The organism is Streptomyces coacervatus (assembly GCF_029223485.1).
In the GTDB taxonomy this organism is placed as follows: Bacteria; Actinomycetota; Actinomycetes; order Streptomycetales; family Streptomycetaceae; genus Streptomyces; species Streptomyces coacervatus.
Window position 1 is genome coordinate 1 of the sequence record NZ_JARHTP010000025.1, and the last position, 111,957, is coordinate 111,957.

Here is a 111,957-nt window from a genome sequence, read left to right on the forward strand (position 1 = left end):
GCGTGCGCCCGCCTTGAGGGCGGGCGTGGGTCGCCGCGCCGCCGCCACGGCTTGGGGAGCGGTGTCCGTGCCCGGGGGGATGGGCATGGACACCGGGGTCTGTGCAGGTCCGGGCTCCGCGCGCGCCCGGCCGGCCGCCCGCCGCCCGGCATCGGGCAGCGGCCTGAGCCCCGGCGCGACGGGCACGACGGGGCGCAGCAGCGCCGCCTCGTCGCGGACCGGCGCCGACGGACGCGCAAGCGGGTCGACCGGCTCCCGCTCGGTGCGGACGACGGTCCGCTCCCGTTCCGTGTGCGTACGCGTCGCAGCGGCCGACGGACGGGGCGCATCCGGCGGCGCGGCAGCAGCCGACGTGATCGCGGGCCACAGCAGCGCGTCCTCCTCCGGTGCCGGTGCGGCAGCCCGAACCGCCTCGACCCGCTCGAACGGGCCGGGCAGCCGGGGCCGTACCCGCACCGCGGCCGGTCGCGGGCCCGTGTGCCGCGCGATCAGCCGATCGAAGAAGTCGGGGGAGTCCGGCGCGCCCTGGGTGTCAGACATCCGCACACAGCTCCAGGTAGTAGCGGCGCCGCGTCGGGCTGAGCGCCAGGATCTCCGGCTCGCTCCAGCCGTAGGCGGTGGCGAGCAGATGGACGTCCAGGAGCACGTCCCGTGCCCAGGCGTCCAGTTCGGTCCACAGGTAGGAGGCGATGTCGAGCTCGGCGCGGGTGGCCTCGCCGCACTCGGGGCAGGCGACGCCGATCACCAGGTCGGCGCCCGGGTCGGCCGCCTCGACGGCTTCGGCGATCCGGCGCTGCACCGGCACGGGCAACTCCCCCGCCGCCGCGGCCGTCCCGTTGTGCACCGCCGAGACCAGGCACCGGGCGAGCAGCGCCGCACGCGGGTCGGCCGCCCGGGCCGCGGCCTGCAGGTCGGCGACCCCGGGCAGCCTGAACTCGACGTCCCAGCCGTCCAGTTGCACCCGTACGACCGACTCGCCCGAAGCCGGGGCAGAGGCCGAGGAGCGCCCGCCGAGCGAACCCGCGAGCTGCCCCGCGTCCAGGTCGAACTCCATGTCCGTCCCGCACGCGGCGCACTCCAGCCGCACCTGCATCCGCTCGCCGAACAGCGCCCGGCGCAGCGCGAACAGGTCCGCCTCGCGCTCGCCCACCGGAAGCTGCGGCAGCCTCCCGGTGTCGACGTCGGGCCGAGCCGTGCGGTGCAGCAGCAGCGCCCGTCCGACCGGTGCCTCGCCGAGCCCGGTCTCCCAGGCGGCCAGCAGTTCGGCCGCCCCGGTGATCGCCATGTCCCTCCCCGTTTCGCTCAACTACCCCCGGATCAGGCCGGGTTGAGGAACGAAGGCTCCTCCGGCTCGGGCACCTCGTAGTCCCGCTCCCAGCCCTCGCACTCCAGCTTCAGCGACTGGATGGCCACCGCGTTGGCGTTGGCGTCCAGCTCGCCGAGGACCTGGTACTCGCTGGGCCAGGTCCGGTAGAGCTTGTGCGAGACGGCGACCTGACCGGCCTCGTTGAGGACCTGGATGACGATGTCCTTGCGGAAGTCCGCAAGGGACACCTCCGACCCCAGCCCCGCGCCGACCTGCCAGACCTTGTTGGCCCAGCGGTCGAACTCGGGGTCGTGGGTGACGCCGCGTTCGAGGGTGATGCCGTCGAACTCGGAGCGGCCCGGCGACTTGCGCGGGGAGGAGGGGTCGCCGCCGTTGCGGTGCTTGACGACCTCCGTGGTCCGCTTCAGCGGACTGATCTTGCTGATGCCGGCGACCGTCCGACCGTCCCACAGGACAAGGAACTTGAAGTTCTTGTAGGGGTCGAAGCGATGCGCGTTGACCGTGAACTCAGCCATCGTTTTCCTTCAGCTCTCCGAGATTGACGGGCCGCTAGAGAGCGAACTGCCCGGACGTCTGCTGGATCTTGACGACCACGAACTCGGCCGGCCGCACCGGCGCGATCCCGACCAGCACGTTGACGACACCGTTCGCGATGTCCTCGTCCGTCGTGGTCTCGCTGTCGCACTTGACGAAGTACGCCTCGCGCGGGGTGCTGCCCTTGAAGGCGCCCTGGCGGAAGAGCGTGTGCAGGTACGAGGACGCGGACAGCCGGATCTGCTGCCACAGGCTCTCGTCGTTGGGCTCGAACACGACCCACTGCAGGCCGCGTTGGAGGCTCTCCTCCACATACAGCGCGAGCCGTCGCACGGGCACGTACTTCCATGCGCTGTCGAGGGCGTCGGAGCCCTCCAGCGTGCGCGCGCCCCACACCAGCGGGCCGGTGACCGGGAAGGTGCGCAGGCAGTTGACGCCGAGCGGGTTGAGCAGCCCGGTCTCACGGTCCGTCAGCTCGACGGTCAGCGAGTGCACTCCGATGAGCTGCGCCTCCGTGCCGGCCGGTGCCTTCCAGACGCCGCGCTCGGAGTCGGTGCGCGCGATGACGCCCGCGACCGCGCCGGACGGCGGGAAGGCGCGCAGCCGCCCGGTGAGCGGGTCGGTGAGCTGGATGTGCGGGAAGTACAAGCCGGCGTGATTGCCGCGCACGGGGTCGAAGGCCGACAGGCCCGCCCGCGCCGAGTCCACGCTCACCCAGGTGCTGGGCGCGTCGACCAGCAGGAAGATCCGCCGCTCCTCGCACAGCCGCTGAGCTGCGGATACGACGGTGAGGGCGTCGTCGATCTTCTCGTACGAGGCCAGCTCGGGCAGCGACAGCAGATTGACGTCGGCCACTCCGCGCAGCGCCTGGATGCCGGTCTTGTCGGCCTCGGAACCGATGAGGTCGCGCGGGCCGGGGGCCGCGCCGTCCTCGCCGCCCTCCAGCGGAAACACCGGCGGGTTGACCGAGGCCTCCAGGCCCAGGTCGTTGGCGCACTCGCCGAGGAAACGGACGACGTCCTCGGGGTCGGTGGAGCCCGCGACCACCTGGATACGGCGACCGAACGCGGTGACCTCCACGCCCGCGAAGGCGTGCTTGCCGGGCGCGTCGGGCAGCGCCCGCAGCTTGCGCTCCAGGAGCAGCGCCAACTCGGCGACGGAGCACGGGGCTTCGCCGTCGCAGTCGGGGTCGTAGAGCTTGAACTCGCGCTCCACGTCACCGATCTTCACTGTCAGGTCGACGGCCAGGTCCGGCAGTTCGTGCCCGAACGGCTTGGAGACGGTCCCGGACGGGTCCGGGCGGCCCTCGCCGACGGCCTCGACGCGGATCAGCCGCGACCCGGCGTTGACCACCGTGGGTGCATAGGTCCCGCTGCCGGCGTCCATGGACAGGCCGGTGAAGCTCTCGCGGGCGTCGCCCTTGGCGTCGTAGACCCGCAGGTTGAAGGTGGCTTCGCAGTCCGGGGTGTCGTAGTCGACGGCGACGCGCAGGCCGTTGCCCCAGACGCCGGGTTCCTTGGCGTGGACCTCAAGAGCAGGACCGGCGCTGTGGCCCTCGGTGGACTCCAGGACGACGCAGGCGGCCTTGCCGCTGCCCGCCTTGGCGACCCGGACGATCACGGCGACGGAGCCGCCGTTGCCGAAGAACTGGTGGACGGCGTAGGCGAGCGGGCTCTGCGCGCTCAGCCCGCCGAAGCGCCGCTCGAAGTCGGCGAATCCGGTGACGCGCACCGGCTCGTTCAGCGGGCCGCGCCGGGTGTGCCCCACGAATGCGGTCACCGAAGTGGTCACGGCGGAGATGGTGCGAGTGCTGCTGGGAAGCTCTTCGACGTAGACGCCCGGATACGTCGGCCTGGCGGCCGCGGCATTCGTCGGCATTCCCCCTCCTATCCCTTCTCAGGCACCGGTGAAAGGCACCAAGAGGCGGCAGAGGGGAGAGGTTTGGGCACGGCGGCGCGCGGCAGTCCCCCGACGCGCCCTGGTCGCGCCGGTCCGCACACCCCGTATCAGCTTCCCCCGTCAGTGCCCCGGACGGACGGCCGCCCGGGTCAAGCACGCACGCTTGTGACTCCTGATGCTCAAGTGCTGTGCCCACCATGGTGAGTTGGCGGTTGAGTCAACAAGGCGTGTTCACGCCAGTCCGAAAGGAGGTTCGATGAAGGTAGGCGTGCACGACCCACACCGAATGTGCGCGTGTCGGAACAGGCGCTTCACAGATTTCACACAGGCCTTGGTGCAGCAGAATGGAGCCCATGTCCCGACGTACCTCGCAATCCCGGCGGCAGCACGGCTCCGCCCCAGTTCACAACCCCTCCTGCCCTTGCGGTCTTGCGGAGACGTACGAAAAGTGCTGTGGCCGATTCCACCGGGGTGAGGCCGCCGCGCCGACCGCCGAGACACTGATGCGTTCGCGCTACAGCGCCTTCGTGAAGCTCAACGAGCAGTACCTGCTGCGCACTTGGCACCCGCGCACCCGCCCGGCGACACTCGACCTGGACCCCGGCATGCACTGGAGCGGCCTGGAGATCCTCGACACCACCGACGGCTCGGCCTTCCACAGCACGGGCACGGTGACCTTCCGCGCCTCGTACAAGGGCGGTTCACTGCTGGAGCGCAGCCGGTTCGAGCGGGTCGAGGGAGCCTGGGTGTACGTCGACGGGGAGTTCCCCGAGGGATAAGGGCTACTACGGCGCCAGGATGTCCAGTTCCTGAAGCGCACCCACCGTGATCTCCCGGGTCAGCTTCTCCGCGCGAGCCGCGTCGCCCTCACGGACCGCCTCGGCGACCTGGACGTGCAGGGTGACGGCGGCCGGGTCGGGGTCCTCGAACATGACCTCGTGGTGGGTGCGGCCCGCGAGGACCTCGGCGACGACATCTCCGAGCCGGGCGAACATCTCGTTGCCGGACGCGACGAGGATCACCCGGTGGAAGGCCATGTCATGGACGAGGTACTCCTCCAGCTTGTGGCCGCGGGAGTTGGCGACCATACCGATCGCGGACTCGGTGAGTTCGGCGCACTGCTCGGCGGTCGCGTGTCGGGCGGCGAGGCCCGCGGCGACCGGCTCGACGGCAGACCGCAGGACGGTCAGCGAGCGCAGCTGGTGGGGGCGGTCGGCGCCGGCCAGCCGCCAGCGGATGACCTGCGGGTCGTAGACGTTCCACTCGGCCTTCGGGCGTACGGTGACGCCCACCCGCCGGCGCGACTCGACCAGGTGCATGGATTCGAGCACGCGGACCGCCTCGCGCATCACCGAGCGTGACACGTCGAAGCGCTGGGCGAGCTCGTCGGTGCGCAGCACACTGCCCGGCGGGTAGTCGCCCGCGGTGATCGCGGGGCCGAGGGAGTCCAGTACATGGCCGTGCAGCCCCCGGCCCGGAGTGGTCATGCACTCAGCGTACGGGGCAGGTCACACGAACAAAAAGTCAGACTTATTCGTCACGGCCTCTTGAATTCGTCGTACCTAATCGGTTTCAGTGTCGTCGACGCCGGTTGGCGTCCAGATGTCGAAGAAGACAGTGAGAGCACCATGCAGCAGCTGCGCACCCCCCATGTCGTCGTGGTCATGGGCGTGGCGGGCACCGGCAAGACCACCATCGGTCCCCTGCTCGCGGCCCGGCTCGGCGTTCCGTATGCCGAGGGCGACGACTTCCACCCGCAGGCCAACATCGACAAGATGTCGGCCGGCGTCCCGCTCGACGACGCGGACCGGTGGCCGTGGCTCGACGCCATCGGCGCCTGGGCGCACGGGCGGGCCGGGCTCGGCGGGGTGGTCAGCAGCTCGGCGCTGAAGCGGTCGTACCGCGACCGGCTCAGGGCCGCCGCCCCCGGTGTCGTCTTCGTGCACCTCACGGGCGACCGTGCCCTCATCGAGGACCGGATGTCGCACCGGCAGGGCCACTTCATGCCCACGGCGCTGCTCGACTCCCAGTTCGCCACGCTCCAGCCGCTCCAGCCGGACGAGGCGGGCGTGGCGGTGGATGTCACCGGAAGCCCCGAGGAGATCACCGCCCGGGCCGTACAGGCACTGGACGCCCTGTCCCGCCCGGCCAAGTAGCACGCACCCCCCGCACCCCTCCCCCATCCCCGTACCTGCAAGGGAACCCCCGTGACCAGACTCAGCGTCGAGATGCTGGCAGCGGACACGGTCGCGCCGATCACCTCGGCCGGCCACGCTCAGCTGGGCCTCGCCGTACTGGCGGGCATCGCCGTCATCGTCCTGCTCATCACCCAGTTCAAACTGCACGCCTTCCTGTCGCTGACCATCGGCTCGCTGGCGCTGGGCGCGATCGCCGGGGCACCGCTCGACAAGGTGATCGCCAGCTTCACCGGCGGGCTCGGCACCACGGTCGCCGGCGTGGGCGTGCTGATCGCCCTCGGCGCGATCCTCGGCAAGATGCTCGCCGACTCCGGCGGGGCCGACCAGATCGTCGACACGATCCTCGCGAAGGCGGGAGGCCGGGCGATGCCGTGGGCGATGGTGCTGATCGCCTCGGTGATCGGTCTGCCGCTGTTCTTCGAGGTCGGCGTCGTGCTGCTGATCCCGGTTGTGCTGATGGTCGCCAAGCGCGGCAACTACTCCCTGATGCGCATCGGCATCCCGGCCCTCGCGGGCCTCTCCGTGATGCACGGCCTGGTCCCGCCGCACCCCGGTCCGCTGGTCGCGATCGACGCGGTCAAGGCCAATCTCGGCGTCACGCTCGCGCTCGGCGTCCTCATAGCCATCCCGACGGTGATCATCGCCGGACCGCTGTTCTCGAAGGTCGCCGCCCGCTGGGTGGACGTCCAGGCTCCCGACCGGATGCTTCCGCAGCGAGCCTCGGAGGAACTGGAGCAGCGCCCCGGCTTCGGCGCCACCCTCGCCACCATCCTCCTCCCGGTCGTCCTGATGCTCTCCAAGGCCCTGGTCGACATCGTCATCGACGACCCGACGAACCTCACCCAGCGCGTCTTCGACGTCATCGGCTCCCCGCTGATCGCCCTGCTCTCCGCCGTGCTGCTCGGCATCTTCACACTGCTCAGGCCCGCCGGCTTCGGCAAGGAGCGGCTGACTCCGCTCGTCGAGAAGGGTCTCGCGCCCATCGCCGGCATCCTGCTGATCGTCGGCGCGGGCGGTGGCTTCAAGCAGACGCTGATCGACACCGGAGTGGGTCAGATGATCCTGGACATCTCCAAGGACTGGTCGATCCCCGCCCTGCTGCTGGCCTGGCTGATCGCGGTGGGCATCCGCCTGGCAACCGGTTCGGCGACGGTGGCGACGGTCTCGGCCGCCGGCCTGGTCGCCCCGCTCGCGGCCGACATGTCGACTACGCACACCGCGCTACTGGTCCTCGCCATCGGCGCCGGCTCGCTCTTCTTCAGCCATGTCAACGACGCCGGGTTCTGGCTGGTCAAGGAGTACTTCGGCCTGAACGTCGGCCAGACGATCAAGACCTGGTCCGTCATGGAGACGATCATCTCGGTGGTCGCGGGCGGTCTGGTCCTCCTTCTCTCACTGGTCATCTAGGGGTACGGGAATGAGTCACCCTCTCTTCGACATCAGCGGCCGTACGGCCCTGGTCACCGGCTCCAGCCGCGGCATCGGCCTCGCCCTGGCCCGCGGCCTCGCGGAGGCCGGCTGCACGGTGGTCCTCAACGGCCGGGACGCCGACCGCCTCACCAAGGCGGCGGCCGAACTGCCCGGCGACGTCCACACGGCCGTGTTCGACGTCACTGATGGTTCATCGGTAAAGGCGGGCATAGCGGATGTCGAGAAGCGGGTCGGCCCGCTCGACATTCTGGTCAACAACGCGGGCATGCAACTGCGCGCCCCGCTCCTGGAGTTCACGGACGGCGACTGGCACCGCATCCTGAACACCAACCTCACCAGCGCGTTCCTGGTCGGCCGGGAGGCGGCTCGCCGGATGACGGAACGCGGCCACGGCAAGATCGTGAACATCTGCTCGCTGCAGAGCGAGGTGGTCCGTCCGGGCATCGCGCCCTACGCGGCCACCAAGGGCGCCCTGAAGATGCTCACCAAGGGCATGTGCGCCGACTGGGGCCCGTACGGCGTGCAGGTCAACGGCCTGGGCCCCGGCTACATCGAGACGGAACTGACCAGGCCCCTCGTCGAGGACGAGGAGTTCAGCGCCTGGGTGCGCCGCCGCACCCCGGCCGGCCGCTGGGGGCGTACCGAGGACCTGGTGGGCGGGGTGCTGTTCCTCGCCTCGCCCGCCGCGGACTTCGTGAGCGGGCAGGTGCTGTATGTCGACGGCGGAATGACGAGCGTGCTGTGAAAGGGGCTGCCATGGTGCTGGGCTGTGTGATCCACGGTCAGGACGATCTGCGGGTCGACGAGCTGCCGGTCCCGGAGCCGGGACCCGGCGAGGCTCTGATCGCCGTACGCTACGGCGGCGTCTGCGGCTCCGACCTGCACTACTGGCGGCACGGCGGCGTCGGCGACTTCCGTCTGAAGGAGCCGATGCTGCTGGGGCACGAGGTGGTCGGGACCGTCGTCTCGTACGGCTCCCCGGACGCCTCGGGTCCCGCCGTCGGTACGGCCGTTGCCGTGCACCCCGCGACACCCTGCGGCGTCTGCCCCGAGTGCGCGGACGGGCGGCGGAACGTCTGCCGGGACACCCGCTACCTCGGCAGTGCGGCGCGCTTCCCGCACGTCCAGGGCGGGTTCGCGGCCCAAGTCGTCGTACCGGCCCAGCAGTTGAGGCCGCTTCCGGAGGGACTGGAGCTGCGCCGGGCGGCCCTCGCCGAGCCGCTGTCCGTCGCCCTGCACGCGGTGCGGCGGGCCGGGGACGTACGCGGCAGGCACGTCCTGGTCACCGGCGCCGGTCCCATCGGCTGTCTCGTGGTCGCGGCGGCGAAGGCGGCGGGCGCCGCACGGGTGACGGTCACCGACCTCCTCCCGGCGGCCCTGGAGTACGCGCGTCTCGCGGGCGCCGACACCCTCGTCCGCGCCGACGATCCGGCCGACACCGGATGGCCGTCCGAGGTGGACGTGGCCGTCGAGGCGTCCGGGGTGGCCGCGGGGCTCGACACCTGTCTGCGGCTGGTGCGGCGCGGCGGGGTCGTCGTCCAGCTCGGGATGCTGCCGCCCGGGCCGAGCCCGTTCGCCGGGAACCTCGTGGTGAGCCGGGAGATCGAACTGCGGGGAGCGTTCCGCTTCGACACGGAGTTCGACGAGGCGCTGTCGCTGCTGGCCGCGGAGCCGGCGTTCGACGGGCTGGTCAGTGCGGTGGTTCCGGTCCGGGGGGCCGAGTCTGCCTTTGCTTTGGCTGCGGACCGGGGGCGTTCTTGCAAGGTGTTGCTGGACTTCGGTGGATAAGGCCGTAGCCAACCCGCGGGTTAGTGGGGGCTGGTCGCGCAGTTCCCCGCGCCCCTATCGGGGCGCGGTACTGCTCGGTCATGATGGGGAGACCCTTGGACACGGCCTCCAGGGGGCGCTGGGGGTCGGGGGGGCGTCATGGCGGTTTCCCTCGGGATGCGTGTCTCGGGGCTGCTCGTGGTCGGAGCGGTGGCGGTGGCCTTCACGGCCTTCGGTGGTGACGGGAGTGGTACGCAGGGCAGAGGGGGCGGGGAGGGCACGATCGTGACGGCGGGACCGTCGGACAGCCCCGGTGCCCATGCGTCACCAGCCTCCCCCACTCCCCGCACATCACCCGCCGGGGCGGCGCGCGGCACGGTCGGCCCGAGCAGTCCGCGCCACAGCCGCAGCACCGCCGCGCCATCGCCGAGCACCTCGTCTGCCCCTTCCCCCGGCAACAGGCCCCTCCTGAGCCCCAGTTGGCTCCCGCCTGGCCCCGTCTCGCCCAACGCCGACGCCGTACCCGACCCGTCGAGCGTCTACGACAAGCTCCGCGACCCCGCCCAGTGCCAGGCCGCCCTCAAGGTGATCCCGCCGGTCTCCGGGGACCCGGAGTGGCGCCTGCTGCGCGCGCTGGCCGGTGCCTGTCTTGCCGTGCAGGGCCGGGGCGGAAATTGGGGCACAGCGGCCCGGGAGTACAGCGCGCTCGCGGGCAAGGCCGACACCTGCAAGGGCCGTGCCGCCTACGCCGTACTCGGCGGGCTGCTGGACTACCACCGGCAACACCCGGGCGCCACCGTGCAGTTGAAGGCCGCCTCGGGTGGCACGCCCGCCTGCGCCTATCGAATCGCCGGGGTGGACAGGAGTGAGGCCCAGCCGGGCGACACGGTCGGGATCGAGCTGCGCGGCACCTACTTCGACCACGCCGAACTGCTGCGGTTCGGCAGCGTGTTCATCGGCGGGCGGCAGACCGCAGGGCCGCCCGTGCTGCGGTCGCAGACGGGCGACAGGCTGGTGCTGTCCGTCGTGGTGCCGCCTCTGGACGGGCTCAGCGATGTGCTGTGCGGTGCAACAGCGCCCCAAAGGGGCGCGGGGAACTGCGCGACCAGCCACAACGAACCAGCAGCCGACCCACGACCAATCACCGCACCACGGACGGACCGCACCGTCGACGTCGTCGTCCGCTATGGGAACACCGAGGCGCGCCTCAAAAACGCCTTCACGGTCACGGTGCCCACCGCAGTCCCCTCGCCGGAGGCACCGTCAGGGACGCCACAAGGGATGCTCCCGCTCGGCCCACTCACGGCTCACCTTCCCGGTCCGTAGTCCGCTGCGCGCCTCCGGATCCCCGATCGCCATGCCGATGTGCCCGGCGAGGACGATGCCGATGGTGAGGGCCAGCCAGTCGTGGACGAAGGTCGCGCTGGTGCGCCACATCAGCGGGGTGAGGTGGGTGAACCACATGATCAGGCCCGTGCCGAGCATCACCCATGTCGCCCCGGCGATCCAGGCGGCGTAGATCTTCTGCCCTGCGTTGAACTTGGCCGCCGGGCGCGCCGACCGCCGCTTGTCCCGGACCAGGGCCCCGCGCAGCCAGACCCTGTCGTGCGGGCCGAAGCGGTTCAGGTGCCCCAGGTCGGCGCGGAAGCGGCGGGAGACCAGGCCCACCAGGACGGGCACGGGCAGGGCGAGCCCCGCGCACTCGTGGACGCGGACCACCAGCTCGCGGCGGCCGACGAGTTCGGCGAACTGCGGGATGTAGAGGAAGGCGGCCGTCACCACGCACACACCCATCAGCGCGGCCGTCGTCCGGTGCACCCACTTCTGCACGAGGCCGAACCGGCGGACCTCGGTGGCCGGCGGCGTGTGCGCCTCAGCTCGTAGGCTCATCGTCCCGCCCGTTCGAATGGCCGACCCAGGCGTCGACGTCGTAGCCCCGGTCCTCCCAGTAGCCCGGCCTCACGTCCTCGGTGACGGTGATGCCGGACAGCCACTTGGCCGACTTGTAGAAGTACATGGGCGCCACATAGAGGCGGACCGGGCCGCCGTGGTCGTGGCCGATGTTCTTGTCCTGCATGCGCAGCGCGACCAGGATGTCGGAGCGGCGGGCCTGGTCGAGGGTGAGGCTCTCGGTGTACGTGCCGTCGAAGCAGGTGAAGCGGACCGCCCCGGCAGTGGAGCGCACTCCCGCGGCGTCCAGCAGCCGGGACAGCCGCACCCCCTCGAAGGGCGTGCCCGGGACCCGCCAGCCGGTCACGCACTGGACGTCCTTGACCAGCCGGGTCTGCGGCATGGCGCGCAGGTCGTCGAGGGTGTAGGTCTTCGGGCGGTCGACGAGGCCGTCGACCGTGAGGCGGTAGTTCGTGGCGTTCCTGTGCGGCACGGAGGAGGCCACCGAGTAGTAGCGGAAGCCGCCGCCGTTGGGGAGCAGGCCGGTCAGGCCGGTGGGGTCCTTGCCTGCCGCCGCGCCGAGGAAGCCCTCCATGGCGCGCTGCAGGGTGGGCGCGGTGACCACGCCCAGGGCGCCCAGGCCGATGGTGCCGAGCAGGACTCGGCGCCCGACCGGAGTACCGCGTGCCTCGGGCGTCGGGCGGCCCGGCTCCTCGGGTTGTTCGGAGTTCACGTACCCATTCGAACACCCGGATGCCCGGCGGGACCAGGAATCGCGGGTGCTCGTCAGAGTTCCGTAATCACTTCTTACGGCGTTCTCAGAAACCCTCGGCAATCCGTCGGTCCTACGACGCCTCCTGCGCCGCCTTGTCCAGTTGGAACGCCTCGTTGCCGAGCCCGATGCGGGCGTGCGCCTCGGGCGAGCGAGAGCGCAGCAACAGGCCCTGGACCAGGCCGACGGCCAGGGCGAGGCCGATGATGGCGGGCAGCGCCCAGCTGAGGGCCGAGTCCGGGCCGGCGCCGACGAGGACGTCGAAGTCCTTGACGGTGTAGCCGGCGATCACGAGCAGGGCGACGGCGGCGAGTGCGGAGGTGACCAGCCGCCAGGCCTGGGCGCCCGCCGCCCCGCGCCGCGCGAAGAAGACGATCACCGACACGGAGGCGGCCGCCATCAGCAGGATCACACCGAGGGCGCCGATGTTGCCGAGCCAGGTGAACAGGTGCAGGACGGGCTCGGTCGGGTCGCCGGCCGGCTTGTCGTCGGCGACCGCGAAGGCGATCACGACAAGCGCGGAGACGGCGCTCTGCAGCAGCGAGCCGGTGCCGGGCGCGCCGCTCGCACCGGTCGTACGGCCGAAGGTGCGCGGCAGCAGTCCCTCGCGGCCCATGGCGAAGGCGTACCGGGCGACGACGTTGTGGAAGCTGAGCAGGGCCGCGAACATGCCGGTCACGAACAGGACGTGCAGGACGTCCGTGAAGGTGGAGCCGAGCCGGGACTCGGTGAGGGAGAACAGCAGCCCGGCGCTCTGCTTCTGCGCGGCGCCGACGATCGCGGAGGGGCCGGTGGCGACGGTGTACGCCCAGGAGCTGATCGCGAAGAAGACGGTGACGAATCCCACCGCGAGCAGCATCACGCGCGGGACGAGGACATGCGGGCGACTGGTCTCCTCCGCATACACAGGCGCCTGCTCGAAGCCGGTGAAGGCCGCGATGCAGAAGCACAGGGCGGTACCGACGCCGGCCCCGGTGAGGGTGTCCGGGTTGAAGGCGTGCAGCGACAGGCCCTGCTTGGCCGGGTCGGCGATCGAGGCGATGTCGAAGACGACGACGAGGATCACCTCGACGACCAGCAGGACGCCGAGCACGCGCGCGTTGACGTCGATCTTCAGCCAGCCCAGCAGTCCGACGACCGCCACGGCCGCCAGCGCCGGTATCCACCAGGCGACGTCCAGGTCGGCGTAGGTGGCGAACAGCCCGGAGACCTCGAAGCCGAAGATGCCGTAGATGCCGACCTGGAGCGCGCTGTAGGCGACGAGGGCGACCAGGGCGGCGCTCGCTCCGGCGGTGCCGCCGAGTCCGCGGGAGATGTACGCGTAGAAGGCGCCCGCGTTGTGGACGTGCCGGCTCATCTCGGCATAGCCGACGCTGAACAGGACCAGCACCACGCCGAGGGCGACGAAGAGCAGCGGCTGCCCGACGATGCCCATCACCGCGAATGTGGTGGGCATGACACCCGCGACCACCATGAGCGGGGCGGTCGCGGCGAGCACGGAGAGCAGCAGGCCCCCCGCGCCCAGGCGGTCGGCGCGCAGGGCGCGTTCCTGCCCCAGATAAGTACTGATGCTGCCCGTGGTCATCGAGGGACCGTCCTTCTGTCGGGGTCGGGAGTGTGTGTCATGCCCTGCCGAGCACGGTGGCGCGCGCGGCACGGAAGGCAGGGTGCGGATCGCGGTCCGGGTACGACCAGGGGGCGGGGGTGGCGTGTTCGCCGATGCGGTGGAACAGGGCTGCGGCCTCGGCGCCCCGGCCCTCGCAGACCTTGGCGTGGGCGAGGAAGTTGAGGTCGACCAGACGGCGCGGGTGGCCCTCGTGCTCCCATTCCAGCCACCAGTCGAAGGCGGCCTTCAGCACCTGCCGGGCCCGGCGTCCGCTCCAGTGGCCGGAGGCGGCCGGGTCCCCGGGCTCGTGCCCGGCGGCGGCCAGCACGCGGTAGCGCTCGGCGTGGGCGACGACCGGCAGGATGGCGAGGGGGGAGTCGGCGGGGGCGTGCAGGGCGGAGCGGTTGGCGAAGTCGTAGACCTCGTGCAGCGGGTCGGGGCCGCTGCCGGCGTGCCGCTCGGCGAGGCGGGCGACCATCAGGTGGTGGGCGTGGTGGTGGTCGGCGTACCGGTCGCGGACCTCGGCGAAGAGCCCTTCGACGGCCCCCTCCGGGCCCGGGTCGCGCTCCAGCATGAGCAGGCCGAGCCACGGGGTGGGGTCGGCGGGTACGAGGGCGGCGGCGTCCCGGCAGGCCTCGCGGGCCCGGTCCGGTTTCTCCTTGCCCCGTAACGCGCGCTGGACCAGCGCGAGCGCAAGCAGCACGGCGGCGTCGGCGGAATCGGGCTCGGCGAGCAGCCAGTCGCGGGCCCAGGCAGCGCTGTACGGCTCCAGCGCGAGCACGGTGACCCGATGCCCGCGGCGGTCCCAGTCGTCCCCCGTCTGCACGAGCAAGGACCGCGCGGCCTGCCACCGCCCCTGTGTCAACGCGGCCCGGGCGCCGACGAGTTCGGCATCGTCCAGGGCCGCGTCAAGGGCCTGGGCCGCGCGTTTACGACGCGGGGCGAGGGGTGGCGGGGGTGGGGACACCGCGGGAACTTCCTCACGCGACGCGGCCAGGGCCTGTCCGGCGGATCACACCGGCGTCGTCTGGTTTCGGTTTGCCGTCAACTGATCACGCACAGCAAACCCCCAGCCAACACTTTGCGTCAAGGGAGGGGCAGGCGTTACTCGCGTCAACTTCCGTTACTGGAGAGGCACTTGTGATCCGACCGCCGCCCGCGCTGCCGGCCGCCGCCGGCGGCATGTCACAAACCATCGCTCGCTCTGTGGCGTACGCCATGGCACTCCCCGCCCCACCCACGCACCATGACAGGGCGACCGGCTCACCGCCCCTGATCGTCCGGGCAACGTGACCGAGTCGACTGCCCGGATCCGGGCACTCCCAGGGGCAAGCCGGGCCCTGGGACGCTACAGTCACCCACTACGCACCCCGTGGCCCGGCCTATCTGACTCGAGGTACGCAGCGTGTCCGTTCTGGTTCTGATTCTCGCCGTGAGCGCTGCCTGCTGCCTGGGCTTCGGATTCGTGCTCCAGCAGAACGCGGCCCAGCGGGCACCCCTCAGCGACTTCCTCTCGCCGCGTCTGCTGTTCGACCTGATGCAGGTGCCGCGCTGGCTGGGCGGCATCGCGCTGATGGTGGCCGGGATGGTCCTCGGCGCGATCGCCCTGAGCCAGGGCGAGATCTCCCTGGTCGAACCCCTCCTCGCCACCAACCTCCTGTTCGCCCTCGCGCTCTCCCGCAGGCAGACCAGACAGCCGCTGGGCCGCCAGGGCTGGACGGGACTCGCCCTGCTCGCGGGCGGTGTCACGGCCTTCATCGTCGCGGGCGAGCCGCGCGGCGGCACCGCGGTCACCGACCCCTTCCGCCACTGGCTGATCATCGGCGCCATGCTCGGCCTCGCCCTGCTCCTGACGACCTACGCCAAGCGCTCCCGCCTCAGCTCCGGCCCGGTCCTCCTCGCCCTCGCCGCGGGTCTCCTCTACGGCGTCCAGGACGCGCTGACCCGGGTCAGCGGCCAGCGCTTCTCCGAGGGCGGCCTCACCGAGCTGGTGACGGGCTGGCAGCCGTACGGCGTGCTGGCGCTCGGCGTCACGGGCCTGGTCCTGGTCCAGAGCGCCTTCGAGACGGCACCCCTGCGCATGTCACTGCCCGCCCTCACTGCGGCCCAGCCGCTCGCCGGCATCCTGTGCGGAGTGGGTTTCCTGGGCGACCGTCTGCGCACCGACACGGGGGCGCTCGCCTGGGAGGCGTCCGGCCTGGCGGCGATCGTCGTCGGCATCGTCCTGCTCGGTCTGCACCCCTGCATGCCGAGCGGCACGGTCAAGCCGCAGCGGGTACGGGACCTGCAGCGCCACTGACGCCGTCCTGCTTGGATGGCGGCATGACGACGCCCGCAGACGAAATCCTCGACATCGTCGACGAGAACGACCAGGTCATCGGCCAGTCCCCGCGCGGCAGGGCGTACGCCGAGGGCCTGCGCCACCGCTGCGTCTTCATCCAGGCCCGGGACGCCGCCGGCCGCCTCTTCGTCCACCGCCGCACCCCGACCAAGCTGGTCTTCCCCTCCCTCCACGACATGTGGGTCGGCGGAGTGGTCGGCACGGGCGAGTCCTACGACGACGCGGCGCTGCGCGAGGCCGAGGAGGAACTCGGCGTGTCCGGTCTCCCGGCCCCGCGGTTCCTCTTCAAGTTCCTGTACGACGACGGCACCGGCCAGACCTGGTGGTCGGCGGTGTACGAGGTCCGCTGCGACCTGCCGGTCAGCCCCCAGGTCGAGGAGGTGGCCTGGCACGACTTCCTGCCGGAGGCGGAGGTGGAACGGCGGCTGGCGGAGTGGGAGTGGGTGCCGGACGGGCTGGCGGCGTATGAGCGCTGGAAGGCTTACCGAGGTATTTCAGCCCGTCCGGCGTTTGAGGACGAGGCCCCTCAAGGGCCGAAGCGGGGGTCTGGGGGCGGCAGCCCCCAGGCTGGGTAAAGTCGACACTGTGATCGAATTCGCGCGAAACGTCCGGCTCTGGTTCGACCCCGAGCAAGTCCGGCAGGACGGCCGCACGCCGGACTACCGCTTCTCGCTGGCGAACGAACGCACCTTCCTGGCCTGGCTGCGCACCGCGCTCGCGCTGATCGGCGGCGGCTTCGCGGTGGACCAGTTCCTGCCGGACCTGCGCTGGGCCTGGCGGGTGGGGCTCGCCCTCGCGCTGCTCGGGGCGGGCGTGCTGTGCTCCCTGCGCGCGGTCAACCACTGGATGCGCTGCGAACGCGCCATGCGCCGCGGCGAGGATCTGCCGGTCTCGCGGTTCCCCGCGGTGCTGAGCATCGTCGTCGCGGTCGTGGCCGTGGCGATGGTCGTCGTCGTGCTCGTCGGGTGGGAGGGGTGAACGCCGTGGCAGGCCAGGAGCGCGACCCGGGGCTGCAGCCGGAGCGGACCCGGCTCGCCTGGCGGCGTACGACGCTGGCGAGCACCGTCGTCGCCGTCCTCGCGGCGAAGACGGCGCTGCACGGCAGTGTCTCCGCGATCGGGATCATCGCCTGCGCCCTGTGCTGCGCCCTCTGGCTGGGCTTCCTCTTCGTCGCCCACCGCCGCATAAGCACCCTGGCGTCGTCCGACAGCCCTCTGGCGCTGGCCCCCCGGCATGCCACGGCGGCGATCCTGTGCGCGGTGGCCATGGCGGTGTGCGGAGCGGCACTGGTGTTCTGACCGGCAGACTCAGCAGACTCAGCGACCGGAGGCTAACCGGCCGGCTCGACCTCCCACTCCACCGTCACCACGATCTTCCCCCGCGTCCGCCCCTCCTGGTTGAGCCGATGCGCGTCCGCCGCGCGCTCGAGCGGGAACGTCTGCGACAGATGCACCGACACGACCCCTTCCTCCGCCAGCTCGGTCAGCCGCAGCAGGTCCTCGGCGTCCGGGCGCACCCAGTAGTAGCGGCCGCCGTAGCCGACGACGTCTCCGTCGGCGATCGACGCCAGGCGCCCCTCCGGGGCCAGCAGGTCGGCCGAGATCTTCAGGGCCTCGCCGCCGACGGTGTCGAACACGGCGTCCACGCCCTCGGGAGCCAGCCCGCGCACCCGCTCGGCCAGCCCGTCGCCGTACTCCACGGGCTCGCAGCCCAGCCCGCGCACGAAGTCGTGGTTACCCTCGCTCGCCGTGCCGATCACCCGCGCACCGAAATGCCGGGCGAGCTGCACGGCGACAGAGCCGACGCCACCCGCCGCCGCGTGCACCAGGACGGTCTCGCCGCGCTTGACCTGGAGCGCCTTGACGAGCACCTGGTAGGCGGTGAGCCCCACCAGGGGCAGCCCGGCCGCCTCCTCGAAGGAGAGGTTGCGCGGCTTGCGGGCGAGGGTGCGTACGGGGGCGGCGACGTACTCGGCGAAGGTGCCGCGGGAGAGGAAGTCCTCGCGCACATACCCGATGACCTCGTCCCCGGCGGTGAACTCCGTGACGGACACGCCCGGTTGCACCACGACGCCGGAGACGTCCCAGCCGGGCACCACCGGGAAGACGGCGTCGAGAATTCCGTCGAGGTGGCCCTCGCGGCACTTCCAGTCGACGGGATTGACGGCGGCCGCGCGGACCTTGACGAGTACCGCGTCGGGGCCGACCTTCGGGTCGGGCAGCTCGCCGTACTCGAGCACCTCGGGTCCGCCGTACCGTGCGTAGCTGATGCCTTTCATGGGTTCGACCCTCCGGCGTACCTGCACGCCACGCAAGCCGAATAGCCCGATATGCACCCTTCGCGTGGCACCCTGTCCGACGTCATCACCCGCAATTCCCGAAGGTGAGCCCCATGACCACCCTTCACCTGGAACACACCTCCCACGCCCACACCCACGGCCCCGACTGCGGACACATGCAGGTGCAGCACGGGGATCATGTCGACTACGCACACGACGGACATCTGCACCGCGAGCACGGCGGCCACTGGGACGAGTGCGAGCCGGACGGGCATGCGCCCCACCAGGGCCACGACCACCGGCACGGCGAGGGCTGCGGACACGAGAGCGTCCTGCACGGCGACCACGTCGACTACCTGCACGACGGCCATCGACACGCCCCGCACGACGGCCACTGGGACGACCACTGACCCGGCGCCGGCACCAGGCCCGACACCGAGGTCGCGTCGGCCGAAAAGCACAGCCCGACAGCTCCCTGCCGCACCCGGCGGGGAGCTGTCGGCCTATCGTGGCTCCGATCACGTTCACCCCACCCACTGGACGACATACCGACCAGTCGGCATGATGGGACGAGTCCCGTTCACGCGCGCGTAAGGAGCACCGATGAGCCCCGACCACCCGCCAGGCCTCGATCTCGACCGGCTGCGCGGCCTGCTCGACCAGGAGCGGCCCGGCCTGGTGCACGGCCCCCTGACCGGACGGCTGATCGAGGGCGGACGGTCGAACCTCACGTACGCGATCTCGGACGGCACCTCGAAGTGGGTCGTACGCCGGCCCCCGCTCGGCCATGTCCTGGCCACCGCGCACGACATGAAGCGCGAGCACCGGGTGATCAGCGCCCTGTACCCGACGAACGTCCCGGTGCCGCGCCCGGTGCTGCTCTGCGAGGACGAGCAGGTGCTCGGGTCGCCGTTCTACGTCATGGAGTTCGTGGAGGGCACGCCGTACCGCACGGCGGACCAGCTCGCCCCGCTCGGCCCGGAGCGCACCCGGGACGCAGTGCTGGCCCTGGTGGACACGCTGGTCGAGCTGCACGCGGTGGATCCTGCGTCGGTGGGCCTCGCGGACTTCGGCCGCCCCGAGGGCTTCCTGGACCGCCAACTGCGCCGCTGGGGCAAGCAGTTGGACGCCTCCCGCAACCGCGAGCTGGCCGGCATCGACGAGCTGCACGCGACGCTCGGCCGTCACCTCCCCCAGTCGCCCGCGCCCGCCGTGGTGCACGGCGACTACCGCCTGGACAACGTCCTGATCGGTGAGGACGACAGGATCAAGGCGATCCTCGACTGGGAGATGTCGACCCTCGGCGACCCGCTCACCGATCTCGGCCTGCTGGTGATGTACAGCCTGCCGCTGGGCATGGCGGACTCCCCGGTCTCCACGACCGCCGAGGCCCCCGGCCACCCCTCCCCCGCCGAGCTGATCGAGCGGTACGCCGCCCGCTCGGGGCGCGATGTCTCGTCCGTCTCCTGGTACACGGCGTTCGCCTGGTTCAAGCTCGCCGTGATCCTGGAGGGCATCCACTACCGCTACACGCTGGGCCAGACGGTCGGCCGCGGCTTCGACCGCATCGGCGACCTGGTGCCCGTCTTCATCGAGCACGGCCTGACCACTCTTCAGGAAGGCTGACAGACCATGGACTTCGCGTTCGACGCGCGCACCGAGGAACTGCGCGCCAAGCTGCTCGCCTTCATGGACGAGTACGTCTACCCGGCCGAGGCGGTGGCGGAGGAGCAGCGGGCCGCGCTGGCCTCTCCCTGGGACACCCCGGCCGTCGTGGAGGAGCTGAAGGCTGAGGCGCGCAGGCAGGGCCTGTGGAACCTCTTCCTCCCGGACGCCGAGCACGGCGCGGGACTGACCAACCTCCAGTACGCGCCGCTGGCCGAAATCACCGGCCGCAGCCCGCAGTTGGCGCCGACGGCGACGAACTGCGCGGCGCCGGACACCGGCAACATGGAGGTGCTCGCGCAGTTCGGCGACGAGCAGCAGAAGAAGCAATGGCTGGAGCCGCTGCTCGCGGGTGAGATCCGCTCGGCGTTCGCGATGACCGAGCCGGAGGTGGCCTCCTCCGACGCCACCAACATCACCACGCACATCGAGCGGGATGGCGACGAGTACGTCATCACCGGCCGCAAGTGGTACATCTCCGGGGCGATGAACCCGGACTGCAAGATCTTCATCGTGATGGGCAAGACGGACCCGGACGGAGCGGACATCCGCCGCCAGCAGTCCATGGTCCTGGTTCCCCGCGACACCCCGGGCGTCACGGTCAAGCGCGCCATGCAGGTCTTCGGCTACGAGGACCACTACCACGGCGGCCACGCCGAGGTGATCTTCGACCACGCGCGCGTGCCGGTGACGAATCTGATCGGCGAGGAGGGCGGCGGCTTCGCCATCGCCCAGGCCCGTCTGGGCCCCGGCCGTATCCACCACTGCATGCGGCTGATCGGCATGGCGGAGCGGGCGATCGAGCTGATGTGCCGCCGGGCCGTGTCCCGTCAGGCCTTCGGCAAGGCGCTGGCCCAGCAGGGCGTGGTGCACAACTGGATCGCCGACGCGCGCGTGACCGTCGAGCAGCTGCGCCTGCTGGTGCTGAAGACGGCCTGGCTGATGGACACGGTCGGCAACAAGGGCGCCCACGCGGAGATCCAGGCCATCAAGATCGCCACGCCCCGCGCGGTCGTCGACATCATCGACCGGGCGATCCAGCTGCACGGCGCGGGCGGTGTGAGCCAGGACTTCCCGCTGGCCGAGCTGTACGCCGGGGCCCGGACCCTGATGATCGCGGACGGCCCCGACGAGGTGCACCAGCGGTCGCTGGCGCGACGGGAGCTGAAGAAGTACCTCTAAGGCATGCGGTAAGGGGCGGTCGCCAATGGCGACCGCCCCTTGCCCATGTTCGTGCCGTTACGGCCGCAGCGCCCGCAACAGCAGGTCGGCCAGATGGTCGGCGACCTCCTGGGGACTCATCGGCCCGTCCGGCCGGTACCAGGTCGACAGGTGATGGACCGACCCGAAGTGGTAGTCCACCACCAGGTCGGCCGGGGTCGCCTTGGAGAACACCCCCGCCTCCTGCCCCTCCTCCACCAGCGCACGGAAGCGCTCGTGGTAGCGCCGGCGCTCGGCACGCACCTGCTTGTTCTTCTCCGGGCTCAGATGGTGCATCGAGCGGAAGAAGATCATCGCGTCGTCGAGGTTCTCGATCGTCGTGACGACGACATCGGCCGCCGCACCCCTGAGGCGCTTCTCGATCGGCTCGTCCGCGTCCGCGAACGCGTCCAGGCGCTCCTGCTGGAGGCGCAGCACCCGCGAGTACACCTCGTGCAGGAGGTCGTCCTTGGAGCCGAAGTAGTGGTACAGCGCCCCCTTGGTGACGCCGGCCGCCTCGACGATCTCCTGCACGGAGGTGCGGTCGTAGCCCTGCTCGGCGAAGAGCCGGGTGGCGGCGGCCAGCAGCCGCTGCGGGACGGGAGTACCGTCACCGTCCGTCGTCCTGGGCACTGTGCCGCCACCTGCCTTCCGGGCTCTCTGCATGCTTCTGTTCGCTGTTCGTTGCTGTTCGTTGCTATTCGCTGTCCTGCGGCCGGGAACGAAGCTCCCGACGGAGGATCTTCCCACTCGCCGTCTTCGGCAAGTCGGGCAGGATCTCCACCTGCCGCGGGTACTTGTAGGCGGCCAGTCTCTCCTTGCAGTACATCGCGAGTTCACCCGGGTCCATGTCGGCGCCCGGACGGAGGCTGATGTACGCCTTGACGGTCTCCCCGCGATACCCGTCGGGCACCCCGACGACGGCCGCCTCGCGGACCGCGGGATGCGTGTACAGGACGTCCTCGACCTCGCGCGGCCACACCTTGAAGCCGGACGCGTTGATCATGTCCTTCTTGCGGTCGACGACGTAGAGCCAGCCCTGCTCGTCCATGAACCCGATGTCGCCGGTGCGCAACTCGCCGTCCGGGAAGGTCTCCGCGGTCGCGTCCGGGCGCCGCCAGTAGCCGGGCACGACCTGCGGCCCGCGGACGACGATCTCGCCCTGCTCGCCGAAGGGCACCTCGGCACCCTGGTCGTCGACGATGCGGACGATCGCGTCCCGGACCGGCAGCCCGACGGCCAGCGTCCCGGAGGCCGGGTCCACGGGTGCTTCGAGGTTGGGGGGCACGGAGGCGCAGGGCGCGCTGCACTCGGTCAGGCCGTAGCCGTTGCGGATGTACGGCCCGAAGTCGGCCCGGAACTTCTCCACCAGTGCGGGCGGCAGCGGCGCCCCGCCGGAGTAGATCATCTCGAACGAGGAGAAGTGCTCGCGGGTGACGGCCGGATGCGCGGCCAGCGCCATGAAGGCGGTCGAGGGGCCGACGGTGTAGTGCGGCTGGTGCTCGGCGAACGCGTCGAGGACGACACCCGCCTCGAAGCGGTAGGCGAGGACGAGCGTGCCCCCGTCGTTCAGACACCCGACGAGCTGGCACACCATGCCGGTGATGTGGAACAGCGGCGCCATGGCGAAGTAGACGGGCGCCTCGGGCAGTGCGAGTCCGACGCGCTGCTGCTCGGCGTTGTGCATGATGTTGCCGTGCGTGTTGGTGGCGCCCTTGGGGGTGCCGCTGGTGCCCGAGGTGTAGCTGATCAGCGCGATGTCGGACGGGGTGAGCTCCCGCTCCTCCGGGGCCTTGTAGCCGGCCCGGGCCACGGTCGCCAGATCGGCGGCGTCCGCGGCCTGCGGCAGCCGCTCGAAGCTCAGCACACGCGCGTCCCCACGCGTTTGGAAGTCCAACTCGCACCCGGTGAGCACGATCCGCACGGGCGATTCGGCGGCCGTCTCCCGCAGATACGACTCCCAGGCCCGGTCGGAGCAGATCAGCGCCGCCACCTCACCGTCCCGCAGGACGTGACCGACCTCCCCCGACTTGTACATGGGGTTGACCGGCACGACGGTCGCGCCCGCCTTCCACGCACCCAGCAGGGCGAGCACGAAGAGCGGCGAGTTCTGCAGCAGGATCGCCACGCGGTCCCCGCGCTCCAGGCCGCGCCCCGCGAGGTGCCCGGCGACGGAGTCGCTGAGCTCGTCCAGCTCGCGATAGGTGATCCGCCCGTCGAAGTAGGCGAGGGCCGTGCGGTCCGGGCTGTCGGCCACCACCGCGCGCAGGGCGTGCACCAGGGAGTCGGCGGGTTCGATCGGACCGAGCCGGGCCTCGTCGAGCAGGGCCAGCCAGGGCTGGGCGGCGTAGCGGGAGTCGGTCACCGGGTCTCCTCCCACTTCTGCTGGAGGCGGTTCATGTTCGCCAGCCAGTGGTCGGGGTCAGTGGCCCGGAGCTGGTAGTACTTGGCGGCCTCGGGGTGCGGAAGGATCAGGAAGCGGTCCTCCTCGATCCCCTTGAACAGGGCGTCCGCGACATCAGAAGGTTCGATCGCGGTCGGCCGCAGCACGAGGTCACCGGCGCTGCCGCTGGCGGTCAGCATGTCGGTACGAACACCCTGCGGACAGATGGCATGCACCTTGAGCCCACGGTGGCGATAGGTCAACGACAGCCACTCGGCGAAGGCGTACGCACCATGCTTGGTCACGCTGTACGAGGGCGCCCCGATCATGGTCAGCAGCCCGGCGGCGGAAACGGTCGACACGAAGCGCCCACTCCCCCGCTCCAACCACTCAGGCAGCAGCTCATGGGCGGCACGGACATGGGCCATCAGGTTGACATCCCAGGAGACGGCCCAGGACTTCTCGTCGAGCGGCCGCCCCGGACCCGCGTCCTCGAAGGCGACACCCGCGTTGGCGCAGTACACGTCGATGGTCCCGCCGAGCGCGTCCCGGGCGTCGGCGACGATCGCGGAAGCATCCCCGGGAACCGCGATCCCCCCGATCTCCTCGGCCACAGCCTCGGCCCGCCCCGCATCGAGATCATTCACAACGACCCGGGCCCCCTCGGCGGCAAACCGCCGCGCAAGAGCGGCCCCGATCCCACCCCCGGCCCCCGTGACGACGACACCAGCTTCTTGAACGGCTCCCACCATCGGTCTCCTTCGACTGCGGCTCCGGCTGTCACGCCAGACTAACCGGTCGGTATGTAACAGCAAAGGGGTGCCGGCAGTGCCCGTGAGGGGCGCGGGGAACTGCGCGAGCAACCACAGACAACGGAAAGCTTCCACACACCCTGCGGGAGCAATACCGTGCACCCCATGCGCCTATCCAGACGAGCCCTGCTCGCAGCGACAACGGCAGCAACATCCTTCTCCGCGGCACCGCCGGCCACCGCAGCCGCCCCAGGAAAAAACCTCCGCACCGGCTTCGACCGCCTCTCCGCCGAAGGCTACGCACTCCTCGACGGCCAACGAGTCGGAATCGTCACCAACCCCACCGGCGTGACCCGAGACGTCCACCACATCGTCGACGTCATGCACGCGGACACCCGCGTCAACCTGGTGGCCGTCTTCGGCCCGGAACACGGCTTCCGCGGCACCGCCCAGGCAGGCGGCTCCGAGGGCCGCTACGACGACCCGGCCACCGGCCTCCCCGTCTACGACACGTACCTCAAGAGCGGCCGGCCCCTCGCCGACATCTTCACCACATCGGGCGTCGACACCGTCGTCTTCGACATCCAGGACGTCGGCGCCCGCTTCTACACGTACATCTGGACGCTCTACGACTGCATGGAGGCAGCCCAGCTGGCCGGCAGACGCTTCGTCGTCCTCGACCGCCCGAACCCGGTCACCGGACGGTCCGCCCAAGGCCCGGTCCTGCACAAGGAGTTCGCGACCTTCGTCGGCCGGCAGCCGATCTCCCAGGCACATGGCATGACGGTCACCGAGCTGGCGCGGCTGTACAACGGCGAGTTCCTGACCACACCGGTACCGCTCGAAACCGTCCTGATGACGGGCTGGAAACGCTCGGAGTTCTACGACGCCCACGGACTCCCCTGGGTGCCGCCGAGCCCGAACATGCCGACGCCCGACACCGCGCTCGTGTATTCGGGGACGTGCATGTTCGAGGGCACCAACCTGTCGGAGGGCCGCGGCACCACCCGCCCCTTCGAGCTGCTCGGGGCGGACGGCATCGACGGGAGGTGGGCCGGTGCGGCGAACGAACTCGGCCTGCCCGGTGTCCACTTCAGGGAGGCGTACTTCGCACCGACCTTCTCCAAGTTCCAGGGGAAGACCATCGGCGGCGTGCAGATCCATGTGCACGACCGGGCCGCGTACGACCCCGTGCGTACCGGGATCGCCCTGCTGGTGACCGCCAAGAAGGTGTGGAGCGGCTTCAGTTGGCGGCCGGACAACTGGATCGACAGGCTCACGGGCTCCACGCGCGTGCGTACGGCGATCGATGCGGGCGCGGGTACCGACGAGGTGGTGGCGGGCTGGCAGGAGGAGTTGGCCGCATTCCGGCGGATTCGAAAGGAATACCTCCTCTACAAGTGAGTCGGGACGTATGGCCATCCTCGGCCGGTAGCAGGACGATGCGCCCACATCGCACTGCTACGGGGGACGAGGGGGCCTGTCATGGCGCAACCGGCAACGAGTGTGACGCCTTACTGGGAGCTGACGTTCGACGCGGACGGGGACGTCGACGGGCCGGAGCGGGACCGGCTGCTCGCCGAGATCACGCAACGCGGCGTCCATGACCTGATCGTCTTCGCGCACGGCTGGAACAACGACCGCTCGGGCGCGACCGCCCTCTACCGGCGGTTCTTCGCGCCGATCCCGGAGCTCGCGGCCAAGGCGAAGATCGGGTACGTGGGCGTGATCTGGCCGTCGATGCGGTTCTCCGACGAGCCGATCCCCGACTTCCCGAAGTCCGCGGTGGCCATGGACGCGGAGGCGGCCCCGGCGCCCGCACTCGACAAGGACACCCGGCACGCACTGCTGGAGACGTTCCCCGGGCGGGCCACCGTGATCGACCAGATCGCACGGATGCTGGACCAGCGGCCCGAGAACGAACTGGACGAGTTCGGGCGACTGGTCCGGCTGCTGGTGGAACTCGTACCGGGCGGTCCGCAGCCGCTGTTCGCGGCGGACACCCTCGCGGAGGGTGTCCCGCAGAGCGAGCCGGTGCTGTTCACCGGGGACACGGCGGCGCTCTGCGACGAGTTCGCGCAGGCGCTGGCGGCCGTCGGGTCCGGTGGCGACACGGAGGGCTTCTCGTTGCCGAACCCCTGGGACGGGGCGAAGGAGTTGCTGCGGCAGGCCACGTACTACGCGATGAAGCGGCGCGCGGGCACCGTCGGCGAGCGCGGGCTCGGCCGGGTGGTCGGGCAGCTCGCCGCCTCCGCTCCGGCCGTGCGCGTGCACCTCGTCGGGCACAGCTTCGGCGGCCGGCTGGTGTCGTTCGCGCTGCGCGGCCTGCCCGAGGGCGTGCACACGGTGAAGTCGGTGACGCTGCTCCAAGGGGCCTTCTCGCACTACGCGTTCGCGGCCCGGCTGCCGTACGACGCGCATGCGGGGGGCGTGCTGCAGGGCCAGCAGAACCGTGTCGACGGCCCTCTGGTGTGCTGCTACTCCCACTTCGACGCGGCGCTCGGCACGATCTACCCGCTGGCCTCGCGCATGGCGGACGATGCGCAGGGTGTCGTCGAAGGCGTCGAGGGCTTCGACATCGGGGGGATGCTGGGCACCAAGTGGGGCGCGATGGGGCACGACGGCGTACAGGCGGTGCCCGGCACGCGCGCGTACAAGCTGGCGGACGCACTCAGCAGCACCCTGCCCACCTCGGGTTGCGTCAACATCGACGCCGCGGCCGTGGTCAGGAGCGGCGGGCCGCCCGCCGGTGCACACAGCGACATCGTGCACCGGGAGCTGGCCCAGGTGGTGCTGGCGGCGGGCCGCATCCGCTGACCCGCCGCCAGTGCCGTGTCACATCTCACCGATGCGAGGTGTACTCCACCACCTGCTGGAAGGTGGGCCGGTTCTGCCAGCTGATGTTGTAGTGCTTGATGCCGCCCAGGGTGCGCTGGACGATCGAGTCGGCGCACCACTGGTCGCCCGCCGAGCACAGGCTGTCGCCCGGGTAGACGGTGGACGCGGACGTACCGGCCGCCGTCTTCAGGGTGCTGATCAGGATGTCCCGGCAGGAGCTGAGGACACCGCCGCCGCAGTACTTCTCGGCCAGCGGGCCCTTGACCGTCTCACCGAGCACCGCCCTGATGTCCTTGTCGACGTAGCTCCACCAGCCGTACTGGAAGGAGCTTCCCGCATGCGAGCCGGTGGGCCCGTGCGCGGCCGACGGGGACTCGTCGACGGGCAGGTTGTTGCCGAAGGCGGTGTACAGGTCGCTGCCGAGGCCCGGTTGGAACTCGGCCTTCACCAGCAGCGGCCACCACGCGTCGAGGATGCGGATCGCGTCGGCGTTGGCGTAGGTCTTCGAACCGGCCGAGGTCTCCGTGCGCTTGGCGCCCGCCGTCACCCACGCCTGCAGCTTGCTCACGGCGTCCGCGGCCGTCGAGTCGGTCACCGTACTGCTGTTGATGACCTTGAGCAGCTTGGGCAGTACGTCCTCGGCGCGCAGGTCGGCCAGTGCCGCGTCCGCCATGGCCTGCACCAGCTTCGTACGGGTCACCCCGCCCGCCGCGACCAGCTTCTTGACCCGGTCCTCCAGCAGGTTGCCGCGGTGCACGGACCCGTCGCCCCAGGGCGCGGTCGAGTAGTCGAGGGCCTGTTTGTTGTTCCAGGAGATGTAGTAGTCCTGGTCGATGGAGTTCGGGTGGGCCGAAGCGGCCGTGTAGTCGGCGGTGTTGGTGGACGGGTCCCAGTTCTTCCACTCGTACGCGGCCTGCGCCCAGACCGGGAACTCGGCGTCGACGCCGCTCGCCCGCACCGGGTTGTTGCCGCTGTTGTAGTAGGCGGTGTGCTGGGAGTCGGCGTAGAACCAGTTGAAGGTGTAGTTGATGTGCTGCGCCGCGCTCTGGAAGTCCGCCGGGCCCTTGACGTAGTCGGGGTCGTTCAGCATCTGGAAGCCGATGATCGAATCGGCCTCGTGCATGTAGGAGGAGCGCAGGGTGGTGTAGGCGACCTTCTTGCCGCCGACGGTCGCGCGGTACTCCACCGGCCCGTACTTGGTCTTCCAGACCCTCATCGTGTACGACCCGGCCGCCGTGCCGTCGGCCGTGGTCGGCTTCCAGGAGTTGGTCTGCTCGACCTTGTCCATGGCCGTGCAGGTGCCGTGGTACAGGTAGTGGTAGTCGTCCGTGCACAGCTCGACGGCGTAGGTGTCGATGATGTCCTGGCCGGAGGTCGTCGCGGACCACGAGTAGTCCTGGCCGCGGCCGAGTTCGACGTACATGCTCAGGCCCGCGAAGGAGGCGCCGCGGGCGCTGATGCCCGGGCCCTGGATCTCCTGGAGCATGAGCAGCTGGGGTGCGAAGTAGCCGGTCTGCGGGCCGAAGACGGCGATCGGGTGGCCGCTGGCGGTGTACTTGCCGCTCACCACCAGGGCGTTGGACATACCGCGCCGGGCAGAGCTGAGGGCGGTCGTGGTCGCCGTGGCGGAGGCGGCCTGGGCGCTCTGGGAGGCCCCGGTGCCCGTGGCGTCGTAGACCAGCGGCTCCGTGGTCACCGAGCCGGCGTCGGGCAGGGCCTCGCCCTGCGGGCTGTCCGGCTTGGAGGCGTACGGGAAGCTCTCGCCGTTGTGGACGGTGAGGACGGCCTCGGCGTCGTTGCGCTCGCGGAAGGACTCCCAGACCTTGGTGCCCTCCGCCACGCCGTACTTGGACTGGGCGGCGATCAGTGAGATCGCGTTGCTGACCTCGCCGCCACCGCCGGCGCCGAACAGGGAGCCGATGACGGAGCCGAGCGCGACCAGGTCGGTGATCTTGAAGTGGTCGATGGTGCCGGCGTTGGTGACGGAGTCCTTGTGTCCGGTGAGGACGTACTCACCGGGGAAGTAGCGGCCGCTGTCGGAGGCGTCGATGTAGGAGTTGATGCCGGCGAGATAGGCGTTGGCGTCGGCGAGGGCCTGCTGGCCGCGGGCGCCGTTGTTGGCGACGGCGTTGTCGATCTGGGCCTGCAGATCGGCCTCGGAGTAGGGCGCGTTGCGGTAGAACTCCTGCTCCAGGCCCTGGTTGGAGGCGGCGCCGCCCGCGAAGGTGGTCAGCTGGCCGCGGCCCACATGCCGGAAGACGTCCATGAGCCACAGCCGGTCCTCAGCCGCGGCATACCCGGCCCCGAACTCGGTGCCGTATCTGGTGGTACCGGTGATGTGCGGAACGCCCGCCTTCTTGTCGCGGACGATCGTCACATCGGTACGGCCCGCCGGCTTCTCCGTGGAGGCGACTTGATCGGAAGAGACCCCGAACGAAGCGTCGTTGAAGAACGTATTGATCGTCGAGTCGGTCAGCGAGGAGGCGCCCTTGGCCAGGTTGGCGTAGAGGCCGAGCTGGTCCTCCGCATGGTCGGGCTGGGTACCGAAGGCCTGGTTGAGGAGGATCTGCGCGAGGGTCGCGTTGCCGTTCTCGCCCGGCGGCAGGATGTCGGAACACTGGCCGCCGCAGTAGTCGTTCGAGGCCGTGGCGGCGGCTGCCGTCGCCTGGCCAAGAGGGGACAAAAGGCCGGCAATCAGGACGCATATGGATGCGCTCTTCAGGAACCCGGCGAGCCCGCCGGGAGTTCTCAGTCTGTCTGGGGCGCTACGAGAGGTACGCCAGGGCATGGCAGCTCCTACCGACGGGGGTGAGCCGGGACGTTACCGCCGGTATCCCCGGGAGTGAAGATGAACATGCGTCAAGTTTTGGAGTACGTACGGCGGGCTTATGGAGGTCATCGGAAATCGGATGGAGCCGAATCGCTTGTCGATACGTCTATTCGGCGACGTCCGTACGACGACGCCGAAGTGACCGAAGTACAGGTGCAGGTGTGACGGAGGTGCAGGGCGATGGCCGGTTTCCGGAGTCTGGCGAGACAGGTCCGCGATCCGCGGTGCGATCTGGCACTGCGGCGCTACTCGCTGCGCAAGTGCCTTGAGAGGTTTGCTCCTTACGGGCACAGGGCGACCTGGGACCATTTGTGCTCCCGGGCAGGGTTCGGTCCCGAGGACCGCTCCCCCGACCCGGTGCGGCTCGTGGCCGCACTGGAGGAATTGGAAGAGGCGCGTTCGGTCTGGCTGGCCTACGAGGTCGGGTTCGCCGAGCGGCGCAAGAAGGAGAAGCACGACGGGCTGCGCCGTCCGGGAAGTGTGGACGACTGGCACCGACTGACCTGGGGCGGTTTCGGTGTCGCCTGGTGCGACGACCCGCGGGTACACCCCCGTGAGCCCCTGGCCGAGGTACTGCGCCGGCTGATCTCCGGCCTGGAGCGCAAGCCGGGCTCCGGTTGCCCGGTGTGCGGCGCAGCGCGCCTGATCTGGAAGTACGACCTGGACCACGAACCCTCTGCGGGTCCGGTCTGCACTCACTGCGGAATTCTCGTGCCACGGCCCGTTCTCAACCCCGAGGCCCTGGCGGACGCAAGGCGCGGAAGGCTGCTGGTGTCGGCCTAGCACGGCGGGGGTGCGCCGGGGATGCCGCACCCCCTTTGTTTCCCCGGTCATCCGGTTTCCCCGTCATCGGGCACCATCGAGGCATGGTGCAGGTGTGTCTCAACGGGCCCCGCGGGTCCACCGACGGTGCGATGGTGCCGCTGACTCCGCAGGAGATGGCCGAGTCCGCGGCGCAGGCCGTCGCGTCCGGAGCCACGGACATCCACATCCACCCCAAGACGCCGTGCGGTCATGACTCACTCTCGCCCCGGGTGCTCGCGCCGACGCTGGAGGCGATACGGGCTCGGGTGCGGGTGCCGGTCGGTGTGACCACGGGTGCCTGGGCCGAGCCGGATCCGGCGGCCCGGCTCGCCCGGGTGCGGAGCTGGAGCGTGCTGCCCGACCACGCCTCGGTCAACTGGCACGAGGAGGGCGCGGAGGAGATCGCAGCAGCGCTGCTCGACCTCGGTGTCGGGGTTGAGGCCGGCATCTGGTCCGGGACGGACGCCGCTGCCCGGTTCGCTCACTCACCGCTCGGGCCCCGGGTGCTGCGGGTCCTCGCCGAGGTGACGGACACCTCGGCGGACACGGCGGAGGCGACCGCTCGTGCGCTGCTGGCCGACCTGGGCCCCGCGCACGGTCGCCCGGTGCTGCTGCACGGGGAGGACGGCGGCGCGTGGCCCGTGCTGCGGCTGGCAGGGCGGCTGGGGCTCGCCGCCCGGATCGGGCTGGAGGACACGCTGCTCCTGCCGGACGGCGAACGGGCCTCGTCCAACGCTCAGTTGGTCGCCGAGGCACTGTCCCAGTACGGGTGCGCCCAGCGCTCGTCGTAGGGCAGGGCGAGGAGTTCGGCGCGGATCGCCAGGTCGGGCTCGCCCTGGGCCCGGAGGCGGGCGGCGCCGGGGCCGGCCAGCCAGGTGCGCAGGTCCGCGAGACCGGAGTCCACGCTGTCGTCGTACCACCAGGAGAACGGGGAGTAGTCGGACAGCAGGTCGTAGAGCCAGTTGTCGGTGCACTGGGCGAGGTGCGCGTCGGCGACCGGGCTGCGGCCCCAACCGGCCAGGAACGGGGTCACGGTTCCGGCGATCGTGGCGCAGGTGTCGAAGATGTCGTCGATGCCGTAGGGCGGCTCGGGCCTGGTGAGGGCGTCCTGCCACCAGGCGTGCAGGAACGCCTCGATCGCGGCGGCCTGCTCGGCGGGCCAGGAGCGCCAGTCCACCCGGGTCAGCCCGTGGCATCCGTAACCGATCGAACCCAGGGAGCCGTCGGTCATCGCCCGTGCGGCCTGCGGCAGCAGGCGCCGCATCGCGGCTGCGTGGTCGTCGAAGTGGTCGGGCACCTCGAAGAGGTAGTAGCGCACCACGTCCACGGGTATCTGCACGTACGGCGTGCGCAGATACGCGGTCTCCTCGGGCGCGTGGCAGTGGCCGCAGCCGGTCTCGTGCGGGCTGGCGAAGCCGTTGAAGATCGTGTCGATGTCCGCGAGGGCGGCGTCAAGTGCGGTTGAGGACATGGGAGTCGGCAATCCCGTCAGGACTCCGTGCGCGGCCTCTCGGCCCGCCGAAGATCGCGACGTTACCAGCCGCTAATCCGCTCGCTCCACCCCTTTCCCGTCCGGACAGTTGGGAGGCGATGAAACCGAACTGAGCGACCCCAGGAACCGAGGAGTCCCCATGTCGACGCTCCGCGTCACCGCCGAAGTGCTGACCGTCCACGAGCATCCGAACGCCGATGCACTCGAACTGGCCCAGGTGGGTCTGTACCGGGCCGTCGTCGCCAAGGGCGCGTACCGCACCGGCGACGCCGCCGTGTACATCCCCGAGCAGTCCGTGCTGCCGGCCGGGCTGATCGAGGAGCTGGGGCTGACCGGGCGGCTGGCGGGGAGCAGCTCGGACCGGGTGAAGGCGGTGCGGCTGCGCGGTGAGCTGTCGCAGGGCATCGTGTGCCGGCCGAAGGCGCTGGCGGACGTCGATCTGGCGCGGGCCGCACTGGACGGGACGGACTTCGCGGAGCCGCTCGGCATCACCAAGTGGGTGCCGCCGATCCCGCCCACGATGGACGGCGACGTCGAGTCCGCGCCCGATCTGCTGCCCTGGGTCGACATCGAGAACATCCAGCGGTTTCCGGACATCTTCGCACCGGGCGAGGCTGTGGTCCTGACCGAGAAGCTGCACGGCTCGGCCTGTCTGCTGACGTATGTCGCGGACGAGGGTCGGGTGTACGTCTCCTCCAAGGGGTTCGGCGCCAAGTCCCTTGCCCTGAAGGAGGATCCGCGCAATCTGTACTGGCGGGCGGTGCACGGACACGGCGTCGCCTCGGCCGCGACCCGGCTCGCCGAGCGGCTGGGGGCGCGGCGGGTCGGGATCTTCGGTGAGGTGTACGGGGCGGGGGTCCAGGACCTGACGTACGGCGCGGACGGGCGCCGCGAGACTCTGGGGTACGCCGTGTTCGACCTGTCAGCGGAGATCGACGGTGTGGTGCGGTGGCTGGATGCGGGGGAACTGCTGGGTGGGGAGCTGCCGTTGGTGCCGCGGCTGTATGTCGGGGCGTACGACATCGGGCGGGTGCTGGAGGTTGCGAGTGGGCCGGAGACCGTGTCGGGGCGGGGGCTGCATCTGCGGGAGGGGGTGGTGATCCGGCCTGCGGTCGAGCGGTACAGCTCGGTGACCGGGGGGCGGGCCATCGCCAAGGCGGTGAGTGGGGCGTATCTGATGCGGAAAGGTGGGACGGAGTACGAGTGAGCGTGGGTTGACCTGTGACCCGGTGCTGGTGCGGGCGAGGGGGTGTCGCTTGCCCGCGCTTGCGGGTGCCGCTTTCTTTGGGTCGGGAGCCGCCCCAGCGGCACGACTGCCCGCAGCTAGGGAGGCATGGCCGCCGCAGGCTACGCGGGTCTCGCTGCCCGCAGGGCTACGCGTGCTTCCGCCGTCCCTCCACCATCAGCCGTGAACCGGTGCGGCGTTCGCCGAACACGTCGTCCGGGTTGGACAGGACGCAGCCGTCGAGGGAGAGGCAGCCGCAGCCGATGCAGTCCGTGAGGTGGTCGCGGAGGCGGTTGAGCTGGCTGATGCGTTCGTCGAGTTCGGAACGCCAGGCCTCGGAGAGGCGGGCCCAGTCCTCCCGGGTGGGGGTGCGTTCCTCGGGGAGTTCGGCGAGGGCCTCGCGGATGGTGGCCAGGGGGATGCCGACGCGCTGTGCGGCGCGGACGAAGGCGACCCGGCGCAGCGCGTCACGGTGGTAGCGGCGTTGGTTGCCCGTGGTCCGTCGGCTGCTGATCAGACCCTTGGACTCGTAGAAGTGGAGGGCGGAGACGGCGGCGCCGCTGCGTGCGGCGAGCTGGCCGACCGTGAGCTCGTGGATCTTCTCTGGAATCTGGGGCACCCCTCGAACCCTACCCATGCCTCCGTTGACACGGGCCCCGAGGCCGACCATGCTAAGCAGTCGCTTAGAGTTTGGGACGAGGAGGCGGGACATGGCAGAGCCGAGGGTCTTCACGGGCGCCGACGAGCTGAAGGCGGCCGTGGGCGAGCAGCTCGGGTACACCGACTGGCTGGAGGTCGACCAGAAGCGGATCGATCTCTTCGCCGATGCCACCGGTGATCATCAGTGGATCCACGTCGATCCGGAGAAGGCCGCCGCCGGGCCGTTCGGGACCACCATCGCGCACGGGTATCTGACCCTGTCGCTGCTGCCGCTGTTCGGGCCGCAGCTGATCAAGGTCGAGGGTGTGAAGATGGGCGTCAACTACGGCACCAACAAGGTGCGTTTCCCCTCGCCGGTGCCGGTCGGCTCGCGGCTGCGGGCCACCGCGGCGATCACCGGGGTCGACGACGTGGCGGGCGGCGTCCAGGTGACCGTCGCCTTCAGCGTCGGGCGCGAGGGCGGCGACAAGCCGGTGTGTGTCGCCGAGTCGGTGTCGCGCTACTACCTCTGATACCTCTGAGCGGTCATTTGGCCGCTCCCACCATCCGCAGCACGAGGTCGGCGTCGAGCGCGCCGACCTCGTCCGGCGTCCAGGGCCCGTCGACGTTGAACCAGCGGGCGACGTCGATGCAGAGCGACATGACGGCGAGGGTCGTGCCCTTCACGTCCAGCACGTCGAACTCGCCGGCCGCCACACCGTCCTCGATGATCCCCCGCACCTCGGCGTCGCACTGCCGGCGCAGCGCGAGGATCTCCTCACGGGCGTCCGGACCGAGCGAGTCCAGCTCGTACTGCACGACCCGGGCGGTGGTCCGTCCGCCCGCGTGCCAGCGGACGAAGGAACTCACCGCGTCGGCGAGCCGCTCGGCCGCGGTGCCTTCGCGCCGGGCCGCCGTCTGCAGGATCTCCAGCGCCTTCTCGTGACCGATCCGGCTGATCCGGTGGAGCAGCTCTTCCTTGGTTTTGTAGTGGATGTAGAGCGCGGCGGGGCTCATGCCGGCGCGACCCGCGATGTCACGGGTCGTCGTGGCGTGGTACCCGCGCTCGGCGAAGGCCTCCACCGCGGCGATCAGCAACCGCCGGGCCGCGTCGGGCGTGACCTCGCCCCACGCCGACGTCTCGCCGTCGGCCGTCTCCTCCGCGGTACTCATCGCTCGCTCGCCCCTCTCTCCGACAGAACCCCCACCATACAGCCGAAGCTGAGCGAGCGCTTAGAGTGCCCGCTGAGCGCTTTCGGAGCCGGTCAGAGCTTCTCGAAGGGGTCGTGCTCGGCCAGCAGCTTCTCCAGCCGGGCCTGGTCGACGCGGCTGACGATCTGCCCGGCCTCCTGCCGGTCCCGGATCACCTTGGCCAGCGTGAAGGCGGAGGTGACCAGGTACAGCACGGCGATGGCGAGGAAGCCGCGCACCCAGGCGTTGGCGTCCAGCCGGAAGATCCCGACGGCCGTGGCGATCATGGCGAGGGAGAAGGAAGCGACGGCCTGGCCGTAGAAGGCGGCCGTGCTCTGCTGCTTGACCGGTGTGTCACTCATGCGATCAAGAGTCGCCGGACGTGGCCCGCGCCACATCCGCCGAGATACTCAGCTCAGGTACTCAGAACGCCGAAACCCCCGTCAGCGCACGCCCGATGAGAAGTTTCTGGATCTGGCTGGTGCCCTCGTAGAGGGTCATCACACGGGCGTCGCGCAGCAGCTTGCCCGCCGGGTACTCGTCGATGTAGCCGTAGCCGCCGAAGACCTGGAGGGCGTTGTTGGCGGCACGGACGGCTGCCTCCGAGGCGAAGAGCTTGGCCTTGGAGGACTCGACGGCGAAGGGCTGCCCGCGGTCGATCAGGTCGGCGACCCGCCAGGTGAGGAGCCGCGCCGCGTCCACGTCGACGGCGATGTCACTGATCAGCTCCTGTACGAGCTGGTGCTGTGCGATGGACTTGCCGAACTGCTCGCGCTCGCCCGCGTACTTCACCGCCGCGTCCAGCGCGGCCTGGGCTATGCCCACACAGCCCGCCGCGACCGACATCCGCCCCTTGGCCAGGGCCGACATGGCGACGGAGAAGCCCTTGCCCTCCTCGCCCAGCATCGCGGAGGCAGGGACTCGTACGTCCTCAAGGGCCAGCTCGGCCGTCGCCTGGCCGCGCAGGCCGAGCTTGCCGTGGATGGTGCGGCGGGTCAGACCGGGGGTGTCGGTCGGGACCAGGAAGGCGGAGACGCCCTTGTGGCCGGGGGCGTCGGTGGAGCGGGCGAACAGCAGCACCACATCGGCCCAAGTGCCGTTCGTGATGAACATCTTGGTGCCGTTGATGACGTAGTCGTCGCCGTCGCGCACCGCGCGCGTGGAGAGGTTGCCGGCGTCGGAGCCGGTGCCCGGCTCGGTGAGGCCGAAGCAGCCGACGTACTCGCCGGAGGTGAGCCCGGGCAGCCACTGCCGCTTCTGGTCCTCGCTCCCCCAGGCGGCGATCGTCTTGGCGACCAGCCCGAGCGACACGGACACGATGCCGCGCACGGAGGAGTCACCGCGCCCGAGCTCCTCCGTGACCAGGCAGTACGCGAGGTGGTCGCCGCCCGAGCCGCCGTACTCCTCGTCGACGGTCAGACCGAGGAAGCCGACCTCGCCGAGCTTCTTCACAATGGACCGGTCGACTTCCTCCGCCCGGTCCCAGGCGATCACGTTCGGGGCGATCTCGCGGTCCACGAAGTCCTTGGCGAGCCGCCGGACGGCTTGCTGCTCGTCGCTGAGCTCCAGATTCATGACCGGCCACCCCACTTGAGATCCCGCACAATCCTACACATTTAAATTAGCACTGCTAGTTTCAGTCGCGCAGCCCTACTATGTGCGCCATGGCCCGACCGCGCAAGCCCCTGCTCAGCACCGACCGCATCGTCGAGACGGCACGCGCGCTGGTGGACGCGGAGGGCCTCGCGGCCGTCTCCACGCGTCGGCTCGCCGCGGAGCTGGGGGTGAGCGGGCCCTCGCTCTACAACCACTTCCGCACCAAGGACGAGATCCTGGAGGCGGTCGCCGACTCGGTGAGCGCACAGGTCGACCTGTCGATGTTCGAGGACGGCCGGGAGTGGCGGACCGCGCTGCACGACTGGGCCGTCTCCTACCGGGCCGCGCTGCGCGACCACCCCAACATCGTCCCGGTACTCGCCCAGGGACCCGGCCGCCGTCCCGCCGGACTGCGCCTCGCGGACGCCGTCTACGGCGCGATGGTCCAGGCGGGCTGGCCGCCGGCGCAGGCCACCTCCATCGGTGCGCTGATGCGGTACTTCATCATGGGCTCCGCGCTCGGCTCCTTCGCCGGGGGTTTCGTGGACGACGAGAGCGCGTACGACCCCGCCGACTATCCGCATCTCGGCCAGGCGCACCTGCTCGCCGAGCAGCAGGAGAAGATCGACGAGCGGGCCTTCGAGACGGGCCTCACGGCGCTGCTCGACGGGCTGGTGCAGCAGTACGAGCAGGTGAAGCGGGCCGTTTAGCGACAGTTCGGCGGGCGCCGAAGTGTCCGTGTCCCATGCTGGGGTGCATGACCACCAGGGAACCCCAGGCGCCGCAGCTGGCCCGGCTGGCCGGACTGTTCGCCGACGAGACACGGGCCGCGTGTCTGCTGGCGCTGCTCGACGGGCGTGCATGGACCGCGAGTGAGCTGGCGCGGCATGCGGGGGTCGCGGCATCGACGCTGAGCGAACATCTGGGCAAGCTCGTCGCGGGCGGATTGCTGGCCGAGGAACGGCAGGGCCGGCATCGGTACGTACGTCTCGCCGATGCGCGGGTTGCGCAGCTGGTGGAGGATCTGGCCGCGCAGGTGGGGCCGGGGGATGCCGTACGGCCGCGGGGGCTTCGGGAGTCGAGTGCCGGGGCGGCGATGGCGCGGGGGCGTACGTGTTACGACCATCTGGCGGGGCGGCTGGGGATTGCGGTGACGGATGGGATGACGGCCCACGGGCTGCTGATCCAGGACACCGGCTTCGCGCTCACGGACGCGGGGGTGACGTGGTTCGATTCCGTCGGGATCGCTCTCGACCGCAAGGGGCGGCGTCCGCTGGCGCGGGCGTGCCTGGACTGGACCGAACGCCGACCGCATCTCGCGGGTGTCGCGGGCGCCGCCCTGTGCCGACATGCACTGGAGTCCGGGTGGTGCGTGCGGATCGGCTCCGAACGCGCGGTGAGGGTGACGCCGACAGGTGAGCAAGCACTGGCCGCGCTCTTGGGAATCGAGACAACGGCGTTGCACTGAGCGCCCCCAAAGGGGCGCGGGGAACTGCGCGACAAGCCACAACGCACCCGCAGCTACACGCCGTCCGAAATCCGCGAGCTCTCAACCCCTACCTCTACCTAGCCTCTGGAGCATGATGAACTTCCGTCGCACCGACCTGCTCGCCCCCGCGGCCGCCGCAGTCACTGTTGTGTTGTGGGCCTCCGCCTTCGTTTCCATCCGTAGTGCTGGGGGCGCGTACTCGCCGGGAGCGCTGGCGCTCGGGCGGTTGTCGGCCGGGGCCCTGGCTCTGGGAGTTATCTGTCTGGTTCGGCGGGAAGGGTTGCCGCCGCGGGCCGCCTGGCGGGGGATCGCGATATCCGGGGTGCTCTGGTTCGGGTTCTACATGGTCGTCCTGAACTGGGGCGAGCAGCAGGTGGACGCCGGTACGGCCGCGCTGGTGGTGAACATCGGGCCCATCCTGATCGCTCTGCTCGGTGCGCGGCTGCTCGGGGATCCGATGCCGCCGCGGCTGCTGGCAGGGATGGCGGTGTCGTTCGCGGGGGCCGTGGCAGTGGGCCTGTCGATGTCGGGCGGGGGCGGCTCCTCCGTACTCGGCGTGGTGTTGTGTCTGCTTGCGGCGGTCGGTTATGCGGGCGGGGTCGTCGCGCAGAAGCCCGCTCTGGCGAAGGCCAGTGCGTTGCAGGTGACGACGTTCGGGTGTCTTGTCGGGGCGGTGGGGTGTCTGCCGTTCGCCGGGCAGTTGGTGAGCGAGGCGGCCGACGCGCCGGTGTCGGCGACGCTCAACATGGTTTATCTGGGCGTGTTTCCGACCGCTCTCGCCTTTACGACCTGGGCGTACGCCCTGGCCCGTACGACCGCCAGCCGCATGGGCGCGACGACCTACGCGGTGCCCGCGCTGGTCGTGCTGATGTCGTGGCTGGCGCTCGGTGAGGTGCCCGGGCTGCTCACGCTGGGCGGCGGTGTGCTGTGCCTGGCGGGTGTGGCGGTTTCGCGGTCCCGGCCCCGGAAGACGGCAGCCGTGCGGAGCGCTGCCGCGGTGGCTACGGATGTGCACGATGGCTGTACGGAGCATCTGGGGGCTCCGCCCCCAGACCCCCGATCGGCCTGAACGGCCTCGTCCTCAAACGCCGGACAGGCTGAAAGACCTCGCCCCCGGACGGGCTGGAGATCCACGACCCCGGACGGGCTAGAAGACCACAAGTGCCCGTCCGCCCCTGCCCACCAGCATGTTCTCGAACGCCGCCGGGATCCCCTCCAGGCCGATCCGCTCCGTCACCAGTGCGCCCAGGTCCAGGCGGCCCGCTCGTACGTGCTCGGCCAGTACGGGGAGGTCCTTCGCCGGGTCCGAGTTGCCGTACACGCACCCCGCCAGGGTCCTGCCCCAGTGGAAGATCTCCAGGGCGTTGAAGGTGACCTGCTGGTCCTTGCCGCCGATGCCGACCACCGTCGTGCGGCCGCCGCGGCGGGTGGAGTCCCAGGCCGTGCGGATCGTCGAGGCGCGGCCCACGCATTCGATCGCCACGTCGACGCCTTGTTTGTCCGTCAGTCCGCGGATCTCCCGGGCCGTCGTCTCGGAGGCGAGGACGTAGTCCGTGGCGCCCGCGGTGCGCGCCAACTCCTCCTTCTCCGGGGAGACATCAACCGCGACGATGCGTGCGGCGCCCGCGATGCGTGCCGCCTGGAGCGCCGCCAGGCCCACTCCCCCGACGCCGTACACCGCCACCGTCTCGCCGGGCCGGACCTGCGCCGAGTGGTGGACGGCGCCGTAGCCGGTGAGGACGGCGCAGCCCAGGAGGGCCGCGTCCGTGAGGGGGATGCCCTCGGGCAGGGGCAGGACGCAGGCCGCCGAGACGACCGTCTCCTCGGCGAACGCGGCGACATTGAGGCCGGGGTGGAGGTCGGAGCCGTCGGAGGAACGGTGGGCATAGACGTCCGCGGCACCGTTCAGGGCGTTGGCGCACAGCCACACCTCGCCGAGTGTGCAGGCGTGGCAACTGCCGCAGGACGGGGCCCAGTTGAGGACGACCTCGGCGCCGGGCGAGACATGGGTGACGCCCTCGCCGACGGCGACGACCGTGCCGGCACCCTCGTGGCCGAGGACGGCGGGGACCGGCACCCGCATGGTGCCGTTGGACAGCGACAGGTCGGAGTGGCACACCCCGGCGGCGGCGAGACGGACCCGGACCTGGCCGGGGCCGGGGTCCGGGAGGTCGATGCCGGTGATCTCCAGCGGGGCGCCCACGGCGGGAAGAACTGCTGCGCGAACCATGGATACGCTCCTCAGAACTGCAGGGACTTGGTCTGGAGGTACTCGGACAGGCCGTGTGTGCCGAGTTCCCGGCCGACGCCGGACTGCTTGTAACCGCCGAAGGGGGCAAGGGGGTTGAAGCGGCCGCCGTTGATGTCGACCTGGCCGGTCTCCATGCGACGGGCGAAGGCCACCGCCTCGGTCTCGTCACCCGCCCACACGGCGCCCGCGAGGCCGTAGAGCGTGCCGTTGGCGATGCGCAGGGCGTCCTCCTCGTCCTCGTAGCGGAGGATGGACAGGACCGGGCCGAAGATCTCCTCCTGGGCGATCGTCATCTCGGGGGTGACGTCGGCGAAGACCGTCGGTGAGATGAAGTAGCCCTGTTCGCGCGGGGATTCGGTGCCGCCGGCGACCAGCCGCGCGCCCTCGGCCACGCCCTTGTCGATGTAACTCAGCACCCTGGCCCGCTGCTTGGCGTTCACGACCGGGCCGATGCGGTCGCCGTACTTGGCGGCGGCGGTGGCGGCCAGCGCGACCGCCTCCTCGTACCGGTCCCGGTGTACGAGCATGCGCGTCCAGGCGCTGCACGTCTGGCCGGAGTTGGACATGACGTTGGCGACGCCGACATTGACCGCCTTGGCGAGGTCGGCGCTCGGGAGGATGACGTTGGCGGACTTGCCGCCCAGCTCCAGGGCGACCTTCTTGATCGCGGCGCCCGCCGTCGCGCCGATCTGCCGGCCGACGGCCGTGGAGCCGGTGAAGGAGACCAGGTCGACGCCCGGGTGCTCGGCGAGTGCCTGGCCCGCGACCGGGCCGAGTCCGGTGACCAGGTTGAAGACGCCTGCGGGGAGTCCCGCCTCGTGGACCGCCTCGGCGAACAGCTGGGCGGTGAGCGGGGTGTCCTCGGCGGGCTTCAGGACCATCGTGCAGCCCGCCGCGAGCGCCGGGGCGACCTTGGCGACGATCTGGTGCAGGGGGTAGTTCCAGGGCGTGATCGCGCCGACCACGCCGACCGGCTCCAGGAGGACGGTCGAGTTGCCGGCCTTCTCCTCGAAGGCGTACGTCGCCGCCATCTCGGCGTACGAGCCCGCGACCGCGATCGGCACGGCGGCATGGACGTTCTGCGAGAACTGCAGGGGCGAGCCGAGCTCTGCGGTGACCGTCTCGGCGACCTCGTCCTTGCGCGCCACGAGGACGTCCCTCAGCGCGGCAAGCCGTGCGGCCCGCTCGGCGGGCGGGGTCGCGGCCCAGGCCGGGAAGGCGGCACGGGCGGCCCGTACGGCCGCATCGACGTCCTCCGCCACCCCCGCGGGAACCCGGCCGATCACCTGCTCGTCAACGGGGTTCACAACCTCGATCACGTCCTGACCTGCAGCGGGCCGCCAGGCGCCGTCGATGTACAGGCCGTCGTGTGCCTTCATGGTGCTCCTCCGGGGGCGGGGTGCGTCGTCCGCATCAAAACCTACCGACAGGCACACAAACTAGCGACGTTAGTTTTTAGCCGCCAGATCATCCACCGCCCTAAAAGGGGCGCGGGGGACTGCGCGACCAGCCACAACGCACCCGCAGACGCCCGACAACCCACTACTCGTCCAGATCCGGCAACCGCGCCGGAGCCGGACAAATCCGCTCACCATGCTGGTCGAAGACAAACAGATGCGCGATGTCGACAAGCAGCGGCACCTGCATCCCGTGACGCAGCTCGATGTCGGGCGTGGTCCGCACCACCAGATCGCCCGGGAGGCGGGCCTCGGTGGACACCGGTTCGGCGGGGCGGGCGTCCGCCGGGTCGTCCAGGACCACCACCGGCCCGGCCCGGAGGGCTCCCGCACGGTCCCTGAGGCGCTCCAGGACCGTCGGGCCGCCCTCCCGGCGGCGGCGCCGGGAGGGCCGGACGGCGGGGCGCGGGGCTTCCAGGTCCGGTACGACGGCGGGCTGGGACCCGGTGTTGAAGTGGACGAGGACCTCATGGCCCTGGAACTCCACGTGCTCCACCAGGCCGGTGATCGGCATCTCGCTGGGGCGGGCGGAGGAGTGCTTGGCGATCCGTACGGCCTCCGAGCGCAGCCCGACGATCACCTCCCGGCCCTGCTGCACCCGCAGCAACTGGTGGTCCAGGGAAAGAGGTTCGGGCAGCCGCAGGTACTGCTTGCCGAGGCTGATGGTCATCGCGCCGTCGAGCGGAGCGCGGACCAGGCCGCGGAGCAGGTTGATGCGCGGGGTGCCGATGAAGGCGGCGACGAAGACATTGCGGGGCAGGGCGTACACCATGCGCGGCACGTCCAGCTGCTGGAGCACGCCGCCGCGCAGCACGGCGACCCGGTCACCGAGCGACATGGCCTCGGCCTGGTCGTGGGTGACGTAGACCGTGGTGACGCCCAACTCCCGGGTGAGCTTGGATATTTCGGCCCGCAGATGGTTGCGGAGCTTGGCGTCGAGGTTGGACAGCGGCTCGTCCATCAGGAAGACGGAGGGATGGCGGGCGATGGCGCGGCCCATGGCGACGCGCTGGCGTTCGCCGCCGGAGAGCTGGCTGGGGAAGCGGTCGAGGAGGTCCTCGATGCCGAGCATGCGGGCGGTGGCGTCCACGCGCGGGCGCGGGTCCTCGCCGGGGTTCTCGACGCGCAGCGGGAAGCCGATGTTGCCGCGGCTCGTCATGTTCGGGTAGAGGGCGAAGTTCTGGAACACCATCGCCATGTTCCGGTCGGACGGGAGCAGGTCGTTGGAGTGCTCGCCGTCGAGCAGCAGTCTGCCCTCGGTGATCTCCTCCAGGCCGGCGATCATTCTGAGCACGGTGGACTTGCCGCAGCCGGACGGCCCGAGCAGCACGAGGAATTCGCCGGGGCGGATGTCCAGCGACAGCCGGTCCACCACGCGAACGCCTCGCGTATAGGTCTTGCTCACGTCGTGCAGAGAGATGGCGCGTGTCATGGCACTGCCCCCGGGGGCGTACTGAGCGAGTCCTGCTGCTCCGCGGTCGAACGGCCCGTACGGGTCGCACGGGCTGTGAGTCACGGAAGTTAACGGACCGTACGCGGCCTGGGGAAGACATACGACGGAATCGGGACCTTCGTTCTGCCCAGCGAGAAAGCGGACGCAGCGATTCAGCGGGTCGCCGTCAGATGGGCGAACACGACGACGTTGCTGCTGTAGCCGGTCCTGCGGGTGAACAGGCCGCCGCAGGTGAGCACCCGCAACTCGGGGCGTGAGCTCGGGCCGTACACCTCCTTGTCGGGGAAGCGGTCCTTGTCGAAGATCCGTACGCGGTCCACGGTGTAGACGGCGGTGCGGCCGTCGGCGCGTCCGGCCTCGATGCGGCCGCCCGGGCGCACCTGCGCGAGGGCGGCGAAGACCGCGGCGCCGGTCCTGGTGTCACGGTGGCCGACGGCGATGGCCGTGCCGGTCTCGCCGGGTGAGGGTCCGTCCTGATACCAGCCGACGAGCCTGGGCCGGTCGAGCGGCGGGGTCTCCAACTGCCGGTCGGGACCGACCCGCACCCCGATGACCGGGGCGTCGATACCCAGGGACGGTACGCGCAGGGTGGTCGCCGGCGAACGGGGCAGCGGCTGGGGCGGTGTGGCGGGTTCGACGGGGGCGGCAGGTGTCGCGGGCGTGACGGGCGCCGCCGGCTCGGAGGCCCGGGGGCGCCCGTCGGCAGGGCCGGGGGCCGGGTCGGCAGGCGCCTCGGCGGGCGCGGGACCCCCGGCCCGGACGGGCGCGGCCGGGTGGTGGTGTCCCCCGTAGCGGACGGCCATCACCAGGGCGGCCACGATCACGGCCGTCCTGGTGAGGCGGTAGGCGCGGGTCCGGTGCCAGGGCCTGCGTCTGCGTCTGCTCGGCCCCTGTGAAGTCCTCTGCGGTTCGGCAGGGCCCCGAAGGGGCGCGGGGAACTGCGCGACCTGCCACGACGATGCCGCGGATGATTGACGGCATCTCGCGGCCTCGCGGCGGAGCCGCGCATCGGCACAGCCAGCGGAGCGCTTAGTCGGCACCGTGCGAGCGGCGGCGCAGCAGCGTCCGGACGTATACGACTCCGCCGACCGCGACCAGCCCGACGCCCGCGGCCGCGCTCAGCGGGGTGTACGCCTGCACGGTGTCGACGAGGCCGCCGCCGCCGGCGTGGACGCCGCCCTTCGGTCCGTTATCCGCGATGGTGTGGGCCGGGCCCGGCTGCGCCTGGTCGTGCCGGGCGTGACAGTCGACGGTGAAGACCTTTTCCTTGGGCGCCACGGGCGGCGTGGGTGGTGTGGTCGGCGGAATGATCCACTGGAGGGTGTATCTGCCGTCGGCCAGGCCCAGAATGTCGGTGTGCCCGGCACCGCCGGCGAGGGAGATGGTGCCGCTCACGGTGGCCGCGGTGGGCAGCGGGGGCTGTGCCGTGATGGTGTAGGACACGGTCGTCAGGTCGCCGAAGTTCGCGGCGTCGAGGTAGAACTTGCAGACCACGGGGTCGTCCTTCGAGACCCCGTAGGACACCCGCTCGGTGTGGATCCTGATGTCGGCACCGCCGCCGGGGGCGGCCACAGCCGCCGACGTCGCGGACCAGGAGGCCCCGGCCGCGGTGAGTACGGTGAAGGCCGCGGCGCCGAGACGGGCGCCGGCGGACGGGGGCATCAAGGTGCGCATGGACGTTCCTCCGAGTCAGACGATTTTCATACAAATCGCTCTTTCACCTGACTCTCTTTCACATCCGCCCGGCGTGTTGCGCGAGCACCACCCGACTCGCCGTCAGATGTCCCTCGACCGGCGCAATTGAGCTCCGGCCGGGCGCCCGCCCACAGCCGCCCCGGCCACCTGACCGCCGCCCGGAGCGTCCGGCGCGCGCAGGGCGCTGCCCGCCGAGAGCAACAGCATGGCCCCGAGCATCACGAAGGGTGCCGCCACGCCCGCGACCCCCGCTACCAGGCCCGCGGCGGCCGGCGCGGCGACCTGGCCGAGGCGGTTGCCGGTCAGGCGCAGGGCGAGGGCCGTGGAGCGGGCGCCGTCGGGGGCGGCCTGGACGACGGTCGTCATGGACAGCGGCTGACCGACGCCGAGGCAGAACCCGAGGGCGGCCAGCACCACGCCGAGCACCCACACCGGCATCGGCAGCGCGATCCCGGCGCACAGCACGGCCGCCAGCAGACAGGTCACGGTGAGCAGCAGCGGCCGGCCGAGCAGCCGCAGCAGCGGGGTGAGCACGAGGCGGCAGGCAATGGTGGCCCCCGCGCGCAGACTGAGCAGCACACCGATCACCGACGGCGCGATGCCCCGGTGTTCGCCGACCACCGGCAGATACGCGGTGAGGATGTCGGTGGCCGACAGCACGGAGAGGCTGATGAGCATGCCCGCCGGCACGCCCCGGGCCCGCAGGATGCTGCCGACGGGGACACGATCGCCCGGTGCGGTACGGGACTTGACCGCCGTACGGTCCTCGATGCGCCACAGCGATGTGAACGCGACCGCGGCTCCCGCACCCGCCACCACGAGGGCCAGCGCACTCGTGCCCGCCATGTCCGGGCCGCCGATCAGTGCGCCCGCCGCGATCGGGCCGACCAGCTGGCCGAGCGAGGCGCCGATGGTGAAGTGCCCGAAGTTGCGGTCCTGTTCGTGCGGGGCGGACTGCCGGGCGACGAGCGACTGGGCGCCGATCACGAAGCAGAGGTGACCCAGGCCCATCACCCCGCTCCAGACCGCCATCGACCAGAGGGAGCCCGCGAGCCCGCTGAGCGCGCAGCCGCCGGCGATCAGTACGACGCCGACCGGCAGCAGGGGTGCGCAGCGGCCGTGGTCAGTGCGGCGGCCCAGCGGTACGGCGGCAAAGAGGGGCAGCAGCGCGTATACGCCGGCGACGACCCCGACCGCCCGCTCGTCGGCGCCCAGGGCGAGTGCCCGGTAGGAGACGGCGGGCCGGGCCATCGACACCGCCGCCTGCGCGAAGCCGAAGGCGATGACGAGGCGGAGCAGCCAGCCGCGGTTCCTACCGGGCCCCATGGTGAAGACCTCCACTGAACGATCAGATGATGCCGAAGAGGATTCCTGCCCCCAGGACCACCAGTGATGTCAGCGCGGCCCACTTGACCACGAACCTGGTGTGGTCGCCGAACTCGACCTTGGCCATGCCGACCAGGACGTACACGGCCGGGACGAGCGGGCTCGACATGTGCAGCGGCTGGCCGATGAGCGAGGCTCGGGCGATCTCCAGGGACGAGACGCCATGGGCCTGGCCCGCTTCGGCGAGCACCGGGAGGATGCCGAAGTAGAAGCCGTCGTTCGACATGAAGTACGTGAGCGGGATGCTCAGGATGCCGGTGACGAAGGCCATGTGCGGACCCATCCCGTCCGGGATGTTGTCCACCAGCCACTTGGCCATGCTGTTGACCATGCCGGTGCCCTGCAGCACGCCGGTGAAGACGGCCGCGGCGAAGACCATGCCGGAGACATTGAGGACGTTCTCGGCGTGTGCGCCGAGGCGGGCCTTCTGGTCGGGCATCTGCGGGAAGTTGACGGTGAGCGCGAGTGCGGCGCCGAGCAGGAACAGCACCGGGATCGGCAGCCACTCCATGATCATGGCGGTGAGCAGCGCCACGGTGAGCAGCGCGTTGAACCAGTACAGCTTGGGGCGCAGGGTGGGCCGGTCGGGGTCGAGTCCCTGGAAGCCCTCGTCCTCGGACTCCTCGGGGAGGTCTGCGTCGGTGCCGGCACCCGAACCGCCGCTCGCCTTGCGGTCCTTGCCGCCCGCGCCGACCAGCACGGTCTCGGCCTCCTGGGGCTCCAGCACCTCGTCCAGCGTCAGCACGCCGAGCCGCTTCCGCTCGCGGCGCCCCAGGACGTACGAGAGGCCGAAGACGAACAGCAGGCCCATGGCGAGCGCCGGGATCATCGGCACGAAGATGTCGCTCGCGTCGAGCTTCAGCGCGGTGGCGGCGCGGGCGGTCGGGCCGCCCCACGGCAGGGTGTTCATCACGCCGTTGGCCATGGCGGCGACACCCGTCATCACGACCAGGCTCATCTTCAGGCGCTTGTACAGCGGGTACATCGCCGAGACGGTGATCATGAAGGTGGTCGAGCCGTCCCCGTCCAGCGAGACGATCGCGGCGAGGACCGCCGTACCGACCACGATCCGCAGCGGGTCGGCCTTGCAGAACTTGAGAATCCCCCGGACGATCGGGTCGAAGAGACCGACGTCGATCATCACACCGAAGTAGACGATCGCGAACATGAGCATCGCCGCGGTGGGCGCGAGGCTGGTGACGCCGTCGATGACGTAGTCGCCGAGCTTCGCCCCCTTACCGACGAAGACACAGAACAGTGCCGGGATCAGCACCAGCGCCGCGATCGGCGACATCTTCTTCAGCATGATCAGGACCAGGAAGGTCGCGATCATGGCGAAGCCGAGGATGGTCAGCATGAGTGGATACCTAACGTTCGCCCTTGAACATCCCGCCGGGCGGGCGGTGCGAGGAACGTTAGGTCTGTTCAAACGGCGTTAACAAGTAGTTGATGCTTGAGCAATAAGCGCAATACTGCAGGTCACAGCGATGCCGTGATCTCGACGGGCACTCCGTTGAGGACCGCGTTCCCCGAGAGCGGGTCGAGCAGGCTGCCGTCGAGGAGCTGGTTGACATTGACGCCGGGGTCGGTGGCGGCGTGGCTCATCCGGGTGCCGGGCCGGTCGTGGCCCCAGCCGTGCGGCAGGCTCACCACGCCCGGGCGCACGCCGTCCGTCACCTCGGCGGGGGCGGTCACCTCTCCCCCGGCACCCTTCACGCGTACGGCGGCCCCGTCCCGCACCCCGAGCCGCTCGGCGTCCTCGGGGTGGATGTGCAGGGTGCAGCGGTTGGTGCCGCCGGTGAGGGCGGGGACGTTGTGCATCCAGCTGTTGTTGGAGCGCAGATGCCGGCGGCCTACGAGGACGAGCCCGTCGGGGAGCCGGTCCAGCGCCTCCCGCAACCGCGGCAGATCGTCGGCGATGGGCTGCGGCAGCAGCTCGACCTTGCCGCTCCTGGTCTTCAGCGGCTGCGGCAGTCGCGACTGCAGCGGTCCGAGGTCGATGCCGTGCGGGTGCGCGAGCAGCTGCTGAAGGCTGAGCCCGTCCGGTCGTACGCCGAAGCCGTCGCCGTAGGGGCCGAGGCGCAGCATCATGTCGAGCCGCCGCTCGGGGCCGCTCACGCCGGTGAGCTCGGCGGCGAGCTCCTTCGGATCGCGGCCGTGCACGGGCGACCAGGGCTCCTTGACCGCCTTGCCCAGGGTCTGGCCGATGACCATCTCGTCCACCGCCGACGGGTCGGCGCCGTGCATGCCGGTCGCCGCCAGGATCAGCCGGGCCAGGATCTCGGTCTCGGCCAGGCGGCCGGGCTCCAGGGGGACGGCCGGGCGGGTGTAGCGGACCTGGTTGCGCACGGCGAGGGTGTTGAAGGCGAAGTCGTGGTGCGGGCTCTGCGAGGGCGGCGGCGGGGGCAGCACGACATGGGCGTGGCGCGAGGTCTCGTTGAGGTAGGGGTCGACGCTGACCATGAAGTCCAGGGAGTCCAGGGCCTTGTCGAGCCGGTCGCCGTCGGGCGCGGACAGCACGGGGTTGGCGGCGACGGAGATGAGTGCACGGATCGGCTCGCCCTCCTGCGTCGCGGTGTCGATCTCCTCGGCCAGCGCGGAGAGCGGCAACTCGCCCTTGGCCTCCGGGTGTTGAGCGACCCGGGAGTGCCAGCGGCCGAGCGTGAAGCCGTGGCTCGGTCCGGCCGGGCGGGGCGTGCGGTCGGTGGCCGCCTGCGGGAAGAGGGCGCCGCCGGGGCGGTCGAGGTTGCCGGTGAGGATGTCGAGGACGTCGACGAGCCAGCTGCCGAGGGTGCCGTACGGGACGGTGCAGCTGCCGATGCGGCCGTATACGGCGGCGGTGGGGGCGGCGGCGAGTTCGCGGGCGAGGGTGCGGGTCACCTCGGCGTCCACATCGCAGGCCGCGGCGACGGCTTCCGGGGTGAAGTCCCGTACCGCTTCGCGCAGTTCGTCGAGGCCTTGGAGGTGCGGGGTCAACTCCCCGGTCTCGACGAGGTCTTCCTCGAACAGGACGTACGCCATCGCCGCGAGCAGGAGCGCGTCGGTGCCGGGTCGGATCGCGATGTGCCGGTCGGCGAGCTTGGCGGTGCGGGTGCGGCGCGGGTCGATGACGGTGAGGGTGCCGCCGCGCGCCTTGAGGGCCTTGAGCTTGCCGGGGAAGTCGGCGGCGGTGCACAGACTCCCGTTGGATTCAAGGGGGTTGGCGCCGATCAGGAGCAGATGGTCGGTGTGGTCCAGGTCCGGCACGGGGATGGCGTTCGCGTCGCCGTAGAGGAGTCCGCTGGAGACGTGCTTGGGCATCTGGTCGACCGTGGACGCGGTGAAGACGCTGCGGGTGCCGAGGCCGGCGAGCAGCACCGGTGGGTAGAGGGCGCCCGCCATGGTGTGCACGTTCGGGTTGCCGAGGACCACGCCGACCGCGTTCGGGCCGTAGCGCTCGACGACCGGCCGGATCCCGGCGGCGACCGCGTCGAAGGCCTCCTCCCAGGTGGCCTCGCGCAGCTCGCCGTCCTTGCGCACGAGCGGGGTGCGCAGCCGGTCGGGGTCGCCGTCGACGGCCCCGAAGGAGGCGCCCTTGGGGCAGATGAACCCCTTGCTGAACACATCGTCGCGGTCACCGCGGGCGCCGGTGACGCGGGTGCCCTCGATGGTGAGGGTCAGCCCGCAGGTGGCCTCGCACAGGGGGCAGATTCGCAGGGCGGTGCGGGACACGGGTCCTCCCGGTGGGCGACGACGGTGACGCTCGTAGATGCGACCGAGCATACCGACCGGTATGCACGGAGGGGAGGCCTCTCAGGGGGAGAGGTCGGAAATCCGCGAGCCGTCCGCCTCGCGGCAGCCGGGGGATCTCAGTCCAGTACCCGCGCGAGATAGGCCCGCAGCAGCTCCCGCGCCTCCTCGATGATCTTCTCGTCGCCCTCCGGGGCCACCCGGAAGGCCAGGTGGACCAGGGTGTCGGCGGTTTCCACGGCGATGAGGAAGGTGCGGCGCAGATCGTCGTCCGGTTCCCGGTCGAGGTAGCCGGAGAGCAGGTCGGTGAGGCGGTCGGCGACCCGGTGGTTGGGTTCGGCACTGCGGGCGCCGACCGGGATCTGGTTGCCGAAGTCGACGAGGGAGAAGCCGGGCGCGGTGCGCTTCATGGCCAGGTACTCGTCCAGGACGGCATCCATCGCGGAGCGCCAGCCTCCGTCGACGGCCGACCTCAGCCGCTGGGTGACCTGTTCGGTGAAGCGCTCCAGGTTGCGTTGGGCAAGGGCGTCGGCCATCTGCCGTTTGTTGCCGAAGAAGCGGTAGACCGAGCCGATGGGGACTCCGGCGCGCAGGGCCACGGCCCGGGTGCTCAGGGCGTCGTAGCCGACCTCGTCGAGGAGGTCGGCGCAGGCGTCGAGGATCCTGGTGAGCCGTTCGGCACTGCGCCGCTGCACGGGCGCACGGCGTAGCGATGTGGCGTGGGGCACGGACTTCATGATGCCGTTCCGGAGCGCTCGGGTGAACCTCGCCCCCCGGTACGTGCATAGGTGTCACGTACACCCGGTCCGGCTGCGCGCGGAGTGGTACTCGGTGCGCCCGCCGCCTCCGACGCCGTGATGTCGGCCGTGCTCTCGACGGGCCGGCCCGTCACGGCCCATACGGTCCCGTCGTCGGCGTACAGCCGGGCGGTGACGTGGTGCGTGCCGCGCGGGACGAACCGGGCCGGGAGGCGGCAGGTGAGGCCGCGGAGCCGGGTGACGAGCCGGCCGTCGACGAAGACGTACGCGAGGCCCCGGCCGGCCACCGCCCGCGATTTCGTACCGCCGGGCGAGAAGCGGAAGTTGTGGACGGTCAGGCGCACGTCCCAGGTGTCACCGGCGCCCGGCTGCACCTCGATGCCGACCTCGGGCGCACCCTTCTTCTTCACCTCACGGTAGTGCCGCCCCTCCTTGTCCGTGTGGTCCAGGAGCTTGCCCACCGGCGAGACCGACTCCCCACTCTTCCTCTCTTGCGCATCACTGGAGCCGCAGCTCACGGATCCGGTCAGCAGCAGGACACAGACCGCGAGCACGGCAGGAAGACCCCGTGTCCACGACATGCCCGGGAGACTAGAACACCGGTCCGACAGTCGGATCCCCCTGGAGTCTGGTTCTCGTTCCTCCCTGATGAGGACACCAGAAGACCCTCTTGCGCCCGAGAAACCGCAATCCTACGGTGATGCATAGGAATCAGACGGCATCAATCTGCATCCGTCTGCATCAGTCCGCAAGGGAGCGACGATGATGAGCGGGGACGCGCGCAAGACGGCCGAGGGGCTGACCTACCTCTCCGGTTTCGGCAACGAGCACAGCTCGGAGGCCGTGCCCGGCGCCCTGCCCGAGGGTCGCAACGCGCCACAGCGCGCACCGCTCGGGCTGTATGCGGAACAGCTCAGCGGCACGGCGTTCACCGAGCCGCGGGCCCACAACCGCCGCTCCTGGCTCTACCGCATCCGCCCGTCGGCCGCGCACCCGGCGTTCACGCGCACGGACAACGGTGCGATCCGTACGGCCCCCTTCACCGAGTCGGTCCCCGACCCCAACCGCCTGCGCTGGAACCCGCTCCCCGAGCCCCCGGCGGGGACGGACTTCCTGGCCGGCCTGTGGACCCTGGGCGGCAACGGCGACGCCACCCAACGCACCGGCATGGCGGTGCACCTGTACCACGCCAACTCCTCCATGGAGCGCGTCTTCAGCGACGCGGACGGCGAGCTCCTGATCGTCCCTGAGCACGGCGGGCTGCTCCTGCGCACGGAGTTCGGGCTACTGCATGTGGAGCCGGGCCATATGGCACTGCTTCCTCGTGGGGTGCGCTTCCGTGTGGAGCTGCTGGATTCCTTTGCCCGCGGTTATGTGTGCGAGAACTACGGGGCACCCTTCCACCTCCCCGACCTGGGCCCGATCGGCGCCAACGGCCTCGCCAACGCCCGCGACTTCCAGGCCCCCGTGGCCGCGTACGAGGACGTCGAGGGCCCGGTCGAGGTCGTGAACAAGTTCTGCGGCAACCTCTGGACGGCCGTCTACGACCACTCGCCGCTCGACGTGGTCGCCTGGCACGGCAACCACGTCCCCTATGTCTACGACCTGCGTCGCTTCAACGTCATCGGCTCCATCTCCTACGACCACCCCGACCCGTCGATCTTCACGGTGCTGACGTCGCCGTCCGACACCCCGGGCCTGGCGGGCGTCGACTTCGTGGTCTTCGCGCCGCGCTGGCTGGTGGGCGAGGACACGTTCCGGCCGCCGTACTTCCACCGGAATGTGATGAGCGAGTACATGGGCCTGATCGAGGGCGCCTACGACGCCAAGACAGCCGGAAAGGGGGGCTTTGTACCGGGCGGCGGCTCGCTGCACAACATGATGTCGGCGCACGGACCGGACCGGGAGACCTTCGACCGGGCCAGCGCGGCCGAGCTGAAGCCGCAGAAGGTGGACGACGGGCTGGCGTTCATGTTCGAGACGCGCTGGCCGGTGACGCTCACCCCGCATGGGGCGGGCGCGGAACACCTGCAGCAGCGCTACGACGACGTGTGGCAGGGCCTGGAGCGGCATTTCCGCCCATTGCACTGATCGCGTACGACAGGTACGGATAGGCCCGTGACCTCCTTCGCCCCGGACTCGATCGTCCTGAACCGCAAGCTGCCGCTCTGGTACCAGGTGTCGCAGTCCCTGCGCGCCTCGATACTCGGCCGCTCGCCGCAGGATCCGCTGCGGCTGCCCACCGAGGAGCAACTGGCGGGGCACTACGGGGTGAGCGTGCTGACCATGCGGCAGGCGCTGAAGGAGCTGGAGGACGAAGGGCTGATCACACGGCACCGCCGCCGGGGCACTTTCATCGAGCCCGACGCCCGCAGGGGTGCCCCGGTCCGGCTGCTCGGCTCGGTGGATGCCATCGTGGCCCAGCAGTCGGGCATGGTGACGGAGCTGCTGGAGCACAGCAAGGCGCCCGTGCCGCCCGAACTCGCCGAGTACTTCCCTCAGATCGGCGAGGTGGCGACGTACCACCGGCTGCGCAGCGACGAGAAGACGGGCGAGCCGACCAACCACGCCCGCAACTACGTCCGTCCCGAACTGGCGGCGCGCATCGACCCGTCCGACCTGGCGCGTTGGCCGATGACCAAAGTGCTGCGTGACAGAGCACTGGCGGACATCAGCCGTATCACGGACACCGTGGAGGCCCGCCTCGCCGACCCGGAGACGGCCCGTCTGCTCCAAGTCCCGCTGCTCAGCCCGATCCTGCACTACACGGGCGTGACGTACGACGGGGAAGGACGGGTCCTGGACGTGGCGGTCATCCACTACCGCGGCGACCGCTTCTCCTTCACGGTGACCCTGGACGCCACATGACCTCACTGTCTGTGGCACGTCGTACGATGCCGAGCGTGACGCACGACGACGCTCCGCTCCTTGCGGACCTCATGCCGTGGTCCGTCGCACCGCCGCGGCTCGGCCGGGGGTGGCCGACGGGCCCCGACGCCGCCTCCCTGAAAGCCCGCTGGGACGCCCTGATGAAGGCCGAGGGCCCGGACCGGGAGTCCCTGTTCGAGCCGACCCGCTCGCGCACGCTGCGCTCGGCGGTCGGCCGGCTGCCGAGCCAGTCGAGCGGCACGGAGAAACTGATCCACGCATCAGGCCCCTGCCCCGAGCCGGTACGGGTCCTGCGCGCCCCCTTCGACGAACAGTGGCTGATCCCCGACCATCGCCTGATCGACGCGGCCCGCCCCGAGCTGTGGCGGGTGGCGGACGAACACCAGGTCTTCGTCGCCGAAACACCCACGGACGGACCCGGCCCGCACCTGCTCGCCACGTCCTGCCTCCCGCTCCTGCGCCCCGGCCGCATCCGCCCCCTCTACCGGCGCCCCGGCGGCACGGAACCCAACCTGGCACCGGGCCTCCTTGACCACCTGAGCGCCCGGCTCGGTCACTCCCCGGCCCCGTTGGACTTCCTCGCCTGGACCCTGGCGACCGCCCGCCCGGACCTGACGGTCCCGCTCACCGAGGACGCCGAACTCTGGTCGCACGGCGTGGAGTTGGGCCGCCGCATCCTCTGGCTGATGCGCCGCAACGGCGACCGCCCCAAACTGCCGGGCGGCCGCCGCCCGTACGTCCGCGCCCCGCTCCCCTCCCGCCCCCTCACGATCGACTACGACCGCGACGAGGAGACCCTGCTACTCGACGAGGGCCGCATCTCCCCCGTACCGCCCGAGGCCTGGGACTTCGAAACGGCGGGCGTCCGGGTCCTGGACCAGTGGTTCACAACCCGCACGACACAGCCCGACCCGGGCACCCTGACGGCGATCCGCCCGACGACCTGGCCACAGACATGGACCTCAGAGCTCCTGGAACTGATCACGGTCCTGGCCCTACTGGCCGAACTGCGCCCACAACAGCAGGAGTTGACGCTGACGGCACCGATCACAGTGTCAGATCTGCACAAGGCGGGGGTACTTCCGGCGCCGCAGTCAGCACACCGCCCGGCATCGGTCTTCGACCACCACGAAGAGGGCCCAGAAGGCCAGTTCACACTGCTATAACCCCCCATCTTTTAGGGGCGCGGGGAACTGCGCGACCAGCCACACGAAACCCGCACCCGCCAACGGCGATCACCCCTACGGCGCAAACGCATCCAGCATCCGCTCCACCATCAACTCAAAAGCCCCGTCAAGATCAATCGGCCCCGGGTCCTCCGTGAACGCCGCAGCCATCCGCGGATAAGCCCCACCGGCCACCTGACTCCCCAGATACGCGATCCGCACAGCGGTCTCCTCCTCCGCCGACCACGGCAACGACCGAGTCCGCTCGGCCATGGCCAGCTCGGTCGCGACATACGACGTCACACACCCGTTCAGCATCCCGACGAGCTGCATCTTCATGCCGTAGCGCGCCTCCAGCGGATCCAGACAGGCAAGGCAGTGCTCCAGATACCGCAGCGCGTTCGGGCTGAACCCGTACACCGGTGACATCAGCCGCGTCAGCCACGGGTGCCGACGCATCAGCGCCCGCGTCTGCTCAGCGACCCGGCGCATGTCGGCCCGCCAGTCCCCCGACGGCTCCCACACCTCGTGCTCACCGCTGACCGCGTCCACCATCAGCTCGTACAGGTCCTCCTTGCGGGGGACGTAGTTGTACAGCGACATGGTCCCGCAGCCCAGCTCGGCCGCGACATGCCGCATCGACACCGCGTCCAGCCCGCCCTCGTCGGCGACCTTCACCGCCGCCGCCGCGATGTCGGCACGCGTATAGGCCGGCCTCGGCCCCCGGCCCGTCCGCTCGGGACGTGCCCAGATCACTTCGGGTACCGCAGCTCGGCCCGCCATCGATCATCACCTCGCCCACCATCGTAGTTACGTACGCCGTACGTAGTGCGCTATGGTCGAGGCATGACTTCTACGTACGCTGTACTTAGTGAAGGTCTGGAGAAGAGGTTCGGCGATGTGCACGCGGTGCGCGGGCTGGATCTCGCGGTGGCCCAGGGCACGGTCTGCGGTGTCCTCGGGCCCAACGGGGCGGGCAAGACGACGGCCGTACGGCTGCTGACGACGCTGCTGCGGCCGGACGCGGGCTCGGCTCGGATAGCGGGGCACGACCTCGTCCGGGAAGCGGCAGCGGTGCGGCGCAGCATCGGCGTCACGGGGCAGTACGCGTCGGTCGACGGCGATCTCACCGGCCGCGAGAACCTGCAGCTGTTCGCGCGGCTGCACCGGGTGCGGGCGCCGGGGCGGCGGGCCGACGAGCTCCTCGACCGGTTCGGGCTGACCGAGGCGGCCGGCCGGGCGGCATCGACCTACTCGGGCGGCATGCGGCGCCGGCTGGACCTGGCGGCGAGTCTGATCCGTCGGCCCGAGGTGCTGTTCCTGGACGAGCCGACGACGGGGCTCGACCCGGCCAGCCGCAATGTGATCTGGGAGGTGGTGCGCGAGCTCACGGCCGACGGTACGACGGTGCTGCTGACCACGCAGTACCTGGAGGAGGCCGACCGGCTCGCCGACGACATCGCCCTGGTGGACCACGGGCGGGTGGCGCACTCGGGATCGCCGGAGCAGTTCAAGTCGCTCATCGGGACCCATGTCGAGGTGGTCGTCGCCGACACAAGTGTGATGAGCAAGGCGGCGGGCGTGCTCGATCAACTCACGGGCGGGGAGCCGTCGTTCGACCACGAACGGAGCGCCGTCGGCGCGGTCACCCGGGACTCGACGCTCACGCTGCCGCGCCTGGTGCGCGAACTCGACGCCGCAGGCGTGCCGTTGCTCGATGCGAGCCTGCGTCCGCCGACGCTCGACGAAGTCTTTCTCCGCCTCACCGACCACAAGGAGCTTGCGGTATGAGCACGTTGGCGTATGACGGCTACGCGATGGTGGGCCGACAGCTGCGGCGGGTCCGGAACAGTCCGGGGCTTGCGATCCTGACCCAGGTCATGCCGATCAACATGCTGCTGTTCTTCGGTTACGTCTTCGGCAGCGCCCTCTCGATGCCCGGCCGCGAGTACCGGTCCTTCCTGGTGCCGGGGCTGCTGGTGGCGACGGCCGCGGGCGGGATCATGACCGGGATGTTCCAGGCCGCGGCCGACTCGCACCGGGGTGTCATGGACCGGTTCCGCACGATGCCGGTGAGCCGGGCCGCCGTACCGCTCGGGCAGGCGGTGGCCGACCTGGTGGTCACGGCGATCGGGACGGTGCCGCTGCTGCTGGTCGGGCTCGCCGTGGGCTGGCGGGTGGAGGGGTCCGTGCCCGGAGCCCTGGGCGCCGTGGGGCTGTTGCTGCTGTTCCGGTTCGCCTGTACGTCGATCGGGATCTTCCTCGGGCTGCTGACCCGCAGCGAGGACGCGGCCGGGCAGCTCGGCGCCTCGACCTTCATCCTGCCACTGCTGTCGAACGCCTACATCCCGACCGAGGGGCTCGCAGGCTGGCTGCGTACGCTCGCCGAGTGGAATCCGATCAGTGCGGTGACGACGGCCCTGCGGGACCTCTTCGGCAATGCGTCGGTGCCCAGGGACGCCGCCTGGCCGGTGGCGCACCCGATCGCCGGGTCACTGCTGTGGTGCGCCGTGCTGATCGCGGTGTTCCTGCCGCTCGCGGTGCGGAGGTACATGTACGGGGGCCGGTGATCTCAACAGCCGGGAATCAATGGGGGGTTGTGTTCGGTACGGAGCGGGTGGAACGCACCGAAGACGCCCCCCATGGCAGGGCATACCCGAGTACGGGCTGCGAGCCGGTGCACCACTGCATGCCGTGGGGATGACGGACGACTGCCGCAGCGCTGCACCGGACGCAGGAACGCCGGTACGGCTCAGCGCCCGCCGAACAGCGAACGGCGCAGTCGGCGGAGCGGCGCGAAGAGCAGAACACGACTGACGCGCTTGCCCCTGGCACTGCGCTCGCGCGGGGTGTCACGCGCGGTCAGCTCCCGCATCAGCGAGGTCGCCTCGGCCGCCTCGCGCTGCGGGACGGCGGGGCCGCCCAGCACCGAGAGATGGCGGTCGAGGCGCGAACTGGTCGCGCTGCTCCCGCAGGTGATCGCAGGGACCCTCGCCCTGCTGCGCATTGTTATCTGTTCCATGTCACTCCCCACCCGTACGAGTCCACCCGGCCCGGGCAGGGTAACCCTATCTCCCCAACCGGGCACTCGTGTATCGAGGTCACAGGATTCACCTTCCCCATAAGGGTGTTGACGACTCCTCGGCCGTCACTCTCCGAATCCAACCGATTTCAGGGCGAGTTGGACAATGGGCTGGCTGGTGGGCTGCCGTGAGCCTCCGGCAGGCTCGACGGTCACTGCGAGTGACGTGGCCGACTTGCTGAGGTCGGTCGCGACCAAGGGCGTGTCGCCGCGCTGGAAGAGCCCGAGGGAGCGTGGTTGCGCATTGGGGCGCATGAGCCACAGCTGGTGCACGCGTCCGCCGGCCGGGGCGCCGTATCCGCTGAGGGTGACGATCGCCTGCCCCTCGGAGGCCGAGGCGATCGCTCCCATACTTCGGCCCTGTGTGTCCTTGTACGTGGTCGCGCGTGCGTCGGGAGCTGCGAGAACGTGGGCGATCTCACGTGCCTGGGCCCGCTCGGCGTCCAGCTTGTCCTGGGTCTGATTCGCCTGGACGGCGAAGAGCGAGGCGACGACGAGGGCCGCAGCGGCGGTCGCCGTGGCGAACGGCACGAAGAAGGGGCGGCGCTCGCGAGGCGCACGGGAGCGGGCCGGCGGCGGCTGCGTGCCCCAGACGTGCGGCGGCAGCTGGGGCGCGTGCTCCCGGACCACCGGCCCCGACTCCTGCGGAGTGGCCCGTACGGCGGCCAGCACCCGGTCGCGCATCGCGGCCGGCGGCGGCGCGGCCGTGGACCAGGCGAGCCGGACGGCGTCCTCGGACAGGGCGCGCACCTCGGCGGCACAGCGGTCGCAGTTCTTGAGGTGCTTCTCGAAGCGGACCCGTTCCGCGGGCTCCAGGGCGTCGAGCGCGTAGGGGGCCGCGAGGGAGTGCAGATCCCCACGGCCAAGCAGTCGGGCGGGGAGACTCATGCGACACCTCCCAGGCACTTGCGCAGCTGGGTGAGTCCATCGCGCATACGGGTCTTGACCGTGCCCAGCGGCAGGGAGAGCCGCTCGGCCACTTCACGGTACGTGTAGCCGTCGTAGTAGGCGAGGGTGACGGACTGGCGCTGCAGGGCCGTGAGGCGGTCCAGGCAGCGGCGTACCCACTCACGTTCGAGGCCCGCCTCGACCTCCTCGGTGACCTGGTCGAAGGCGGGGTGGTGGGCCCGGCGGGCCTCGCGCTGTTCACGGTCGACGGCCGCTCGGGCGCTGCGCACCCGGTCGACGGCGCGGCGGTGGGCGAGGGTGAGGATCCAGGACAGGGCGCTGCCGCGTCCGGGGTCGAACCGTGCGGCGGACCGCCAGAGTTCGAGCAGCACCTCCTGCGCCACTTCCTCCGACTGCGCGGGGTCCCGTACGACCCGGCGGACCAGTCCGAACACCGGACCGGACACCAGCCCGTACAGCTCCTCGAATGCCTTCTGGTCGCCGCCTGCCACGAGTACCAGAAGCTCGTCCGCCTCCACTCGGTCCCCCTCTCCCCGGCCGCATGGGCCCCGTCCCGTCACACCAGGCATTCGCAACGAACGCACCTCCGGATGGGGTTACGGATCGGCGGGCCCAAAACGCGGGTTCGCGCCACATCAATGAAGTAGCGCCCCACCCATGAAGTCGCGCCCCACCGAAGAAGTTTCGCTGCTCGGCTGAGACAAGATCCCGGGTTCGCCGTAAAGACGTTTGGGATTCGACCAATCCACCCTGCCGACCGCTCCGAATCAGCGTTCGTCAGGCAAGTTGGGACTGAGGACGGACGGCATGACAACTGACTCCAGGAGCGGTGCGGGACGCAGGAGCATCGCGACCCTGATAGCTGGCGCGCTGGCCGCCGGGGGGCTCGCGGCCGCCGGCGTGGCCACGCTGGAACCGGGGGCGGCCTCCGCCTCCAGTCACCGGGAGGCTCCGCTGATCTCGGGGCAGCCCCAGTACGACAACACGGACCTGTACGCGTTCGTCAGCCCGGACAAGCCGGACACGACGACGCTCATCGCGAACTTCATCCCCTTCGAGGAGCCGGCCGGCGGCCCGAACTTCTACCAGTTCGGCGACGACGCCCAGTACGACATCCACATCGACAACAACGGTGACGCGCAGGGTGACCTGCTGCTCCGCTACACCTTCCGCACGCAGACGAAGAACAAGAAGTCGTTCCTGTACAACACGGGCGTGGTCAACAACCTGACCGACCCCGACCTGAACATCACGCAGACGTACGACATCGACCTGATCAAGCTGAAGAACCAGCGGGTCGTCTCGAAGACCAAGCTCGCCGATGACATTCCGGTGGCCCCGTCGGACGTCGGCAAGGCGTCGATGCCCGACTACAACAAGCTGCGCGAGCAAGCGATCTACAAGCTGTCCAACGGCGGCCAGACCTTCGCCGGCCAGGCCGACGACCCGTTCTTCGCGGACCTGCGCGTCTTCGACCTGCTGTACGGCGGGAACCTCTCCGAGGTCGGCCGGGACACCCTCAAGGGCTACAACGTCAACTCGATCGCCCTGCAGCTCCCGACCGACATGATCACGGAGTCCAAGAACCAGCCGGTCGTCGGCGTCTGGTCGACCGTCGAGCGCAAGAACGCCCGAGGCTACTACGAGCAGGTCTCGCGCCTCGGCAACCCGCTGGTCAACGAGGTCGTCAACCCGCTGAAGGACAAGGACAAGTTCAACGCGTCCTCGCCGTGGGAGGACGGGCAGTTCCTGAAGAACGTGACCAACCCGGAGCTGCCGAAGCTCATCGAGGCGATCTACAAGATCAAGGCGCCGTCCGAGCCGCGCAACGACCTCGTCGATGTGTTCCTGAAGGGCGTCAAGGGGCTCAACCAGCCGCCGAAGGTGCGGGCGGCGGAGGAGCTGCGCCTGAACACGTCCATCAAGCCGACCGCCTCTCCGAAGCGGCTGGGTGTTCTCGACGGTGACAACGCGGGCTTCCCGAACGGACGCCGGCTCACCGACGACGTGATCGACGAGGCACTCCAGGTCATGGAGGGCGAACTGGTCGGCTCCAAGAACGACTTGGGCGACGCGGTGAACGCGAACGACAAGGGCTTCGGCAAGTACTTCCCGTACCTGGCCAACCCGACGTCCGGTTCGCGCGGTGCCACCGCCAAGGGTGTCAGCAGCGGCACCGACGTCAAGAACCAGCTCGGCGACGCCCTGCAGCCCGCATCGTCCGGCGGCATGGACAACACCACGCTGATCGCCGCCTCCGCGGGTGGCGGTGCGGCCGGGATCGCGCTGATCGGCGCGGGGCTGATGTGGTGGCGCCGGATGCGGAGCCGCGTGTACTAGGCACCGCACCCACAGACTGGCGCGGCCTGCACGTACTCATCCCCCACGGTGCGGGCCGCGCCGCCGCAGGCGGCAACTTCCGTATATTGCACGTCACTTGAGGAGAGGGCATGGGCCCGCGTACGAACGACAGCGAGGACCGCTCCGCGGAGAGCGGGGAGAGTGCCGGGATCGGTAGTGGGGCGTCTGCGGGTTCGTCTGGGCTGGTCGCGCAGTTCCCCGCGCCCCTGAACGGGGCTGCCGAACCGGAGGCGGAATCAGACGAGCGCGTCGCCGCCGTCCGTCGGGTTGCTGCCGCCGGGCGGCGTTGGCATCTCGGGCGGATGACCGGGCTTGCCGCGCTGTTGGCCGTTGCCCTCACCGGTGGGTCCATCGCCTACGGCGCCATCCGGGACGGCAACACCACGACCGTGTCCGCAGCGCCGAGCGCGCTGTCCCCGGCGCTGCTGAGCAGCGGCAACATCGACGCGAGCATCCTCTCCCTGCAGGCCCATCTCAAGGCGCAGCCAAGGGACTTCGGAAGCTGGGCAGGCCTCGGGCTGGCCTATGTCGAGCAGGCCCGCACCAAGGGTGACCCGTCCCGCTACCCGCAGGCCGACAAGGCCCTGAAGCGCTCCCTCGACCTGAAGCCCGGCAACGAGCAGGCCGTCACCGGTCAGGCCGCCCTCGCCGCGGCCCGGCACGACTTCAAGGACGCACTGAAGTACGCCGACCAGGTCCTGAAGGAGAACCCCTACAGCTCGAACGGCCTCTCCTCCCGTATCGATGCCCTGGTCGAACTCGGCCGCTACGCCGACGCGTCGAAGGCCGCCGACACTGCCGACTCCCGGCGCCCGGGCATTCCGGTCTTCACCCGGTACGCGTATGTGCACGAGCTGCGCGGCGACGTGAAGACGGCCCGGCGGGTCCTGGAGCAGGCCCTCGGCACCGCAAGCACCCCGGGCGACATCTCGTACGTCGCCTTCCAGCTCGGTCAACTCGCCTGGAACCAGGGCGACTACAAGACCGCGCTCACCTACTACGCCCGCGCCCTCGCCGCCGACGACAACTATCTGCCGGCGCTGGAGGGCCGCGCCCGCGCCGAGTACGCGAGCGGCGACAAGGCGGCCGGGCTCAGGTCCATGGAGCAGCTCGTCGCCCGCTATCCGCTGCCCCAACCCCTCGTGGAACTCGGCGAGATGTACGAGGACCGCGGCGCCGACGGCGACAAGGCGAAGGCCCGCGACCAGTACGCCCTGGTCGACGCCTGGATCGCGCTCGCCCGCGCCAACGGGGTCAACGCCGACCTCGACACCGCCCTCGCGGCGGCCGACCACGGCGACAAGGCCGCGGCCCTGCGCGCCGCCCGCGCCGAGTGGGCCCGCCGCCACACCGTGCACACCGCGGACGCCCTGGCCTGGGCCCTGCACGTGGGCGGCAAGGACGAGGAAGCCCTCCCGTACGCCCGGCAGGCGACGGCCACCGGCTACCGCAACGCCTCGTTCCTCTACCACCGCGGCATGATCGAACGCGCCACCGGCCACATGAAGGACGCCCGCGCCTCCCTCAAGGCGGCGCTGAAGCTCAACCCGGGCTTCTCACCCCTGGGCGCCGGCGAGGCCCGCAAGGCGCTCAAGGACCTGGAGGCGGCCAAGTGAACCCCCGTCGATTGCTCGCCTCCACCGGGGCCGTCCTCACGGCGGCCTGCGCGCTCGCACTGGCTCCTTCCGCCAGTGCGAGCGCGCACCCCCTGGGCAACTTCACCGTCAACCGCTACGACGGCCTCGTGGCAGCCCCCGGCAAGCTCCGCGTCGACCACGTCGAGGACCTCGCCGAGATCCCGGCCACCCAGGCCAAGCCGGACATCAAGCGGCTCGGCATGACCGAGTGGGCGCGGGAGCGGTGCGCAAAGGCCGCGGACGGCAGCAAGGTCACCGTCGACGGGCGGGCCGCCACGCTGACCGTCGGCAGCAGCCGGGCGCAGCTGAGGCCCGGGCAGGCGGGCCTGAACACCCTCCGGGTGGAGTGCCGGCTGACCGCACCTCTCCCCAAAGGCGACACCGTGGCCCTCGGCTTCCACAGCGCGGGCGCCACCTCCGGGCCCGGCTGGCGGGAGATCACCGCCCGCGGCGACCGGATGACGCTCACCGCGACGGACGTACCGAAGACGTCGGTGTCCCAAGAACTCACCAGCTATCCCAAGGAGTTGCTCTCCTCGCCCGCCGACACCTCGTCCGCGTCCCTGCGGGTGCGCCCCGGCGGACCGGCCCTGGTCGAGGAGGAGCGGAACGCCCCCGCCGCCTCCGTTCTGCCGCGCGGCGCCGACCGCTGGACACAGGCCCTGAACAACCTGGTCGCCCGCCACCACCTCACCGTCGGCTTCGCCGCGCTCTCGCTGCTCATCGCGATCGTCCTGGGCGCGATGCACGCGCTCGCCCCGGGCCACGGCAAGACCCTGATGGCCGCGACGGCAGCCGCCCGCGGGGGCCGCGCCCGCCTCAAGGACGTCATGCCCCTGGCCGCCTCGGTGACGGTCACGCACACCCTGGGCGTGGTCGCCCTCGGCCTCCTGGTCACGGCCGGCTCGGCGGCGGCCCCCTCGGTGATCACCTGGCTGGGCATCGCCAGCGGCGTCATGGTGATCTGCGCGGGCGCCACCCTCGTACGCCGGGCCTGGCGCAACCGCGGCCCCGGGCACGGACACACCCATGACCACGGGCACGGACATACGCACGACCACGACCATCCGCACCCGCACGGCCCCGGCGGGCACACCCACACGCACGAGGCCGAGGAGCCCGCGGAACGCGCATTGGTGCTGGTCGCCGCCCACACCGAAACCGCCGCGGCGACAGCCGAAGCCGACACCCACACGCACTCCCCCGGCCACACCCACGACCACGATCACGACCACCCCCACAGCCACGATCACAACCACAGCCACACCCACCACGCCGACCACACCCACCCCCACCCCCACTCGGACACCGTCGAGCACACCCACGGCGGCTTCACCCACACCCACTCCATCGCCCCGACCCTCCGCGGCACGATCCTGCTCGGCTTCGCCGGCGGTCTCGTGCCCAGCCCGTCCGCCGTCGTCGTGCTCGTCGGCGCGGCGGCGCTGGGACAGGCCTGGTTCGGGCTGCTGCTCGTCGTCGCGTACGGCGTCGGGCTCGCCCTCACCCTCACCGCGGCGGGGTTCGCCGTCGTCAAGCTGGGTACCGGGATGAACCGTGTGCTGGACCGGCGCCCCCGCTGGACCACCCACCCGATGGCGGTCCTGATCCGCAGGACCGCACCCCTGGGCTCGGCGTTCCTGGTCGTGGCCCTCGGGGTCGGACTGGTGCTCAAGGGGGCGGCATCCGCACTCGGCTGAGCTACGTTGGTGATGAAGGCGCACGGAGTGGAGAAGACACGCGGATGCGAATGGGGGACGCCCGTGTCCGAAGAATCGGGCAGTGAACGTCTGATCGCGGGCCGCTACCGTCTCCTGTCCCCCCTCGGCGAGGGCGGCATGGGAACCGTATGGCGCGCCCGTGACGAGGTGCTGCACCGCGAGGTCGCCGTCAAGGAGGTGCGCGCGCCCGCCGGGCTGCCGGCCGCGGACGTGGAGCGGATGTACGCCCGGCTGGAGCGCGAGGCGTGGGCGGCCGCGCGGGTCGCCAACCGCAACGTTGTCACGGTGTACGACGTGGCGGCGCAGGACGGCCGGCCGTGGATCGTGATGGAGCTGGTCCGCGGTATCTCGCTGGCCGAACTCCTCGACGCCGAGGGCCCGTTGGAGCCGCAGCGCGCCGCGCACATCGGGGCCGAGGTGCTCAACGCGCTGCGGGCGGCGCACGACGCCGGTGTGCTGCACCGGGATGTGAAGCCGGCCAATGTGCTGCTGTCGAACGACGGGCGGGTGGTGCTCACCGACTTCGGCATCGCCATGGTCGAGGGCAGTTCGGCGCTGACCATGACCGGCGAGGTCATCGGCTCGCCCGAGTTCCTCGCGCCGGAGCGGGCTCTGGGCCGTACGCCCGGCCCGGAGTCCGACCTGTGGTCGCTCGGCGTGCTGCTGTACGCGGCGGTCGAGGGCAACTCCCCGTTCCGCCAGGACACCCCGCTCAGCACCCTGCGGGCGATCGTCGACGAGGAGCTGCCGCCGCCGCACCGGGCCGGTCCGCTGACCCCCGTCATCGAGGGGCTGCTGCGCAAGGACCCGGCCGAGCGGCTGCCGGCCGACCGGGCCGAGCAGGACCTGCGGATCATCGCGGCGGGGGGAACCCTCCGCACGGACGGCATGCAGGCGTCTCCGTACGCACCGACGGTCGCGGCTTTCCCGCAGCCCCAGTCGCCGACCCCGCCGATGCCGTACCCGGCCGAACAGACGCGGCCCGTGCCGGGCCCCGCGACGACGGCCACGAGCGAGCCGCCGCAGCGCAACCGGCGGGCGGCTGCCGTCCTGGTCACGGGCCTGGTCGTGCTCGCGCTTGCGCTGGCCGGACTGACGTACGCGCTGCTGAACCGCGACAACGGCAACGGGAACGCGAGCGGCAACAACACCCGCTCCGAGAGCACGACTTCGCATACGCCCACCGCCACCCACTCGGGCGGCGGGGCCGGGAGCCCCACGCCGAGTCCCAGCAGCAGTCGTACGACGGCGCCCCAGTCCGTGCAGGTCACCCTCGCGGGCGCGAACACCGACTACTCCGGCAGCTGTCCGCCGCCGAGCAACCAGGCGCCCGCCTTCACGGCGACGTTCACGGTGGGGAAGCTGCCCGCGGAGGTCAGCTACCGCTGGGTGTCGAAGGACGGCCAGGTCATGGATCCGGGGTGGAAGACCCTGTCCTTCCCGGCGGGGGGCGGAAAGACCAAGCAGGACAGGGCGTTCGTGACGACCTACGACAGCACGGGGACCTTCCGGAACTCGATCAGCGTCGAGGTGCGCTCGCCGGTGCGGACGACGTCGAACTCGGTTCCGTTCTCGGTGACCTGTGTGGCGGAGACCCCGACGGGCGGGGCCTCCCCCAGTACTTCGCCGTCACCCTCGCAGTGATCAGGCCGCGCTGGTCAGGACGGGCAGATAGCCGCCCGACTGGCCGGCCGCGGTCGGGTGGTACGACTCGCCGATGTTGAGCAGGTTGAGGCTGTGCAGCCAGGCGCTGCCGGAGCAGAGCTCGTGGCCGGTGAAGGTGGTGCGGACGTCGCCGAATTCGAAGCCGTGGTCGGCCGCGACCTTGTTGATGGCGGTGTCCAGGTAGTCGGCCGCGCCGTTGATCGCCGTCCGCTTGGTCTCGGAGAGGCCGACGCAGGTGGTGCCGAGCTTGTAGAAGCGGGGGTAGCCGAGGACGACGACCTGGGCGTTCGGGGCCTTGGCGCTGATCGCCGAGTAGACGTCGTCCAGTTGTCCGGGCAGCGTCGAGTCGACGTATGCCTTGGCGGTGTTGATGCGTGACAGACAGGCGCTGTCGGACTGGAGCACACAGGTCGTCATGACGTCGGAGAAGCCTGCGTCGTTGCCGCCGATGCTGATGGAGACCAGACCGGTGGCGGTGGAGAGCGGGCCCAGCTGTCCGGACAGAACATCACCCGTACGGGCGCCCGAGCAGGCGGTGAAGTCGAACGTCGAGGGTGAGTGGGCGGCGGCCCAGAGGTAGGGATAGGCCTTCGTGCTGCGCTTGCAGTCGCCGCTGGAGCTGATGTAGCTGCCCGACCCGACCCCCGAGGAGTAGGAGTCGCCGAGGGCCACATAGCCGCCGGTTGCGGCCTGTTGGGACGCCTGCGCCGCCGTGGCCCCGGTGAGGGCCGTGCCGGCGGCGAGGAGGATCGAGCTCACGAAGACGGCAATTCGGGAACGTCTCATGGAACCTCCCTTTAGCAGGATCTCTGCCGTAACCGTCGTACCAATTACACGTGTCGATGGGAAGTGTTCATGTCAAGACTTTCGACTGCCGTTCGACTCCTGAAGGTCTGCCAGAACAGGCGTACGCCCCTTCGGCACCTTGACGCCCCCTCTTGCGCTGCGCGACATTGAAGTCCGGCATCCGGCGCGCTGGGGGGCAAAGTCGCCAATGCAGACCATCCGTATCAAGAGACCTGTCAAGAGGCCTTCGGCAGACGACACCGAGCGGGCGCGGCCAGGACCGGGGAGGGACCTGTCGCCACTGCTCGCGGGAGCCGCGACGGCCGTGGGGGGATTCGGCGCGCTTCTGGCGCTCGTCGACTCGGGCTCACCGCTGCGCGGGCCGCTCACCCTGTTCTTTCTGCTCGCCGCGCCCGCGACGGCCATCGGGGCCGCGCTGCGCGGGCTGGAGCCCTTCGGCCGCACACTCGCCGCGGTCGCGGGCGCAATCGTGCTCAACATGCTGGTGGCGCAGGGCATGTTGGCCGTTCACCGCTGGTCGGTGCGCGGCGGAATCATCGCAGTGACCGTGATCAGCCTTTTCCTGCTTCTAAGTTGTGTAACGGTCAAACCAACAAAAACGTGAGGCCTCGTTCCAGGTCTTGCCATACGGGTTCAATCGTCAATACCGTCGTACATCTCACCCGCAACGGTCCATCATCGAGCGGCTCTAGGGGAGGGCTCAAGGACCGCGATGGATCCGGGGCGGGGCGCGGTAGGGGGGTGCCGTGCTCGGTGACCGCATTTGTGACCGAGTCGTGCCGCGCGACCGGCTGCCGTCATGGCGGCAGGCGGCCAGCTTTGCCAGAGCGCCTCGGCGTGCACGTAGATCCATTTCGTCATGCCACAGGCGTGAACCCCCCTTTCGAACCGGACACATTGCCGGGCCGCCCAGGGGCGGGCGGTCCACCGGACGAGAGGGATCAGACTCATGAGTTCTGTTCTGCGGCCGGCGACAACGGACCAAGATCCGTCAATTGCCAGCAAATACCGGCCGATCTCTTCTCACCTGGCCATTGCGCCGCCGGTGAGTGTGGTGATCCCCGCCATGAATGAGGCGGAGAATCTTCCCTATGTCTTCAAGACACTTCCGGACTGGATACACGAAGTGGTTCTTGTGGACGGCAATTCCACTGACGACACCGTCGAAGTGGCCCGCGGTCTGTGGCCGAACGTCAAGGTCGTCGAGCAGCAGGGCAAGGGCAAGGGGGATGCCCTGATCACGGGGTTCGAGGCGTGCACCGGCGACATCATCGTGATGGTCGACGCGGACGGCTCGGCCGACGGCAACGAGATCGTGTCGTACGTCTCCGCCCTGGTCTCGGGCGCGGACTTCGCCAAGGGCTCCCGCTTCGCCAACGGCGGCGGCACCGACGACATGACGTTCATCCGCAAGCTCGGCAACTGGGCGCTGTGCACCGTCGTCAACCGCAAGTTCGGCGCCCGCTACACCGATCTGTGCTACGGCTACAACGCGTTCTGGCGGCACTGCCTGGACAAGATCAGCCTCGACTGCACCGGCTTCGAGATCGAGACCCTGATCAACATCAGGGTGGTCAAGGCAGGGCTGAAGGTCCAGGAGATACCGAGCTACGAGTACCTGCGCATCCACGGCGCGAGCAATCTGCGGGCCGTGCGGGACGGGTTCCGGGTGCTCAAGGTGATCCTCAAGGAGCGGTCCAACCGGCGCGAGCTGCGCAGCCAGGAACACCACTCGCCGATGCTCGACTCGGATCGGCTCGACTCGGATCGGCTCGACTCGGTGCGGGGAGAGGTGTCTTGAGCGATCTCGACATCTCCGTCGTGATCTGCGTCTACACCGAGGACCGCTGGGAGGACATCCTCGCGGCGGTCGCCTCGGTGCGGGCGCAGTCCCACCCTGCCCTGGAGACCCTGCTGGTCGTCGACCACAACCCGGCTCTGCTGGACCGGCTGGCCAAGGAGTACAAGGAGGCCGAGGACGTCACAGTGCTCGCCAACGCGGGTCCTCGCGGTCTGTCCGCCGGCCGCAACACCGGTATCGCGGCGGCACGCGGCGAGGTGATCGCGTTCCTCGACGACGACGCCGTGGCCGAGCGGGAGTGGCTGCGGCGTTTCGCCGAGGGGTACGCGGATCCGCGGGTGATGGCCGTCGGCGGCCGTACGATGCCGATCTGGGCGTCGGGCCGCCGTCCGGCCTGGTTCCCGGAGGAGTTCGACTGGGTGGTGGGGTGTACGTACAAGGGGCTGCCGCCGGGCCTGGTGCGGGTGCGCAACGTCCTGGGCGGGAACGCCTCCTTCCGCCGTACGGCCTTCGACGCCGCGGGCGGCTTCGCGACCGGTATCGGGCGGGACGGCGACAAGCGCCCGCTGGGCTGCGAGGAGACGGAGCTGTGCATCCGGCTCACCCGCGCCAGACCGGACGCGGTCCTGCTGATCGACGACCGTGCGGTGATCCATCACCGGGTGCCCGAGGCGCGCGAGCACTTCGGGTACTTCCGCACGCGCGCGTACGCCGAGGGTCTGTCCAAGGCGCTGGTGGCGCGAAGTGTGGGTGCGGACAAGGGACTTGAGTCCGAGCGCCGGTACACCACCCGGGTGCTGCCGGCCGGTGTGCTGCGCGGGCTGCGCGACGCCGTGCTGGCCCGGCCGGGCGGTGCGGGCCGGGCGGGCGCGATCGTCGCCGGGGTGCTCACGGCCGCCGGTGGGTACGTGGTGGGGAGCGTACGGGCCCGCCGGGGCGGAGCCACGTTCTCGGTGGTGGAGATCAGCGGTGGGGATCAAGGGGGGATCTCATGACGGAGACACCGGTGCCGATCCTGATGTACCACTCGGTCGCGACCGCGCCGAACGACGCCACGCGCGCGCTGTCGGTGGCGCCGGAGGCGTTCGCCGAGCAGATGGCGCTCATCGGCGACCTGGGGCTCACCCCGGTCAACACGGCCGATCTGGCGGCGAGTTGGCGGTCGGGCCGCCCGCTGCCGGCCCGCCCGGTCCTGATCACCTTCGACGACGGCTACGAGGGCGTGCACCGGCACGCCCTGCCCGTGCTCGCCAAGCACGGCTTCGCGGCCACCCTGTTCGTCTCCACGGGCTGGATCGAGGGCGCGTACGACACCGGGGGCGGCCTCGACACCATGCTGGACTGGCAGCAGGTGCGCGAACTGGCCGCCGCGGACGTCGAGATCGGCGGGCACAGCCACACGCATCCGCAGCTCGACCAGCTCGACGACGACTCGCTGCGGCACGAGCTGATCCACTGCAGGGAGATCGTCGCCGACGAACTGGGCACCGTCCCGGCCTCGTTCGCCTACCCGTACGGCTACTCCAGCCGCCGGGTGCGCGAGGCGGTGCGGGAGACGGGGTACGCCCAGGCGCTCGCCGTCGGCAATGGGCTCGCGCGGCGCCGGCAGGGGCCGTACGCACTGCAGCGGGTGACCGTGCGCCGCGGCACCGGCATCGAGGAGTTCGAGCGGCTGGTCGAGGGCCGCGCGATCGCCCGCAACTTCGCCGGGGACCGTGCCCTCACCAAGGGGTACGCCCTGGTCCGCAGAGCACGACAGGTCCGCCGGAAGGCCATCCGTTCCCGTGTCTGACACGACCACAACGACCGAGGCCACGCAGCCCGCGACCGAGGCGCCCGAGCAGTCGGGGCGCCGCCTTCGGCTGCCCGGAATGGGCCGCCCCAAGGGCGGCAGCCCGCTGTTCCGCAACGCCTACGCCCTGATGCTCAACACCGGCATCTCCGCGGTGCTGGGCCTGGGGTACTGGCTGCTCGCCGCCCGCTACTACTCCGAGTCCGCGGTGGGCCAGGGTTCGGCCGCCATCGCCGCGATGAAGCTGCTCGCCGGGCTGACGGCAGTGACCCTGACGGGCGCCCTGGCCCGCTTCATCCCGGTCGCGGGGCGCGCCACCGGGCGCCTCATCTTCCGTACGTACGCGGCGAGTTGTGTGGTCGTGTCGTTCGCGGCGGGGATCTTCCTGCTGACCCTCAGCGCCTGGGGGCCGTCGTACCACTTCCTGCACGGGCCGATCAAGGGCCTCGGCTTCATCATGGCCGTGGCCTCCTGGAACCTGCTCACGCTGCAGGACGGGGTGCTGACCGGGCTGCGCAGTGCGCCGTGGGTGCCGGTCGGCAACACGGTGTTCTCGGCGGTGAAGCTGGCGCTGCTGGTCGGTCTCGCCGCCAGCATGCCGACGACCGGCGTCTTCGTCTCCTGGTGCCTGGCGATCGCCACCTCCGTGGTGCCGCTCGGCCTGCTGGTGTTCCGGCGGCTGGTCCCCCGGCAGATCGAGGCCACGGCGGACCACGCGAAGCCGCCGACGCTGAAGGAGATCGGCAGGTTCCTCGCGGGCGACTACACCGGCTCACTGTTCTCGCTCGCCGTGGTCTATATGATCCCGGTGATCATCGCCTCGCAGGTCAGCTCCGAGGACAACGCGTACTTCTACATCACCACGACGATCGGCGGCACGGTCAACCTGCTCGCCATCAACATGGGCGCCTCGCTGACCGTCGAGGGCTCGCACGACCCGGCCCGGCTCGCCGCCAACACCCGGGCCGCGCTCAGGCGCATGGCCCGGATCATGCTGCCGATCTGCGGCCTGATGTTCATCGGGGCGCCGTGGATCCTCGGTGTCTTCGGCCAGGGCTACGCGGACGCGGCGACGCCGCTGCTGCGCTGGTTCGCGGTCGGCGCGCTGCTCAGGGTCGTCATGGAGACGTACTTCGCCGTCCTGCGCGCACAGAGCCGTACCGCAGGACTCGCCTGGCTGCAGGGCCTGTTGTGCGTCCTGGTGCTCGGCCTGACGCTGCTGCTGCTCCCCCGCATGGGGCTGACCGGAGCGGGCGTCGCCGAGATCTCCTCCCTCGCGGTGATCGTCACCATCGCGGCACCCAAGCTGTACCGGACCCTCCGGGCCGCACCTGCCGACGCCGTCCCCGAGGAGACGGCACCCGACGGGGACCTCGCCGACCTGGGGGCGCGCGAGGTCCCGACCACGGAGAAGCCCCGCAGGCGGGGGCCCGCCTGGGCGCTGGACACCGACACCCTTGCGCTCGGCATCCACGTCGACTTCGACCACCTGGAGCGCCGCCCCGACGTCCGCCCGGGCCCGGGCACCCCGCCCACCGGCACGCCCGTGGTGCGCGCCGACCACCGGCCGACCTGGGCGAAGAACCCGGAGGTCGGCCTGCCCGTCGAGATGGGGGTCCCCCCGCTCGAGCGAATTCGAGAGTGGGGGAGCGAGCCGGGCTCGGAAGCCTCCCTGGGACCGGCCGAGATGGAGGTGGACGCGCCCTTCGATGCCGAGTTCGAGCCCGGCTTCGGCGCGGGCCTCGGCGCGGGCGAGGAGGTCGTACGAGAGGCGGAGGCATCGCTCGTACAGGAACTCGCACAGGAAGAAGCGCCCGTACGAGTCCCCGATCCGCCGTCGCTCTCATGGCGCGAGCGGCTGCGGCCGACCCGCCTGGGAGTCGTCCTCGGGTGTCTGCTGGTGGCCGCGCTACTGCTCTACTGGGTGCCCGCGCTACGGCTCGGCGAGGCCGATCTGGACAAGATGGGCGGGCTCGGCCTCATCTCGGTCCTGCCGCTGCCGACGCTGGTCGGGGCGGCGCTGCTGGTTGCGGTGTTCGCCTCGCTGCTGTGGCTGGGCCGTGAGCACAAGGCGCTGCTGCTGGTCACCCTGCTGGCGACCGTGGTGTCGCTGCATGCGCTGCCCGCGGTGATCGAGACCGAGCCGCGGTTCCCGACGGCCTGGCAGCACCTCGGCTTCCTCGACTACATCGACCGCACCGGGTCCGCCGTACCGGACCTGGACGCGCGCTGGAGCTGGCCGGGCTTCTTCGCGGTGGCCGCGTTCGTCGCGAAGGCCTGCGGGGTCACGGACCTCACCGAGCTCATCCGCTGGTGGCCGCTGACCATCCAACTCCTCTATCTGGCCCCGATGTTCCTGCTGGTGCGCTCGCTGCGGGCGAGCTGGCGCGCCAAGTGGACCGGCATCTGGATCTTCGTGCTCAGCGGCTGGGTGGGCCAGGACTACTTCTCCCCGCAGGGCTTCACCTACCTTCTCTATCTGGCGTTCGTCGCGATCCTGCTGGTCTGGTTCCGTGAGCCGCGGGTGATCTGGACGAGGAAACGGCCGGGCGAGGCGGAGGTCGAGCCGACGAGCCGACGCCAGAAAGCCGTCCTGCTCGGGGTGCTGATCGGCCTGTTCATGGCGAGCGTCCCGGCCCACCAGCTCACGCCGTTCGTGATGCTGGGCGTCCTCGCGGTGCTCGTCCTGATCGGCAGGTCCGAACTGCGCGGCCTGCCCATCCTGTTCGCCGTGGTGGTGGCGGTATGGATCGGCTTCATGGCCGAGCCCTACTGGTCCGGGCACTTCAACGAGCTGTTCGGCGGGGTCGGCGGCGTCGGCAGCAATGTGTCCACTTCGGTCTCCGGCCGTATCCAGGGCGGCGACTCCACCCACAAGCTCGTCCTGTACGCGCGCGTGCTGCTGGCCGGCGGCGTGATGGCGTTCGCCTGCTGGGGCTGGTGGCGGCGGCGCGACCACAAGTACCGCGAGCGCTCACTGCTGGTGCTGACGTTCGTGCCGTTCCTGGGCTTCGGCATGCAGTCGTACGGCGGCGAAATGGCCCTGCGCGTCTTCATGTTCGCGGTGCCGGGCGCGGCCCTGCTGGCCGGCCTCGCCCTGTTCCCACGCACCGGAGTCACCGCGGAGGAACGCGACAAGGACCGCGTCAGCCTCGCCCCGCTGGCCGCGCTGATGGCGGGACTGCTGCTCATGGGCGGCTTCCTGGTGGCCCGCTGGGGCAACGAGCCGTTCGAGCGGGTGCGGCCCGGCGAGGTCGCGGCCATGGACTACGTGTACGCCCACGACAAGCCGACCGTCCGCCTGCTGTGGCTGAGCAACGACACGGTCAACGACGTGACGCCGGCGATGCCCTGGGGCGCGAAGGACATGGAGCGGGTGAACTACGTGCCCACGCTGGCACCGGCCGACCCGGTGCTGGTGTCGGGCCTGGTCAAGGCGCTCAAGGACGCGGGCCCGAACTCGTATCTGATGATCAATGCAGGCCAGACGACCTATCTCCGGATGGACGTCGGCTATTCGGACACCTGGGAGCCCCGGCTCATCCAGAACCTGGACCAGCGGCCCGAGCTGACGAAGGTCTACGTCAACCACGACGCCACCCTCTACGCCCTCAAGAAGCAGCCCGAAGGCAAGGTGCCGAAGCCGAAGCCGGGTCCGATCGGGCCGCAGATCACCTGGACGCCCTGGTCGGTCGTGGGCGCTCTGGCCGCCCTCGCGCTGATCGTGATGCTGACGGCGCGCGAGGTGGTGCGGGTCGCGATGCGGCCGGGCGTGCGGCAGTTGCGGTGGCTGCAGAGCAGCTTCTGGTTCTCGCTGCCGCTGCTGGCGGTGCTGCTGGCCTCGCTGGTGCAGCGGTTCCTGACGCTGAATTGACCGTGCGGTGGCTCAGCGCTTGAGCCACCGCACCTCGTACGCCTGCATGTCGAACCGCTTGCCGTCGACCTGCGCGCTGATGGACCGGCCGAGGGTGTTGACCACGAGGACGGTCTTGTCGGTGGCGAGGACGCGCACATTGGGCACGTCGTCGGCGGCCACGGACACGGTCCGGTACTTCGTCCCCGGCACAAACTCCTGATTGAAGCGGGACACCAGGTCGAACATGGGCAGCTTCCTGCCCCCGTCCGAACTGTCCGTCGGCGTCCACAGACAGCCCGCGCAGTCGGTGCCCTTCTCGTCCTCCGGGTTCCAGTAGAAGCCGGAGGAGGCGCCGCCCTTGACCATGGCGATCATTCCGGCGGCCTGGACGGCGACGCGGCGGGTCTCGGACCAGCCCTTGCGTTCGTCGTTGCCGTCGGCGGGCTCGACGTAGTACTCGGACCACCACAGCGGCAGGTTGTGCGTCTGCTGCCGCACCCACTTCCCGACCTCGGTGAACTTGTCGGTGGCGCCGAACTCGTTCGGCAGCATGTCGTCGTCGTTGGTGTAGCTGGAGCCGTCGACGACGACGAAGTCGGCGCCCGCCTTGTTCTTGTTCCAGTAGTCGAAGGCGTCGAGAACCCGCTGGTCCATGGCGCCCCAGGCACCCTTGAACGTCTTCGAAGCCTCGTCGGCACGCGGGTCGACACTGTCCATCACCAGATACGGCCCGCCGACCATGGTGTCCTTGTCGACCTTCTTCAGGGCCTGGTACACGAGGTTGTACAGCTTTGTGTAACCCTCGTAGTCCCAGCGGCCCTTGGCGTCGTTCCAGAAGCCCTTGAACTCGTTCCAGACGATGAAGTGGCGTACGTCCGGATAGCGCTTGGCGACGGTCGCGGCGAGCGCGGCGAAGTCCGCGTAGTGCTCGGGCAGGGGGGCCGTCTCCAGCGCGGACTGGCTCCAGTTGGTGTTGTCGACGCCGGCTTTGCCGCCCTTCATCCAGTCCGGGGAGCAGCACAGGGTGACGACCGGGGTGCCGCCGGACTTGCGGATGAAGTCGATACGGCGGTCCATCGCGCCGAAGTCGTAACGCCCCTTCACCGGCTCGGGGTTGTCCGCGCCCCAGCCCATGACGGCCTGGTCCTGCGGCATCCCTCCGGCGTCCGAGAGCAGCCCCTCGACGCGCTCGGTGGCGGTGGAGCTGCCCTCGTCGGCGCTGTGCTGGGTGTGTGTGAAGCCCCAGCCGACCTCGGGCCGGTCCTGGTCGGGCGGGGTCACCGGGGTGCCGTGCACCGTGTCGCCGTTGCGCGAGGTGCCCGCGGTGCTGCCGCCGCTGTCCGGAAGGGTGTTGATCAGGGTCACGATCAGCGCCAGTGCGGCCATGCCCACGCCGAGCAGCGCGGTGAGCCGCCACCGCCGTGCCCCCGAGGTCCACTCATGACGTCCCATCGAGGGCAACAGTAATCGCGTGGATGCCGGGTAGGGCAGATGTTGTGAATGCACAGCCTTGTAACAGGACGGAGCGGACACATCGGAAGCCACGAGCCACAGGCGACACACCCGGCGCACCGCGGAAACCGGGTGCACACGGCGGCCTCGTGCCGGATCATGGACGCCATGTCTGCCAACCCATACGACGCTCTGCCGATCCGGCTCAACGTCGACGACAGCGACTCGCCGTCCGACGTCGTCGACGCGCTGTTCCTCGGCCGCTTCGCGACGGGCGAGCAGCCGTACTCGCATGCGGCGAACATCGACCGCGTCCGCTCCGGGGCGACGCTGCTGCCGCCGGACGCCCGGGTGCTGCGCATGGCGCGTGACGACGACCGCAGCGCGACGCTGGCGGAGGGCGACGGCTGGACGCTGCTCATCTCCCGCTGGAACCGCGGCGCCGACGTCACGGTGACGGCGACCAGCGCCGAGCTGGCGCAGAAGGTCCTCGACCAGGCGACGGACGGCGCGGCGGACGAGCCCGAACCCCAGCCGGAGAACGTGACGATGGGTTTCTGGTACGTCTCCCCCAGACGAGGCCCGCACCGCACCACCCGGCAGATCTCCGCGGGCACCTGGGACGAGGTGCGGGAGAACTACACCGGGCCGGTGGCGGACGCGATGGACCGCCTGATGAAGACGACCCCGGAGGACATCGCGGGCCGCCTGCTCCTGCTGCACGGCCCGCCGGGCACCGGCAAGACCTCCGCCCTGCGCACGCTCGCCCGTTCCTGGCGGGACTGGTGCCAGGTGGACTGTGTGCTCGACCCCGAGCGTCTCTTCTCCGACGTCGGCTATCTGATGGACATCGCGATCGGCGAGGAGGACTCGACGGGCAAGGGCCGCTGGCGGCTGCTGCTCCTGGAGGACTGCGACGAACTGATCCGCGGCGAGGCCAAGCACACGGCGGGCCAGGCGCTGTCGCGGCTGCTGAACCTGACCGACGGCCTGCTCGGCCAGGGCCGCAACGTCCTGGTGGGTGTGACGACCAACGAGGACCTGGAGCGTCTGCACCCGGCCGTGGTCCGCCCGGGCCGCTGTCTGGCCCGCATCGAGGTGGGGCCGCTGACCCGCGGGGAGGCCGTCGGCTGGCTGGGCACCGAGGAGGGCGTGGGCCGCGAGGGCGCGACGCTGGCCGAGCTGTACGCGCTGCGCCGGGGCACCTCGCCGACCGCGCTGCCGGAGCCGCGGGACGGGGTGGACGCGGGGCTGTATCTGTAGGCGTCCGGTGTTTTGATGGACGTATGACCCTGTTCGTCGGGACGTCGGGGTGGCAGTACAAGGACTGGCGGGGAGTCCTGTATCCGGCCGAGTGTCCGACGCGGCTGTGGCTGGAGGAGTACGCGACCCGTTTCGCCACGGTGGAGATCAACAACGCGTTCTACCGCCTGCCGACACGGGAGAACTTCGAGAGCTGGCGGGAGCGGGTGCCGCCGGACTTCGTGGTCACGGTCAAGGCGAGCCGCTATCTGACCCACATCAAGCGCCTGCGGGACCCCGAGGAGCCGGTCGACCGCCTCATGACCCACGCGGCAGGCCTCGGCGACCGCCTGGGTCCGGTGCTTCTGCAGCTGCCGCCGACCCTGCGCTGCGACCCGGACCTGCTGGACGCATGCCTGGCCTGCTTCCCTTCCGGCACCCGGATCGCGGTGGAGCCCCGCCACGACTCCTGGTGGACGGACCGGACCCGCAAGGTTCTGGAATCCCGCGCGGCCGCCCTGTGCTGGGCCGACGTCCAGGCCCACCCCACCACCCCGCTGTGGCGCACCACCGACTGGGGCTACGTCCGCTTCCACGAGGGCCGCGCCCGCCCATGGCCCCGCTACGGCCGCCGCTCCCTGGAAACATGGGTGGACCGAATCGCAACCACCTGGCCCGACACCCGGGACGTATACACGTACTTCAACAACGACCCCGGCGGGGCCGCGGTGCAGGACGCGGTCGCCTTCGGGCGAACGGCAACCAGAGCCGGCCTGACGGCAACCCGCACACCGGAACTCACGGCCCGACGCTGACCAACGCCCCCCTCAAAGGGGCGCGGGGAACTGCGCGACCAGCCACAACGGACCCGCAGACGATCGATGGCCAATCGCATCGCAGCACCCCCGGGAACTGCTCACCCCTCGTAAGCCGCCCGCAGGGCATCGCGTACCGCCGCCAGCGCATCGGCCTGCGCAAGACCAAGCCGCCGAGCCCGCTCAACGTAAGCCTGGGCAGCCAAGGCCAACTCCCGCTCCGCCGCCGAGCCCGCGGCAGCGACGAACGTACCGTTGCGCCCCCGCGTCTCGATCACCCCGTCGCTCTCCAGCGCCCGGTACGCCTTGGCGACCGTGTTCGCAGCGAGCCCCAGCGATTCGGCCAGCCCCCGCACGGTCGGCAGCCGGTACCCGACCGGCAGCACCCCCGCCCGCGCCTGCTCGGAGATCTGCGCCCGCACCTGCTCGTACGGCGCGGCACTGTCGTCGATGTGGATCTTCAAGGTCACGCTGCCGATTGTCCCGTACCAGCCCGAAAATGAGAGGCACCCGGGTGCGCCTTCCCCGTAGCGTGCGCGCAATGACAGTGACCGTCCGCGATCTCCGCCCCGACGACCGGGCCGACGTGGAGAGTTTCGCCCATGTCCGGCATCTGGCCCTCCCGCACATTCTGTGGACCCCGGACGCCATCGTCCACCGCCTCGCCCACACCCACCCCGACGCCCGCTTCAGGTCCCTTGTGGCGGAGGAGGACGGGGAGGTCATCGGCTCGGCCCAGGTGCAGCTGGCGTACGACAGCCCGGAGCCGGGCCAGGGGATGCTCAACATCTACGTACGCCCTGACCGCACGCACCGCGGCGCGGGCACCCTCCTGGTCCGCGCGTCCGAGGAGCACCTGACCGCCCACGGAGCGACGAAACTGCTCGCCTGGGTCCTGGACGAGCCTGCGAACCGGGCCTTCGCCGAGCGGCACGGCTACCGCGCCAGCCGCTCCGCCCACTTCCTCCGCCTCGACCTGACCGGCAAGACGCTCCCGCCGCTCCAGTCCCCGCCGCCGGGCATCGAGCTGCGCTCCGCGGCGGACTTCGGGGACGATCCGCGCCCGCTGTTCGAGCTGGACGCGGAGACGACGTCGGACGAACCGAGCGATGTGGAGACCGAGTTCACCGACTACGAGACCTGGGTCGAGGAGAACTGGAAGCACCCGCTGCTCGACCGGGAGCTGACCACGGTCGCGTTCGTCAAGGGCCGCCCCGCCGCGTTCAGTGTGGCCTGGACGGACCCCGCCACCGGCCGCTACGCCACCGCCATGACCGGCACCGCCCGCGCCCACCGCGGCCGCGGCCTGGCCAAGCTGACCAAGAACGCCTCCCTGCACCGCGCCCGCGCCGCCGGATACACGACGGCACTCACGGGCAACGACGTCGGAAACCAGCCCATGCTCGCGATCAACAAGTGGTTCGGGTACGAGATCTGTGCATCGGAGGTGCGGTATGTCCGCGAACTCGGCTGATCGGCCGGGGCAGTTGGAGGTCGTCCTGGTCAAGGCGGGCCGGACAAAGATCCGTTACGGGGCGGAGCTGCTCGGCGACGACGGCACGCGCATCGTCGTCCGCGCGCCCTGGGCGGGCGACACCGTCCGCGACTTCGGCTTCGTCCGCTTCGAGCAGGGCGACGTCTTCACCGAGTACTACTGGCGCGACCGCTGGTACGCGGTGAAGGAGGTCCGCGACGCCGAGGGCACCGTGAAGGGCTGGTACTGCGACATCACCCGCCCCGCCACGCTCTCCGGCACCGAACTGATCGTCGAGGACCTCGACCTCGACCTGTGGCGCTCCGCGGACGGCAGGGACGTGCTCCGACTGGACGAGGACGAGTTCGCCGAGAGCGGGTTGCCGGAGACGGACCCGGCGGCCGCGGCCGCCGCCGTCGCCGCCCTGGACGAGCTGGAGACGCTGGCCCGCGGGGGCGGCTTCGACGCACTGCTGGCATGAGGGACTCACACCAGCGCCACCACCGCGTACCGCTCGTCCGCCACCTCTCTCCCCCACAGCAGTGCGTCCTGCGACAGCCGCTCCACACGTACCTCGCCGGCCAGCGGTGCGAGCAGGCCGGTGACCAGGTCGACGGGCAGGCCGACCGGGCTGACCGTCCCCCACACGCCCTCGACCAGCACGAGCCGGCCGCCCGGGCGCACCAGCTCCCGCCAGTGCCGCAGGGCCCGGCCGGGGTCGGGCAGCGCCCACAGCAGGTGCCGTACGAGCAGGACGTCGAAGCGCTGCTCCCCCACCGGCGGCGCCGCCGCGTCACCGACGAGGAACGCCGCGTCACGCCCGGCCAGCTTCGCTCTCGCGAGATCGACCATGGGCGGGGAACTGTCCACGCCGGTGACACGGTGTCCCTGCTCGGCCGCGAGGAGCGACAGACTGCCGGTGCCGCAGCCGAGGTCGAGGACGTCGCTCGGCCGACCGGGGAGCCAGGAGGCGAGCCGGGCGGCCCAGGCCCGGCGCACCTGCGGGTCGCGCAGACCGTGGTCCGGCTCGTCGTCGAAGGTGGCGGCCTCCGCGTCCCAGTCCACAGCCGCCCAGCTCAACCCGTCGTTGTCGTTCTTCATGAGCCCAAGAGTGACACCCGCCACTGACAGTCGATTCGTGACAGCCACCACAGACAGGCCCGGACCGATGAGTCACCCTCCCGGAAAGGGTCTGCCTCCGTGAGAACGCGGAACACCGGCAGAACCTGAAGGAGGCAGCCATGCGCCGCACCACTGTGCAGAAGCCCCTGAGGAAGACGGACTCCCGCAAGGTCCGCGAGGAGGCCGACGAGCGTCCCGCCGGGCGCCCGGAGGTCCGAAAGGACATCGCACGAACGTGGTGGCCGGACGGCTGAAGCAGTCAGTCCAGCCGCTTGCGGTAGTGGATGCGGTCGTAGGGGCCGTCCACCCGCCGCTCCACGATCTCATAACCGAACTTCGGATAGATCTTCTGGTTCTCCCACATCAGGGCGTTGGTATAGAGCCTGACCTCGGGCAGACCGAGCGCACGCGCGCGTGCGTCCACGAACTGCAGCAGCCGCCGCCCCACACCCCTGCCGTGCGCGTCGGGGTGGACGGCGATGTTGTCGAGGTACAGATGGCCCTCGTGCTCCTCGATCACGACCAGGCCGATCACGGGGTCTCCCGTCACGAACACCCTCCCCGCGGCCACGTTCGCCGCGTGGTCCGCCTCCATGGGCTGCGGCACCACCCCGATGCGCTCGATGTAGTGGTGGTACGCGGCGTCGGTCACGGCCTTCACGGCCGCTACGTCGGCGGCGACGGCCGCCCTGATCTCCTCGTCGGTCATGCCGCGCACGGTATTACCTGATCCCAGGCTGAGCACTCCCTTAAGTCCACCATAAGGATCTCCATCACCCGCCTCCAGCAGGCGATTCCACGGTTTCTTGGGGCTAGCTTGCTGATCGCCCCCACGGGTTTCCAGCCGCGATCCCAGTGACCGTTCCGAGGAGTTCCCCCATGCCCGCACGCCGCAAGGCCGCCGTCGTCGTCGCCCTCGGCACCGCCCCGCTCGCCCTGACCGCCCTCGCCGCCGCCCCGGCGTCCGCGCACGGCACGATGGGCGACCCGGTCAGTCGGGTTGCGCAGTGCTACGCGGAGAACCCGGAGAGCCCGAAGTCGGACGCGTGCAGGGCGGCGGTCACGGCCGGCGGCACCCAGGCGCTCTACGACTGGAACGGCATCCGTATCGGCGACGCGAACGGGCAGCACCAGACGCTGATCCCGGACGGCAAGCTGTGCAGCGCGGACAACGAGGAGTTCAAGGGACTCGATCTGCCGCGCGCCGACTGGCCGGCGACGAGCGTGCACAGCGGCTCGTACACCTTCAAGTACCGCGTGACCGCACCGCACAAGGGCACCTTCAAGGTGTACGTCACCAAGGCGGGCTACGACCCGAGCAGGCCGCTGGCCTGGGCCGACCTGGATCTGGACCACCCGGTGGCGACGGCCACCGACCCGGTCGCGTCCGGCGGCTTCTACACCTTCTCCGGCAGCCTCCCCGCCCGCTCCGGCAAGCAGCTCCTGTACGCGATCTGGCAGCGCTCGGACAGCCCGGAGGCGTTCTACTCCTGCTCGGACGTCAGCTTCGGCGGCAACAGCGGCGGGACGGGCGGCAGTGGTACGCCGAGCAGCTCGTCCCCGACCGCCTCCGCCCCCTCCGACGAGCAGATCGAAGCCGGTGCCGCCAAGTCGACGGTCGAGCACCACGGTCACGGTGACGCCGACGCGAGCACGTCGACGGACCCGACGACCACCGCTGCCGCCACGGCCAACGAGCCCAAGGCGGCCGGGACTTCGGAGAACCTCGCCGAGACCGGCGCCGACGGCAGCACCCCGTACATCGCCATCGGCGGTGCGGCGGCCCTGGCCCTCGGTGCGGCGGCGCTGTTCGCCTCGGTCCGCCGCCGCGCGAGCGGCGACGGCGGACGCCACGGCCGCTGACGCCGGCCCGGGAAACGCGGGGCCTGTCCGGCGGCTCAGGCCGGACAGGCCCCGGGATGTGCGTCAGCCCAGTGCGGACAGACAGGTGGTGGCGGTGGCGTGCGCCGGGTCCAGGGCGTTGGCCACCTCGTGGAAGGCGACCCGGTCGGTCAGCCCGATCAGGGCGTGCTCGGAGAGGTCGACCGCGCACAGGTTCTGCAGCAGCACGTTGTGCACGTCGGAACCGCTCAGGAACTGACTGCTGTACGGCGTGACCACCTCGTCGTACTTGGTGGCGATGACCGTGTAGTGGACGCCCGGGACGGTGTCTCCGCCCGCGTTGAGCTTGGTGAGGAAGGCGGATCCGACGATCTGGTCGGCGAGTCCGGGGGTCGACGCGGAGATCAGGTCCGCGGCACCGGGGAAGTACGGCAGCAGCTTGGTGAATCCGTCCAGGTCGGTGCCGTGGTTGTCGGGCGCGATGCCGACAAGGGCGTTCACCTTGGCGGCTCCGCCGAGGAACTTGAGGTAGTAGCGGGGCATCATGCCGCCCTGCGAGTGGCCGACGAGGTCGACCTTGGCGGCGCCGGTCGCGGAGAGCACCTTGTCGACGTAGGCGGAGAGTTGCTCTGCCGACTTGTCGATGGGACCGAGGCCGTAGAAGACGGGGACGCCCGACAACTGGCCGTAGTCGAGGGAGAAGACGCAGTAGCCGCGGTCCTCCAGATATGGGGCGAGGGCCAGCCAGTTGTCGACGGAGTTGGCGAGGGTGCCGTGGACCAGGACGACGGGCCGGGGATGGGTGGCGGACGGTTTGCAGGAGTAGTCGTTCCAGCCGCTCGACGAGGTCGCGGCCGTGTCGGCGGCGTGGGCGGCGGTGGCGGGGACGGTGGCGATCGCGGCGGTCAGCAGCAGCGCGGTCAGGGGTCTGAGGACTCGTTTCCAGGGCAGCATCGTGTGATCTCCTTGCGGCTCAAGGGAGTTGCGATGGCCTTACGCCCTGTGATCCGGATCACGAAGGATGCTGTTCACTCGTCAAGTTACGGGCGAGTAGCTCAAGTGTGAAGTTACGCGTCAGTAAAAACTTCCAGTGATAACTGACTCGGCAGTAGCCGACACCGAACCGTCACCAGGCGGGCCTGATGGGCCCATGGGGCGCGATGCGCCACAACTGCCCCCACAACGCCCGCACTTCAGCCTCTCCGAGCGCTTCACTCCACCCTTGCACCACCTCCGCGGCAGCCTCCTCCGCGGCCCGCGTACAGGCCCACCCCTGCTCGGTCAGCACGATCAACTTGGCGCGCGCATCGGCGGGATGCGACCGGCGTTCGGCATACCCCTTTCGCACGATCTCGTCGACGAGCTGACTGGCTGCCACTGCGCTGCGCCGCTGGACCCGTATGGAGTGAGCCCTGGGGTGAGGGGGACCGGCGCCGGTCCCCCTCACCCCGCGGCAACGGCGCAGCACGTGGTGTCCGACGACCACGGCGCTGCCCGGTGCCCGGAGAGGCACACTCTCCCCTTCCCGACGCTCGGCACTCCGCCCCAGGACAGCTGCCCACACCGCCTGCCGGCGCACAGGGCATGTGATCCCGCACTGCCCGAGCGGAGCGGTACGGCAGTCAGGAACTGTGCGCCTGGCGCGGCGAGATCCCCGCCGGGACCAAGGCGCCGGTCCACACCGTCAACCGCGAGGAGATCTTCCATCTCCTCATCGGCGAACTGCTCATCACCCTGGACGGACACACCGACCGCATCACCGCGGGCGACACGGTCATCGTCAATCCGGGTGCGACCCTCGGTGTCGAGAACCCCACCGATCAGACGGCGATCTCCTGGGTCACCACATCCATCGGCCTGGAGGCGGTACTCGCCGACGGCACCCGGATCACTCCCCCATGGGCCAACTGACCCTCCGACAGGAGGAGTTACGCCGCCAGCGCCCCCGGCCGCACCGCCCCCGGGCCGAACTTCGCCCGGACCCGGTCCGCGGCCTCCTCGATGCGGCGGACCTTCTCGTCCACCGGGTCGAAGGTGAGCTGGTAGGAGGCCTGTTCGGCGGGGCCGAGGGATTCGGCGCGGAGGGTGAGGGCGCGGACGCGGGCGCGTTGGAGGCCGAGGGAGTCGTACATGTCGTACGCGGTTCTGGTCAGGGCGGCCGAGTGGGCGGTGGGTTCCTTGAGGGTGCGGGTGCGGGTCGTCGCGGTGCGGTCGGCGTAGCGCGCGGTGAGGGTGAGCGTGCCGCAGACCTTGTCCAGGGCGCGCAGCCGGGCGCCCAGTTCCTCGGCGGCACGGAGCAGCGCGCGGCGGTGCCGGTCCGGGGACAACTCGTCGCGGCTGAAGGGGCGTTCGGCGGCCAGGATGGGGGTCCCCCCGCTCGAGCGAAGCCGAGAGTGGGGGAGGGAGACGGCGTTCGGGACGACCCGGCCGCGGTCGATGCCGTTCGCCTTCTCGTGCAGTTCGCGGGCCGTCTTCGCGCCGATCAGGCGCTGGAGTGTGGAGAGCGGTGCGGCGGCGACCCGGCCCAGGGTGTCGAGGCCGTACTCGCACAGGGTGCGGGCCGTCGCCGTGCCGACGCCGGGGAGCGCGGTGACCGGGCGGTCCGCGAGGAACTGTGCGATGCCGTCCGGATCACCGGGGACCTCGCAGGTCAGCCCGGGCCTGGCCGCATCCAGCGCCACGCGGGCCAGCATCGGGCCCGGCCCGGCGCCGATCACGCAGTCGACGCCGTACAGGGCGAGAGCGCGGACGCGGATCACCGACGCCAGTTCGACGGCGCTGCGCCCGAAGTACCGCTCGGCGCCCCGCAGATCGGCCAGCGCCGCATCCGGCGGCAGCGCCTCCACGACCGGGGTGAACTCCTCCAGCAGCCCGAGCAGCCCCGGCAGGGCGGCCTCGTACGCCGGAGGCAGCTGGAAACGTACGCACACAATGGTCATCCCGCACTCCCCGGGCTCTGGTGCCACAACTTCCGTACCTGTGAGGGCTCTTGACCCGCCGGTCGCAGATCGGCCCACGGGTTCATTTCGTATCCGGTGGGCATGTGGATGCGTCGGCCCTGGGCCGGGTCCGAGCCATGCCCCTCCGGCAGCGGCTCCGCCAGCCGCTTCGCCACCTCGTCGAGGCCGCCCTCGGCGCGCAGTTCGACCAGTTCGGCGAGGTTCCAGGCGGCGGCGCCCACCACGCTGAGGCTGCGCGGGCCGCGCCGCTGCACCACTCCGCGCACCAGCAGCAGCCAGGAGTGGAAGACGGTGTGGGCGCAGGCGTCGTGGGAGTCGTCGAAGAAGGCGAGGTCGACCAGGCCCGTACCGTCGTCCAGGGTGGAGAAGATGACGCGCTTGCCGGAGCGGATCGGCGGGGTCTGCGTCGCCGCCTTGGCGCCCGCGACCAGGACCGTCTCGCCGTGTCTCGTCTCTCGCAGCCGGCGCGCGGAGACCACGCCCAGTTCGTCGAGGAAGGCTCGGTGGTCGTCCATCAGGTTGCGCGAGGCGTCCATGGACAGCACGCCCAGCTCGGCACTGAGTTTCTCGGCGGAGGACAGGTCCGGCAGCCCGGCGGAGGCGGTCTTCCGCCCACCGGCCAGGGGGAGTTGGCCGCCGCCCGCACCCCGGGCACCCCGATGCAGCTCGGTCAAGTGCAGTTGCAGATCACGGCGGTTGGCCCCGAATTCATCCAACGCACCCACCTGGGCGAGCCGTTGGGCGAGCGGACGGCTCGGTCGCGCCCGCTCCCAGAAGTCCAGCAGCGAGGCATACGGCTGCCCCTCCGCGATCCGCGCCGCCTCGGCCTCGCTGATGCCGTACACATCGGAGAGGGCCAGTCGCAGCCCCCAGACCTCCGATCCTGATCCGGATCCCCCCGATTCGGACACCAGTTCGATACGATGTGCGACCGCCGACCGGTTCACATCCAACGGCAGCACCGGCACCCCGCGCCGCCGCGCATCCGCCAGCAGCAGCCGCTTCGGATACATCCCGGGGTCGTGCGTGAGCAGCCCCGCATAGAAGGCGGCCGGATGATGCGCCTTCAGCCATGCCGACTGGTACGTCGGTACGGCGAAGGCGACCGCGTGCGCCTTGCAGAAGCCGTAACTGCCGAAGGCCTCGACGATCTCCCAGGTCCGCCGAATCGTTTCCGCGTCGTAGCCGTTGGCCGCCGCGTGCTGGGCGAACCACACCTTGATCCGCCCCTGCGACTCCGGGTCCGACAGCCCGCGCCGCACCCGGTCCGCCTCGCCGCGCCCGCAGCGGGTCATGATGGCGACGATGTCGATGATCTGCTCGTGGAAGACGACGACCCCGTACGTCCCCTTCAGCGGTTCCTCCAGGTCCGGGTGGGGGTAGCGGACCGGCGCCCGCCCGTGCCGCGCCTCGATGAACGGCCGCACCATGTCGGCGGCGACCGGACCGGGACGGAAGAGGGAGATGTCGACGACGAGGTCGTGGAAGGTGGCCGGCTGCAGCCGCCCCACCAGGTCCCGCTGGCCCGGCGACTCGATCTGGAAGCAGCCCAACGTCTCGGTGGAACGGATGAGTTGATATGTCGCCGGGTCGCCGCCCTCGACCGCGTCCAGGTCGATCCGCTCCCCCGTGGCCCGCTCCACCTCGGCGACCGCGTGCGCCATCGCCGACTGCATCCGCACACCCAGCACATCGAGTTTGAGCAGCCCGAGGTCCTCGACGTCGTCCTTGTCGAACTGCGACATGGGGAAGCCCTCGCCGCTGGTCGGCATGACCGGCGTACGGGAGAGGAGGGAGGCGTCGGAGAGCAGGACCCCGCAGGGGTGCATGGCGACTCCGCGCGGGAGGGCGTCGAGAGCCTCGACCAGCTCCCAGAGCCGTCCGTACCGCGCCCCTTCCCGCTGAAGCTCCCCCGCCAGTGCGCGCAGTTCGGGCAGTTCCTCCAGTGCCGCGCGGGCGTCGCGGGCGCGGATGTGCGGGAATGACTTGGCGATGCGGTCGATGTCGGCCGGGTCCATGGACAGAGCCGCGCCGACATCGCGGATCGCGTGGCGGACGCGGTACGTCTCCGGCATCGCGACCGTCGCGACCCGCTCCGTGCCGAACCGGTCGATGATCGCGCGGTAGACCTCCAGCCTGCGTGCGGACTCCACGTCGATGTCGATGTCGGGGAGCACGACCCGCTCCTTGGACAGGAAGCGCTCCATCAGCAGTCCGTGCTCGACCGGGTCGGCGTTCGCGATGCCGAGGAGGTGGTTGACCAGGGAGCCCGCGCCGGAGCCGCGGGCCGCGACCCGGATGCCCATGTCCCTTACGTCGTCCACGACTTGAGCGACCGTCAGGAAGTAGGAGGCGAAGCCGTGGTGGGCGATGATGTCCAGCTCCCGGTGCATCCGCTCCCAGTAGGCGCGCCTGCCGGAGTAGCCGTGCAGCATCATCCCGGCCGCCGCCCGTGAGGCCAGCGCCCGCTGGGCGGTGCGGCGGCCGGCGCCGACGAGGTGCGGCTCGGGGAAGTGGACGGCGCCCATGCCGAGGTCGTCCTCGGGGTCGACCAGGCACTCGGCGGCTGTCGCCTGCGTCTGCTCCAGCAGCCGGTGGGCGGTGTCGCGCCGGTAGCCCGCGGCCTCGACGATCCGCTCGGCGGCGTGCAGCATGTCGCCCGCGCCCTTGAGCCAGGCCTCGCCGGAGTCCAGTTCCTTCGTCGGGTCGACGGGGACCAGCCGGCGGGCGGCGTCCAGGACGTCGGCGACCGGGCCGAGGCCGGGGTCGGCGTAGCGGACGGCGTTGCTGAGCACCGGGCGGATGTGCTGCTCGGCGGCGAAGCCGACGGTGCGGGCGGCCAGGCGCAGGGAGCCGGGGCCGGTGCCCTTGCGGCCGTGCCAGACCGCTTCGAGGCGCAGGGCGTCGCCGTAGATCTCCCGCCAGGGGGCGAGCAGCTTGGCCGCGCGGTCGGGGCGGCCGGCGGCGAGGGCGCGGCCGACGTCGGAGGCGGGGCCGAGCAGGACGGTCAGGCCGTCGGCGGCGGGGGTCCCCCCGCTCGGGTGCGTCCGGGAGTGGGGGGTGTCGGTCCAGGGCAGCAGGGGCGGGCCCTCGGCGGAGTGCGCCGCGGTGACCAGGCGGCACAGGTCGGCCCAGCCGCGGGCGCCGTCCCGGGCGAGGAAGGTGACGCGGGGTGTCGACTCGTCGATGAAGGCACCGCCGCGTACGGGGGTGCGGCGCCTTTCCCGTCGTACGGGATCGTCCTCCCGCAGCCGGGCGGGCTGCTCCACCGCCAGTTCCGTACCGAACAGCGGGCGGATGCCCGCCTTGGCGCAGGCCTTGGCGAAGCGGACCGCGCCGGCGAGGGTGTCGCGGTCGGTGAGGGCGAGGGCGTCCATGCCCCGCTCGGAGGCGCGCTCGGCCAGCCGCTCCGGGTGCGAGGCGCCGTAGCGCAGGGAGAACCCGGAGACGGTGTGCAGATGGGTGAAGCCAGGCATCCGCACCTCCCGCTCTTGTCCGCCGTCGTCCGCAATCGAACATCAGTTCCCGACTGCCCCACCCCCACCATAGACCAAAAATCGAATGAGTGTGCGACAACCGTTCGGCCCTCCCCCACCTGCGGAAACGTCCGCCGCCCCGGACCGTGAGGACATGACGCAGAGGACCTTTCTCGCCGAGGTGAAGGACGCGGTCACCCCGCGCGCCACCCTGCTGGTCGTCGGCGTGATCGCCCTCCAGCTGCTGTTCATCGCCTCCTACGTGGGCGCGCTGCACGATCCGAAGCCCAAGGACGTGCCCTTCGGAGTCGTCGCGCCCAAGGCCGCGGCCGAACAGGCGGTGGCCCGGCTGGACAAGCTGCCCGGCTCGCCCTTCGACCCGCGTGTGGTGGCGGACGAGGCGACGGCGCGCGCGCAGATCCTGAACCGGGACATCGACGGCGCACTGATCGTCAACCCGGCCCGCACCACCGACACGCTCCTGGTCGCCAGCGGCGGCGGCACCGTTCTCGCGAACACCCTGGCGCAGTACCTCACCGTCCTGGAGGCCTCCCAGCAGCGGACCGTCCGGACGGTGGACGTGGCTCCGGCCTCGCCCCAGGACTTCGACGGGCTGACGTCCTTCTATCTGGTCGTGGGCTGGTGCGTCGGCGGCTATCTGTGCGCCTCGATCCTGGCGATCAGCACGGGCGCCCGGCCCGCCAACCCGCGCCGCGCGGTGATCCGGCTGGTCGTGATGGCGCTGGTCTCGATCGTCGGCGGGCTCGGCGGGGCGGTGATCGTGGGCCCGATCCTGGGCGCTCTGCCGGGCAGCGTGATGGCCTTGTGGGGGCTGGGCGCGCTGGTCACCTTTGCGGTCGGGGCGGCGACGCTCGGACTCCAGGGGATCTTCGGGATCGTCGGCATCGGTCTGGCGATCCTGCTCGTGGTGATCGCGGGCAACCCGAGCGCGGGCGGCGCCTTCCCGCTGCCGATGCTGCCGCCGTTCTGGAAGGCGATCGGGCCGGCGCTGCCGCCGGGGGCGGGGACCTGGGTGGCGCGCTCGATCGCCTACTTCGACGGCAACGACACGACCGACGCCCTGCTGGTGCTGTCGGCCTGGGCGGCGGCGGGCATCGCGGTCACGCTGGCGGCGGCGGTACTGCGCGAGAGGCGCGCGGGCGAGCCCCTGCCGACTCAGGTGCAGTAGCACTCCGGTACGCGAAAGTCCCGCCCCTCGCGCGCGGGGCGGGACCTTCACTCAACTTCACACAACTTCGAGCAACTTCTGCGGAGCCGGTGTGACGGTCAGCCGATCTCGGCGCCCTCGGCCGACAGCGCCTCGGTGACCGGCTGGAAGAAGGTCTCGCCGCCGGAGGTGCAGTCGCCGCTGCCGCCGGAGGTGAGGCCGATCGCCGCGTCGCCGTCGAAGAGCGAGCCGCCGCTGTCGCCGGGCTCGGCGCAGACGTCGGTCTGAATGAGACCGCTGACCGTGCCCTCCGAGTAGTTCACGGTGGCGTTCAGACCGGTGACCGTGCCGTCGTGCACCTGGGTGGTGGAGCCGCTGCGGGTCACCTTCTCGCCGACCGTGGCCTCGGCGGCGTGGGTGATGGACTGCGAGGAGCCGTCGTAGAGGTCGACCTCGCTCGGGTGGTCCACGTCGGCGGTGTACTTGACCAGGCCGAAGTCGTTGCCCGGGAACTGGGAGTCGGCGTTGGTGCCGATCTCGTTGCCGCTGGAGTCCGACCAGGTGGAGATGGCGTCGGTGCAGTGGCCGGCGGTGAGGAAGTACGCCTCGCCGCCCTTGGTCACGTTGAAGCCGAGCGAGCAGCGGCCGCCCGAGCCGGAGATGGCGTCGCCGCCCGCGATGAAGGGCTTGAACTCCCCCTTCGAGCGCTTGAGTTCGGCCTTGGCCCCGAGCCCGTCGACGACCTTGCTCAGCTTGGCCAGCTCGGCCTTCGAGACGGTCTTGTCGGCGGTGACGACGACCTTGTTGCTGACGGGGTCCGTCGCCCAGGACGTGCCCGGGATGGTGGCGTCCTTCGTCAGCGTCGTACGGGCGCTGTTGAGTTCGGCGAGGGAGTTCTCTACGACTCTGGCTTTGGCGCCGGCCGCCTCGACAGCCTTGGCGGCGGTCTCGTCGAGGACGTTCACGACGAGGCTCTTGGCCTTCGCGTCGTAATACGTTCCGGCCGCGTCGGTGCCGAGGTTCTTGCCGAGGGCCGAGGCGAGCTTTCCGGCCGCCGCGGCCGACAGGGTCTGGGGCGCGGAGGTCTTCGGGGCCTCGCTGGCGTTCGCAGTCTGGAATGTGACTCCCGCGGCGACCAGTGCGGCTATGCCCGCACCTACCACGGCTGCACGCCGCTTGGGTATGCGTCGGTGCTTCAACTCACGTCCTCCTGTGGGGGGTCGGTCCGGGAGGTTGTGGGGACCTCGCGAACCTGAAGGCGTTGAACAGCGCCTACTATCCCGAGGCCGACAGGGAGCACACAAGGGCGTCTTCAGGACGCGCGTAGAACAGGTTTTGCACGCCCCCTCATTTTTGACAGTCCACGGTCACCCCACGTCTTCGCTCTGCAAACACTGCGAGCAAGCGGTCCGTATGCACCGCGTAAGGTCTAGCCCTGTCCGAAATTCGACCCCTCGGGACCCGGATCCAAGCGGGGCACCGGAGGCGGCAGTTGCTCCTGCACCGGTTGCTCCTGCACCGGTTGCTGCTGCACCGGCTGCTGCGCGATCTGCTGAGGCTGGGGCGCCCCGGGCGACTGCTGTGCCCTCTCCAGGAACCGCAGCAACTCCACCGGGAACGGCAGGACGAGCGTGGAGTTCTTCTCGGCGGCGACCGCCACCACCGTCTGCAGCAGCCGCAGCTGCAGCGCGGCGGGCTGCTCGGACATCTGCTTGGCGGCCTCGGCGAGCTTCTTCGACGCCTGCAGTTCGGCGTCGGCGTTGATGACCCGCGCCCGCCGCTCGCGGTCGGCCTCGGCCTGCCGGGCCATGGAGCGCTTCATGGTCTCGGGCAGGGACACGTCCTTGATCTCGACGCGGTCGATCGTGACGCCCCACTCCACGGCCGGGCTGTCGATCATCAACTCCAGCCCCTGGTTGAGCTTTTCGCGGTTGGAGAGCAGATCGTCCAGCTCGCTCTTGCCGATGATGGACCTGAGCGAGGTCTGTGCCATCTGCGAGACCGCGAACCGGTAGTCCTCGACCCGGACGATCGCTTCGGCGGCCCCGGTCACCTTGAAGTAGACGACGGCGTCCACCCGCACCGTGACGTTGTCCCGGGTGATGCCCTCCTGCGCGGGCACGGGCATCGTCACGACCTGCATATTGACCTTCTGGAGCCGGTCCACGAACGGCACGATCATCGTGAACCCCGGCCCGCGCACCTCGTCGCGGAGCCTGCCGAGCCGGAACACCACGCCGCGTTCGTACTGTTTGACGACCCGTGCCGCCGCCATCGCATAAACCACACCGGCGGACGCAAGCGTCACTCCCGCCGCCACCAGCGCCTCGACCATGCCGGCCCCCAGGAGACTGAGCCCTACCTGTCTCTGTCTGTACTCCGAAGGTAACTCCGTCACCCGGACAAGAGGGAGCCCCCGCACACCAGTTGTGTGCGGGGGCCACTCTCAGGAAGCGTCGAGCGTCAGCCGATGCTCACGCCGTAGTGGCTCAGAGCCGCGGTGACCGGCTGGAAGAAGGTCGTACCGCCGGAGGTGCAGTCGCCGCTGCCGCCGGAGGTCAGACCGTAGGCCACGCTGCCGCCGTAGAGCGGACCGCCGCTGTCGCCGCCCTCGGCGCAGACCGTGGTCTGGATCAGGCCGTAGACGACGTCGCCGCTGCCGTAGTTGACGGTGGCGTTCAGTGCGGTGACCCGGCCGCTGTGTGTGCCGGTGGTGGAGCCGCGGCGGTACACCGTCGTACCGACGCTCGGGGTGGCCGCGCTGGAGATCGTCTGGTTGCCGACCGTGCTCGGGTGCGAGATGGACGAGTTGGTGTAGCGCACCAACGCGTAGTCACTGCCCGGGAAGGTGTAGCCGACGTTGGTGCCCAGCGTCGTGGTGTGGCCGGAGTTGGAGTACCAGGTGGAGGCGACCTGGCCGCAGTGGCCGGCGGTCAGGAAGTAGTAGGTGCTCCCGCTGTGCACGTTGAAGCCGAGGGAGCAGCGGTACTGGCCGCCGTAGATGGCGTCGCCGCCGCTGATCAGCGGCTTGAACTGGCCGGACGTGCGCTTGATGGCGAGGGCGCCGGAGTTGGCGCCGGCCTGGCGCTCGATCTTCGCGATCTCGGCCTTGGAGACCGTGCTGTCGACGGTGACGACAACGCGGTTGGTCTTGCTGTCGACGGCCCAGGCGGTGCCCGGGACGTTCGCCTTGAGCACCGAGGCATTGGCGCTCTTCAGCTGGGCCGTGCTGAAGGGTGTGGCGGTGGACGCGTTCGCGCTGGGGACCGCGATCGCGGCGGCGGCCACGAGACCGGTGGTGACGGCGATCAGCCGGGTCCGTCTCGCAATACCGCTGCGGGGGGTGGTGCGCTTGATCCTCACGTTCGTTCCTCCCAAGGGGAAGTCAGTGGGCCCGCGTGGGGTCGGGGCCCGTGAGGCGCAGCCAGGGCTCTGATCATCCGGATTCCGGACACGCCGTGCCCCTGACAAGCGCTTGCCGGGAGTATTCGGCCGAACGACCGGTAGACGCAAGGGGGCCTTTCGGCCGTCAACCTTTGGATCAACTATGCTTTTTGGCCACCCGTGCCCTGGTTCAGACCAGGTTGCGCTCACCCGCCTCGACAGCGACGTCCAGCGTGTTCCCCGGCGGCGGAAAAGGGCAGATGAAGTGGTCCGCGAAGGCGCACGGCGGCAGCACGGCGCGGTTGAGGTCGACCGTCGTACGGCCCTCGGCATCGGGGGCCTGCGGGTAGAGAAACCGGAAGCAGAAACTTCCGTCCCCGCTGGTCGTATCGGCGAAGACGGCCCACAGCACATCGCCTTGGATCGCGACCTGGAGGGTGAGGTCCTGTCCGTCGAGAGTGAAGGCCAGTTCGCCGGCGAGTCCCAGCCCGCGTCCGCGTCCGTCCGCGTTCTTCACGCGTACGGTGCGGTCCTCGCCGTACGGTGTGAAGCGCCCCGGCACCGACCAGCGCGGATCGTAGGGCGTGGCCTCGATCCCGCGGAAGGCGCGCCGCGCCTGCGACGCCGGATCGAAGTCCCGCACACCCCAGACCCCTTCGCGGACGAGCACGACCAGCCGCCGCTCGCCGTGGGCGACCCGGGCCGCGTCCACCGCTGCGGAGTCGGCCGTGAGCCGAACCGCGCCGTCGAGGGGCTGCCCGTCCACGGTCAGACCATCGGCGGCCACGGCGGTCAGCACCACACCCTCGCCGTCGGCCGCCCAGATCCCGGGAATGTCCGGAAGTCGCCCGTCCGGATGGTCCTCGAACCAGTGCGTACCGGTCAGCGCAAGCGGCCCGTAGGGCGCCGACACCGTCTCGACGCGGCGCTCCTGCCACTTCTTCCACTCATCGCACGCATCCGAAGTCATGTCAGCCCCTCCATACCGGGTCGGGCAACCCGAGATGTGAGCGCAGAGTGGCGCCCTGGTATTCCGTGCGGAACACACCCCGCTCCTGGAGCAGCGGCACCACCCGGTCCACGAACTCGTCGAGCCCGCTCGGGGTGATCACCGGCTGGACGATGAAACCGTCGGCGGCGTCCTTCTGCACGAACTCGTCGAGCTCGGCGGCGACGGCCTCGGGAGTGCCGATGAAGGACTGCCGGGCGCCCGCCTCGATCACGGTCTGCCGGATGGACAGCCCCTTCTCCTTCGACAGCGCCCGCCACTTCTCGGCGATCGCGACGGTGTCGCCGCGCCGGGTGCGCCCCTGGGTGATCCCCGAGTCCGCCACCGGGTCGATCTCGGGGAGCGGCCCGTCGGGGTCGTACGACGACAGGTCGACGCCCCAGATCTGCTCCAGGGCGAGGATCGCGTTCTGCGGGGAGACCTGCTGCCGCCGGATCTCGGCGGCCCTGTCCTGTGCCTCGGCGGCGGTGTCCCCGAGGACGACCGTGACGCCGGGCATGATCTTCAAGTCCCCAGGATTACGGCCGTACTTGGCCAGCCTCCGCTTCACATCGGCGTAGAAGGAGCGCCCCGCCGCCAGCGAGCCGTGCCGCGTGAAGACGACGTCGGCCGTGGCCGCGGCGAACTCCCGACCCTCGTCCGAGTCACCTGCCTGAATGACGACCGGGTGCCCCTGCGGCGAGCGCGGCAGCGTGAACTCGCCCGCGATGTCGAAGTGTTCCCCGCGATGCGCAAAGGGCCGGGGGACGCCGTCCGGGGTCCACGAGTCCCACAACTGCCTTGCCGTGGCGACGAATTCGGCGGCCCGCGTGTACCGGTCGGCCCGGTCGAGGAAGCCGCCGCGCCGGAAGTTCTCCCCGGTGAAGGCGTCCGAGGAGGTCACCACGTTCCAGGCCGCCCGGCCGCCGCTGAGGTGGTCCAACGTGGCCAGCCTGCGGGCGAGCTCGTACGGCTCGTTGAAGGTCGCGCTGACCGTGGCCGCGAGCCCGAGGTGTTCCGTCACGGCGGCGAGCGCGTTGAGCACGGTGAGCGACTCGGGCCGCCCCACCACGTCCAAGTCGTGGATACGGCCCTTGTGTTCACGCAGCCGCAGCCCCTCCGCGAGGAAGAAGAAGTCGAACAGGCCACGTTCGGCGGTGCGGGCCAGATGCTCGAAGGACGAGAAGTCGATCTGCGACTTCGAGCGCGGATCGGCCCATACGGTGGTGTTGTTGACGCCGGGGAAGTGCGCGGCGAGATGGATCTTTTTGAGCGACGTACGAGGCCGTACCGTCATGACGCTCCCCCTGTCACGGCGTACTGGTTGGCGGGCCTGGCGAGCCCCAGGTGCTCCCTGAGGGTGCTGCCGGGGTAGAAGGTGCGGAACAGGCCGCGGTGCTGGAGCAGGGCCACCGTGCCGTTGACGAGTCGCTCCAGGTCACGGCGCGGCTCGGTGGGCGTGAGGTGGAATCCGTCGACGATGCCGTCCGCGTGCCAGATGGCGATCAGTTCGGCGAGGTCCACCGGGCCGCCCCGGTACAGCGGGCCCTGCACGGTCTGCCGGGGGCCGCCCCCGCCATGGCCCGGCTCGGCCGCGTGCTCGCCGTCGCCGAGGTCGACGAGGAGACTCGCGAGGACGCGCAGGGTGTCGGGGTTGCGCCCGAACTCCGCGGCGGTCCGACGGAGTTGGTCCCGTACGGCGGCGGCCTGCGCGGGGCTGGCGGCCCGTACGAGGGCCACGTCGGCGTACCGGGCGGCGGTGCGCCGGGCGTGTCCCTCGGTGGCGTCGACCACGCGGACGGGACGGCCCTGTGGGGGGCGCGGCACGATCGAGGGACCCTTCACCGAGAAGCCGGCGCCGGTGAAGTCGACGTGGTGCAGCTTGTCCCGGTCGACGAAGCGGCCGGTCGCCCGGTCCCGTATCTCGGCGTCGTCCTCCCAGCTGTCCCACAGCCTGGCGGCCACGTCGGCGACTTCACCGGCCTCGTGCCACAGCTCGTCGGCGGGTGCGGCATACCGGCGGCCGAAGAGACGGGCCTCGCCCTCGGTGGTGGACACGTCGATCCGCCAGCCGGCCCGGCCGCGGCTGACCCAGTCGAGGGTGGCGACGGCGGCCTGGACGTGGAAGGGCTCGGTGTGTGTGGTGGTGACGGTGGGGACCAGGCCGATGCGGTCGGTGGCGGGCGCGACGCGGGACAGCACGGCGAGCGCGTCGGGGCCGGGCCGGGCGAAGGTGTCGTCCAGCGTGACGAAGTCCAGGCCGCCGCGCTCGGCGAGCCGCGCGAGGTCGACGTAGGAGCCGGCGTCGTAGGCGGAGGATTGGTCGACAGCAGCAGAGAGATGCAACATCACAGCACCTTTGAGAGAAACGCCCGCGTGCGGTCGTGTTGCGGGTTGTCCAGTACGTCCGCCGGTGTGCCCTGCTCGACGATCCGCCCGCCGTCCATGAAGACAACGGTGTCGGCGACCTCGCGAGCGAAGCCGATCTCATGCGTGACCACGATCATCGTGGTGCCCTGATGGGCCAAGTCCCTTAGGACGTCGAGGACTTCACCGACCAGCTCGGGGTCGAGCGCGGAGGTCGGTTCGTCGAACAGCAGCAGCTTGGGCTCCAGGGCGAGTGCCCGTGCGATGGCGACGCGCTGCTGTTGTCCGCCGGACAGCTGCCGGGGGTAGGCGTCGGTCTTGTCGGCGAGACCGACCCGGTCGAGCAGCCGGCGCGCGGTCTCGACGGCCTCCTTTCGCGGCCGTCGCAACGCCGAGACCGGTGCTTCGATGACGTTGTCCAGCACGGTGAGGTGCGGGAAGAGATTGAAGTTCTGGAAGACGAACCCGATCCGCGTCCGCTGCTTGAGCACCTCCCGCTCGGGCAGTTCGTGCAGCTTGTCGCCGGAGCGCCGGTAGCCGATCAGCGTGCCGTCCACGCTGATCGCGCCATGGTCCACCTTCTCCAGGTGGTTGATGGTGCGCAGCAGCGTCGACTTGCCGGAGCCGGACGGGCCGAGGACGACGGTGACCTGACCGGTACGCACCTCCAGATCGATGCCCTTGAGGACCTCCAGCGAGCCGAAGCTCTTGTGGACGGATCTGATGTCGACCATGACGCTCATCGCGGGGTTCCTTGAAGTCGAGGGGTTTCGTGGAGGGGATTCATGCGGCTTGAGGGGTTCATGAGGCTCTCAAGGGGTTCATGAGGCCGCATCGGAGACGACGGCGCGCAGAAAGACCAGTGCGGCCCGTGCCGTCGCGTCGTTCTGCCGGAACGCGGGTCCGCCGGTGCGCGGCCGGGTGAAGGCACCGGGTGTGCGGCCGTCGGTGTAGGGCCCGAGCGCGAACCGCCGGGGATGCGGCCGCCCGGCCCGGTCGAGGAGCCGCCCGTCGGCGGGGTCCACCCGGAGCAGCCCGTCGGGGGTCTCGGCGGCGCCGTCTGCGTGCAGTTCGCGCAGCAGGGTGTCGCGGGCCCGTCCGACGGTGGGCTCGGGCAGCCGCGCCTCGACCAGTGCCCGTGCCTCGACGAAGGAGTCCGGCACGGTGGCGCTCGACGCCCGGAACACCCCGCCCTCGGCGCCGACGGTCATGTCGGCGCCGAGGAACTTCAGGACACCGGCACGGGACAGCGCCAGCATCTGCCGCAGCCGCGGCCCGGGCGGCCCGGACGCCAGATAGCTGAAGAAACCGTGCCACCAGGGACCGATGCCACCGAGCCGGACCAGCTGGCCGTAGACGGAGAGCAGCCCGAGGAACACCGCCAAGTCCGGGCTGTAGTCAGGATCATGACTCCTGCTCAGGTCCTGCTCGACATAACCGTGCAGCCCCTCCTGGAACTCCTCGAACGAGCCGTACCGCACCCCGTCAAGCGGGCGGTCCAGCGCGTCCAGGTCGAGCCGGTCGGCGGGGTCGGGCACGGCGGACGCCACGAGCGCCTCCCGCTCGGCCGCGTCGGACGCGGCCGCGTACTTCTCCTCGAAGGTGCTCCAGTCGACGCCCGTCCGCTCCGGATGCACGGTGAACAGCCGGTGGTAGTGGGCAAACCCCAGCTCCTTCTCCACCAGCGGCCACACATCCCGCCGGAAGTCGAACCCCTCGGGCCGGGCGAGCAGCGCGTCCACCTCGGGCGGCCCGAAGAACCTCGGCAGCGGCGGCCGTTCACCACTCCAGTCGTAGCCGATCTTCGAGTGGTACGGCACTCCGCGCCGCGAACCGACGTACAGCACCGGCTCCTGCCCCGACGGCACATAGGTGTCACCCTCGTACCGCCCGCCCCGCCCCTCGGTCAGCAGCACCATCAGATCGACGAAGGCGAGCCCGAACCCGCGCACGAGGACGGGTTCGCCGGCCCTCAGCGCGGACAGATCACTGTCGGCGGTGAAGTCGGGCGGCAGGTGCACCAGGCCGTGCGTCTTCGCATACGCGGCCAACTCCTCCTGATGGTCGTCGAGTTCGGCGTCGAGATGGCCGAGCGCGAGCACGACGAGATCGGCGAGGAGCGGGCGCGGCCGGCCCTCCAGCCACACCTGCTGACGGCCCTCGCGCGAGCCGCTGACCCGCACGGCCCGCCGCGGATGATGGTGGACGGTGACGTCCGGGGGCAGGGCGGCGACAGCCTGTTCATGCACCCAGCGGAGATAGGCCCCCTGGAGTTGCCGGTCCGCAAAGGTACGGCCGTCGATGCCGGCCCACTCGTGCAGCGTGGGCCCCTCCCGCACCGGGCCCTCCATGGCCACCGTCTCGTCGGTGAACATCGTGACGTCCTCGGCGTGGGAGTTCATCCACAGCAGCGGCGACTGGGCGGCACGCCAGATCCGACCGGCGCCCGGCTGATGGGGGTCGACGAGATGGATGTCGAGGCCCGAACCGGCGTACAGGTCGGGCGCGTTGGCGGCGATCCGCTCGATGAGACCGGTCCCCCGCGGACCGGCCCCGACGATCACCAGGGAAGGCCTCATCGCGCGCGCTCCGAACCGCGGGCGTAGTGCTTCTCCACGTAGTACTGGCCGATGCCGAGCACCGAGGTGACGACGGTGTACCAGAGGGTGGCCACCATCAGCAGCGGAATGACCTGGTAAGTGCGGTGATAGATCAGCTGCGCCGAGAAGAGCAGGTCGTTGACCGCGATGACGCTGACGATGGAGGTGCCCTTGAGGGTGCCGATCAGCATGTTCCCGGCGGGCGGCACGATGGAGCGCATCGCCTGCGGCAGCACGATCCGCCGCCGGCGCCGCCACCGGCTCAGTCCGAGCGCCTGGGCGGCCTCGATCTGCCCCCGGTCGACGGACAGGATGCCGCCGCGCACGACCTCGGCGGCATACGCGGCTTCGTGCAGCGTCAGCCCGACGATGGCGACCTCGACCGGCCCGAGCAGATTGACGGTCCGCACCCCGAACAGCTCCGGGTACAGGGCTCCGATGTTGAACCACAACAACAGCTGCACCAGGATCGGAATCGACCGGAAGAGCCAGACATACCCCCAACTCACCGCCCTCAGCACGGGGTTGGCGGACAGCCGGAACGCGGCAAGCAGCGTGCCCAGCGCAAACCCGAGCACCATCACGACGGCGGTCAGCCACAGCGTGAGCCACAGGCCGCGCAGCACGGAGTCCGAGGTGAAGTAGTCGGCGACGACGTCCCACTGGAACGCCCTGTTGCGCAGTACGGAGTTGACGACGAGCCCGAGAAGCACCAGGACGACGACAGCGGCGCCCCACTGCCCGAACCGGCGCTGCGGAACGATCCGTAGCGAGTCGGCGCGCTCCGGCATCTCCGGTGCGGCGGGAATTTTGGCGAGGGTGTCGGAAGACATGGGAAGGCTCCGTGACGTTGGTAGAACGTCGAACACGGGTGGGTGCCTTCACACGGACGCACAGCGCGGTGCACGGTGCGATACGGCCGAGCCCCTCAGCAGGGCCGTCCATCGACTGTACGGGGCCGTTTCCCCTCACTGTCAAGGCTGTCCGGGATGTGAGCCGCACGTCTCAAGTCAGTTGACGCAGAACCGGATGCCTGTTCCACTTGGCCCATGCATCCACAGCAGTGCCTGGTCACGCGCTCCCACATCGACTTCGGTCGAGTGTGGTCCTGTTCCTGTTGAGCCGACCTCACTGCGCGCCCTGACCGGGCGCTCTTCGCGTTCTCCCTTTTCGCCTTCACACGCGCACCCCTCCCCTCGCGTTCTTTCGCTCCTTTTCGCTGCTTTCTGCTTCCAGGAGACCGCACACGATGCGCACGTTCACGCGTACCCATAGACGGCTTTTTGCGTCTTTCACCCTGATTACCTCGGCCACTCTGCTGCTCACCGCATGCGGCTCGGGTTCGGACGACTCGACCGGTACTGCGGGCACCTCGGCAAAGGCCGACAAAATCCCCACGACGGACGTGGTCTCCGGCATCCCCAAGGACGCGGCGTCCGCAAAACTCCTCCCGCCCGGCACAACAAGCCTCACCGTCGCCTACAGCGTGGGCGGCACCCCGCCCGGCACCACCTACCTGGACGACGGCAAAACCCTGACCGGCCAGGACGTCGACTTCGCCGAAGCGGTCGCGAAGGTGCTCGGCCTCGGGCTCAAGTCCGAACAGGCCGGCTTCGAGGCGATCCTGCCGGCCCTCGACAGCGGCAAGTACGACTTCGGCGCAAGCAACTTCGGCGTCACGGACGAACGCCGCAAGACCATCGACTTCGTCACCTACATCAACGACGGCCAGGGTTTCGCCACCCGCAAGGACAGCAAGCTGTCCAAGGTCACGGACCTCAAGCAGCTGTGCGGCCTGAACGTGGCAACGGGCGCGGGCACGACCTTCGAAGCCACGCTGGAGGAGAACAAGAAGGTCTGCACGACCGCCGGCAAGAAACCGTACGAGGTGCAGACCTACAGCGAGACCGGCGCCATCTGGTCCTCCCTCCAGCAGGGCCGCAGCGACGTGGTGATGTCCACGATCAACGGCCTGCGTTACGCCGTGGCCCACCAGCAGGGCGTGAAGTTCCTCAACGAATACCACCGCCTGGACGTAGGCTTCGCCTTCAAGAAGGGCACCCCCCTGGCCCCCGCCTTCCAGTCGGCGGTGAACAAGCTGATAGCAGACGGCACATACGAGAAGATCCTGAAGAAGTGGGGAACGACGGGCTCGGCGATCAAGAAGTCCCAGATCTCACCCCCGGAGCTGAGGAGCTAGGGGTTGGCTTTCAGGGGCGCGGGGAACTGCGCGAGCAACCACAACGAACCCGCACACGCTAACGCACCAAAGCCACCCGCCTCTTAGGCGCAGCCCCCCGCACACCAATCACCCGATCCATCAACGCCCCCAGAACATCCCGCACAGACCCCCGCTCCCGAGCGTCACACTCCACCACCGGCACATCCCCACCCAACCCCAACGCCTCCCGAACTTCCTCCAGTTCAAACCGCTCCGCACCGTCAAAGCGATTCACCGCAAGGACAAAAGGCGCCCCCTGCGACTCGAAGTAATCAACGGCCGGAAAACACTCCTCGATCCGCCGGGTGTCCGCGAGGACAACCGTCCCCAGTGCCCCCTCCACCAGGTCGTCCCACAAGAACGAGAACCGATCCTGCCCGGGCGTCCCGAACAGATACAGCGCGATCGTCGGATCAAGAGTGATCCGCCCGAAATCCAGCGCAACGGTCGTGGTCGTCTTCGACTCGACCCCTTCGAGCGAGTCGACCCCCACGGAAACCTGCGTCATCGCGGCCTCCGTGTCCAGCGGTTCGATCTCCGAGATCGCCCCGATGAACGTGGTCTTGCCGACGCCGAGTCCGCCGCTCACCACGATCTTCACGGCGAGCGGCACGATCCTGTCAGAGCGCCCGGACATGATCCCTGATCCTTTCGAGCATCTGGAGTGGCAGCTCCTCGGGTTCCCGGCAGTCGAGCCGGCCGGCGACGACGAGGTCGGACACGAGCACCTTGGCGACGCCCAGCGGGACACCGACCCGCGACGCCACCTCCGCAACCGTCGTCGGCTGCTCGCACACCGCGACGATGTGCCGGCGCTCGAACGTCAGCGACTCGTCGGGCACGCCGACGGCGACGACCAGCGTCTCCAGCCGCAGGCCGGCCCGGAGCGGCTCGGCCCGGCCGCCGGTGATGATGAACGGCCGGATGAACGTCGTGTCCTCAACAGGCTCTACGTCCATGGGCTCTTCGCCGTTCATCGCGGCAACGCCTGCCGCAGATCGGCGATGAGGGTCGGCGTGAGCAGATCGCCCGCCCGCTCGGCGAGTACCGCCATCTCGTAGCCGACGAGCCCCAGTTCACCACTGCTGTCGGCCAGAACCCCGAGACAGCTGCCGTCGCGGATCGCGGAGACGAGCAGGAAACCCCGTCCCATCTCGATCATGATGAGCTTGACCCCGTCGAAGCCGTACCGCTTGGACGCGCTGCGCGCCAGGCTGCTGAGCCCCGAGACGATCGCGGAGAGATGGTCGGCCTCGGTCCGCCCGAGCCCGTCGGACACGGCGATCAGCAGTCCGTCGGAGGAGACGGCGACCGCGTCCCGTACCCCGTCGGTGCTCTTGACGAAGTTGGCCAGCAGCCAGTTGAAGGTCCCCGAGTCGCTATGGGCGTCGACGGCGGTCACTTGGCGTCACCCTTTTTCTGCTCGGCGCCCTTCTGCTTCTCCTTCTCCACGCTGATCCCGCCCCGCATATGGGCGCTGCGCAGGGTGGAGAGCATCCCGGAGATCTCCTCGGGGCTGCGGTCGGGCGTGGCCTCGGCGGGAGCCGGCCGCTCCGGCCGGTCCGTCTCGCTGACGGCATCCGAAATCGCGCTGCGCTGCGGCCGCTTGACGAGCCCGTTACGGGTACGGGCGGCAGAGTTGCCTTTCCCACCCGCGCTCTTGCTTTCGCCCACCTCTGTGCTGCCTTTCACCTCGGCCGCGACCGTGACGAGCTCCTCGGCGGGCGCCGGCTCCTCCTTGCGCGGAGCGGGAACCACCGGCTTGTCCCCGCTCTGCTGCTGCGCAGCCTCCGTCAGCAGCGACACCGGAATCAGCACCCGGGCGACCACTCCGGCCGCCGGCCCTTCGCCGAGCCGTACCTCGATACCGCACTTGCGGGCGAGCGCGCCGACCACGAAGTGGCCCAGGAACCGGGTCGGTTCGGCCATGAAACTGGCCGTGCCGGACAGTCGTACGTTCGCCTCGGCGAGCGCCTGGGTGTCCATGCCGAGCCCGTGGTCGACGATCGCGACGAGATAGCCGGCGCTGGTGCGCCGACCCTCGATCTCCACGTCGGAGTCCGGCGGTGAGTAGCTCAGCGCGTTCTCGATCAACTCGGCGAGCAGATGGGCGACTTCGGCGACGACGGAGCCGCTGATGTGCGCGGGTTCGATCCGGCGCAGGGTGACCCGGCGGTACTCCTCGACCTCGGCGAGCGAGGCGCGCAGGACGTCGGTGACGGCCAGCGGGGTGGCCCAGGGACGGGGGCCGGCCTCGCCCGCCAGCACCAGCAGGCTCTCGGCGTTGCGACGCATACGCGTGGCGAGGTGGTCCAGTTCGAAGAGGTTGGCGAGGGTGGCCGGGTCGGCGTCCTCGTGCTCCAGCTTGTTGATGAAGCTGATCTGACGGCGTACCAGGTTCTGGTTGCGGCGGCCGAGGCTGACCAGCGAGTCGGTGGCGTTGCGGCGCAGCACGGCCTGTTCGGTCGCGAGGTCGAAGGCGGCCCGCTGGACGCGGTCGAACGCCTCGGCGACGTCCCGGACTTCGGCGCCGGCCCTGTGGGTCACGGTGAGCGAGGCGGGCGGCTCGGGACTCTCCCCGGAGCTCGCGTCCTGTACGGCGGCGACGGCGCGCGGCAGTCGCTCACCGGCCACCTCCCGTGCCTGCTGGGCAAGTTCGGCGAGCGGCGCGGAGACGGACCGTACGCAGTCGAGGGCGAGCGCACCGAGAGCGCCGACGGTGCCGAGGGCGAGCAGCACGAACAGCAGCAGATCCCGCTGGGCGGTGCTCTCCAGTGCGGCGGCGCGGTTCTCGACGTCGGCGCCGAGCGAGATCTGCACCGCCCGCAGCCCGTTGATGGTGGAGGTCGTGGTGTCCCACCAGGCCATGGGCGGGAGGTCGGACGGGTCCAGCCTGCCGTCGCCGTGCACGGCGACGCTCTCGTAGGCCAGCATGCGCTCCGCGTCCGGAGTGGTCAGGGCCTCGTCCAGGCGCCGTTCCTGGGCGGCGGTCGCCGAGCGCGGGAAGGCGGCGAGGGCGGCCTGGCGGCCGGCCCGGATCTGCAGGAAGCGGCTGTAGTCGTCGCCGCGGAACCTGCCGCCGGAGGCGCGCACCGAGCCGAGCACGATGGCGCGTTCCTCGCCGGTGAACTCCTTGGCATTGCCGAGGACTTGGAGCGCCTGGTAGGCGTCGCGCAGGGTCCCGTCGCGCACCGCGTCGAGGCCGAGGTCGAGCCGGTCGAGGACGGTGATCGTGGTGGTGAAGTAGTCGAAGGTGTCCTTCACCACGCCGGTCCCGTCGTCGGCGTCCCTGCGGATGCCGGCGAGACCGTCGAGCCGCCCGAGGGACTCGCGCACGGAGCCGGCGGCCGCGTCGTCGCGCCCCTTCAGCGCCTTGTCGAGCTCGGCGCGCGCGGTGTCGGTGGCCTTGCGCTGGGCGGGCAGCCGGGCCTTGAACTGCCCGACTCCGCCCACGTATCCGGTGGTGAGGCCGCGCTCCTTCTGCAGCTCGTGGACCAGGCCCTGGAGGGTGATCTCCAGCCGTGCGTTCCTGTCGGTGGCGGATGCGTTGCGGTAGGCGGAGATCTGCTGGGCGGTCGCGACGCCGAGCAGCGCCAGCAGGACCGCAAGGGCGAGGATCAGGATCCGCAGCAGCCTGGTGCGAATGGAGGTGGTCGCTTTTGCTGTGACGTCCACTGAAGTGCCTTATGTGGGTGGCGAGTTGGGGCAGGGGGAAATGGTTCTACTTCCGCCCAACGACCTTTCGGGGCACCGGTCACCAGATCATGTTCTTCTTTTACGCCGCGGACACAGGATCTTCGGGAAGCGCCAGGTGGTCACTGAGCACGGCGCATTCCGTATACGACACCTGCGGTAACCGGACCAGCAGCCGCAGTCGCAGCCGTCACACCCATCACAGCAGTCGCGGACAGGGTCCCGTTCACCCGAACGCACCACCCGTCACCCAAACGCCGTGAAGAATCATATTTCACTCACAGTCAGCATCCGCGTACAGCAAGACCCTTGGGGGACGCGGGCTCTCGACGGATTCGCTCTGCACCAGTACCGTCACAAACCCCCCGTGCGGCGTCTATCCACTTGGCGCGCCAACCGCATCATGGATGACCATAGGGATGCGGAAAGCAAGAAGGACCGCTGTGAGAGGAGGCGTCCATGGGATCGGTACGCAAGGCAAGTGCCTGGCTTGGCCTCGTTGACGACAACGATGACGAGCGTTACTACGACGACGACTACTCCGAAGGGACCGAGCAGCCCGGGGATGCCTGGGTCACCGACCCTCGGGTGAAGGTGGCCTCGGAGGCCGCCGAGGAGAAGGACCGTCGTATCGGCACGGTGACCCCGGACAGCTTCCGGGACGCCCGCGCCATCGGCGAGCTGTTCCGTGAGGGCGTCCCGGTCATCGTGAACCTGACGGCCATGGAGGCGTCCGACGCCAAGCGCGTCGTCGACTTCGCGGCGGGGCTCATCTTCGGTCTGCGCGGTTCGATCGACCGCGTCTCCAACCGCGTGTTCCTGCTGACGCCCGCCGACACGGAAATCGTCAGCGGGGAGCCGGCGCAGCGCCGTTCGGACGGTTTCTTCAACCAGAGCTGAGGCAGGGCCGCTCACCGGCCCTGCCCCCGCGCAGGGTTTACCGGAAGGCGTCGAGTCCGGTGAGCGCCTTGCCCAGTACGAGCTGGTGCATCTCGACGGTGCCTTCGTACGTCAGCACCGACTCGAGGTTGGTCGCGTGCCGCATGACGGGGTATTCGAGCGAGATCCCGTTGGCGCCGAGGATGGTCCGTGACGTACGGCAGATCTCGATCGCCTCTCGTACGTTGTTGAGCTTGCCGAAGCTGACCTGCTCGGGACGCAGGCGGCCGGCGTCCATGCGCCGCCCCAGATGGTGGGCGAGCAGAATCCCCTTGTGCAGTTCGACCGCCATGTCGGCGAGTTTGGCCTGGGTGAGCTGGAATCCCCCGATGGGCCGCCCGAACTGCTCCCGTGACTTCGCATAGTCGACGGCGGCCTCGAAACAGCTGCGGGCCGCGCCCATGGCTCCCCACACGATGCCGTAGCGGGCGTGCGAGAGACAGCTGAGCGGTCCCTTGAGGCCGACGACCTCCGGCAGTACGGCATCGGCGGGCAACCGTACGTCGTCGAGGACGAGTTCGCTGGTGACGCTGGCCCGCAGGGACCACTTGTGCTTGATCTCCGGCGCGGAGAACCCGGCGCTGTCGGTGGGCACGACGAATCCGCGGATCCCGTCCTCCGTCTGGGCCCACACCACGGCGACGGCTGCCACGGACCCGTTGGTGATCCACATCTTCCGCCCGTTGAGGACCCAGTCGCCGCCGTCCCGCTTGGCGTGCGTCCGCATCGAGGCGGGGTCGGACCCGTGATCGGGCTCGGTCAGCCCGAAGCACCCGATGGCCTCGCCGGCGGCCATACGAGGAAGCCAGTGCTGCTTCTGCTCCTCGCTCCCGAACCGGTGGATGGCGTACATGGCAAGGGACCCCTGCACGGACACAAGGGACCGGATCCCGGAGTCGGCAGCCTCCAACTCCAGGCAGGCAAGCCCGTATTGCACAGCGCTGGCCCCCGCACACCCGTACCCACTGAGCGACATACCGAGGGCACCGATGCCACCGAGTTCACGGGCGAGCTCCCGGATCTGAGGCAGCTCACCCTTCTCGTACCAGTCGGCGATGTACGGCAGAACGCGGTCGGCCGCCCAGGCGCGCACGGTGTCACGGACGGCCAGATCCTCGGGTTCCAGCAGGTCGTCGATGCCGAGGGGATCGGCCGGGTCAAACGGGGGCAGTTTCGAGGACGCAGACATAGGACCCTCCGGCACGCACGAAAAACTAGCACCGCTAGTCAGGACTCTGGCCCGACGTTACGGTGCAGTGTCGCCTACGTCCAGTGTCACGCCCCCAAAGGGGCGCGGGGAACTGCGCGACCAGCCACGATGGCGCCGCAGACAAGGAAGGACAGTCAGGCCGAGACCCGGGAGTCCGCAACTTCCCGAGGCGCGGGCAGCTCCACCGGCGCCGCAGGCTCCCCGCAGTGCATGACCCGCGGCAACCGCAACGCCATCACCGCACCCAACAGCAACAGCACCGCGCTGACCAGCAGCGTCACATGCAGCCCGTGCACAAAGGAGTCCCGCGCGGCCCGCCGCAGGGCCACCCCGACGGGCCCGCCCAGCTGTGCGGCAACCTGGTACGCCTCGCCCAGCGAATGCCCCGCCGAGGCCGAGGCCGACGCCGGGACACCGGGAACGGACGACAGCCCCGGCGCGTACGCCGCGTTCATCACGCTCCCGAGCAGCGCTATACCGATCCCCGCCCCCAGTTGGTAGGAGGTCTCGCCGATCGCCGCCGCCCCACCGGCCTGCGCGGGCGGAGCCTCGCTCAGCATCGACTCGTACGCCCCGAAGAGCGTCGTCTCCAGGCCGAAGCCCAGCAGCAGGAACGCGGCCACCATCAGCCCCGCGTTGTCCGTCCCGCCCATCACGGTCAGCAGCACCACGGCCCCGGCCGTCAGGCAGAACCCGAAGCACACCATCCGGCGCGGGCCGAAGCGGCGCAGCAGCCGCGCCCCCGCCAGTCCCGCCGCCATCGCCGCGAACGTCAGCGGCAGCAGTCGTAGCCCCGTCTCCAGCGGCGACAGCCCCAGCACCAGCTGCAGATACTGCGCCGCGATCAGCTCAAGACCCACCAGCGCGAGCATCGCCAGCACGATGCAGCCCACGGCGGTGCTGAACGCGGGACGGGCGAACATCCCCAGGTCCACGAGCGGGTGCGTACGGCGCCGCTGACGTCGTACGAAAAGGACGAGCAGCACCGCGCCCACGAGCAGCGGCACCACGGTGAAACCGCCCGGCTCGCCGCCGCCCAGCCGCTTCACGCCCAGCACAACACCGAACAGCCCGGCCGCGGCCATGAGTGCACCGACCACGTCCCAGGGGCCGTCGCCGGCGCCCCGCGACTCGGGCAGCAGCAGCCGGCCCACCGGCAGGCTGACCAGCATCAGCGGGATGTTGACGAGGAAGACCGACCCCCACCAGAAGTGCTCCAGCAGGAAGCCGCCGAGGAGCGGTCCGACCGCCGCGCCGACCGCGGCGACCGCGCTCCAGACGCCGATCGCGAGTGCCCGCTCACGCCGGTCGGGAAAGACCTGGCGGAGGATCGAGAGCGTCGCGGGCATGATCATCGCGCCGCCGACGCCGAGCAGCGCCCGCGCGAGGATCAGCACCTGTGGATCGTGGGCGAAGGCCGCGAGGCCGGAGGCGATGCCGAAGAGGCCGTAGCCGAGCAGCAGGATCCTTCTGCGGCCGACCCGGTCGCCGAGCGTGCCGAAGAGGATCAGCAGCGAGGCGCAGACGAGGGGGTAGACGTCGACGATCCAGAGCAGTTCTATCGCGCCGGGCTTGAGGTCCTCGGTGACGGCGGGGACCGCCACATGCAGCACGGTCGCGTCGACCGCGACCAGCAGCAGGCTCACACAGAGGACGACGAGGACGACCCAGCGGTTGGCACCGGCCCCGGCCGCCCGGCGGCGCAGCGCAGCGGCGGCCGTGGTCGTCCCGGACATGTACGTACCTCCCAGATGTTCCCTCGCGGTCGGCGGGCACACGGGGTGGGGACTCCCCGTGATCTCGGCCGGAGAGGAGCGGTGATCTCCGGCCCGCGCAACGAAGGCGAGTGACACGTCAGCGTACGCGAGTTCGTGTAAAGGTCACGTGGCGGACCTCTCAGACTTCGCACAGACCCGTGTGGCGTACGCCACTCCCCTCCCCCTGGGCCACGCCCAGCCGGGCCCTCCGGTTCCGTCGGCCGTCGATAATCGAGCCCGTGACCGATCTTGCGACGCGCGCCGCGCCACCCACCGTCACGGCCCTGCGCCGTGCGGCCCCGGCCCTCCTCGGGTACGCGGCCGTGCGCGCCCTGGGCCTGCTGACGCTGGCCCTGTGGAGCGCCGCGCGCGGCAAGAGCGCGTACACGCTGCTCACTGCCCGCTGGGACGCGCTCTGGTACGCGAGGGTCGCCGACCTCGGTTACGGCTACCAGGTGCGGCTGCCGAACGGCGATGTGCACTCGAATCTGGCCTTCTTCCCGCTGCTGCCCTGGCTGGAGCGGGGCCTCGCCGCGGTGACCCCGCTGTCGTACGCCGACGCCGGCTTCGTCGTCAGCCTGCTCGCCTCGCTCGCGGCGGCCTGGGGGATCTTCGCTGTCGCGGACCATGTGTACGGCCGCAGTGCCGGGGTGTTCGCCGTGCTGCTGTGGGCCGTGCTGCCCGTCGGGATCGTGCAGTCGATGGCGTACAGCGAGTCGCTGTTCACCGCGCTCGCCGCCTGGTCGCTGTACGCGGTGCTGACCGGCCGCTGGCTGACGGCGGGCTCGCTGGCCGCGCTGGCGGGGCTGACCCGGCCGGTCGGGCTCGCGGTCGTCGCGGCCGTGTGGGCGGCCGGGATCGCCTCGTTCGTGCGAGAGCGGAGCACGGCGGACGCGCGCGCTGGCGAATGCGCTCCCGCGCCGCCCGGGGACGGCCCCACGCGGCGCGTCAGGGCATCCGGCGGCGCCCCGGGCACCCCGAGCGCCCCCACCGCCGTACGACGCGCCCTGGCCATGCTCCTGGCCCCGCTCGGCGCCGTCGGCTACGTCCTGTGGGTCGGCCACCACACCGGCAAGGGCCCGCTGGGCTACCTGGACGTCCAGGCGGGCTGGCGCAACGGCTTCGACGGCGGCCTGGCCTTCGCCCGCTTCGTCGCCGACAAGTTCACGTCGTTTCCGGAGGCGCTCGCGGGCGTCGGGCTGATCGTCGGGGTCGGAGGGGTGGTCTGGCTGTACGTCGTCTGCGTACGGCAGCGGCAGCCGCTCCCGCTGCTGGTGTACGCGGGCGTGGTCACCGCGCTCGCCCTGTGCGCGTCGAGCTATTTCGGCTCGAAACCGCGGCTGCTGCTGCCGGCCTTCCCGCTGCTGCTGCCCCTTGCCCTGGCCCTGTCCCGGCTGCGTACCTCCAGGTCGGCACTGGTGGTGGGCGGTGTCGCGGTGGCATCGGCCGTGTACGGAGCGTTCTGGCTGAACGGTTCCGGCCCTCCATGATCGACTTGCGGGACCGGGTGGGCTCCGCGCCGGGACCCGGTGAGCCCCGGGCGAAATCCGCCCCAGCATTCGGTGAACCAATTCATAAGTTCCAGAAAACTGATTCCCGGAATGATCAAAGGAATTGAAGGGAGCGGCCGCCGGACATTGCGGATTCCTTGGAAATAAACCCGCCCCTGAGAGGAATCCCACATCACATCGTCATCACAAAGCAGCTGAAGAGACGGAGAACTTACCTCACTCGCTGTAACGTCGATTGGGTGCGTACCGAACGAAACCTCACCCGTCTGGACCGGGTGTTCGCCAGGCTGGACCGGGAGCCGGAACGGCCGGCCCACATCGATGTGCCGAAGATGAGCCGGCACCGGGTCGCGTTGCTGACCGGAACCCTGGCCTTCTACCTGGCGATCGTGTGGCTCATCGTGACCACGTCGTGGCTGGTCCGCTTCGACTGGCAGGTCATGTTCTTCCGGCCCTACCAGCAGTGGGCGGGCATCCACTGGTTCGTCGACTACTACGTGGTCCTCGGCCAGCGCGGCCCGACCGCGGTGATGGTCGCGGCCTGGCTGGGCTGGCGCTCCTGGCGGCAGCACACACTGCGCCCGCTGCTGACGCTGGGCGCCTCGCTGCTCCTGCTGAACATCACCGTGGGCGCCGCCAAGTACGGCATGGGCCGCCTCGGCCCGCACTACGCGACCACCATCGGCTCGAACGAGATGGGCCTGGGCGGCGATATATTCCCCAGCGGCCACACCGCCAACGCCGTGGTGACCTGGGGAATCCTGGCCTATCTCGCCTCCACCCCGAGAGCCCGCCGCTGGCTGTCCGCCCTCTCCGCGGTGACCGCGCTGGGCGTGGGCCTGGCCACCGTCTACCTCGGTACGCACTGGCTGAGCGATGTGCTCCTCGGCTGGGCCGCCGGCCTGCTGATCCTGCTGGCCCTCCCCTGGTGCGAGCCGGGGATCGCCAAGGCCGAGATCGCCCTCTTCGACCTGCGCGACCGCTGGCGCGCCCGCAAGGGGGCCACGGCACCTGCCGCCCCAATCGGCGCTCCGGTGCCGCTCAAGCCCCGCACGGCCACCGCTCAGGACGAGGCCGCCGCGCGCGAGACGGTCACCTCCGCGGCCCGCTCGGCCCGGGCGCCCGCCTACCTGGCCCCAGGCCCGCACACGGCCCGCTCGGAGCGCACTCCGGT

103 protein-coding genes and 2 pseudogenes (1 of these 105 only partly in view) are annotated in these 111,957 nt (G+C 70.4%); 48 read left to right on the forward strand and 57 right to left on the reverse strand.

What is annotated here, in order from left to right; translation table 11 throughout:
- From P2Q00_RS43095 to P2Q00_RS43110, 4 genes are all read right to left on the reverse strand, one after another.
- A partial coding sequence (locus P2Q00_RS43095; RefSeq protein WP_275780234.1) for a hypothetical protein occupies nt 1-540 on the reverse strand: 540 nt, incomplete at its 3' end.
- Nucleotides 533-1,285, reverse strand: coding sequence for a T4 family baseplate hub assembly chaperone (locus P2Q00_RS43100; RefSeq protein ID WP_275780235.1), 753 nt, complete (start codon nt 1,283-1,285; stop codon nt 533-535). The genes P2Q00_RS43100 and P2Q00_RS43095, both read right to left, overlap by 8 nt.
- A 32-nt stretch (nt 1,286-1,317) precedes the next feature.
- Nucleotides 1,318-1,842 (reverse strand): phage tail protein, encoded by a 525-nt coding sequence (locus P2Q00_RS43105; protein WP_232651785.1) that lies wholly within the window; start codon nt 1,840-1,842, stop codon nt 1,318-1,320.
- A gap of 34 nt (nt 1,843-1,876) precedes the next feature.
- Nucleotides 1,877-3,739 carry a phage tail sheath C-terminal domain-containing protein gene (locus tag P2Q00_RS43110; protein ID WP_275780236.1) on the reverse strand — a complete coding sequence of 621 codons (1,863 nt, stop codon included), beginning with the start codon at nt 3,737-3,739 and terminating at the stop codon, nt 1,877-1,879.
- Between the two features lie 374 nt (nt 3,740-4,113).
- On the opposite strand from P2Q00_RS43110, the gene P2Q00_RS43115 reads away from it, so the two are divergent.
- Complete coding sequence (locus P2Q00_RS43115) at nt 4,114-4,539, forward strand: YchJ family protein (protein WP_275780237.1); 426 nt, start codon at nt 4,114-4,116, stop codon at nt 4,537-4,539.
- Nucleotides 4,540-4,545: 6 nt separating this feature from the next.
- Here the strand turns inward: P2Q00_RS43115 and P2Q00_RS43120 are convergent, their stop codons facing one another.
- Entirely contained in the window at nt 4,546-5,247 is a 702-nt protein-coding gene (locus P2Q00_RS43120; protein WP_275780238.1) for a FadR/GntR family transcriptional regulator, read from the reverse strand.
- A gap of 141 nt (nt 5,248-5,388) precedes the next feature.
- On the opposite strand from P2Q00_RS43120, the gene P2Q00_RS43125 reads away from it, so the two are divergent.
- The 5 genes from P2Q00_RS43125 to P2Q00_RS43145 all read left to right on the forward strand — a co-directional run bounded on the left by P2Q00_RS43125 (nt 5,389) and on the right by P2Q00_RS43145 (nt 10,482).
- Nucleotides 5,389-5,916 (forward strand): gluconokinase, encoded by a 528-nt coding sequence (locus tag P2Q00_RS43125; protein WP_275780239.1) that lies wholly within the window; start codon nt 5,389-5,391, stop codon nt 5,914-5,916.
- 51 nt (nt 5,917-5,967) lie between these two features.
- Nucleotides 5,968-7,365 carry a GntP family permease gene (locus P2Q00_RS43130; protein WP_275780240.1) on the forward strand — a complete coding sequence of 466 codons (1,398 nt, stop codon included), beginning with the start codon at nt 5,968-5,970 and terminating at the stop codon, nt 7,363-7,365.
- Nucleotides 7,366-7,375: 10 nt separating this feature from the next.
- A complete protein-coding gene (locus P2Q00_RS43135; protein ID WP_275780241.1) occupies nt 7,376-8,134 on the forward strand; it encodes an SDR family oxidoreductase in 759 nt (252 codons plus the stop codon).
- A gap of 11 nt (nt 8,135-8,145) precedes the next feature.
- Nucleotides 8,146-9,177, forward strand: coding sequence for an L-idonate 5-dehydrogenase (locus tag P2Q00_RS43140; protein WP_275780242.1), 1,032 nt, complete (start codon nt 8,146-8,148; stop codon nt 9,175-9,177).
- Between the two features lie 138 nt (nt 9,178-9,315).
- Entirely contained in the window at nt 9,316-10,482 is a 1,167-nt protein-coding gene (locus P2Q00_RS43145) for a hypothetical protein (RefSeq protein ID WP_275780243.1), read from the forward strand.
- On the opposite strand, the gene P2Q00_RS43150 is transcribed toward P2Q00_RS43145, so the two are convergent.
- From P2Q00_RS43150 to P2Q00_RS43165, 4 genes are all read right to left on the reverse strand, one after another.
- Complete coding sequence (locus tag P2Q00_RS43150) at nt 10,420-11,046, reverse strand: cytochrome b/b6 domain-containing protein (protein ID WP_275780244.1); 627 nt, start codon at nt 11,044-11,046, stop codon at nt 10,420-10,422. The genes P2Q00_RS43145 and P2Q00_RS43150 overlap by 63 nt on opposite strands.
- Nucleotides 11,030-11,779, reverse strand: a complete 750-nt coding sequence (locus P2Q00_RS43155) for a molybdopterin-dependent oxidoreductase (protein WP_275780245.1) — start codon at nt 11,777-11,779, stop codon at nt 11,030-11,032. Before P2Q00_RS43155 ends, P2Q00_RS43150 begins: the two co-directional genes overlap by 17 nt.
- A 112-nt stretch (nt 11,780-11,891) precedes the next feature.
- Entirely contained in the window at nt 11,892-13,403 is a 1,512-nt protein-coding gene (locus P2Q00_RS43160; RefSeq protein WP_275780246.1) for an APC family permease, read from the reverse strand.
- Nucleotides 13,404-13,440: 37 nt separating this feature from the next.
- Nucleotides 13,441-14,391 (reverse strand): hypothetical protein, encoded by a 951-nt coding sequence (locus tag P2Q00_RS43165; protein ID WP_275780247.1) that lies wholly within the window; start codon nt 14,389-14,391, stop codon nt 13,441-13,443.
- Between the two features lie 438 nt (nt 14,392-14,829).
- On the opposite strand from P2Q00_RS43165, the gene P2Q00_RS43170 reads away from it, so the two are divergent.
- From P2Q00_RS43170 to P2Q00_RS43185, 4 genes are read left to right on the forward strand one after another with little or no spacing between them, the layout of a single operon-like run.
- Complete coding sequence (locus P2Q00_RS43170) at nt 14,830-15,723, forward strand: DMT family transporter (RefSeq protein WP_275780248.1); 894 nt, start codon at nt 14,830-14,832, stop codon at nt 15,721-15,723.
- 23 nt (nt 15,724-15,746) lie between these two features.
- Nucleotides 15,747-16,340, forward strand: coding sequence for an NUDIX hydrolase (locus P2Q00_RS43175; protein WP_275780249.1), 594 nt, complete (start codon nt 15,747-15,749; stop codon nt 16,338-16,340).
- Nucleotides 16,341-16,350: 10 nt separating this feature from the next.
- Nucleotides 16,351-16,743 (forward strand): YidH family protein, encoded by a 393-nt coding sequence (locus P2Q00_RS43180; protein ID WP_275780250.1) that lies wholly within the window; start codon nt 16,351-16,353, stop codon nt 16,741-16,743.
- Complete coding sequence (locus P2Q00_RS43185; RefSeq protein ID WP_275780251.1) at nt 16,740-17,063, forward strand: DUF202 domain-containing protein; 324 nt, start codon at nt 16,740-16,742, stop codon at nt 17,061-17,063. Before P2Q00_RS43180 ends, P2Q00_RS43185 begins: the two co-directional genes overlap by 4 nt.
- A 32-nt stretch (nt 17,064-17,095) precedes the next feature.
- On the opposite strand, the gene P2Q00_RS43190 is transcribed toward P2Q00_RS43185, so the two are convergent.
- Nucleotides 17,096-18,043, reverse strand: coding sequence for an NADP-dependent oxidoreductase (locus tag P2Q00_RS43190; RefSeq protein WP_275780252.1), 948 nt, complete (start codon nt 18,041-18,043; stop codon nt 17,096-17,098).
- A gap of 113 nt (nt 18,044-18,156) precedes the next feature.
- On the opposite strand from P2Q00_RS43190, the gene P2Q00_RS43195 reads away from it, so the two are divergent.
- The 3 genes from P2Q00_RS43195 to P2Q00_RS43205 all read left to right on the forward strand — a co-directional run bounded on the left by P2Q00_RS43195 (nt 18,157) and on the right by P2Q00_RS43205 (nt 20,890).
- Nucleotides 18,157-18,453, forward strand: a complete 297-nt coding sequence (locus P2Q00_RS43195) for a hypothetical protein (protein WP_275780253.1) — start codon at nt 18,157-18,159, stop codon at nt 18,451-18,453.
- Nucleotides 18,454-18,646: 193 nt separating this feature from the next.
- Nucleotides 18,647-19,669 carry a phosphotransferase family protein gene (locus P2Q00_RS43200; RefSeq protein ID WP_275780254.1) on the forward strand — a complete coding sequence of 341 codons (1,023 nt, stop codon included), beginning with the start codon at nt 18,647-18,649 and terminating at the stop codon, nt 19,667-19,669.
- Nucleotides 19,670-19,675: 6 nt separating this feature from the next.
- Nucleotides 19,676-20,890, forward strand: coding sequence for an acyl-CoA dehydrogenase (locus P2Q00_RS43205; RefSeq protein WP_275780255.1), 1,215 nt, complete (start codon nt 19,676-19,678; stop codon nt 20,888-20,890).
- 57 nt (nt 20,891-20,947) lie between these two features.
- Here P2Q00_RS43205 and P2Q00_RS43210 read toward each other — a convergent pair whose 3' ends face one another.
- The 3 genes from P2Q00_RS43210 to P2Q00_RS43220 all read right to left on the reverse strand — a co-directional run bounded on the left by P2Q00_RS43210 (nt 20,948) and on the right by P2Q00_RS43220 (nt 24,043).
- A complete protein-coding gene (locus tag P2Q00_RS43210) occupies nt 20,948-21,541 on the reverse strand; it encodes a TetR/AcrR family transcriptional regulator (RefSeq protein WP_099927728.1) in 594 nt (197 codons plus the stop codon).
- A gap of 64 nt (nt 21,542-21,605) precedes the next feature.
- Nucleotides 21,606-23,273, reverse strand: coding sequence for a long-chain-fatty-acid--CoA ligase (locus P2Q00_RS43215; protein ID WP_275780256.1), 1,668 nt, complete (start codon nt 23,271-23,273; stop codon nt 21,606-21,608).
- Nucleotides 23,270-24,043, reverse strand: a complete 774-nt coding sequence (locus tag P2Q00_RS43220) for an SDR family oxidoreductase (RefSeq protein WP_275780257.1) — start codon at nt 24,041-24,043, stop codon at nt 23,270-23,272. The genes P2Q00_RS43215 and P2Q00_RS43220 overlap by 4 nt, the downstream gene beginning before the upstream one ends.
- A 165-nt stretch (nt 24,044-24,208) precedes the next feature.
- Between P2Q00_RS43220 and P2Q00_RS43225 the strand changes: the two genes are divergently transcribed.
- Together P2Q00_RS43225 and P2Q00_RS43230 are read left to right on the forward strand one after the other, a co-directional pair.
- Entirely contained in the window at nt 24,209-25,447 is a 1,239-nt protein-coding gene (locus P2Q00_RS43225) for an exo-beta-N-acetylmuramidase NamZ family protein (protein ID WP_275780258.1), read from the forward strand.
- Nucleotides 25,448-25,528: 81 nt separating this feature from the next.
- The gene (locus P2Q00_RS43230) at nt 25,529-26,860 is read left to right on the forward strand and encodes a serine-threonine protein kinase (protein ID WP_275780259.1); all 1,332 of its coding nucleotides are present in this window, start codon (nt 25,529-25,531) and stop codon (nt 26,858-26,860) included.
- A gap of 25 nt (nt 26,861-26,885) precedes the next feature.
- Here P2Q00_RS43230 and P2Q00_RS43235 read toward each other — a convergent pair whose 3' ends face one another.
- Complete coding sequence (locus tag P2Q00_RS43235) at nt 26,886-29,669, reverse strand: penicillin acylase family protein (RefSeq protein WP_275780260.1); 2,784 nt, start codon at nt 29,667-29,669, stop codon at nt 26,886-26,888.
- Nucleotides 29,670-29,891: 222 nt separating this feature from the next.
- On the opposite strand from P2Q00_RS43235, the gene P2Q00_RS43240 reads away from it, so the two are divergent.
- The gene (locus P2Q00_RS43240; protein ID WP_275780261.1) at nt 29,892-30,494 is read left to right on the forward strand and encodes a hypothetical protein; all 603 of its coding nucleotides are present in this window, start codon (nt 29,892-29,894) and stop codon (nt 30,492-30,494) included.
- A gap of 83 nt (nt 30,495-30,577) precedes the next feature.
- On the forward strand, nt 30,578-31,306 hold the full coding sequence (locus P2Q00_RS43245) for a 3-keto-5-aminohexanoate cleavage protein (RefSeq protein ID WP_275780262.1): 729 nt from the start codon (nt 30,578-30,580) through the stop codon (nt 31,304-31,306).
- Here the strand turns inward: P2Q00_RS43245 and P2Q00_RS43250 are convergent.
- Nucleotides 31,252-31,986 (reverse strand): hypothetical protein, encoded by a 735-nt coding sequence (locus tag P2Q00_RS43250; RefSeq protein ID WP_275780263.1) that lies wholly within the window; start codon nt 31,984-31,986, stop codon nt 31,252-31,254. The two genes, P2Q00_RS43245 and P2Q00_RS43250, sit on opposite strands and share 55 nt — an antisense overlap.
- Before the next feature lie 160 nt (nt 31,987-32,146).
- Between P2Q00_RS43250 and P2Q00_RS43255 the strand changes: the two genes are divergently transcribed.
- Entirely contained in the window at nt 32,147-33,214 is a 1,068-nt protein-coding gene (locus tag P2Q00_RS43255; RefSeq protein ID WP_275780264.1) for an RNA ligase (ATP), read from the forward strand.
- A gap of 166 nt (nt 33,215-33,380) precedes the next feature.
- Here the strand turns inward: P2Q00_RS43255 and soxR are convergent, their stop codons facing one another.
- Nucleotides 33,381-33,851 carry a redox-sensitive transcriptional activator SoxR gene (soxR, locus tag P2Q00_RS43260; RefSeq protein WP_275780265.1) on the reverse strand — a complete coding sequence of 157 codons (471 nt, stop codon included), beginning with the start codon at nt 33,849-33,851 and terminating at the stop codon, nt 33,381-33,383.
- 91 nt (nt 33,852-33,942) lie between these two features.
- On the opposite strand from soxR, the gene P2Q00_RS43265 reads away from it, so the two are divergent.
- Nucleotides 33,943-34,404, forward strand: a complete 462-nt coding sequence (locus tag P2Q00_RS43265) for a MaoC family dehydratase (RefSeq protein WP_275780266.1) — start codon at nt 33,943-33,945, stop codon at nt 34,402-34,404.
- Nucleotides 34,405-34,417: 13 nt separating this feature from the next.
- On the opposite strand, the gene P2Q00_RS43270 is transcribed toward P2Q00_RS43265, so the two are convergent.
- From P2Q00_RS43270 to P2Q00_RS43280, 3 genes are all read right to left on the reverse strand, one after another.
- Nucleotides 34,418-35,044, reverse strand: a complete 627-nt coding sequence (locus P2Q00_RS43270; protein ID WP_275780267.1) for a TetR/AcrR family transcriptional regulator — start codon at nt 35,042-35,044, stop codon at nt 34,418-34,420.
- A 92-nt stretch (nt 35,045-35,136) separates the two neighbouring features.
- On the reverse strand, nt 35,137-35,424 hold the full coding sequence (locus tag P2Q00_RS43275) for a YiaA/YiaB family inner membrane protein (RefSeq protein WP_275780268.1): 288 nt from the start codon (nt 35,422-35,424) through the stop codon (nt 35,137-35,139).
- 61 nt (nt 35,425-35,485) lie between these two features.
- Nucleotides 35,486-36,637 (reverse strand): acyl-CoA dehydrogenase family protein, encoded by a 1,152-nt coding sequence (locus P2Q00_RS43280; protein WP_275780269.1) that lies wholly within the window; start codon nt 36,635-36,637, stop codon nt 35,486-35,488.
- 89 nt (nt 36,638-36,726) lie between these two features.
- Here P2Q00_RS43280 and P2Q00_RS43285 point away from each other — a divergent pair, with 89 nt between their 5' ends.
- From P2Q00_RS43285 to P2Q00_RS43295, 3 genes are all read left to right on the forward strand, one after another.
- Entirely contained in the window at nt 36,727-37,368 is a 642-nt protein-coding gene (locus tag P2Q00_RS43285; protein ID WP_275780270.1) for a TetR/AcrR family transcriptional regulator, read from the forward strand.
- A gap of 35 nt (nt 37,369-37,403) precedes the next feature.
- Nucleotides 37,404-38,126 (forward strand): ArsR/SmtB family transcription factor, encoded by a 723-nt coding sequence (locus P2Q00_RS43290; RefSeq protein ID WP_275780271.1) that lies wholly within the window; start codon nt 37,404-37,406, stop codon nt 38,124-38,126.
- 115 nt (nt 38,127-38,241) lie between these two features.
- A complete protein-coding gene (locus P2Q00_RS43295) occupies nt 38,242-39,216 on the forward strand; it encodes a DMT family transporter (RefSeq protein ID WP_275780382.1) in 975 nt (324 codons plus the stop codon).
- A gap of 78 nt (nt 39,217-39,294) precedes the next feature.
- Here P2Q00_RS43295 and P2Q00_RS43300 read toward each other — a convergent pair whose 3' ends face one another.
- From P2Q00_RS43300 to P2Q00_RS43345, 10 genes are all read right to left on the reverse strand, one after another.
- Complete coding sequence (locus P2Q00_RS43300; RefSeq protein ID WP_275780272.1) at nt 39,295-40,377, reverse strand: zinc-binding dehydrogenase; 1,083 nt, start codon at nt 40,375-40,377, stop codon at nt 39,295-39,297.
- A gap of 11 nt (nt 40,378-40,388) precedes the next feature.
- Nucleotides 40,389-41,777, reverse strand: a complete 1,389-nt coding sequence (locus tag P2Q00_RS43305; protein ID WP_275780273.1) for an aldehyde dehydrogenase family protein — start codon at nt 41,775-41,777, stop codon at nt 40,389-40,391.
- 163 nt (nt 41,778-41,940) lie between these two features.
- On the reverse strand, nt 41,941-43,287 hold the full coding sequence (locus P2Q00_RS43310; protein WP_275780274.1) for an ABC transporter ATP-binding protein: 1,347 nt from the start codon (nt 43,285-43,287) through the stop codon (nt 41,941-41,943).
- Between the two features lie 173 nt (nt 43,288-43,460).
- Nucleotides 43,461-44,132 carry a class F sortase gene (locus P2Q00_RS43315; RefSeq protein ID WP_500692206.1) on the reverse strand — a complete coding sequence of 224 codons (672 nt, stop codon included), beginning with the start codon at nt 44,130-44,132 and terminating at the stop codon, nt 43,461-43,463.
- A 205-nt stretch (nt 44,133-44,337) separates the two neighbouring features.
- Nucleotides 44,338-44,982, reverse strand: a complete 645-nt coding sequence (locus P2Q00_RS43320) for a hypothetical protein (protein WP_275780275.1) — start codon at nt 44,980-44,982, stop codon at nt 44,338-44,340.
- A 102-nt stretch (nt 44,983-45,084) separates the two neighbouring features.
- Nucleotides 45,085-46,329 carry an MFS transporter gene (locus P2Q00_RS43325; protein WP_275780276.1) on the reverse strand — a complete coding sequence of 415 codons (1,245 nt, stop codon included), beginning with the start codon at nt 46,327-46,329 and terminating at the stop codon, nt 45,085-45,087.
- A gap of 22 nt (nt 46,330-46,351) precedes the next feature.
- The gene (locus P2Q00_RS43330) at nt 46,352-47,746 is read right to left on the reverse strand and encodes a CitMHS family transporter (RefSeq protein ID WP_275780277.1); all 1,395 of its coding nucleotides are present in this window, start codon (nt 47,744-47,746) and stop codon (nt 46,352-46,354) included.
- Nucleotides 47,747-47,868: 122 nt separating this feature from the next.
- Nucleotides 47,869-50,100 carry a molybdopterin oxidoreductase family protein gene (locus P2Q00_RS43335; RefSeq protein WP_275780278.1) on the reverse strand — a complete coding sequence of 744 codons (2,232 nt, stop codon included), beginning with the start codon at nt 50,098-50,100 and terminating at the stop codon, nt 47,869-47,871.
- Nucleotides 50,101-50,237: 137 nt separating this feature from the next.
- Nucleotides 50,238-50,855, reverse strand: coding sequence for a TetR/AcrR family transcriptional regulator (locus P2Q00_RS43340; protein ID WP_275780279.1), 618 nt, complete (start codon nt 50,853-50,855; stop codon nt 50,238-50,240).
- Nucleotides 50,852-51,457, reverse strand: coding sequence for an SPRY domain-containing protein (locus tag P2Q00_RS43345; protein ID WP_275780280.1), 606 nt, complete (start codon nt 51,455-51,457; stop codon nt 50,852-50,854). Before P2Q00_RS43345 ends, P2Q00_RS43340 begins: the two co-directional genes overlap by 4 nt.
- A gap of 184 nt (nt 51,458-51,641) precedes the next feature.
- Here P2Q00_RS43345 and hmgA point away from each other — a divergent pair, with 184 nt between their 5' ends.
- Genes hmgA through P2Q00_RS43360 form a run of 3 tightly spaced genes read left to right on the forward strand, consistent with a single transcriptional unit; the run spans nt 51,642 to nt 54,931 of the window.
- Entirely contained in the window at nt 51,642-52,967 is a 1,326-nt protein-coding gene (hmgA, locus tag P2Q00_RS43350; RefSeq protein WP_275780384.1) for a homogentisate 1,2-dioxygenase, read from the forward strand.
- A 27-nt stretch (nt 52,968-52,994) separates the two neighbouring features.
- A complete protein-coding gene (locus P2Q00_RS43355; RefSeq protein ID WP_275780281.1) occupies nt 52,995-53,744 on the forward strand; it encodes a GntR family transcriptional regulator in 750 nt (249 codons plus the stop codon).
- A 26-nt stretch (nt 53,745-53,770) separates the two neighbouring features.
- A complete protein-coding gene (locus tag P2Q00_RS43360; RefSeq protein ID WP_275780385.1) occupies nt 53,771-54,931 on the forward strand; it encodes a type ISP restriction/modification enzyme in 1,161 nt (386 codons plus the stop codon).
- Nucleotides 54,932-55,006: 75 nt separating this feature from the next.
- Here P2Q00_RS43360 and P2Q00_RS43365 read toward each other — a convergent pair whose 3' ends face one another.
- Entirely contained in the window at nt 55,007-55,714 is a 708-nt protein-coding gene (locus P2Q00_RS43365; protein WP_275780282.1) for a TetR/AcrR family transcriptional regulator, read from the reverse strand.
- 63 nt (nt 55,715-55,777) lie between these two features.
- Here P2Q00_RS43365 and P2Q00_RS43370 point away from each other — a divergent pair, with 63 nt between their 5' ends.
- Both P2Q00_RS43370 and P2Q00_RS43375 read left to right on the forward strand, forming a co-directional pair.
- A complete protein-coding gene (locus P2Q00_RS43370; protein ID WP_275780283.1) occupies nt 55,778-56,722 on the forward strand; it encodes an ATP-binding cassette domain-containing protein in 945 nt (314 codons plus the stop codon).
- A complete protein-coding gene (locus P2Q00_RS43375) occupies nt 56,719-57,501 on the forward strand; it encodes an ABC transporter permease (protein ID WP_275780284.1) in 783 nt (260 codons plus the stop codon). The genes P2Q00_RS43370 and P2Q00_RS43375 overlap by 4 nt, the downstream gene beginning before the upstream one ends.
- 182 nt (nt 57,502-57,683) lie before the next feature.
- On the opposite strand, the gene P2Q00_RS43380 is transcribed toward P2Q00_RS43375, so the two are convergent.
- From P2Q00_RS43380 to P2Q00_RS43390, 3 genes are all read right to left on the reverse strand, one after another.
- Complete coding sequence (locus P2Q00_RS43380; protein WP_275780285.1) at nt 57,684-57,953, reverse strand: hypothetical protein; 270 nt, start codon at nt 57,951-57,953, stop codon at nt 57,684-57,686.
- Nucleotides 57,954-58,079: 126 nt separating this feature from the next.
- Entirely contained in the window at nt 58,080-58,901 is an 822-nt protein-coding gene (locus P2Q00_RS43385; RefSeq protein ID WP_275780286.1) for an anti-sigma factor, read from the reverse strand.
- Nucleotides 58,898-59,440 (reverse strand): sigma-70 family RNA polymerase sigma factor, encoded by a 543-nt coding sequence (locus P2Q00_RS43390; RefSeq protein WP_275780287.1) that lies wholly within the window; start codon nt 59,438-59,440, stop codon nt 58,898-58,900. Before P2Q00_RS43390 ends, P2Q00_RS43385 begins: the two co-directional genes overlap by 4 nt.
- Before the next feature lie 289 nt (nt 59,441-59,729).
- On the opposite strand from P2Q00_RS43390, the gene P2Q00_RS43395 reads away from it, so the two are divergent.
- From P2Q00_RS43395 to P2Q00_RS43410, 4 genes are all read left to right on the forward strand, one after another.
- The gene (locus P2Q00_RS43395; protein ID WP_275780288.1) at nt 59,730-61,262 is read left to right on the forward strand and encodes a DUF4331 domain-containing protein; all 1,533 of its coding nucleotides are present in this window, start codon (nt 59,730-59,732) and stop codon (nt 61,260-61,262) included.
- Between the two features lie 110 nt (nt 61,263-61,372).
- Nucleotides 61,373-62,899: a tetratricopeptide repeat protein gene (locus P2Q00_RS43400; protein ID WP_275780289.1), complete on the forward strand. Its 1,527-nt coding sequence runs from the start codon at nt 61,373-61,375 to the stop codon at nt 62,897-62,899.
- Entirely contained in the window at nt 62,896-64,620 is a 1,725-nt protein-coding gene (locus tag P2Q00_RS43405) for an urease accessory protein UreH domain-containing protein (protein WP_275780290.1), read from the forward strand. The genes P2Q00_RS43400 and P2Q00_RS43405 overlap by 4 nt, the downstream gene beginning before the upstream one ends.
- Before the next feature lie 63 nt (nt 64,621-64,683).
- Nucleotides 64,684-66,285 carry a serine/threonine-protein kinase gene (locus P2Q00_RS43410; RefSeq protein ID WP_275780291.1) on the forward strand — a complete coding sequence of 534 codons (1,602 nt, stop codon included), beginning with the start codon at nt 64,684-64,686 and terminating at the stop codon, nt 66,283-66,285.
- Here P2Q00_RS43410 and P2Q00_RS43415 read toward each other — a convergent pair whose 3' ends face one another.
- Complete coding sequence (locus P2Q00_RS43415) at nt 66,286-67,092, reverse strand: SGNH/GDSL hydrolase family protein (protein WP_275780292.1); 807 nt, start codon at nt 67,090-67,092, stop codon at nt 66,286-66,288. It abuts the gene before it with no gap.
- A 208-nt stretch (nt 67,093-67,300) separates the two neighbouring features.
- Here P2Q00_RS43415 and P2Q00_RS43420 point away from each other — a divergent pair, with 208 nt between their 5' ends.
- The 5 genes from P2Q00_RS43420 (at nt 67,301) to P2Q00_RS43440 (ending at nt 74,580) form a co-directional block, all read left to right on the forward strand.
- Nucleotides 67,301-67,717 (forward strand): hypothetical protein, encoded by a 417-nt coding sequence (locus P2Q00_RS43420; protein WP_275780293.1) that lies wholly within the window; start codon nt 67,301-67,303, stop codon nt 67,715-67,717.
- Between the two features lie 345 nt (nt 67,718-68,062).
- A complete protein-coding gene (locus P2Q00_RS43425) occupies nt 68,063-68,914 on the forward strand; it encodes a glycosyltransferase family 2 protein (protein ID WP_275780294.1) in 852 nt (283 codons plus the stop codon).
- Complete coding sequence (locus tag P2Q00_RS43430; RefSeq protein ID WP_275780295.1) at nt 68,911-69,909, forward strand: glycosyltransferase family 2 protein; 999 nt, start codon at nt 68,911-68,913, stop codon at nt 69,907-69,909. The genes P2Q00_RS43425 and P2Q00_RS43430 overlap by 4 nt, the downstream gene beginning before the upstream one ends.
- Nucleotides 69,906-70,706 carry a polysaccharide deacetylase family protein gene (locus tag P2Q00_RS43435; protein WP_275780296.1) on the forward strand — a complete coding sequence of 267 codons (801 nt, stop codon included), beginning with the start codon at nt 69,906-69,908 and terminating at the stop codon, nt 70,704-70,706. The genes P2Q00_RS43430 and P2Q00_RS43435 overlap by 4 nt, the downstream gene beginning before the upstream one ends.
- Nucleotides 70,699-74,580 (forward strand): lipopolysaccharide biosynthesis protein, encoded by a 3,882-nt coding sequence (locus P2Q00_RS43440; protein ID WP_275780297.1) that lies wholly within the window; start codon nt 70,699-70,701, stop codon nt 74,578-74,580. The genes P2Q00_RS43435 and P2Q00_RS43440 overlap by 8 nt, the downstream gene beginning before the upstream one ends.
- A gap of 12 nt (nt 74,581-74,592) precedes the next feature.
- Here the strand turns inward: P2Q00_RS43440 and P2Q00_RS43445 are convergent, their stop codons facing one another.
- Complete coding sequence (locus P2Q00_RS43445; protein WP_275780298.1) at nt 74,593-76,014, reverse strand: GH39 family glycosyl hydrolase; 1,422 nt, start codon at nt 76,012-76,014, stop codon at nt 74,593-74,595.
- A gap of 168 nt (nt 76,015-76,182) precedes the next feature.
- On the opposite strand from P2Q00_RS43445, the gene P2Q00_RS43450 reads away from it, so the two are divergent.
- Entirely contained in the window at nt 76,183-77,277 is a 1,095-nt protein-coding gene (locus P2Q00_RS43450; protein WP_275780299.1) for a DUF5925 domain-containing protein, read from the forward strand.
- Between the two features lie 23 nt (nt 77,278-77,300).
- Nucleotides 77,301-78,071, forward strand: a complete 771-nt coding sequence (locus P2Q00_RS43455; RefSeq protein ID WP_275780300.1) for a DUF72 domain-containing protein — start codon at nt 77,301-77,303, stop codon at nt 78,069-78,071.
- 101 nt (nt 78,072-78,172) lie between these two features.
- Here P2Q00_RS43455 and P2Q00_RS43460 read toward each other — a convergent pair whose 3' ends face one another.
- Nucleotides 78,173-78,541 (reverse strand): GntR family transcriptional regulator, encoded by a 369-nt coding sequence (locus tag P2Q00_RS43460; RefSeq protein ID WP_275780301.1) that lies wholly within the window; start codon nt 78,539-78,541, stop codon nt 78,173-78,175.
- A gap of 71 nt (nt 78,542-78,612) precedes the next feature.
- On the opposite strand from P2Q00_RS43460, the gene P2Q00_RS43465 reads away from it, so the two are divergent.
- Together P2Q00_RS43465 and P2Q00_RS43470 are read left to right on the forward strand one after the other, a co-directional pair.
- A complete protein-coding gene (locus P2Q00_RS43465; protein ID WP_275780302.1) occupies nt 78,613-79,545 on the forward strand; it encodes a GNAT family N-acetyltransferase in 933 nt (310 codons plus the stop codon).
- Complete coding sequence (locus P2Q00_RS43470) at nt 79,526-80,026, forward strand: ribonuclease FAU-1 family protein (RefSeq protein ID WP_275780303.1); 501 nt, start codon at nt 79,526-79,528, stop codon at nt 80,024-80,026. The genes P2Q00_RS43465 and P2Q00_RS43470 overlap by 20 nt, the downstream gene beginning before the upstream one ends.
- A 5-nt stretch (nt 80,027-80,031) precedes the next feature.
- Here P2Q00_RS43470 and P2Q00_RS43475 read toward each other — a convergent pair whose 3' ends face one another.
- Complete coding sequence (locus tag P2Q00_RS43475; protein ID WP_275780304.1) at nt 80,032-80,646, reverse strand: class I SAM-dependent methyltransferase; 615 nt, start codon at nt 80,644-80,646, stop codon at nt 80,032-80,034.
- 140 nt (nt 80,647-80,786) lie between these two features.
- Between P2Q00_RS43475 and P2Q00_RS43480 the strand changes: the two genes are divergently transcribed.
- Nucleotides 80,787-80,921, forward strand: coding sequence for a hypothetical protein (locus P2Q00_RS43480; RefSeq protein ID WP_123964172.1), 135 nt, complete (start codon nt 80,787-80,789; stop codon nt 80,919-80,921).
- A 5-nt stretch (nt 80,922-80,926) separates the two neighbouring features.
- Here the strand turns inward: P2Q00_RS43480 and P2Q00_RS43485 are convergent, their stop codons facing one another.
- The gene (locus P2Q00_RS43485; RefSeq protein WP_275780305.1) at nt 80,927-81,376 is read right to left on the reverse strand and encodes a GNAT family N-acetyltransferase; all 450 of its coding nucleotides are present in this window, start codon (nt 81,374-81,376) and stop codon (nt 80,927-80,929) included.
- 170 nt (nt 81,377-81,546) lie between these two features.
- Between P2Q00_RS43485 and P2Q00_RS43490 the strand changes: the two genes are divergently transcribed.
- Complete coding sequence (locus tag P2Q00_RS43490; RefSeq protein WP_275780306.1) at nt 81,547-82,530, forward strand: lytic polysaccharide monooxygenase auxiliary activity family 9 protein; 984 nt, start codon at nt 81,547-81,549, stop codon at nt 82,528-82,530.
- A 63-nt stretch (nt 82,531-82,593) separates the two neighbouring features.
- Here the strand turns inward: P2Q00_RS43490 and P2Q00_RS43495 are convergent, their stop codons facing one another.
- Nucleotides 82,594-83,463, reverse strand: a complete 870-nt coding sequence (locus P2Q00_RS43495) for an esterase/lipase family protein (protein WP_275780307.1) — start codon at nt 83,461-83,463, stop codon at nt 82,594-82,596.
- Nucleotides 83,464-83,635: 172 nt separating this feature from the next.
- Nucleotides 83,636-83,884 (reverse strand): annotated as a pseudogene (locus P2Q00_RS43500) (MarR family winged helix-turn-helix transcriptional regulator); the annotation flags it as partial.
- A 242-nt stretch (nt 83,885-84,126) separates the two neighbouring features.
- Here P2Q00_RS43500 and P2Q00_RS43505 point away from each other — a divergent pair.
- Nucleotides 84,127-84,420 (forward strand): annotated as a pseudogene (locus tag P2Q00_RS43505) (cupin domain-containing protein); the annotation flags it as partial.
- A 17-nt stretch (nt 84,421-84,437) separates the two neighbouring features.
- On the opposite strand, the gene P2Q00_RS43510 reads toward P2Q00_RS43505, so the two are convergent.
- Together P2Q00_RS43510 and P2Q00_RS43515 are read right to left on the reverse strand one after the other, a co-directional pair.
- A complete protein-coding gene (locus P2Q00_RS43510; RefSeq protein ID WP_275780308.1) occupies nt 84,438-85,448 on the reverse strand; it encodes a DNA polymerase Y family protein in 1,011 nt (336 codons plus the stop codon).
- Nucleotides 85,445-88,945, reverse strand: coding sequence for a DNA polymerase III subunit alpha (locus P2Q00_RS43515; protein ID WP_275780309.1), 3,501 nt, complete (start codon nt 88,943-88,945; stop codon nt 85,445-85,447). Before P2Q00_RS43515 ends, P2Q00_RS43510 begins: the two co-directional genes overlap by 4 nt.
- A 154-nt stretch (nt 88,946-89,099) precedes the next feature.
- Here P2Q00_RS43515 and P2Q00_RS43520 point away from each other — a divergent pair, with 154 nt between their 5' ends.
- Nucleotides 89,100-90,134: a DUF3533 domain-containing protein gene (locus P2Q00_RS43520; RefSeq protein WP_275780310.1), complete on the forward strand. Its 1,035-nt coding sequence runs from the start codon at nt 89,100-89,102 to the stop codon at nt 90,132-90,134.
- 98 nt (nt 90,135-90,232) lie between these two features.
- Here P2Q00_RS43520 and P2Q00_RS43525 read toward each other — a convergent pair whose 3' ends face one another.
- The 9 genes from P2Q00_RS43525 to P2Q00_RS43565 form a co-directional block, all read right to left on the reverse strand.
- Nucleotides 90,233-91,312, reverse strand: coding sequence for a S1 family peptidase (locus P2Q00_RS43525; RefSeq protein WP_275780311.1), 1,080 nt, complete (start codon nt 91,310-91,312; stop codon nt 90,233-90,235).
- Nucleotides 91,313-91,542: 230 nt separating this feature from the next.
- Complete coding sequence (locus P2Q00_RS43530) at nt 91,543-92,448, reverse strand: slipin family protein (protein ID WP_275780312.1); 906 nt, start codon at nt 92,446-92,448, stop codon at nt 91,543-91,545.
- A gap of 128 nt (nt 92,449-92,576) precedes the next feature.
- Complete coding sequence (locus P2Q00_RS43535; RefSeq protein WP_275780313.1) at nt 92,577-93,476, reverse strand: S1 family peptidase; 900 nt, start codon at nt 93,474-93,476, stop codon at nt 92,577-92,579.
- A 211-nt stretch (nt 93,477-93,687) separates the two neighbouring features.
- Nucleotides 93,688-94,467 (reverse strand): DUF1684 domain-containing protein, encoded by a 780-nt coding sequence (locus tag P2Q00_RS43540; protein WP_275780314.1) that lies wholly within the window; start codon nt 94,465-94,467, stop codon nt 93,688-93,690.
- 1 nt (nt 94,468) lies between these two features.
- A complete protein-coding gene (locus tag P2Q00_RS43545; protein WP_275780315.1) occupies nt 94,469-95,782 on the reverse strand; it encodes an NtaA/DmoA family FMN-dependent monooxygenase in 1,314 nt (437 codons plus the stop codon).
- The gene (locus P2Q00_RS43550; protein ID WP_275780316.1) at nt 95,779-96,834 is read right to left on the reverse strand and encodes an LLM class flavin-dependent oxidoreductase; all 1,056 of its coding nucleotides are present in this window, start codon (nt 96,832-96,834) and stop codon (nt 95,779-95,781) included. Before P2Q00_RS43550 ends, P2Q00_RS43545 begins: the two co-directional genes overlap by 4 nt.
- Nucleotides 96,834-97,595, reverse strand: coding sequence for an amino acid ABC transporter ATP-binding protein (locus P2Q00_RS43555; protein ID WP_275780317.1), 762 nt, complete (start codon nt 97,593-97,595; stop codon nt 96,834-96,836). The genes P2Q00_RS43550 and P2Q00_RS43555 overlap by 1 nt, the downstream gene beginning before the upstream one ends.
- Nucleotides 97,596-97,673: 78 nt before the next feature.
- A complete protein-coding gene (locus P2Q00_RS43560; protein ID WP_275780318.1) occupies nt 97,674-99,431 on the reverse strand; it encodes an FAD/NAD(P)-binding protein in 1,758 nt (585 codons plus the stop codon).
- Nucleotides 99,428-100,285 (reverse strand): amino acid ABC transporter permease, encoded by an 858-nt coding sequence (locus P2Q00_RS43565; RefSeq protein ID WP_275780319.1) that lies wholly within the window; start codon nt 100,283-100,285, stop codon nt 99,428-99,430. Before P2Q00_RS43565 ends, P2Q00_RS43560 begins: the two co-directional genes overlap by 4 nt.
- Nucleotides 100,286-100,701: 416 nt before the next feature.
- Between P2Q00_RS43565 and P2Q00_RS43570 the strand changes: the two genes are divergently transcribed.
- Nucleotides 100,702-101,652 carry an ABC transporter substrate-binding protein gene (locus P2Q00_RS43570; protein ID WP_275780320.1) on the forward strand — a complete coding sequence of 317 codons (951 nt, stop codon included), beginning with the start codon at nt 100,702-100,704 and terminating at the stop codon, nt 101,650-101,652.
- A 58-nt stretch (nt 101,653-101,710) separates the two neighbouring features.
- Here the strand turns inward: P2Q00_RS43570 and P2Q00_RS43575 are convergent, their stop codons facing one another.
- From P2Q00_RS43575 to P2Q00_RS43590, 4 genes are read right to left on the reverse strand one after another with little or no spacing between them, the layout of a single operon-like run.
- Entirely contained in the window at nt 101,711-102,310 is a 600-nt protein-coding gene (locus P2Q00_RS43575) for a GTP-binding protein (protein WP_275780321.1), read from the reverse strand.
- Nucleotides 102,294-102,650, reverse strand: coding sequence for a DUF742 domain-containing protein (locus P2Q00_RS43580; protein WP_275780322.1), 357 nt, complete (start codon nt 102,648-102,650; stop codon nt 102,294-102,296). Before P2Q00_RS43580 ends, P2Q00_RS43575 begins: the two co-directional genes overlap by 17 nt.
- The gene (locus P2Q00_RS43585) at nt 102,647-103,075 is read right to left on the reverse strand and encodes a roadblock/LC7 domain-containing protein (RefSeq protein WP_275780323.1); all 429 of its coding nucleotides are present in this window, start codon (nt 103,073-103,075) and stop codon (nt 102,647-102,649) included. The genes P2Q00_RS43580 and P2Q00_RS43585 overlap by 4 nt, the downstream gene beginning before the upstream one ends.
- Nucleotides 103,072-105,348, reverse strand: a complete 2,277-nt coding sequence (locus tag P2Q00_RS43590) for a sensor histidine kinase (RefSeq protein WP_275780324.1) — start codon at nt 105,346-105,348, stop codon at nt 103,072-103,074. Before P2Q00_RS43590 ends, P2Q00_RS43585 begins: the two co-directional genes overlap by 4 nt.
- 477 nt (nt 105,349-105,825) lie before the next feature.
- Here P2Q00_RS43590 and P2Q00_RS43595 point away from each other — a divergent pair, with 477 nt between their 5' ends.
- Complete coding sequence (locus tag P2Q00_RS43595; RefSeq protein ID WP_275780325.1) at nt 105,826-106,266, forward strand: cell division protein SepF; 441 nt, start codon at nt 105,826-105,828, stop codon at nt 106,264-106,266.
- A gap of 37 nt (nt 106,267-106,303) precedes the next feature.
- Here P2Q00_RS43595 and P2Q00_RS43600 read toward each other — a convergent pair whose 3' ends face one another.
- Both P2Q00_RS43600 and P2Q00_RS43605 read right to left on the reverse strand, forming a co-directional pair.
- On the reverse strand, nt 106,304-107,494 hold the full coding sequence (locus tag P2Q00_RS43600; RefSeq protein WP_275780326.1) for an acyl-CoA dehydrogenase family protein: 1,191 nt from the start codon (nt 107,492-107,494) through the stop codon (nt 106,304-106,306).
- Between the two features lie 155 nt (nt 107,495-107,649).
- Nucleotides 107,650-109,251, reverse strand: coding sequence for an MFS transporter (locus P2Q00_RS43605; RefSeq protein WP_275780327.1), 1,602 nt, complete (start codon nt 109,249-109,251; stop codon nt 107,650-107,652).
- A gap of 260 nt (nt 109,252-109,511) precedes the next feature.
- Here P2Q00_RS43605 and P2Q00_RS43610 point away from each other — a divergent pair, with 260 nt between their 5' ends.
- Both P2Q00_RS43610 and P2Q00_RS43615 read left to right on the forward strand, forming a co-directional pair.
- The gene (locus P2Q00_RS43610) at nt 109,512-110,762 is read left to right on the forward strand and encodes a putative hexosyltransferase (protein ID WP_275780328.1); all 1,251 of its coding nucleotides are present in this window, start codon (nt 109,512-109,514) and stop codon (nt 110,760-110,762) included.
- Nucleotides 110,763-111,022: 260 nt separating this feature from the next.
- A protein-coding gene (locus P2Q00_RS43615; RefSeq protein ID WP_275780329.1) for a phosphatase PAP2 family protein crosses the window boundary here: on the forward strand, nt 111,023-111,957 show its 5' portion. It continues 88 nt past the right edge of the window; the window shows 935 of its 1,023 coding nt (coding positions 1-935); the start codon lies at nt 111,023-111,025; the stop codon falls past the right edge of the window.

Bases quoted from the DNA above. Each gene is read 5' to 3' on its own strand.
- P2Q00_RS43580 (WP_275780322.1), bottom strand. From the start codon at position 102,650: ATGAACGGCGAAGAGCCCATGGACGTAGAGCCTGTTGAGGACACGACG.
- P2Q00_RS43265 (WP_275780266.1), top strand. From the start codon at position 33,943: ATGGCAGAGCCGAGGGTCTTCACGGGCGCCGACGAGCTGAAGGCGGCC.
- P2Q00_RS43310 (WP_275780274.1), bottom strand. From the start codon at position 43,287: ATGACACGCGCCATCTCTCTGCACGACGTGAGCAAGACCTATACGCGA.
- P2Q00_RS43510 (WP_275780308.1), bottom strand. From the start codon at position 85,448: ATGACCATTGTGTGCGTACGTTTCCAGCTGCCTCCGGCGTACGAGGCC.
- P2Q00_RS43455 (WP_275780300.1), top strand. From the start codon at position 77,301: ATGACCCTGTTCGTCGGGACGTCGGGGTGGCAGTACAAGGACTGGCGG.
- P2Q00_RS43605 (WP_275780327.1), bottom strand. From the start codon at position 109,251: ATGTCCGGGACGACCACGGCCGCCGCTGCGCTGCGCCGCCGGGCGGCC.
- P2Q00_RS43225 (WP_275780258.1), top strand. From the start codon at position 24,209: ATGCGCCTATCCAGACGAGCCCTGCTCGCAGCGACAACGGCAGCAACA.
- P2Q00_RS43330 (WP_275780277.1), bottom strand. From the start codon at position 47,746: ATGCTGACCATCCTCGGCTTCGCCATGATCGCGACCTTCCTGGTCCTG.
- P2Q00_RS43205 (WP_275780255.1), top strand. From the start codon at position 19,676: ATGGACTTCGCGTTCGACGCGCGCACCGAGGAACTGCGCGCCAAGCTG.
- P2Q00_RS43160 (WP_275780246.1), bottom strand. From the start codon at position 13,403: ATGACCACGGGCAGCATCAGTACTTATCTGGGGCAGGAACGCGCCCTG.
- P2Q00_RS43595 (WP_275780325.1), top strand. From the start codon at position 105,826: ATGGGATCGGTACGCAAGGCAAGTGCCTGGCTTGGCCTCGTTGACGAC.
- P2Q00_RS43240 (WP_275780261.1), top strand. From the start codon at position 29,892: ATGGCCGGTTTCCGGAGTCTGGCGAGACAGGTCCGCGATCCGCGGTGC.
- P2Q00_RS43230 (WP_275780259.1), top strand. From the start codon at position 25,529: ATGGCGCAACCGGCAACGAGTGTGACGCCTTACTGGGAGCTGACGTTC.
- P2Q00_RS43530 (WP_275780312.1), bottom strand. From the start codon at position 92,448: ATGGTCGAGGCGCTGGTGGCGGCGGGAGTGACGCTTGCGTCCGCCGGT.
- P2Q00_RS43120 (WP_275780238.1), bottom strand. From the start codon at position 5,247: ATGACCACTCCGGGCCGGGGGCTGCACGGCCATGTACTGGACTCCCTC.
- P2Q00_RS43415 (WP_275780292.1), bottom strand. From the start codon at position 67,092: ATGAGACGTTCCCGAATTGCCGTCTTCGTGAGCTCGATCCTCCTCGCC.
- P2Q00_RS43520 (WP_275780310.1), top strand. From the start codon at position 89,100: ATGACGCAGAGGACCTTTCTCGCCGAGGTGAAGGACGCGGTCACCCCG.
- P2Q00_RS43470 (WP_275780303.1), top strand. From the start codon at position 79,526: ATGTCCGCGAACTCGGCTGATCGGCCGGGGCAGTTGGAGGTCGTCCTG.
- P2Q00_RS43425 (WP_275780294.1), top strand. From the start codon at position 68,063: ATGAGTTCTGTTCTGCGGCCGGCGACAACGGACCAAGATCCGTCAATT.
- P2Q00_RS43375 (WP_275780284.1), top strand. From the start codon at position 56,719: ATGAGCACGTTGGCGTATGACGGCTACGCGATGGTGGGCCGACAGCTG.
- P2Q00_RS43200 (WP_275780254.1), top strand. From the start codon at position 18,647: ATGAGCCCCGACCACCCGCCAGGCCTCGATCTCGACCGGCTGCGCGGC.
- P2Q00_RS43195 (WP_275780253.1), top strand. From the start codon at position 18,157: ATGACCACCCTTCACCTGGAACACACCTCCCACGCCCACACCCACGGC.
- P2Q00_RS43435 (WP_275780296.1), top strand. From the start codon at position 69,906: ATGACGGAGACACCGGTGCCGATCCTGATGTACCACTCGGTCGCGACC.
- P2Q00_RS43150 (WP_275780244.1), bottom strand. From the start codon at position 11,046: ATGAGCCTACGAGCTGAGGCGCACACGCCGCCGGCCACCGAGGTCCGC.
- P2Q00_RS43345 (WP_275780280.1), bottom strand. From the start codon at position 51,457: ATGTCGTGGACACGGGGTCTTCCTGCCGTGCTCGCGGTCTGTGTCCTG.
- P2Q00_RS43490 (WP_275780306.1), top strand. From the start codon at position 81,547: ATGCCCGCACGCCGCAAGGCCGCCGTCGTCGTCGCCCTCGGCACCGCC.
- P2Q00_RS43255 (WP_275780264.1), top strand. From the start codon at position 32,147: ATGTCGACGCTCCGCGTCACCGCCGAAGTGCTGACCGTCCACGAGCAT.
- P2Q00_RS43365 (WP_275780282.1), bottom strand. From the start codon at position 55,714: ATGGCGGGCCGAGCTGCGGTACCCGAAGTGATCTGGGCACGTCCCGAG.
- P2Q00_RS43270 (WP_275780267.1), bottom strand. From the start codon at position 35,044: ATGAGTACCGCGGAGGAGACGGCCGACGGCGAGACGTCGGCGTGGGGC.
- P2Q00_RS43465 (WP_275780302.1), top strand. From the start codon at position 78,613: ATGACAGTGACCGTCCGCGATCTCCGCCCCGACGACCGGGCCGACGTG.
- P2Q00_RS43495 (WP_275780307.1), bottom strand. From the start codon at position 83,463: ATGCTGCCCTGGAAACGAGTCCTCAGACCCCTGACCGCGCTGCTGCTG.
- P2Q00_RS43125 (WP_275780239.1), top strand. From the start codon at position 5,389: ATGCAGCAGCTGCGCACCCCCCATGTCGTCGTGGTCATGGGCGTGGCG.
- P2Q00_RS43340 (WP_275780279.1), bottom strand. From the start codon at position 50,855: ATGAAGTCCGTGCCCCACGCCACATCGCTACGCCGTGCGCCCGTGCAG.
- P2Q00_RS43105 (WP_232651785.1), bottom strand. From the start codon at position 1,842: ATGGCTGAGTTCACGGTCAACGCGCATCGCTTCGACCCCTACAAGAAC.
- P2Q00_RS43475 (WP_275780304.1), bottom strand. From the start codon at position 80,646: ATGAAGAACGACAACGACGGGTTGAGCTGGGCGGCTGTGGACTGGGAC.
- P2Q00_RS43300 (WP_275780272.1), bottom strand. From the start codon at position 40,377: ATGGTTCGCGCAGCAGTTCTTCCCGCCGTGGGCGCCCCGCTGGAGATC.
- P2Q00_RS43285 (WP_275780270.1), top strand. From the start codon at position 36,727: ATGGCCCGACCGCGCAAGCCCCTGCTCAGCACCGACCGCATCGTCGAG.
- P2Q00_RS43135 (WP_275780241.1), top strand. From the start codon at position 7,376: ATGAGTCACCCTCTCTTCGACATCAGCGGCCGTACGGCCCTGGTCACC.
- hmgA (WP_275780384.1), top strand. From the start codon at position 51,642: ATGAGCGGGGACGCGCGCAAGACGGCCGAGGGGCTGACCTACCTCTCC.
- P2Q00_RS43420 (WP_275780293.1), top strand. From the start codon at position 67,301: ATGCAGACCATCCGTATCAAGAGACCTGTCAAGAGGCCTTCGGCAGAC.
- P2Q00_RS43550 (WP_275780316.1), bottom strand. From the start codon at position 96,834: ATGTTGCATCTCTCTGCTGCTGTCGACCAATCCTCCGCCTACGACGCC.
- P2Q00_RS43145 (WP_275780243.1), top strand. From the start codon at position 9,316: ATGGCGGTTTCCCTCGGGATGCGTGTCTCGGGGCTGCTCGTGGTCGGA.
- P2Q00_RS43515 (WP_275780309.1), bottom strand. From the start codon at position 88,945: ATGCCTGGCTTCACCCATCTGCACACCGTCTCCGGGTTCTCCCTGCGC.
- P2Q00_RS43325 (WP_275780276.1), bottom strand. From the start codon at position 46,329: ATGGGGCCCGGTAGGAACCGCGGCTGGCTGCTCCGCCTCGTCATCGCC.
- P2Q00_RS43140 (WP_275780242.1), top strand. From the start codon at position 8,146: ATGGTGCTGGGCTGTGTGATCCACGGTCAGGACGATCTGCGGGTCGAC.
- P2Q00_RS43100 (WP_275780235.1), bottom strand. From the start codon at position 1,285: ATGGCGATCACCGGGGCGGCCGAACTGCTGGCCGCCTGGGAGACCGGG.
- P2Q00_RS43220 (WP_275780257.1), bottom strand. From the start codon at position 24,043: ATGGTGGGAGCCGTTCAAGAAGCTGGTGTCGTCGTCACGGGGGCCGGG.
- P2Q00_RS43480 (WP_123964172.1), top strand. From the start codon at position 80,787: ATGCGCCGCACCACTGTGCAGAAGCCCCTGAGGAAGACGGACTCCCGC.
- P2Q00_RS43290 (WP_275780271.1), top strand. From the start codon at position 37,404: ATGCTGGGGTGCATGACCACCAGGGAACCCCAGGCGCCGCAGCTGGCC.
- P2Q00_RS43395 (WP_275780288.1), top strand. From the start codon at position 59,730: ATGACAACTGACTCCAGGAGCGGTGCGGGACGCAGGAGCATCGCGACC.
- P2Q00_RS43450 (WP_275780299.1), top strand. From the start codon at position 76,183: ATGTCTGCCAACCCATACGACGCTCTGCCGATCCGGCTCAACGTCGAC.
- P2Q00_RS43400 (WP_275780289.1), top strand. From the start codon at position 61,373: ATGGGCCCGCGTACGAACGACAGCGAGGACCGCTCCGCGGAGAGCGGG.
- P2Q00_RS43380 (WP_275780285.1), bottom strand. From the start codon at position 57,953: ATGGAACAGATAACAATGCGCAGCAGGGCGAGGGTCCCTGCGATCACC.
- P2Q00_RS43245 (WP_275780262.1), top strand. From the start codon at position 30,578: ATGGTGCAGGTGTGTCTCAACGGGCCCCGCGGGTCCACCGACGGTGCG.
- P2Q00_RS43385 (WP_275780286.1), bottom strand. From the start codon at position 58,901: ATGAGTCTCCCCGCCCGACTGCTTGGCCGTGGGGATCTGCACTCCCTC.
- P2Q00_RS43360 (WP_275780385.1), top strand. From the start codon at position 53,771: ATGCCGAGCGTGACGCACGACGACGCTCCGCTCCTTGCGGACCTCATG.
- P2Q00_RS43275 (WP_275780268.1), bottom strand. From the start codon at position 35,424: ATGAGTGACACACCGGTCAAGCAGCAGAGCACGGCCGCCTTCTACGGC.
- P2Q00_RS43600 (WP_275780326.1), bottom strand. From the start codon at position 107,494: ATGTCTGCGTCCTCGAAACTGCCCCCGTTTGACCCGGCCGATCCCCTC.
- P2Q00_RS43295 (WP_275780382.1), top strand. From the start codon at position 38,242: ATGAACTTCCGTCGCACCGACCTGCTCGCCCCCGCGGCCGCCGCAGTC.
- P2Q00_RS43115 (WP_275780237.1), top strand. From the start codon at position 4,114: ATGTCCCGACGTACCTCGCAATCCCGGCGGCAGCACGGCTCCGCCCCA.
- P2Q00_RS43555 (WP_275780317.1), bottom strand. From the start codon at position 97,595: ATGAGCGTCATGGTCGACATCAGATCCGTCCACAAGAGCTTCGGCTCG.
- P2Q00_RS43280 (WP_275780269.1), bottom strand. From the start codon at position 36,637: ATGAATCTGGAGCTCAGCGACGAGCAGCAAGCCGTCCGGCGGCTCGCC.
- P2Q00_RS43570 (WP_275780320.1), top strand. From the start codon at position 100,702: ATGCGCACGTTCACGCGTACCCATAGACGGCTTTTTGCGTCTTTCACC.
- P2Q00_RS43485 (WP_275780305.1), bottom strand. From the start codon at position 81,376: ATGACCGACGAGGAGATCAGGGCGGCCGTCGCCGCCGACGTAGCGGCC.
- P2Q00_RS43565 (WP_275780319.1), bottom strand. From the start codon at position 100,285: ATGTCTTCCGACACCCTCGCCAAAATTCCCGCCGCACCGGAGATGCCG.
- P2Q00_RS43110 (WP_275780236.1), bottom strand. From the start codon at position 3,739: ATGCCGACGAATGCCGCGGCCGCCAGGCCGACGTATCCGGGCGTCTAC.
- P2Q00_RS43250 (WP_275780263.1), bottom strand. From the start codon at position 31,986: ATGTCCTCAACCGCACTTGACGCCGCCCTCGCGGACATCGACACGATC.
- P2Q00_RS43540 (WP_275780314.1), bottom strand. From the start codon at position 94,467: ATGACTTCGGATGCGTGCGATGAGTGGAAGAAGTGGCAGGAGCGCCGC.
- P2Q00_RS43175 (WP_275780249.1), top strand. From the start codon at position 15,747: ATGACGACGCCCGCAGACGAAATCCTCGACATCGTCGACGAGAACGAC.
- P2Q00_RS43445 (WP_275780298.1), bottom strand. From the start codon at position 76,014: ATGGGACGTCATGAGTGGACCTCGGGGGCACGGCGGTGGCGGCTCACC.
- P2Q00_RS43305 (WP_275780273.1), bottom strand. From the start codon at position 41,777: ATGAAGGCACACGACGGCCTGTACATCGACGGCGCCTGGCGGCCCGCT.
- P2Q00_RS43320 (WP_275780275.1), bottom strand. From the start codon at position 44,982: ATGCGCACCTTGATGCCCCCGTCCGCCGGCGCCCGTCTCGGCGCCGCG.
- P2Q00_RS43235 (WP_275780260.1), bottom strand. From the start codon at position 29,669: ATGCCCTGGCGTACCTCTCGTAGCGCCCCAGACAGACTGAGAACTCCC.
- P2Q00_RS43575 (WP_275780321.1), bottom strand. From the start codon at position 102,310: ATGTCCGGGCGCTCTGACAGGATCGTGCCGCTCGCCGTGAAGATCGTG.
- P2Q00_RS43560 (WP_275780318.1), bottom strand. From the start codon at position 99,431: ATGAGGCCTTCCCTGGTGATCGTCGGGGCCGGTCCGCGGGGGACCGGT.
- P2Q00_RS43190 (WP_275780252.1), bottom strand. From the start codon at position 18,043: ATGAAAGGCATCAGCTACGCACGGTACGGCGGACCCGAGGTGCTCGAG.
- P2Q00_RS43370 (WP_275780283.1), top strand. From the start codon at position 55,778: ATGACTTCTACGTACGCTGTACTTAGTGAAGGTCTGGAGAAGAGGTTC.
- P2Q00_RS43545 (WP_275780315.1), bottom strand. From the start codon at position 95,782: ATGACGGTACGGCCTCGTACGTCGCTCAAAAAGATCCATCTCGCCGCG.